The organism is Bradyrhizobium sp. CB82 (assembly GCF_029714405.1).
Lineage (GTDB): Bacteria > Pseudomonadota > Alphaproteobacteria > Rhizobiales > Xanthobacteraceae > Bradyrhizobium.
In genome coordinates this window covers 1,030,094-1,143,412 of the sequence record NZ_CP121650.1, presented here as the reverse complement: position 1 = coordinate 1,143,412, position 113,319 = coordinate 1,030,094, and the positions used below count along the sequence as shown (strand labels likewise).

106 protein-coding genes, 1 other RNA gene and 4 pseudogenes (1 of these 111 running past the window's edge) are annotated in these 113,319 nt (G+C 64.5%); 37 read left to right on the top strand and 74 right to left on the bottom strand.

Translation table 11 applies throughout. The features are described from left to right. Window positions 1–205 precede the first annotated feature (205 nt). The 6 genes from QA640_RS05415 to QA640_RS05390 form a co-directional block, all read right to left on the bottom strand. Window positions 206–1,603: an NAD(P)(+) transhydrogenase (Re/Si-specific) subunit beta gene (locus QA640_RS05415; RefSeq protein ID WP_283039715.1), complete on the bottom strand. Its 1,398-nt coding sequence runs from the start codon at window positions 1,601–1,603 to the stop codon at window positions 206–208. A 38-nt stretch (window positions 1,604–1,641) separates the two neighbouring features. Then, entirely contained in the window at window positions 1,642–1,959 is a 318-nt protein-coding gene (locus tag QA640_RS05410; protein WP_283039714.1) for a proton-translocating transhydrogenase family protein, read from the bottom strand. A 21-nt stretch (window positions 1,960–1,980) separates the two neighbouring features. Beyond that, on the bottom strand, window positions 1,981–3,111 hold the full coding sequence (locus QA640_RS05405) for a Re/Si-specific NAD(P)(+) transhydrogenase subunit alpha (RefSeq protein WP_283039713.1): 1,131 nt from the start codon (window positions 3,109–3,111) through the stop codon (window positions 1,981–1,983). Window positions 3,112–3,246: 135 nt separating this feature from the next. Next, complete coding sequence (locus tag QA640_RS05400; protein ID WP_209958841.1) at window positions 3,247–3,399, bottom strand: aa3-type cytochrome c oxidase subunit IV; 153 nt, start codon at window positions 3,397–3,399, stop codon at window positions 3,247–3,249. 321 nt (window positions 3,400–3,720) lie between these two features. Then, window positions 3,721–6,711 (bottom strand): cell division protein, encoded by a 2,991-nt coding sequence (locus QA640_RS05395; RefSeq protein ID WP_283039710.1) that lies wholly within the window; start codon window positions 6,709–6,711, stop codon window positions 3,721–3,723. A gap of 318 nt (window positions 6,712–7,029) precedes the next feature. Further along, a complete protein-coding gene (locus QA640_RS05390; RefSeq protein WP_283039709.1) occupies window positions 7,030–8,970 on the bottom strand; it encodes a M3 family oligoendopeptidase in 1,941 nt (646 codons plus the stop codon). A 124-nt stretch (window positions 8,971–9,094) separates the two neighbouring features. Here QA640_RS05390 and QA640_RS05385 point away from each other — a divergent pair, with 124 nt between their 5' ends. The 3 genes from QA640_RS05385 (at window position 9,095) to QA640_RS05375 (ending at window position 15,126) form a co-directional block, all read left to right on the top strand. Then, window positions 9,095–10,597: a sigma-54 dependent transcriptional regulator gene (locus tag QA640_RS05385; protein WP_283039708.1), complete on the top strand. Its 1,503-nt coding sequence runs from the start codon at window positions 9,095–9,097 to the stop codon at window positions 10,595–10,597. A 346-nt stretch (window positions 10,598–10,943) separates the two neighbouring features. Further along, window positions 10,944–13,232 carry a L,D-transpeptidase family protein gene (locus tag QA640_RS05380; protein ID WP_283039707.1) on the top strand — a complete coding sequence of 763 codons (2,289 nt, stop codon included), beginning with the start codon at window positions 10,944–10,946 and terminating at the stop codon, window positions 13,230–13,232. Window positions 13,233–13,515: 283 nt separating this feature from the next. After that, window positions 13,516–15,126: a DUF882 domain-containing protein gene (locus tag QA640_RS05375; protein WP_283039706.1), complete on the top strand. Its 1,611-nt coding sequence runs from the start codon at window positions 13,516–13,518 to the stop codon at window positions 15,124–15,126. Window positions 15,127–15,357: 231 nt separating this feature from the next. Here QA640_RS05375 and QA640_RS05370 read toward each other — a convergent pair whose 3' ends face one another. The 4 genes from QA640_RS05370 to QA640_RS05355 all read right to left on the bottom strand — a co-directional run bounded on the left by QA640_RS05370 (window position 15,358) and on the right by QA640_RS05355 (window position 18,461). Beyond that, entirely contained in the window at window positions 15,358–15,756 is a 399-nt protein-coding gene (locus QA640_RS05370) for a DUF1801 domain-containing protein (RefSeq protein WP_283039705.1), read from the bottom strand. A gap of 48 nt (window positions 15,757–15,804) precedes the next feature. After that, window positions 15,805–17,571, bottom strand: coding sequence for an adenylate/guanylate cyclase domain-containing protein (locus QA640_RS05365; protein ID WP_283039704.1), 1,767 nt, complete (start codon window positions 17,569–17,571; stop codon window positions 15,805–15,807). A 119-nt stretch (window positions 17,572–17,690) separates the two neighbouring features. Further along, window positions 17,691–17,963: a DUF2312 domain-containing protein gene (locus tag QA640_RS05360; protein ID WP_283039703.1), complete on the bottom strand. Its 273-nt coding sequence runs from the start codon at window positions 17,961–17,963 to the stop codon at window positions 17,691–17,693. A gap of 195 nt (window positions 17,964–18,158) precedes the next feature. Further along, window positions 18,159–18,461, bottom strand: coding sequence for a DUF1244 domain-containing protein (locus tag QA640_RS05355; RefSeq protein ID WP_283039702.1), 303 nt, complete (start codon window positions 18,459–18,461; stop codon window positions 18,159–18,161). Window positions 18,462–18,623: 162 nt separating this feature from the next. On the opposite strand from QA640_RS05355, the gene QA640_RS05350 reads away from it, so the two are divergent. Then, complete coding sequence (locus tag QA640_RS05350) at window positions 18,624–19,226, top strand: DUF1036 domain-containing protein (RefSeq protein WP_283039701.1); 603 nt, start codon at window positions 18,624–18,626, stop codon at window positions 19,224–19,226. Beyond that, window positions 19,223–20,659 (top strand): pyruvate kinase, encoded by a 1,437-nt coding sequence (gene pyk / locus QA640_RS05345; RefSeq protein ID WP_283039700.1) that lies wholly within the window; start codon window positions 19,223–19,225, stop codon window positions 20,657–20,659. Before QA640_RS05350 ends, pyk begins: the two co-directional genes overlap by 4 nt. A gap of 5 nt (window positions 20,660–20,664) precedes the next feature. Here pyk and QA640_RS05340 read toward each other — a convergent pair whose 3' ends face one another. The 3 genes from QA640_RS05340 to QA640_RS05330 all read right to left on the bottom strand — a co-directional run bounded on the left by QA640_RS05340 (window position 20,665) and on the right by QA640_RS05330 (window position 22,496). Continuing rightward, a complete protein-coding gene (locus tag QA640_RS05340) occupies window positions 20,665–21,342 on the bottom strand; it encodes a TetR/AcrR family transcriptional regulator (RefSeq protein WP_283039699.1) in 678 nt (225 codons plus the stop codon). Between the two features lie 546 nt (window positions 21,343–21,888). Continuing rightward, entirely contained in the window at window positions 21,889–22,206 is a 318-nt protein-coding gene (locus tag QA640_RS05335; protein ID WP_283039698.1) for a glycosyltransferase family 87 protein, read from the bottom strand. A 125-nt stretch (window positions 22,207–22,331) separates the two neighbouring features. Further along, a complete protein-coding gene (locus tag QA640_RS05330) occupies window positions 22,332–22,496 on the bottom strand; it encodes a Flp family type IVb pilin (RefSeq protein ID WP_283039697.1) in 165 nt (54 codons plus the stop codon). A gap of 302 nt (window positions 22,497–22,798) precedes the next feature. On the opposite strand from QA640_RS05330, the gene QA640_RS05325 reads away from it, so the two are divergent. After that, a complete protein-coding gene (locus QA640_RS05325) occupies window positions 22,799–24,298 on the top strand; it encodes a hypothetical protein (protein ID WP_283039696.1) in 1,500 nt (499 codons plus the stop codon). A gap of 369 nt (window positions 24,299–24,667) precedes the next feature. Here QA640_RS05325 and QA640_RS05320 read toward each other — a convergent pair whose 3' ends face one another. The 11 genes from QA640_RS05320 to tolQ form a co-directional block, all read right to left on the bottom strand. After that, window positions 24,668–25,105 carry a DUF3052 domain-containing protein gene (locus QA640_RS05320; protein WP_283039695.1) on the bottom strand — a complete coding sequence of 146 codons (438 nt, stop codon included), beginning with the start codon at window positions 25,103–25,105 and terminating at the stop codon, window positions 24,668–24,670. Between the two features lie 12 nt (window positions 25,106–25,117). Next, complete coding sequence (gene ftsH / locus QA640_RS05315; protein ID WP_283039693.1) at window positions 25,118–27,040, bottom strand: ATP-dependent zinc metalloprotease FtsH; 1,923 nt, start codon at window positions 27,038–27,040, stop codon at window positions 25,118–25,120. Between the two features lie 243 nt (window positions 27,041–27,283). Continuing rightward, the gene (tilS, locus tag QA640_RS05310) at window positions 27,284–28,354 is read right to left on the bottom strand and encodes a tRNA lysidine(34) synthetase TilS (RefSeq protein WP_283039692.1); all 1,071 of its coding nucleotides are present in this window, start codon (window positions 28,352–28,354) and stop codon (window positions 27,284–27,286) included. 244 nt (window positions 28,355–28,598) lie between these two features. Continuing rightward, a complete protein-coding gene (gene ybgF / locus QA640_RS05305; protein ID WP_283039691.1) occupies window positions 28,599–29,606 on the bottom strand; it encodes a tol-pal system protein YbgF in 1,008 nt (335 codons plus the stop codon). A 184-nt stretch (window positions 29,607–29,790) separates the two neighbouring features. Beyond that, window positions 29,791–30,279: a peptidoglycan-associated lipoprotein Pal gene (gene pal / locus QA640_RS05300; RefSeq protein ID WP_212406152.1), complete on the bottom strand. Its 489-nt coding sequence runs from the start codon at window positions 30,277–30,279 to the stop codon at window positions 29,791–29,793. Window positions 30,280–30,565: 286 nt separating this feature from the next. Further along, window positions 30,566–31,291, bottom strand: a complete 726-nt coding sequence (locus tag QA640_RS05295; protein WP_283039690.1) for an acyl-homoserine-lactone synthase — start codon at window positions 31,289–31,291, stop codon at window positions 30,566–30,568. Between the two features lie 173 nt (window positions 31,292–31,464). Next, on the bottom strand, window positions 31,465–33,795 hold the full coding sequence (locus QA640_RS05290; protein ID WP_283039689.1) for an EAL domain-containing protein: 2,331 nt from the start codon (window positions 33,793–33,795) through the stop codon (window positions 31,465–31,467). 247 nt (window positions 33,796–34,042) lie between these two features. After that, window positions 34,043–35,404: a Tol-Pal system beta propeller repeat protein TolB gene (gene tolB / locus QA640_RS05285; RefSeq protein WP_283039688.1), complete on the bottom strand. Its 1,362-nt coding sequence runs from the start codon at window positions 35,402–35,404 to the stop codon at window positions 34,043–34,045. Between the two features lie 20 nt (window positions 35,405–35,424). Beyond that, window positions 35,425–36,378, bottom strand: a complete 954-nt coding sequence (locus QA640_RS05280) for a protein TolA (protein ID WP_283039687.1) — start codon at window positions 36,376–36,378, stop codon at window positions 35,425–35,427. Beyond that, window positions 36,375–36,842, bottom strand: a complete 468-nt coding sequence (locus QA640_RS05275; protein ID WP_283039686.1) for a biopolymer transporter ExbD — start codon at window positions 36,840–36,842, stop codon at window positions 36,375–36,377. The genes QA640_RS05280 and QA640_RS05275 overlap by 4 nt, the downstream gene beginning before the upstream one ends. 41 nt (window positions 36,843–36,883) lie before the next feature. Beyond that, a complete protein-coding gene (gene tolQ, locus QA640_RS05270) occupies window positions 36,884–37,600 on the bottom strand; it encodes a protein TolQ (RefSeq protein WP_283039685.1) in 717 nt (238 codons plus the stop codon). 634 nt (window positions 37,601–38,234) lie between these two features. Between tolQ and QA640_RS05265 the strand changes: the two genes are divergently transcribed. After that, on the top strand, window positions 38,235–38,720 hold the full coding sequence (locus QA640_RS05265) for a hypothetical protein (protein WP_283039684.1): 486 nt from the start codon (window positions 38,235–38,237) through the stop codon (window positions 38,718–38,720). Window positions 38,721–38,873: 153 nt separating this feature from the next. Beyond that, window positions 38,874–40,589 (top strand): gamma-glutamyltransferase, encoded by a 1,716-nt coding sequence (gene ggt, locus QA640_RS05260; RefSeq protein WP_283039683.1) that lies wholly within the window; start codon window positions 38,874–38,876, stop codon window positions 40,587–40,589. A gap of 206 nt (window positions 40,590–40,795) precedes the next feature. Here the strand turns inward: ggt and QA640_RS05255 are convergent, their stop codons facing one another. Then, a complete protein-coding gene (locus QA640_RS05255; RefSeq protein ID WP_283039682.1) occupies window positions 40,796–41,506 on the bottom strand; it encodes an SDR family NAD(P)-dependent oxidoreductase in 711 nt (236 codons plus the stop codon). Between the two features lie 196 nt (window positions 41,507–41,702). Here QA640_RS05255 and QA640_RS05250 point away from each other — a divergent pair, with 196 nt between their 5' ends. Continuing rightward, window positions 41,703–42,212, top strand: a complete 510-nt coding sequence (locus tag QA640_RS05250; RefSeq protein ID WP_283039680.1) for a helix-turn-helix domain-containing protein — start codon at window positions 41,703–41,705, stop codon at window positions 42,210–42,212. An 18-nt stretch (window positions 42,213–42,230) separates the two neighbouring features. On the opposite strand, the pseudogene QA640_RS05245 reads toward QA640_RS05250, so the two are convergent. The 7 genes and pseudogenes from QA640_RS05245 to QA640_RS05215 all read right to left on the bottom strand — a co-directional run. Beyond that, window positions 42,231–42,347 (bottom strand): annotated as a pseudogene (locus QA640_RS05245) (serine acetyltransferase); the annotation flags it as partial. 312 nt (window positions 42,348–42,659) lie between these two features. Continuing rightward, window positions 42,660–43,151 carry a DUF2852 domain-containing protein gene (locus QA640_RS05240; RefSeq protein ID WP_283039679.1) on the bottom strand — a complete coding sequence of 164 codons (492 nt, stop codon included), beginning with the start codon at window positions 43,149–43,151 and terminating at the stop codon, window positions 42,660–42,662. Window positions 43,152–43,273: 122 nt separating this feature from the next. Then, window positions 43,274–44,014, bottom strand: a complete 741-nt coding sequence (locus tag QA640_RS05235) for a TetR/AcrR family transcriptional regulator (RefSeq protein WP_283039678.1) — start codon at window positions 44,012–44,014, stop codon at window positions 43,274–43,276. Between the two features lie 83 nt (window positions 44,015–44,097). Then, window positions 44,098–44,460: a hypothetical protein gene (locus QA640_RS05230; protein ID WP_283039677.1), complete on the bottom strand. Its 363-nt coding sequence runs from the start codon at window positions 44,458–44,460 to the stop codon at window positions 44,098–44,100. Between the two features lie 69 nt (window positions 44,461–44,529). Further along, window positions 44,530–44,934 (bottom strand): YciI family protein, encoded by a 405-nt coding sequence (locus QA640_RS05225; RefSeq protein ID WP_283039676.1) that lies wholly within the window; start codon window positions 44,932–44,934, stop codon window positions 44,530–44,532. A 118-nt stretch (window positions 44,935–45,052) separates the two neighbouring features. Further along, window positions 45,053–45,418 carry a nuclear transport factor 2 family protein gene (locus tag QA640_RS05220; RefSeq protein ID WP_283039675.1) on the bottom strand — a complete coding sequence of 122 codons (366 nt, stop codon included), beginning with the start codon at window positions 45,416–45,418 and terminating at the stop codon, window positions 45,053–45,055. 53 nt (window positions 45,419–45,471) lie between these two features. Further along, a complete protein-coding gene (locus QA640_RS05215) occupies window positions 45,472–45,846 on the bottom strand; it encodes a cupin domain-containing protein (protein WP_283039674.1) in 375 nt (124 codons plus the stop codon). A 97-nt stretch (window positions 45,847–45,943) separates the two neighbouring features. On the opposite strand from QA640_RS05215, the gene QA640_RS05210 reads away from it, so the two are divergent. Both QA640_RS05210 and QA640_RS05205 read left to right on the top strand, forming a co-directional pair. Continuing rightward, on the top strand, window positions 45,944–46,732 hold the full coding sequence (locus tag QA640_RS05210) for an SDR family oxidoreductase (protein WP_283039673.1): 789 nt from the start codon (window positions 45,944–45,946) through the stop codon (window positions 46,730–46,732). Between the two features lie 123 nt (window positions 46,733–46,855). Further along, window positions 46,856–47,293, top strand: a complete 438-nt coding sequence (locus tag QA640_RS05205; protein WP_283039672.1) for a hypothetical protein — start codon at window positions 46,856–46,858, stop codon at window positions 47,291–47,293. 4 nt (window positions 47,294–47,297) lie between these two features. Here the strand turns inward: QA640_RS05205 and QA640_RS05200 are convergent, their stop codons facing one another. From QA640_RS05200 to QA640_RS05185, 4 genes are all read right to left on the bottom strand, one after another. Further along, a complete protein-coding gene (locus tag QA640_RS05200) occupies window positions 47,298–47,711 on the bottom strand; it encodes a VOC family protein (protein ID WP_283039671.1) in 414 nt (137 codons plus the stop codon). 25 nt (window positions 47,712–47,736) lie between these two features. After that, window positions 47,737–48,273 carry an SRPBCC family protein gene (locus QA640_RS05195; protein ID WP_283039670.1) on the bottom strand — a complete coding sequence of 179 codons (537 nt, stop codon included), beginning with the start codon at window positions 48,271–48,273 and terminating at the stop codon, window positions 47,737–47,739. A 107-nt stretch (window positions 48,274–48,380) separates the two neighbouring features. Then, a complete protein-coding gene (locus QA640_RS05190) occupies window positions 48,381–49,670 on the bottom strand; it encodes an RNA polymerase sigma factor (protein WP_283039669.1) in 1,290 nt (429 codons plus the stop codon). Next, complete coding sequence (locus tag QA640_RS05185; protein WP_283039668.1) at window positions 49,667–50,035, bottom strand: YciI family protein; 369 nt, start codon at window positions 50,033–50,035, stop codon at window positions 49,667–49,669. The genes QA640_RS05190 and QA640_RS05185 overlap by 4 nt, the downstream gene beginning before the upstream one ends. A gap of 138 nt (window positions 50,036–50,173) precedes the next feature. On the opposite strand from QA640_RS05185, the gene QA640_RS05180 reads away from it, so the two are divergent. Next, window positions 50,174–51,139, top strand: coding sequence for a glyoxylate/hydroxypyruvate reductase A (locus tag QA640_RS05180; protein WP_283039667.1), 966 nt, complete (start codon window positions 50,174–50,176; stop codon window positions 51,137–51,139). Between the two features lie 27 nt (window positions 51,140–51,166). On the opposite strand, the gene QA640_RS05175 is transcribed toward QA640_RS05180, so the two are convergent. Both QA640_RS05175 and QA640_RS05170 read right to left on the bottom strand, forming a co-directional pair. Continuing rightward, window positions 51,167–51,736, bottom strand: a complete 570-nt coding sequence (locus QA640_RS05175; RefSeq protein WP_283039666.1) for a hypothetical protein — start codon at window positions 51,734–51,736, stop codon at window positions 51,167–51,169. A gap of 292 nt (window positions 51,737–52,028) precedes the next feature. Beyond that, entirely contained in the window at window positions 52,029–52,679 is a 651-nt protein-coding gene (locus tag QA640_RS05170; protein WP_283039665.1) for a TetR/AcrR family transcriptional regulator, read from the bottom strand. Window positions 52,680–52,789: 110 nt separating this feature from the next. On the opposite strand from QA640_RS05170, the gene QA640_RS05165 reads away from it, so the two are divergent. Next, window positions 52,790–53,434 carry a glutathione binding-like protein gene (locus tag QA640_RS05165; RefSeq protein ID WP_283039664.1) on the top strand — a complete coding sequence of 215 codons (645 nt, stop codon included), beginning with the start codon at window positions 52,790–52,792 and terminating at the stop codon, window positions 53,432–53,434. A gap of 10 nt (window positions 53,435–53,444) precedes the next feature. Here QA640_RS05165 and QA640_RS05160 read toward each other — a convergent pair whose 3' ends face one another. From QA640_RS05160 to QA640_RS05140, 5 genes are all read right to left on the bottom strand, one after another. Beyond that, the gene (locus tag QA640_RS05160; RefSeq protein WP_283039663.1) at window positions 53,445–53,948 is read right to left on the bottom strand and encodes a hypothetical protein; all 504 of its coding nucleotides are present in this window, start codon (window positions 53,946–53,948) and stop codon (window positions 53,445–53,447) included. A 2-nt stretch (window positions 53,949–53,950) separates the two neighbouring features. Continuing rightward, complete coding sequence (locus QA640_RS05155) at window positions 53,951–54,718, bottom strand: transporter substrate-binding domain-containing protein (RefSeq protein WP_283039662.1); 768 nt, start codon at window positions 54,716–54,718, stop codon at window positions 53,951–53,953. 40 nt (window positions 54,719–54,758) lie between these two features. Then, on the bottom strand, window positions 54,759–55,109 hold the full coding sequence (locus QA640_RS05150) for a cytochrome c (protein WP_283039661.1): 351 nt from the start codon (window positions 55,107–55,109) through the stop codon (window positions 54,759–54,761). A gap of 88 nt (window positions 55,110–55,197) precedes the next feature. Continuing rightward, the gene (locus QA640_RS05145) at window positions 55,198–56,916 is read right to left on the bottom strand and encodes a PQQ-binding-like beta-propeller repeat protein (protein ID WP_283039660.1); all 1,719 of its coding nucleotides are present in this window, start codon (window positions 56,914–56,916) and stop codon (window positions 55,198–55,200) included. Between the two features lie 310 nt (window positions 56,917–57,226). Further along, window positions 57,227–58,072, bottom strand: a complete 846-nt coding sequence (locus tag QA640_RS05140; protein ID WP_283042727.1) for an NAD-dependent protein deacetylase — start codon at window positions 58,070–58,072, stop codon at window positions 57,227–57,229. 18 nt (window positions 58,073–58,090) lie between these two features. On the opposite strand from QA640_RS05140, the pseudogene QA640_RS05135 reads away from it, so the two are divergent. After that, a pseudogene (locus tag QA640_RS05135) lies at window positions 58,091–58,249 on the top strand (cation:dicarboxylase symporter family transporter); the annotation flags it as partial. On the opposite strand, the gene QA640_RS05130 reads toward QA640_RS05135, so the two are convergent. Both QA640_RS05130 and QA640_RS05125 read right to left on the bottom strand, forming a co-directional pair. Further along, window positions 58,222–59,910, bottom strand: a complete 1,689-nt coding sequence (locus QA640_RS05130) for a hydantoinase B/oxoprolinase family protein (RefSeq protein ID WP_283039659.1) — start codon at window positions 59,908–59,910, stop codon at window positions 58,222–58,224. The pseudogene QA640_RS05135 and the gene QA640_RS05130 overlap by 28 nt on opposite strands. A 2-nt stretch (window positions 59,911–59,912) precedes the next feature. After that, a complete protein-coding gene (locus tag QA640_RS05125; RefSeq protein ID WP_283039658.1) occupies window positions 59,913–61,997 on the bottom strand; it encodes a hydantoinase/oxoprolinase family protein in 2,085 nt (694 codons plus the stop codon). Window positions 61,998–62,156: 159 nt separating this feature from the next. Between QA640_RS05125 and QA640_RS05120 the strand changes: the two genes are divergently transcribed. Then, window positions 62,157–62,975, top strand: a complete 819-nt coding sequence (locus QA640_RS05120; RefSeq protein ID WP_283039657.1) for a type 1 glutamine amidotransferase — start codon at window positions 62,157–62,159, stop codon at window positions 62,973–62,975. Window positions 62,976–62,999: 24 nt separating this feature from the next. On the opposite strand, the gene QA640_RS05115 is transcribed toward QA640_RS05120, so the two are convergent. The 14 genes from QA640_RS05115 to QA640_RS05050 form a co-directional block, all read right to left on the bottom strand. Beyond that, window positions 63,000–63,467, bottom strand: coding sequence for a nuclear transport factor 2 family protein (locus QA640_RS05115; RefSeq protein WP_283039656.1), 468 nt, complete (start codon window positions 63,465–63,467; stop codon window positions 63,000–63,002). Between the two features lie 75 nt (window positions 63,468–63,542). After that, window positions 63,543–63,995, bottom strand: coding sequence for a tol-pal system-associated acyl-CoA thioesterase (ybgC, locus tag QA640_RS05110; protein WP_283039655.1), 453 nt, complete (start codon window positions 63,993–63,995; stop codon window positions 63,543–63,545). Window positions 63,996–64,060: 65 nt separating this feature from the next. Next, window positions 64,061–64,978 (bottom strand): metallophosphoesterase, encoded by a 918-nt coding sequence (locus QA640_RS05105; protein WP_283039654.1) that lies wholly within the window; start codon window positions 64,976–64,978, stop codon window positions 64,061–64,063. Further along, window positions 64,975–65,205: a DUF6869 domain-containing protein gene (locus QA640_RS05100; RefSeq protein ID WP_283039653.1), complete on the bottom strand. Its 231-nt coding sequence runs from the start codon at window positions 65,203–65,205 to the stop codon at window positions 64,975–64,977. The genes QA640_RS05105 and QA640_RS05100 overlap by 4 nt, the downstream gene beginning before the upstream one ends. A 4-nt stretch (window positions 65,206–65,209) precedes the next feature. Then, window positions 65,210–66,259, bottom strand: coding sequence for a Holliday junction branch migration DNA helicase RuvB (ruvB, locus tag QA640_RS05095; protein ID WP_283039652.1), 1,050 nt, complete (start codon window positions 66,257–66,259; stop codon window positions 65,210–65,212). Further along, window positions 66,256–66,675 (bottom strand): cytidine deaminase, encoded by a 420-nt coding sequence (locus tag QA640_RS05090; protein ID WP_283039651.1) that lies wholly within the window; start codon window positions 66,673–66,675, stop codon window positions 66,256–66,258. The genes ruvB and QA640_RS05090 overlap by 4 nt, the downstream gene beginning before the upstream one ends. A gap of 46 nt (window positions 66,676–66,721) precedes the next feature. Next, window positions 66,722–67,339, bottom strand: a complete 618-nt coding sequence (ruvA, locus tag QA640_RS05085) for a Holliday junction branch migration protein RuvA (protein WP_283039650.1) — start codon at window positions 67,337–67,339, stop codon at window positions 66,722–66,724. Beyond that, complete coding sequence (ruvC, locus tag QA640_RS05080; protein WP_283039649.1) at window positions 67,336–67,863, bottom strand: crossover junction endodeoxyribonuclease RuvC; 528 nt, start codon at window positions 67,861–67,863, stop codon at window positions 67,336–67,338. Before ruvC ends, ruvA begins: the two co-directional genes overlap by 4 nt. Before the next feature lie 308 nt (window positions 67,864–68,171). Next, the gene (locus QA640_RS05075; protein WP_283039648.1) at window positions 68,172–68,918 is read right to left on the bottom strand and encodes a YebC/PmpR family DNA-binding transcriptional regulator; all 747 of its coding nucleotides are present in this window, start codon (window positions 68,916–68,918) and stop codon (window positions 68,172–68,174) included. 232 nt (window positions 68,919–69,150) lie between these two features. Then, window positions 69,151–69,975 (bottom strand): TIGR00282 family metallophosphoesterase, encoded by an 825-nt coding sequence (locus tag QA640_RS05070; protein ID WP_283039647.1) that lies wholly within the window; start codon window positions 69,973–69,975, stop codon window positions 69,151–69,153. Beyond that, the gene (locus QA640_RS05065; RefSeq protein WP_283039646.1) at window positions 69,953–70,555 is read right to left on the bottom strand and encodes a 5-formyltetrahydrofolate cyclo-ligase; all 603 of its coding nucleotides are present in this window, start codon (window positions 70,553–70,555) and stop codon (window positions 69,953–69,955) included. The genes QA640_RS05070 and QA640_RS05065 overlap by 23 nt, the downstream gene beginning before the upstream one ends. Window positions 70,556–70,756: 201 nt before the next feature. Continuing rightward, a non-coding RNA gene (ssrS, locus tag QA640_RS05060) (6S RNA) lies at window positions 70,757–70,917 on the bottom strand. 134 nt (window positions 70,918–71,051) lie between these two features. Continuing rightward, window positions 71,052–71,435: a cell division protein ZapA gene (locus QA640_RS05055; RefSeq protein ID WP_283039645.1), complete on the bottom strand. Its 384-nt coding sequence runs from the start codon at window positions 71,433–71,435 to the stop codon at window positions 71,052–71,054. Continuing rightward, window positions 71,432–71,722, bottom strand: a complete 291-nt coding sequence (locus QA640_RS05050) for a DUF4164 domain-containing protein (RefSeq protein ID WP_283039644.1) — start codon at window positions 71,720–71,722, stop codon at window positions 71,432–71,434. Before QA640_RS05050 ends, QA640_RS05055 begins: the two co-directional genes overlap by 4 nt. 375 nt (window positions 71,723–72,097) lie before the next feature. On the opposite strand from QA640_RS05050, the gene tkt reads away from it, so the two are divergent. The 8 genes from tkt to QA640_RS05010 all read left to right on the top strand — a co-directional run bounded on the left by tkt (window position 72,098) and on the right by QA640_RS05010 (window position 81,737). Further along, the gene (gene tkt / locus QA640_RS05045; protein WP_283039643.1) at window positions 72,098–74,110 is read left to right on the top strand and encodes a transketolase; all 2,013 of its coding nucleotides are present in this window, start codon (window positions 72,098–72,100) and stop codon (window positions 74,108–74,110) included. Between the two features lie 147 nt (window positions 74,111–74,257). Next, window positions 74,258–75,265: a type I glyceraldehyde-3-phosphate dehydrogenase gene (gap, locus tag QA640_RS05040; protein WP_283039642.1), complete on the top strand. Its 1,008-nt coding sequence runs from the start codon at window positions 74,258–74,260 to the stop codon at window positions 75,263–75,265. Window positions 75,266–75,400: 135 nt separating this feature from the next. Then, on the top strand, window positions 75,401–76,597 hold the full coding sequence (locus QA640_RS05035) for a phosphoglycerate kinase (protein WP_283039641.1): 1,197 nt from the start codon (window positions 75,401–75,403) through the stop codon (window positions 76,595–76,597). Window positions 76,598–76,636: 39 nt separating this feature from the next. Then, the gene (gene fba / locus QA640_RS05030; RefSeq protein WP_027521838.1) at window positions 76,637–77,704 is read left to right on the top strand and encodes a class II fructose-bisphosphate aldolase; all 1,068 of its coding nucleotides are present in this window, start codon (window positions 76,637–76,639) and stop codon (window positions 77,702–77,704) included. Between the two features lie 253 nt (window positions 77,705–77,957). Continuing rightward, window positions 77,958–78,998, top strand: coding sequence for a class I fructose-bisphosphate aldolase (locus QA640_RS05025; RefSeq protein ID WP_283039640.1), 1,041 nt, complete (start codon window positions 77,958–77,960; stop codon window positions 78,996–78,998). A gap of 2 nt (window positions 78,999–79,000) precedes the next feature. Then, window positions 79,001–79,675: a thiamine phosphate synthase gene (locus QA640_RS05020; protein ID WP_283039639.1), complete on the top strand. Its 675-nt coding sequence runs from the start codon at window positions 79,001–79,003 to the stop codon at window positions 79,673–79,675. Window positions 79,676–79,684: 9 nt separating this feature from the next. Then, the gene (locus QA640_RS05015) at window positions 79,685–80,761 is read left to right on the top strand and encodes a tetratricopeptide repeat protein (RefSeq protein WP_283039638.1); all 1,077 of its coding nucleotides are present in this window, start codon (window positions 79,685–79,687) and stop codon (window positions 80,759–80,761) included. Between the two features lie 184 nt (window positions 80,762–80,945). Next, window positions 80,946–81,737 (top strand): inositol monophosphatase family protein, encoded by a 792-nt coding sequence (locus tag QA640_RS05010; protein WP_283039637.1) that lies wholly within the window; start codon window positions 80,946–80,948, stop codon window positions 81,735–81,737. A 135-nt stretch (window positions 81,738–81,872) separates the two neighbouring features. Here QA640_RS05010 and QA640_RS05005 read toward each other — a convergent pair whose 3' ends face one another. From QA640_RS05005 to QA640_RS04980, 6 genes and pseudogenes are all read right to left on the bottom strand, one after another. After that, window positions 81,873–85,025 carry a multidrug efflux RND transporter permease subunit gene (locus QA640_RS05005; RefSeq protein WP_283039636.1) on the bottom strand — a complete coding sequence of 1,051 codons (3,153 nt, stop codon included), beginning with the start codon at window positions 85,023–85,025 and terminating at the stop codon, window positions 81,873–81,875. Window positions 85,026–85,125: 100 nt separating this feature from the next. Beyond that, window positions 85,126–86,319, bottom strand: a complete 1,194-nt coding sequence (locus tag QA640_RS05000) for an efflux RND transporter periplasmic adaptor subunit (protein ID WP_283039635.1) — start codon at window positions 86,317–86,319, stop codon at window positions 85,126–85,128. Between the two features lie 336 nt (window positions 86,320–86,655). Continuing rightward, complete coding sequence (locus QA640_RS04995) at window positions 86,656–86,889, bottom strand: hypothetical protein (protein WP_283039634.1); 234 nt, start codon at window positions 86,887–86,889, stop codon at window positions 86,656–86,658. A 35-nt stretch (window positions 86,890–86,924) separates the two neighbouring features. Further along, window positions 86,925–87,206: a hypothetical protein gene (locus QA640_RS04990; RefSeq protein ID WP_283039633.1), complete on the bottom strand. Its 282-nt coding sequence runs from the start codon at window positions 87,204–87,206 to the stop codon at window positions 86,925–86,927. Between the two features lie 486 nt (window positions 87,207–87,692). Further along, window positions 87,693–88,031, bottom strand: a pseudogene (locus QA640_RS04985) (class I SAM-dependent methyltransferase); the annotation flags it as partial. A 160-nt stretch (window positions 88,032–88,191) separates the two neighbouring features. Next, window positions 88,192–88,424: pseudogene (locus QA640_RS04980) on the bottom strand (DUF1295 domain-containing protein); the annotation flags it as partial. Between the two features lie 229 nt (window positions 88,425–88,653). Here QA640_RS04980 and QA640_RS04975 point away from each other — a divergent pair. From QA640_RS04975 to QA640_RS04965, 3 genes are all read left to right on the top strand, one after another. Next, window positions 88,654–89,673, top strand: coding sequence for a flagellar motor protein MotA (locus QA640_RS04975; RefSeq protein ID WP_283039632.1), 1,020 nt, complete (start codon window positions 88,654–88,656; stop codon window positions 89,671–89,673). A 145-nt stretch (window positions 89,674–89,818) separates the two neighbouring features. After that, window positions 89,819–90,847: a peptidoglycan -binding protein gene (locus QA640_RS04970; protein ID WP_283039631.1), complete on the top strand. Its 1,029-nt coding sequence runs from the start codon at window positions 89,819–89,821 to the stop codon at window positions 90,845–90,847. Next, window positions 90,844–91,293 carry a GNAT family N-acetyltransferase gene (locus QA640_RS04965; protein WP_283043126.1) on the top strand — a complete coding sequence of 150 codons (450 nt, stop codon included), beginning with the start codon at window positions 90,844–90,846 and terminating at the stop codon, window positions 91,291–91,293. Before QA640_RS04970 ends, QA640_RS04965 begins: the two co-directional genes overlap by 4 nt. 207 nt (window positions 91,294–91,500) lie before the next feature. Here the strand turns inward: QA640_RS04965 and QA640_RS04960 are convergent, their stop codons facing one another. Then, on the bottom strand, window positions 91,501–93,351 hold the full coding sequence (locus QA640_RS04960; RefSeq protein ID WP_283039630.1) for an ABC transporter ATP-binding protein/permease: 1,851 nt from the start codon (window positions 93,349–93,351) through the stop codon (window positions 91,501–91,503). 199 nt (window positions 93,352–93,550) lie between these two features. On the opposite strand from QA640_RS04960, the gene rpmE reads away from it, so the two are divergent. Next, a complete protein-coding gene (gene rpmE, locus QA640_RS04955) occupies window positions 93,551–93,778 on the top strand; it encodes a 50S ribosomal protein L31 (protein WP_027521816.1) in 228 nt (75 codons plus the stop codon). A gap of 108 nt (window positions 93,779–93,886) precedes the next feature. Here rpmE and QA640_RS04950 read toward each other — a convergent pair whose 3' ends face one another. Further along, a complete protein-coding gene (locus QA640_RS04950) occupies window positions 93,887–94,396 on the bottom strand; it encodes a DUF1465 family protein (protein ID WP_283043125.1) in 510 nt (169 codons plus the stop codon). Between the two features lie 490 nt (window positions 94,397–94,886). Next, entirely contained in the window at window positions 94,887–95,078 is a 192-nt protein-coding gene (locus QA640_RS04945; RefSeq protein ID WP_283043124.1) for a DUF1192 domain-containing protein, read from the bottom strand. Between the two features lie 105 nt (window positions 95,079–95,183). Here QA640_RS04945 and QA640_RS04940 point away from each other — a divergent pair, with 105 nt between their 5' ends. Next, window positions 95,184–96,182, top strand: coding sequence for an NAD(P)H-quinone oxidoreductase (locus tag QA640_RS04940; RefSeq protein WP_283039629.1), 999 nt, complete (start codon window positions 95,184–95,186; stop codon window positions 96,180–96,182). A 141-nt stretch (window positions 96,183–96,323) separates the two neighbouring features. Beyond that, window positions 96,324–99,200, top strand: coding sequence for an EAL domain-containing protein (locus QA640_RS04935; RefSeq protein ID WP_283039628.1), 2,877 nt, complete (start codon window positions 96,324–96,326; stop codon window positions 99,198–99,200). Here the strand turns inward: QA640_RS04935 and QA640_RS04930 are convergent. After that, on the bottom strand, window positions 99,197–99,463 hold the full coding sequence (locus QA640_RS04930) for a hypothetical protein (protein ID WP_283043123.1): 267 nt from the start codon (window positions 99,461–99,463) through the stop codon (window positions 99,197–99,199). The genes QA640_RS04935 and QA640_RS04930 overlap by 4 nt on opposite strands. 143 nt (window positions 99,464–99,606) lie before the next feature. Here QA640_RS04930 and QA640_RS04925 point away from each other — a divergent pair, with 143 nt between their 5' ends. After that, the gene (locus QA640_RS04925) at window positions 99,607–101,106 is read left to right on the top strand and encodes a diguanylate cyclase (protein ID WP_283039627.1); all 1,500 of its coding nucleotides are present in this window, start codon (window positions 99,607–99,609) and stop codon (window positions 101,104–101,106) included. 115 nt (window positions 101,107–101,221) lie between these two features. Here QA640_RS04925 and QA640_RS04920 read toward each other — a convergent pair whose 3' ends face one another. Continuing rightward, window positions 101,222–102,097 (bottom strand): UTP--glucose-1-phosphate uridylyltransferase, encoded by an 876-nt coding sequence (locus QA640_RS04920; protein ID WP_283039626.1) that lies wholly within the window; start codon window positions 102,095–102,097, stop codon window positions 101,222–101,224. 234 nt (window positions 102,098–102,331) lie between these two features. On the opposite strand from QA640_RS04920, the gene QA640_RS04915 reads away from it, so the two are divergent. Both QA640_RS04915 and QA640_RS04910 read left to right on the top strand, forming a co-directional pair. Further along, window positions 102,332–103,675, top strand: a complete 1,344-nt coding sequence (locus QA640_RS04915) for a lytic murein transglycosylase (RefSeq protein ID WP_283039625.1) — start codon at window positions 102,332–102,334, stop codon at window positions 103,673–103,675. A 154-nt stretch (window positions 103,676–103,829) separates the two neighbouring features. Beyond that, on the top strand, window positions 103,830–105,536 hold the full coding sequence (locus QA640_RS04910; protein ID WP_283039624.1) for a DUF459 domain-containing protein: 1,707 nt from the start codon (window positions 103,830–103,832) through the stop codon (window positions 105,534–105,536). Window positions 105,537–105,547: 11 nt separating this feature from the next. On the opposite strand, the gene QA640_RS04905 is transcribed toward QA640_RS04910, so the two are convergent. Then, a complete protein-coding gene (locus QA640_RS04905; protein ID WP_283039623.1) occupies window positions 105,548–105,922 on the bottom strand; it encodes a CsbD family protein in 375 nt (124 codons plus the stop codon). A gap of 64 nt (window positions 105,923–105,986) precedes the next feature. Beyond that, window positions 105,987–106,721 carry an SDR family oxidoreductase gene (locus QA640_RS04900; protein WP_283039622.1) on the bottom strand — a complete coding sequence of 245 codons (735 nt, stop codon included), beginning with the start codon at window positions 106,719–106,721 and terminating at the stop codon, window positions 105,987–105,989. 99 nt (window positions 106,722–106,820) lie between these two features. Here QA640_RS04900 and QA640_RS04895 point away from each other — a divergent pair, with 99 nt between their 5' ends. Then, complete coding sequence (locus tag QA640_RS04895) at window positions 106,821–107,600, top strand: SDR family NAD(P)-dependent oxidoreductase (protein WP_283039621.1); 780 nt, start codon at window positions 106,821–106,823, stop codon at window positions 107,598–107,600. Window positions 107,601–107,708: 108 nt separating this feature from the next. Next, window positions 107,709–108,596 (top strand): TauD/TfdA family dioxygenase, encoded by an 888-nt coding sequence (locus tag QA640_RS04890; RefSeq protein ID WP_283039620.1) that lies wholly within the window; start codon window positions 107,709–107,711, stop codon window positions 108,594–108,596. 130 nt (window positions 108,597–108,726) lie between these two features. Here the strand turns inward: QA640_RS04890 and QA640_RS04885 are convergent, their stop codons facing one another. Next, window positions 108,727–109,371 (bottom strand): YqgE/AlgH family protein, encoded by a 645-nt coding sequence (locus tag QA640_RS04885; RefSeq protein ID WP_283039619.1) that lies wholly within the window; start codon window positions 109,369–109,371, stop codon window positions 108,727–108,729. Window positions 109,372–109,554: 183 nt separating this feature from the next. Here QA640_RS04885 and QA640_RS04880 point away from each other — a divergent pair, with 183 nt between their 5' ends. The 3 genes from QA640_RS04880 (at window position 109,555) to QA640_RS04870 (ending at window position 112,929) form a co-directional block, all read left to right on the top strand. Next, window positions 109,555–110,394, top strand: coding sequence for a protein-disulfide reductase DsbD domain-containing protein (locus tag QA640_RS04880; RefSeq protein WP_283039618.1), 840 nt, complete (start codon window positions 109,555–109,557; stop codon window positions 110,392–110,394). Window positions 110,395–110,507: 113 nt separating this feature from the next. Beyond that, complete coding sequence (locus tag QA640_RS04875) at window positions 110,508–111,872, top strand: oligosaccharide flippase family protein (RefSeq protein WP_283039617.1); 1,365 nt, start codon at window positions 110,508–110,510, stop codon at window positions 111,870–111,872. Window positions 111,873–112,104: 232 nt separating this feature from the next. Then, entirely contained in the window at window positions 112,105–112,929 is an 825-nt protein-coding gene (locus QA640_RS04870) for a sulfite exporter TauE/SafE family protein (RefSeq protein ID WP_283039616.1), read from the top strand. 156 nt (window positions 112,930–113,085) lie between these two features. On the opposite strand, the gene QA640_RS04865 is transcribed toward QA640_RS04870, so the two are convergent. After that, on the bottom strand, window positions 113,086–113,319 hold the 3' portion of the coding sequence (locus QA640_RS04865; protein WP_283039615.1) for a 3-hydroxybutyrate dehydrogenase. Its footprint extends 555 nt past the window's final position; only the last 234 of its 789 coding nucleotides appear in the window; the start codon falls outside the window, past its right edge — the gene reads right to left on this strand; its stop codon occupies window positions 113,086–113,088.

The window sequence follows — 113,319 nt, the reverse complement described above, 5'->3', positions numbered from 1 at the left end:
GCCGGTCCAGGCTTCAAGGCTTGCGACGGCTCTTGAGCAATTTCAGGACGTCGGACCGGATGCTTGGGGGAATCTCGCGGCAACCGCACGCCGCCCCGTGGGCCGCGTGCCAGGTGGTGCGCTCCGCCCGTGTCGCTTTGGGCGGCATGGGATTGGACCGGTGCCATTCCTTGTTGATGGCCACGGTCCGCTCCTTAGCGCGTTGCTACATCGCCTTGACGATGTTCTCAGTGACCTTCTTGGCGTCGCCGAGCAGCATCATGGTGTTGTCGCGATAGAACAGCGGATTGTCGATGCCGGCGTAACCCGAAGCCAGCGAGCGCTTGATGAACATCACGGTGCCCGCCTTCCAGACCTGGAGCACCGGCATGCCGTAGATCGGCGAGGTCTTGTCCTCTTCGGCGGCGGGGTTGGTCACGTCATTGGCGCCGATCACGAAGGCGATGTCGGCCTGCGCGAATTCGGAGTTGATGTCCTCGAGCTCGAACACCTCGTCGTAGGGCACGTTGGCCTCGGCCAGGAGCACGTTCATGTGGCCCGGCATGCGGCCGGCGACCGGGTGGATGGCGTACTTCACCTCGACGCCTTCCTTCTTCAGCATGTCGGCCATTTCGCGCAGCGCGTGCTGGGCCTGCGCCACCGCCATGCCGTAGCCGGGCACGATGATGACCTTGGAGGCGTTCTTCATGATGAAGGCGGCATCGTCCGCCGAGCCGAGCTTGGCCGGCTTCTGCTCGCCGGTCCCCCCGCCAGCGGCGGCCGTCTCGCCGCCGAAGCCGCCGAGGATGACCGAGATGAAGGACCGGTTCATCGCATGGCACATGATGTAGGACAGGATCGCGCCGGATGAGCCGACCAGCGCGCCGGTGATGATCAGCGCTGAGTTGCCGAGCGTGAAGCCGATGCCGGCCGCGGCCCACCCCGAATAGGAGTTGAGCATCGAGATCACGACCGGCATGTCGGCGCCGCCGATCGGGATGATCATGAGCACGCCGAGTGCCAGCGCCAGGATGACGTTGAGCCAGAAGAACACCGGGCTGCCGGTGACGACGAGCCCGACGATGCAGGCGACCAGTGCGACAGCGAGCGCGATGTTGATGAGGTGCCGCGCCGGCAGGATGATCGGCGCGCCGCTCATGCGGGCCGACAGCTTGAGGAACGCGATCACCGAGCCGGTGAAGGTCAGCGCGCCGATGGCGACGCCGAGCGACATTTCGACCAGGCTCTGGGTGTGGATGTTGCCGGGGGTGCCGATGTCGAAAGCTTCCGGTGCATAGAACGCGCCTGCGGCGACCAGCACCGCGGCCATGCCGACCAGCGAGTGGAAGGCGGCGACCAGCTCCGGCATCGAGGTCATCGGCACGCGACGCGCGATCATGGCACCGATCGCGCCACCGATGGCGATGCCGACGATGACGAGCAGCCAGGCGAGGCCGTCGGCCGGCGGATGGTTGGCAAGCGTGGTGGCGACCGCGATCGCCATACCGATCATGCCAAGCAGATTGCCCTGGCGCGAGGTGGCCGGGCTCGACAGTCCCCGCAACGACAGGATGAACAGCACACCCGCCACGAGATACAACAATGCAGAGAGATTAGCGCTCATCTCAGGTCCCCATTCGCCTCTTCACCCCGAGGTGACGCTTACTTGGCCTTCTTCTTGTACATCGCCAGCATGCGCTGGGTGACAAGGAAGCCCCCGAAGATGTTGATGCAGGCAAAGATCAGCGCGATGAAGCCGAAGGCGCGCGCCCAGCCGGAACCGCTCGAGACATTGGCGACACCGCCGGCGAGCAACGCACCGACCACGATCACCGAGGAGATCGCGTTTGTGACCGACATCAGCGGCGTGTGCAGCGCCGGCGTCACCGACCACACCACGAAATAGCCGACGAACACCGCCAGCACGAAAATCGACAGCCGGAAGATGAAGGGATCGACGACCTGTGCGACATGCTCCATGGCTTCTCTCCTTGAGCCCAATTAAGCCGACTGGGGCTGAAAGTTGGGGTGGATGACGGCGCCGTCCCTGGTCAGCGCGGTCGCCTTCACGAGCTCGTCGTCCCAGTTCACGGCAAGCTTCTTCTCTTTCTTGTCGATCATGGTCTCGATGAAGGAAAACAGGTTGCGCGCGTAGAGGCCGGAGGCCGACGCGGCGACGCGGCCGGCAACATTGGTGTAGCCGACGATCTTGATGCCATCGAGATCGACGACCTCGCCCGGCTTGGCCCCCTCGACATTGCCGCCGCGCTCGACGGCAAGGTCGACCAGAACCGAGCCCGGCTTCATCGACTTGACCATCTCGGCGCTGACGAGCTTGGGCGCGGGCCGGCCCGGGATCAGCGCCGTGGTGATCACGATGTCCTGCTTCTTGATGTGCTCGGCGGTCAGCGCGGCCTGCTTGGCCTGGTACTCCTTGGACATTTCCTTGGCATAGCCGCCGGCGGTCTGCGCGTTCTTGAACTCCTCGTCCTCGACGGCGAGGAACTTTGCGCCGAGCGATTCGACCTGCTCCTTGGTGGCAGGGCGCACGTCGGTCGCGGTGACGACGGCGCCGAGACGGCGCGCGGTCGCGATCGCCTGGAGGCCGGCGACGCCGACGCCCATCACGAACACTTTTGCGGCGGGCACGGTGCCCGCCGCGGTCATCATCATCGGGAAGGCGCGGCCGAAGGCTTCCGCGCCCTCGATCACGGCACGGTAGCCCGCCAGGTTCGCCTGCGACGACAGCACGTCCATCACCTGCGCGCGCGTGATGCGCGGCAGCAGTTCCATGGCAAAGGCGGCGATACCGGCATCGGCCATCGTCTTCAGCGCGGCATCATTGCCGTAGGGATCCATGATGGCGATGACCAGTGCGCCGCGCTTGTACTGGCCGAGCTCGGACGCCTCGGGGCGCTTCACCTTGATGATGATGTCGGCATCAACGAGCGCATCCGCGCTGACGGTCGCGCCGGCGGCGGTGTAGTCGGAATCCAGCAGGCCCGACTTGACGCCGGCACCGGGCTCGACGGCGATCTCGGCGCCCAGCGCCTTGAACTTCTTCACCGTGTCCGGCGAAGCGGCGACCCGCGGCTCCGACGGATCGATTTCCTTGGCAACGGCAATCTTCATGAGGCCTCCGGCGACGCGGGACAGCGCGCATCCGAACTTAGCGTTACTCCCGCAACGTTGGATACCGGTTTTGGAACCGGCTCGTATGCAAATTTTCTGAGCAACCGCCGCCTTTGGCGGGCAGCCGACGATGGATCAGGTCAGGAAGATCGCCATCAGGATGACGATGAGCGCGACCGCGGCCGTGCCATACTTCACCAGCTTGATGAAGCCCTCATAGGTCTGCTCGTGGGCAACGTAGTCGTTGCCGTCGGCGGTGCTGTACGCCACTTCGCTATGGTCAGCCATGGATGTCCCCAGTCGAAAGTCGAATTCCCGGCTGGCATTACCGCAATCCGCCGGGCAGGGCAACGGCACAGCTGCGCGGTTTTCCCGCAAATCGGCTCATTTGGAATGCCGATTGTCCGGGGCATCCGGTGCTCGCGATCCGAGACGGCGATCAAGATGGCCTGGGCCGGCCTTCGGCGATCGGGAGCCCGAAGGCAACGTGTACCGCATCGACGGCCCCCTTGCCCCCTCGGCAAATCGTGCATTTCCGCCCACGATCGCCCACCTTCGGACCACGGATTCCCGCTCCCCCGAGCAACGATCGGAATCGGCCGTTGCCGACTACGATGAAGCGGCAAGACCTAATGCGGCACGGATCGTTCCGATCGGCTCGATGCCGTCGGCACTCAGCCGCTTCCGCACGCACTTGCCGTCCTTGTCCCTCACGGACACGTCGTCGAGGCCGGTGAGAAATCGATGAGCGATGTGGAAGCCGAGCGCGCGATAGACCTCGAACTGCTCCTCCGAGAAGAACTGGTCGCCCGTGGACTCGTGCGGGAAGCGCTCGTAGCGGCGCGCATAGTCGCGGATGTAGTCGTTCTCGTCGCCGGTGAGCGACGATTTGATGTAGATGAGATAACCGATGTTTGCCCCGCCATAGTCGATCGTGCCGATCGCGACGTGGGGGCCGCCTGACGAATCGGGCGGCGGCGTCGGAGGCTTTCCGGCATTGCAGGCCATCCAGCCCAGCGTACAGGTCCGAATCGGCGACCACGGCAGATCGATGATGATGCCGAGATCGATGCGCGCGTATCTCTGCAGCGTGACGAGCGAGGAGAAGTTCATCGGCGCATCGGCCTCGGCGTCGACGGCAATGATGACCCTGCAACGGCGCCGCAACAGCTCGTAGACGCCGAGATTCTCGATGTGCCCTCCGTCTGTCAGATAGACGGCGTCACTGTTCTCGTAGAGCCGGCCCGATATTTCCGACCAGAGATAGAACGGCGACGGCCGTCGCCGCACCTCACCGTTGTTCTCGGCGTAGCGCGGATTCCTGAGCCAGAAGCCGAGACGAACGTTCAGCAAAGCGAGCGTCGGCGTCAGCGCCCTGATGGAATCCGATCCCATGTTGGACGAGGCGGCCGCTCCGGAGATCGCCAATGCCGTCGCCAGATCGAGACCGCGGTCGCCGCTCTCGAATTTCAGCGTCGGCGCGTAGCCGGTCGCCTCGCTTCCCACGCACAATGGCGCGAACACGAAAAAATCGGCGTTGCGGCCTCTGCGGTTGGCGAAGTCGGAGCCCTGGATGTTCAACGCCGTGTTGATCAGGTGATAGGGAGCATGGAGCTTTCCATGGGCGCAGAGCGAGCTGAGCTTGAGCTCGTCCAGAGGTTCGAGGTCACGTCCCTGGTCGATGCTCGCGACGTTCCGGGCCGGCTTGTAGCGGACGTCCGTTTGCGCCGCATGCTCGTTTCGCGGCAGCGGCTTGAACAGGAACGCCTTGCTCAGGCGATCCCGATAGAGACGATGCAACGAATTGGCGTTCGGCGCGAGAGACCACGAGCCGCGGAACAACACGATCGCGAAAATGAGATACAGCGCGATCACCGACCAGCGTACGTTCGCGCCGAGCCGAAGCTTGACGGCGTCGATAGTGCCGGCGAGGCCGAACGAGCGAAGCGCCTGGGATATGGTACCGGAGGCCGAATTCACCCACCCCGGCGCATGCTCGATCTGCCGCCCTTCGCGGTTTTTTCTCGTGTGTGTGCGCTGCGTCGTCCGGTCTTTTATTTCAGCGCTCAGAGTTCCGGCGTCCGAATCGAATTGAAGCGTTCCGGTCAGATGGGTCTTCGATCTCCTGACCGTATCGATCTGGTCGAGCGTGGGCCATTCGGTCACCGCGTTCGGACAGACGCGCTGCGGCAAAAGCTTGTCGTTGGTGATGCCCCAGAAGGTCAGATAGAGATAGGCGATCCAGATCAGCAGCGGCAACGCTGCGCCGGCGATCCAGATCGCCAGGTTGGCGGCATGGGCCAGCGCGATCGCCAGCCAATCGGAGGTCCCCTTCCCCTTCAGCAAGCCCGCGAATTGCTGCCTGAAGAGGGTGACGGCGGCGGCGATCGGCGCGGTGATCGCGGCCAGGGACTTCAGCCATGTCACGGCGATGCCTGCGACGACGCCGAGCCCGGCATCCGAGGCTGCGTCCGCATTGTCGAACATTTCAGCGATCATGAACGGCTGAAACTCGAAGAAGGCGATCAGGAAGAGCAGCACGAGATAGGTCGCGGCTATCGTCGGCAAGTGGCTGAACAGCACTGCGGGTGTGCTGTTGTCCTGTTGGATCCTGAGGCCGCGGAATTCCTGCAGCCTGTTCGCCGGCAGATGCGACCGCCAGATCGCCCACCAGAAGAACATGACCATCCCCGCGATGCTCGCGGTGAGCGTGAGGCCGAAATGATCGACCGGCATGAACCGCGCCAGATCGCAGATCACCCCCAACGTGATCGCGATTCCGGCTCCGTATGCAAATAACTCCCAGCGGTCTCGTCTGATCTCGTCAAACGTATCGCCATATTGGCGCGAGGGCGCCCCGTAGCGCAGCCGGCCGACGACATAGATTGCCAAGCCGAGGACCACACCGATCAGGGAGAAGAAGCCGATCCGTTCGGAAATCCAGTGCAGCCGGTCGCAGTCGTTGTTGACGGACACGCCAAACACGTTCGCCGCATAGAGCGCCGACCTTGCGGGGTTCGAGATGATGGTGACGACTGCCAGCAGCAGAACGATGGGCAGGGTAAGACCGACATTGGCCACCAGCCCGCGGACCACGATCGCCAGTCCGGTCAGGAGATCGCGCGCGCCGGCCGGAACGAGATAGTTCGAATAGTTGCGGATATGGCCGACTTCAGGCGTATCGCTGACTTCGCTCGCCTTGGCGCTCTTCGCGCCGGGATTGGGCGGCTGACCGAACACGAATCGCTTTGCGACCGTCATGGTCGCCGTCATCGAGCTGCCGATATAACCTCCTCCCGAAACCGTGGAGAGATAGTCGATCCGCTTGATCACGTCGTGATGGTTCAGCGCCTGGAGAATACCGAGACAGACCGCGGAGGAACGGATGCCGCCGCCGGAAAGCGCCAGCCCGACGACGTCGATCGTCTGCCCGGGCTTGAGCCCCTCCGTCTCGATCTGGCGGCCGGCCTCCCGCCGCGTATTGATGGCTTCGATCTCGCTCTTGACGAGGGCCTGGTGTTTCTCGCCCCAAGGCCGGAAGTCGATCGCCCCCGCGCTCGACGTGTGATGCTCGCCAGACGCATGCACATGCTCGGCCATGGCTGCCTCCCCCGGGCACCCGGCCTAACAATCAATAGTTGCAATCTGAAGGGCCGGTGCCGCACAAGATTAGTCTTGGCCGCTGTCGCGAACGTTCAATCCCGGGTCCGGATTGGCGAGCGCGGCCGCTGGCCGCAGCCGGCGGTTTCACCGAGCGTCGCGCCGGTGGGATAATGGCAAAGCTCGCGATACAATGTCGCTGCCGGCAACCGATCGCCTCAGTGCGATGCTGGGCTGCGCCGACCTCAACGAACATCCTGCCGGGCCGAACAGTCCCGGCCGCGGCGCCAGCCAGCAGGCTGAGGCGGCCTGGCCCCTTCAGCCCATCGCCTCCAGCTCGTCGATCATGCCGGCGATGACGGAGAGGCCGCCGTCCCAGAACTTGGGATCCTTGGCATCTAACCCGAAGGGGCGCAGCAACTCTGAGTAGTGCTTGGTGCCGCCGGCAGCGAGCATGTCGAGATAGCGCTCGGCAAAGCCTTCCGTGGCGTTCTCGTAGACCGCGTAGAGCGAGTTCACGAGGCAGTCGCCGAAGGCATAGGCGTAGACGTAGAACGGCGAATGGATGAAGTGCGGGATGTACATCCAGTAATTCTCGTAGCCCGCCTTGATCTCGATTGCGGGACCTAAGCTCTCGCCCTGCACCGAAAGCCAGATCTCGCCGAGGCGCGTCGCCGTGAGCTCGCCGTTCTTGCGCTCGGTGTGGACGGCGCGCTCGAAGGAATAGAACGCGATCTGCCGCACCACGGTGTTGATCATGTCCTCGACCTTGCCGGCGAGCAGCGCCTGGCGCTGTTTTGCATTTTTGGTCTGCGCCAGCAGCCGTTTGAAGGTCAGCATCTCCCCGAACACGCTCGCGGTCTCGGCCAGCGTCAGCGGTGTCGGCGCCATCAGCGCGCCGTTCCTGGCCGCCAGCACCTGATGCACGCCGTGACCGAGCTCGTGCGCAAGCGTCATCACGTCACGCGGCTTGCCCTGATAGTTCATCAGCACGTAAGGGTGCGCCGACGGCGTGGTCGGATGCGAGAAGGCGCCGGGCGCCTTGCCGGGACGGACCGGCGCATCGATCCAGCGATCGGTGAAAAAGCGCTCGGCGATGTCGGCCATGTCGGGCGAGAAGCCGCGATAGGCCGTCAATACCATGTTCCTCGCATCGGGCCAGGCGATGGTGTCGGTCGCTGCAAAGGGCAGCGGCGCGTTACGATCCCAATAGGCGAGCCGCTTCTTCTTGAACCAGCGCGCCTTCAGCGCGTAATAGCGATGCGACAGCCTTGGATAGGCGCTGCGCACCGAGGCGACCAGCGCATCCACCACCTCGCGCTCGACGCGGTTGTTCAGATGACGGGAATCCGCGACGTCCTTGAAGCCGCGCCAGCGGTCGGAAATGTCCTTGTCCTTGGCGAGCGTGTTGGTGATCAGCGCGAAGGTGCGCTCATTGGCCTTGAAGGTTTTTGCCAAGGCCTCCGCCGCGCTCTTGCGCTTGGCGCCGTCGCGGTCCTGCAAGAGGTTCAGCGTCGGCTCGATCGCGAGCTGCTTGGCGCCGACCTTGAAGCGCAAGCCGGAGATCGTCTGGTCGAACAGCCTGTTCCAGGCCGAATAGCCGGTCTGCGCCTTTTCCAGGAACAGCTGCTCGAGCTTGTCCTCGAGCTGATACGGCTTCTCCTTGCGCAGATCCTCGATCCAGGGGCGATAATGTGCGAGCTCGGAAGCCTGCATCGCACGGGTCAAAATATCGTCATCGATCCGGTTGAGCTCGAGCGCGAAGAACAGAAGATGGGTGGAGGCGGCCGTCAGGCGCTCCGACAGGTCGCCGTAAAACTTTGAAATCTTGGGATCAACGCTGTCGCCGGCGTGGACGAGCCCGGCATAGGAGCCGAGCCGGCCGGCGAGATCATCGATCGCCTCGTAACGCCGCACGGCCTGCGCGAGCCATTTTCCGCCATCTTCCTTTGCTGTCCCTGTCGCGAGCTTGCCCTTGTAGTCCGTCTCGAACGCGACGCAATCGGCATCCATCTTCTCGAGATCGCGCGCCACTTCCGGCGCCGTGATCCCGGAATAGAGATCGGCGAGGTTCCACTCCGGAAGCTTGCTGGTCTTGCTTGCAGCTTTGTCGGAGGGTTTTGCTTTGGCGGCGGCTTTTTTGGTGTTCGGCTTGCGGAGAGCAGACGTGCTGAGAGCGGACTTGCTAGGAGCGGACTTGCTAGGAGCGGGCTTGCTAAGAGCGGGCTTGCTAAGAGCGGGCTTGGAGCGCGAAGTCATCGTGTTGGAGACCTGTGTTCAACGATCGCAATGGATGGGGGCAGCAAGGTTTAAGAGTGCGTTAATCGGCTTCGGCCAGAGTGCCCCGATTCGAGACAGATAGTTGTAGCGTGCGGGGAACACCATGGCTGCCAGTATTTTGATTGCCGATGACGACGCCGTCGCGCGCCGCCTGGTCGAGAACATGGTGCAAAAATGCGGCTATGAAACGATCATCGTCGATTCCGGCGATGCCGCGCTCGCCGCCCTCACCGCGCCCGACGCACCGGCGGTCGACGCCGTCATCCTCGACCTCGTGATGCCCGGCCTCGACGGCATGGGCGTCCTGGCAAAGATTCGCGAGGCCGGCCTCAGCGTGCCCGTCATCGTCCAGACCGCGCATGGCGGCATCGACAACGTGATCTCTGCGATGCGCGCGGGTGCGGCCGACTTCGTGGTCAAGCCGGTCGGCATGGAGCGGCTCCAGGTCTCGTTGCGCAACGCGCTCAACGCGTCCGCGCTCAAGGGCGAATTGCAGCGCATCCGGCACAGCCGCGAAGGCCGGCTGACGTTTTCCGACATCATCACCCGCTCTGACGCGATGGCGCATGTGGTGCGCGCCGCGCAGAAGGCGGCGAATTCTTCCATTCCCGTGCTGATCGAAGGCGATTCCGGCGTCGGCAAGGAGATGTTCGCGCGCGCCATCCATGGCAGCGGCGAGCGCAAGGCAAAGCCGTTCGTCGCGGTCAATTGCGGCGCGATCCCCGACAATCTCGTCGAGTCGATCCTGTTCGGTCATGAGAAGGGCGCCTTCACCGGCGCGACCGAGCGGCACGCCGGCAAGTTCGTCGAGGCCCATGGCGGCACGCTGTTCCTGGACGAGGTGAGCGAGCTGCCGCTGACCGCGCAGGTGAAGCTGTTGCGCGCCCTCCAGGAGGGCGCCGTCGAGGCCGTCGGCGGCCGCAAGCCGGTGAAGGTCGACGTCCGCATCATTTCCGCGACCAACCGCAAGCTCCTGGATCGGGTGAAGCAGGGCCACTTCCGCGAGGATCTGTTCTACCGCCTGCACGTGCTGCCGCTGACGATCCCACCGCTGCGCGCGCGGCGCGAGGATATTCCGCATCTCTTGCGGCATTTCCTGGCGCGATTCGCCGCCGAGGAGAACCGCCCGATCACCGGCATCAGCGGCGAGGCCATGGCGCATCTGGCCACGCTCGACTGGCCCGGCAACATCCGCCAACTCGAGAACGCGGTCTACCGCGCCGTGGTCATGAGCGAGAGCGACCAGCTTGGTCTCGACGATTTCCCGCTGCTCGCCGCGCACCCGCATCAGGTGAGCGACATTCCGACCGCGCCACTGATCCTGGAGCCCGTCGCGCCCACGGTCCCCGCCATGATCTCAGGTAACGAAATACCGATCGCGCCATTGCCTGCCGCCGGCTCGCTCGCGATGCTGACCAGCACCGGAGAAATACGGCCTCTGGAGGAGATGGAGAACGAAATCATCCGCTTCGCGATCTCGCATTACCGCGGGCAGATGTCGGAGGTCGCGCGCCGCCTCAAAATTGGCCGCTCCACGCTCTACCGCAAACTCGACGAAGCCGACATCCACGGACATGGCGGCAAAAGCGGTGAGGAGACGCACTGAGCCGGACTGCGGAACGACGCTTCTCTTTATGGCGCAAACGGGGCGCAAGTCGTTCGCATTGCGCACGATTTGAACCGTGACCGGGAAGTGACAGACGAAGGGAAAAGCGCGTGGCAGCAGCGCACAATCCGTTGCCAAGAGGCTTCCTTGAAGTCAGTTTGTCGTGAGTTGTCCCGGGTCGCGCTGGCCGTAAAAACGGGGCCTGTATATCGTCTGCGTAAGAATCGTTGCGTGCAGGCGTGCAACTTTCGAGAAGCCGGCGCGATTAGCCGAAGCTGTTAGACGATAACGAATCTGTTCCGTGAATCTGTTTCATGGGGACAGTTCACCCGAGAGGTGTGACACGATGCGAGACTGTTTGAACAACCGTGCAGGCTTTGACCGCGTGCTGATGACGGTCGCGGCGACCTTCCTCACGGTGTCGGCCACTTCGGCGCTGGCCCAGGACCGGGCGCGCAGCAGCGCCGCGGAGCTCGCAATCGAAGCCGCGATCCCGCGCCCCGAGCCGGCCAACGTCCCGCCGCCGACCGCCGCCGACTTCAAGCTCGACGCCACGGCCACGGTGCAGGAGCCGGCCAAGGACGCAAGCAGCAAGGAGCCCGTGAAGGCGGAAGCCGCACCGGCGCCCGAGAAGGTCGAAACCAAGCCTTCCGACGTCGCCACGACGCCCGCCACTGAGGCGCCGAAGACCGAGACGGCCAAGACCGAACCTGCCAAGACCGAACCTGCCAGGACCGAACCTGCGAAGACTGAATCCGCCAAGGCAGAACCTTCCAAAACTGAACCCGCAAAGTCCGAAGCTGCGACCGCGCCGGCCGCTCCCGCCGCGCCTGCGACCGCTGCTGCCCCGGCGGAACCGCCGAAGGATGTCGCGAAGGAGCCGGCCGCCGAGCCGGTGAAGGCCGCGAGCAACGTTCCTGCCGCTGATCAGCCGGTTGCCGACAAGATCAAGGACGCGCTCGGCGCCAAGTCCTCGCGCTTTTTCGATCGCAGGAACGAGCGCGCCGCCGTCGAGAAATTCTACGGCTCGCGCGACTTCGCGCCGGTCTGGACGCAAGGCGGCAGCCTCACCGCTCCGGCCAAGGGCGTGATCGCACGGCTGAAGGATGCCGCGTCCGACGGCCTCAACGCCGCCGACTATCCGGTGCCGGATTTCGCCGCGGCCGCGACGCCAGATGCGCTCGCCGAAGCCGAGCTCAAGCTCACCGCCAGCATGCTGGACTATGCGCGCCAGGCGCAGAGCGGCCGCATGCACTGGTCGCAGGTCAGCGCCGATATCCTTTATCCCGAGCATCCGATCGACCCGAGCGAGGTGCTCGCCAAGGTCACGACCGCAGCGGACGCCTCCGCGGCGCTCGACAGCTACAACCCGCCGCAGAAGCTCTACAAGGAGCTTAAGGCGAAGCTCGCCCAGCTCCGCGGTCAGGGCGATGGCCCAATGGTCGAGATCACCGACGGCCCGGCGCTGAAGTACACGCCGGCGCGCGGCAAGAAGCAGGCGGAAATCGTCGTGCAGGATCCGCGCGTGCCGCAGCTCCGCGCCAAGCTCGGCATCACCGAGAACGCAGGCGACGACCACTATGACGCCACAGTCGCGGAAGCCGTGCGAAAGTTCCAGGACGGTGCCGAGATGAAGGCGACCGGCGTGCTCGACGCGCCGACCGTGAAGGCGCTGAACAGCCCGAAGCGCGACAAGCAGATCGACACGGTGCTGGTGAACATGGAGCGGTGGCGCTGGCTGCCGCGCGATCTCGGCGCGCCGTCGCTCGGCGATGCCTATGTCATCCTCAACATTCCCGACTACACGCTGAAGGTGATGCAGCGCGGCCAGCAGGTCTGGACCACACGCGTCGTCACGGGCAAGCCGGGCCAGCACGCCACGCCGCTGCTCAGCGAGACGATGAAGTACATCACGGTCAATCCGACCTGGAACGTGCCGCCGTCGATCGTCTACAACGAATACCTGCCCGCGCTTCAGCAGGATCCGACCGTGCTCCAGCGCATGGGGCTGCGCCTCGAGCAGAACCGCGACGGCTCGGTGCACATCTCGCAGCCGCCGGGTGAAGCCAACGCGCTCGGCCGCATCCGCTTCAACTTCCCGAACAAGTTCCTGGTCTATCAGCACGACACGCCGGACAAGTATCTGTTCGCCAAGGAAGACCGTGCCTTCAGCCATGGCTGCATGCGGGTGCAGAATCCGGATCAGTACGCTTCGGTGCTGCTCAACATCACCATGCCGAACGAGCACTACACGCCAGAGCGCGTGCGCAGCATGTACGGCTCGAGCGAGATCGATTTGAAATTCCCTACCCCGATCCCGGTCAACATTACCTACCAGACCGCGTTCGTGGATGACGGCGGCAAGCTGCAATTCCGCAAGGATGTCTATGGCCGCGACGCGACCATGATCAACATCCTGAAGAACGGCCGCGGCAAGGACCTCGAGAACGTCGTCGCTCACACCCAGCCGAGCTACTCGCGGCCGGCCACGACGCTTCCGTCCGGCGTCGCCTTTGCCAACAATGGCGGTGGCTTCTCATCGTCAGGGCCGTCGTTCTTCGAGCGACTGTTCGGGCCGCCGACCCCGCCGCCGGCCCCGGTCGGCCGGCGCCAGCAGCGCGTCTTCACCCGCTGATACTTTCGGCCGCGCCCTGCGAGGCCAAATTATTCAATGAAATCAGCGATCCCGTCCTTTGGGCGGGATCGCTTAACCATTGTCCGCCAGGGGCGCGGCCCACGGCGTTTTTTCGCCACACTCGACCGGTTAGGTCTGTAACTCTACTTGGGATTCTCTTGGGGGCGGGAGGGTAAACCTCAAATTTACCTTCTCGCTTTAGAAAGCGTTCATCCTCTTTCGCGCGCTAGCGGGGTTGGCGGGAGAGTCCATTTGAACGCTCGTCGACTGGGTGGGCTCATTCGTGCTGGCTGGTTTCGCACGCCAATTTGCTGCGGTGTGGTTGTCCCATGCGGGAGTCAGGGCCGGATCCCGGATCGGCCTGACCTCGCTGCTGTTGCTTGCCGGCGCGGGCTCGGTTCACGACGCCACCGCGCTGAACGAGACCCGCACCCTCTCCTTCCACCACACCCATTCCGGCGAAGACCTCACCGTCACCTTCAAGCGCGATGGGCGCTATGACGAGGCGGCGCTGAAGCAGCTCAACCACTATCTCCGCGACTGGCGCTCCCAGGACGAGACGGTCATGGACCGTCACCTCTTCGATATCCTCTGGGAAGTCTATCGCGACGTCGACGGTAAGCAGCCGATCCAGATCATCTCCTCCTACCGCTCCCCCGCCACCAACGCCATGCTCCGCCGCCGCTCCTCTGGGGTGGCACGCTTCAGCCAGCACATGCTGGGCCATGCGATGGACTTCTACATTCCGGGCGTGCCGCTGGAGCAGATCCGCTTTGCGGGGCTTCGCCTGCAGCGCGGCGGTGTCGGCTTCTACCCGACCTCCGGCTCGCCTTTCGTGCATCTGGACACCGGCAGCATCCGGCACTGGCCGCGCATGACGCATGACGAACTCGCCCGCGTCTTCCCGGATGGCCGCACCGTGCACCTGCCGACCGACGGCACGCCGCTGAAGGGCTATGAGCTCGCCAAGGCCGACATCGAGCGGCGTGGCAATGGCGATGACGCCGCGACGATCGGCAAGCCGAGCTTCCTGGCGGCGCTTTTCAAGGGCAAATCGGCCCCTACCAGCGACGAGGATGACGAGGGCGCGCCAGCCGTCAGTGCGAAGCCGGCGACTGTCGTAGCAGCGGCCGCGCCCGCCAAGGGCGCTGAAAAAGCCGCCGACCCGGTGCCGACGCCGCGCGCCAAGCCGCAAATCGCGGCCGCGATCCAGCTTGCTGCGGCGGACATGCAGGTCGTGCAGCCACCCAAGCCGAAGCCTGCCACCGACAATTCGGCTGAAGCCAAGCCGCAGACGCCCGCCGACATCATCAACGCCCGCGGCTTCTGGGATGCGCCGGCGGCTCCGCAGCAGGCGACGCCGGCCCAGGTCGCGGCGCTCAGGGCTCGCCAGGCACTTACCTCTGCGACCGATCGGCAGGCGACCGCAAGTGTGTCCTCCTCAGCCTATCAGGCACTGGCCTATGCGCCGGCGGCCGCCCCCCCGGTCGATCGCGCCAACGTCGTCGCCGCCTCCGCGCCGATCCTGCGCACGGCCCGTCCCACCACCGCAACCCGCAGCCTCGCGCAGGCAACCGAGATCAACACAGTCGTCGCGAAGGGAGCGCAGGGCATGATCGCGACCTCGACGCGGCTCTCAGCCGCCAAAGGCGAGAGCATGTGGCTCAAGATCGTGATGCTGGCGCCGAGCGCCAGCCACTCGATGTCGGTGACGCTGATGGGCGATGTCGACATGACCGCGATGCGCGCCTATTTCATCAAGCCGCAGGCCGTCGTCGCGATGGGCTTCACTGACGACCCGATGCAGGGCATGTCCTGCGACAGCTTCTCGGGCTCCGCGACCGCCAAGCTCGAGACGACGTCCTTCGTGGTGCGCACCGCTTCGCTGCGCTGACGGCCCTTCCCTTCACATCGTCTCGTCGTCCGGATGGAGCGCAGCGCATCCGGGTATCTTGCCGTGCGCGCGAATCCCGGATTTCGCTTTCGCTCCATCCGGGCTTGCCCGACTCCGTTGACACCATCAGTTTGAGGGACGACCGCCATCCAACCAACAGGCCGCTCGCGAGCGCGCTTCCAAATTGCGCCGTAGCGAGCGGGCGGCCGGCCCGTTACCCCATCTACAAACTTATCTCCGGCCGCGGTGGTCGAGATGATATGTGAGCGCCAGCGACAGGCAGACCGCGAGCGGCTGCTTCGCCAGCGTGCCCGTGACCGGCAACTGCAGCGCACGGTTCTGCCGATATTCGAACTGGTCCGGAAAGCGCTCGCGAAACGTTTCGACCACGGCCGCATGCGTCTCGGAGTCCTTGACGCGACCGAGCCGGATGGTGCTGCCGCTTCCGCTTCGCTCCGTCAGATAGGACGGCTCGCCCCATTTCAGCGTCTCGGTCAGCGGACCGACGTCGTCATGCGCCTTGGCCGTTGCGAAGATCAGTCTGCGGACGTCGAGAAGGCGCCGGCGGACCGGCGGCGGAAAAGCCTCGAAGGCTCGGCTCACCTTTCGCGGCAACGGCGGCTCACTCACGGATTCCTCCTGGATGGATTCGCGATCAGGCCGCGCGGGTCGTACGAATCAGGCCGGCAGGCCTGCGCCGCGAAGGCCCGTCTCATAGCGCTGGCGGTCAACCTCGCGCTTGTAGTGCTGGGTCAGGACATGATTGGCTATGGAAAATGCCGGCTCGCGCTTGAGAACCTCGGCCGCGTGAGCGCCGGCAGCGACCGCGTTGCCCATTTGCGCGAAGATCGCGGCGAGGAATGCATGATGAGTATGATCGGGCCGTGTGATCCGTGAAAAGGCTTCGGCGGCCTCGGCGTATCTCTCGGCACAATAATAGGCGCGCCCGAGATGGCTCCAGAAGCGTTCGGGGTGATAGGGGTTGAGCCGCATCGCCTTCTTGATCCAGTCGATGCCTTCCTCCGGCCGGCCGAGCCAGGTCAAGAGCTCGCCCTGCTGCACCACCACGAGATCATAGTTCGGGTTGAGCGCAAGCGCCCGCTCCTGATGGTAGGTGGCCCTGTCATGGTCGTCGCGGTTCAGATTGAGCGCGGCGAGGATGCGGTGGACGTCGCTGTCATTATCGTCGAGCGCCAGCGCGGTCTCCAGCTCCGAAGCCACCTGTTGGAAGGTGGCGTCGCGATCGGCGCACCAGTTGTAGACCCAGGTCTGGCCCAGGACGCAGGCCTTCCAGGCATGCGCGTGAGCATAGTTCGCGTCGAGCGAAAGCGCCCGGTCGAGCAGCGACTGCGCCTGCGCGTTGTCGTCGCGGTTCGAGCGATGGTGCAGGATCTTGGCGGCCAGCACGCATTCGTAGGCAGCCATATTGTCGGTCGGCTTGCGCTTCGCGCGATCATGGCTGGCCGCCTCGACACGGCCGGGCAGCGTCGAGGCGATCGCGCGGGTCATCTCGTCCTGGATCGCGAAGATGTCCTCGAGCTCGCGGTCATAGCGTTCGGCCCAGATGTGCCGGTCGGTCTCGGCGTCGATCAGCTGCACGGTGACGCGAACGCGCCCGCCGGCCTTTCGCACGCTCCCTTCGACGACATAGTCGACGCCGAACTCGCGGGCGACGTCCTGCACCTTCACCGCCTTGCCCTTGTACACGAATGCCGAGTTGCGGGAGATCACCAGCAGATCGTGGAAGCGCGACAGCTCGGTGATGATGTCTTCGGTCAGGCCGTCGGCAAAGAACTCCTGCTCCGGATCGCCGCTCATGTTGGCGAAGGGCAGCACGGCGATCGAAGGCTTCCTGGAAACGCCCGGCCCAATCGCGGCGTCAGTCGTGCCGTGAGGCGCGCCGGCCATCTCCTCGTTGAGCCGGACGCGGAAGACGCGGATGGGCCTGGCGATGTTCTTGACGTTCTGATCGCCCAGATCGTCGAAGTCCACGCCATCGAGACGCTGGCCGAGCTGGTCGCGAACGGCGCTCGAGATGCAGATGCCACCAGGCTCGGCGAGCGCCTCCAGCCGCGCCGCGACGTTCACGCCATCGCCGAAAATGTCGTTCTGGTCGACGATCACGTCGCCCAGATTGATGCCGATCCGAAACTGTATCCACCGTCCCGGCGCAACGTCGGCATTACGCCGACCCATCCGGCGCTGAACCTCGGCCGCGCACAGCACGGCGTCGACGACGCTGTGGAATTCGACGAGCAGGCCGTCGCCCGTGGTCTTGATGATGCGGCCGCGATTCTTCGCGATGGCCGGATCGATGAGCTCGATACGGTGGGTCTTGAGGCGCGCGAGAGTGCCGGCCTCGTCAACCTCCATGAGCCGACTAAAGCCGACCATATCGGCCGCGAGGACCGCAGCGAGCCTCCGCTCTGGTCCAGGCACATCCATTGCTCGATCCCTTTACCGAGCAGTCTAGCAGACGAGCGGATTTTGCCCAAGTTGAGGGGCTGCAATTACGGGTATGCGCGCCGAGGTACTCCGACGGGCGCGGCCTGGGCCTCCTCGCCTCAGAGCATTCCCAGCGCCTGCATGTAGGTCTCGAGGATCGTTTCGGCCTCGGCGCGCTCGTTGGGGTCCTGCTTGCGCAGGCGCACGATGGTGCGCAGCGCCTTCACGTCGAAGCCGTTGCCCTTGCTCTCGGCGTAGACGTCGCGGATGTCGTCGGAGATCGCCTTCTTCTCTTCCTCCAGCCGCTCGATGCGCTCGATGATGGAGCGGAGCTGATCTTTGGCGAATTTCGTGGCGGGCGCTTCTTCGTTGACGGCGGTGGCAATGGCCATCTCGTACTCCTGATGGAACTGGCAAGGTGAGGTAACGCCGGCGCCCTCGCACCGCGCGTGCTGGTTTGACCCTTAGGTTTGGCAGCCGTTACGTCAAGGCAGCATCGCGCTCGTCCACAGCGCACCCACATCTTCGTGTCGCGGGGACCAAAAACCGATTGTGCTGCGAGCGACTTTAACCCCTCGAGGTGGGGCTCAATGTCCGGGATGGACCTTCTTCATGGCTTCGAGCTGCTCGGGCGAGGCCGTGCCCTGGTACTTCGCCTTCCAGGTCTCATAGGGCATGCCATAGACCGCTTCGCGGCTCTCGTCCTTGCTGAGCGGCACCCCTTGCGCGTCGGCGGCGTCCTTGAGCCAATTCGATAGGCAATTGCGGCAGAAGCCGGCGAGATTCATCAGATCGATGTTCTGGACGTCGGTCCGCGCCTTGAGATGCTCGATCAGGCGCCGGAAGGCCGCCGCCTCGAGCTCTGTTCTGGTTTTGTCGTCGATTGCCATGACGATGACCTCGCTGTCCGGACTGACCGTTTACCGGACTAGCTAGGTCTTTGTCACAGATTTTGCCATATCCCGGTGCAAACGGGGCCCTCGACGGTCCTGCGGCGGTTCCCGCGCCCTCTACGCCAAATCGTCAATGATCTGATATAGCTTCCCGCGACTATGATCGCCGAATCTTTCGCCTTCCAGCGCCTCTCCAGATGGATCGTCCGCCTCGCCCCGGCGCTGGCGATTGCCTTGCTGTGCCTGTCGACGAGCCCCGCCTCGGCCGACTTCCGGCTCTGCAACAACACCTCGAGCCGGGTCGGCATTGCGCTCGGCTACAAGGATGCCGAGGGATGGACTACGGAGGGCTGGTGGAACATCTCGTCCCGCTCCTGCGAGACACTGCTGCGGGGCACGCTGGTCGCCCGTTATTATTACATCTACGCGATCGACTACGACCGCGGCGGCGAATGGTCGGGCCAGGCTTTCATGTGCTCGCGGGACAAGGAATTCACCATCCGCGGCACCGAGGACTGCCTCGCCCGCGGCTACGACCGGACCGGCTATTTCGAGGTCGATACCGGCGAACAGCGCGCCTGGACGGTGCAGCTGACCGACGCCAATGAACAGCCCTCGCAACAGCGGGTACCTGGTCTGCCGGGCCCGGTTGGCCCGGGTGGCGGCGTTCCGGGTTTGCCCAATAGCCCGCCGGGTGCTACGCCCCCCGGCTCGCCTGGCCTTGCGCCAGCACCCTCGCCCCCGCCCGGAAATAAACCATGAGGCGACTTCGCCGTATCAAGATTCTCGCGACCCTCGGACCAGCCTCTTCGGACCTCGCGACGATCCGCCGCCTGTTCGAGGCCGGCGCCGACATCTTTCGCATCAACATGAGCCACACCCCGCATGACAAGATGCGGGAGCTGGTGGCCACGATCCGCAATGTCGAGTCCAGCTACGGGCGGCCGATCGGCATCCTGGTCGACCTTCAGGGGCCGAAACTCCGGCTCGGCTCGTTCGCCGAGGGGGCCGTGCAGCTCCAGAACGGCCACACCTTCACCCTGGACTCCGACAAGGCGCCGGGCGACACGACCCGCGTCTACCTGCCACATCCGGAGATCCTGGCCGCACTCCGGCCCGGCCATGCGCTGTTGCTTGATGACGGCAAGGTTCGACTGATCGCGGAAGAGACCTCGAAGGAGCGTGCGGTGACGCGTGTCGTGGTCGGCGGCAAGATGTCCGACCGCAAGGGCGTCAGCCTGCCCGATACCGATCTGCCGGTCTCGGCGATGACCCAGAAGGACCGTGCCGACCTCGAGGCCGCCGTGACCACCGGCATCGACTGGATCGCGCTGTCCTTCGTGCAGCGCGCCGACGACGTCAGCGAGGCCAAGAAGATGATCCGCGGCCGTGCCGCCGTGATGGCCAAGATCGAGAAGCCGCAGGCGATTGACCGCCTCGCCGACATCATCGAGGCCTCCGATGCGCTGATGGTGGCGCGCGGCGACCTCGGCGTCGAGCTGCCGCTGGAGCGCGTGCCGAGCCTGCAAAAGCAGATGACGCGCATGGCACGCCGCGCCGGCAAGCCTGTGGTGATCGCAACCCAGATGCTTGAATCGATGATCCAGTCGCCGGTTCCGACCCGCGCGGAAGTCTCGGACGTCGCGACCGCCGTCTATGAGGGCGCCGACGCCATCATGCTGTCGGCTGAATCGGCTGCCGGCAAGTTTCCGGTCGAAGCGGTCTCGACCATGAACCGCATCGGCGAGGAGGTCGAGCGCGACCCGACCTATCGCTCCGTGATCATGGCCCAGCGGCCCGACCCGGAAGCGACCGTAGGCGATGCGATCGCGGACGCCGCGCGCGTGATGGCCGAGACGCTCGACCTGCCGGCGCTGATCTGCTGGACCAGCTCCGGCTCGACCGCGATCCGGGTGGCGCGCGAACGTCCAAAGGCGCCGATCGTGGCGATCACGCCCAACATGACGACAGGACGCAAACTCGCGGTCGTCTGGGGCGTGCATTGCGTGGTGGCGGAAGACGCGCGCGACCAGGACGACATGGTCAGCCGCGCCGGCCAGATCGCGTTTCGCGATGGCTTTGTCCGCGCCGGCCAGCGCGTGATCATCGTCGCCGGCGTGCCGCTCGGCATCCCCGGCACCACCAACATGGTGCGGATCGCCTCCGTCGGTCCCGAGGGCGACGCCAATATGTGAGGGCTTTAAGCTCCCACCAATGCCTTCGCCGGCAGCACCGTCTGCTGCACTACGAGACCACGGGCGCGGGCATCCATGACGCCGACGGCACGCAGCGCCAGCAGCGTGACCGTCTGCACGGCATCCCGCAGCTTGACCGAGTCCTCCAGATTGTCGGGCGCAAGCGGCCCGACCAGCGCCTCGTGCAGCGCGCCGAGCAGAGCCGTTGCCGCCAGCGCGGTATCCTGCGCCGGCAAATGGCCGGCACGCACGGCGGCGTCGATCCGGGACGCGATTTCGCCCGCGATCTCGCGCCGGCTCGCAAGCCGCGAAGCGCTGACATCGACGTCGACGGGCTCGGCCAGAATGCCCCAGGCGAGCTTGCGCTGGGACAGCGTGTGCACCGCAACCGTGGTGACAGCCGCCGCCAGCGCCGAGGACGGCCCCGGAGCGGCATCGGCCGCCCGGCGGATCGCGGCGAGTTCGTCGCGCGACACTTCGGCGATCAGCTCGGAGATCAGATCGGCTTTTGAGGGGAAATAGCGGTAGACCGTTCCCGCGGCGACGTTGGCCCTGACTGCGACCGGGGCGATCTGCACCGCCACCATGCCGCCTTCCGCCGCCGCCTCCCGCGCCGCCGCCAGAATGGCGTTGCGCCGCGCCGCTAGGCGTTTCACCACTTGATGGGTCCGCCGGTAAACCATGGCGCGCTTCCTGTCCCCCGCGCCTGGCCGCGTTTCGGCCGAACGCTTCTTCACTGTTTTCGCTGCAAATCGCCCTGCAAGAACTGAACAACTATTCAGAGCGGATGACAAGGCCTCAAATGCGCGAGGCTGATCTGCCAGCTCACGACGAAGCAAGGGACGAGGCAAGCCCCGGCCGGGACACCGGCAGGCCACCGCCATCCGGCGACCGCACGGGCGACGATGAGCGCGGCCACAATCAGCGTCGCCACGAGTCCAACGGGGATTTTCAGAAACGGGAAGCTCGCAAGCAGCGCAAGCAGAGAGGCCGAGCGCACAGGACTCGTAAGCACGGAAGCCATCATCGTATCCGATGCGGACGGACCACGCGGCGGGAATGGCCAGCACCGCGAAATCATACATGTACGTATAGGGCGAACACAGCAGCGTGCCGGTCGCAAGCGCAGCCGCCTTCAGTGCGTAAGGCACCTTGCTGCGCCACATCAGCACGAGCCTGATCGCGACAGCGCAAGCTACCACCGCCTGCAACGCCAACCGAGTGTCTCGCTACCGCCAAGACAGCGCACCATCGCGAACACGCTCTGGAGCCTCAGCCAGGATTCCCCCCTCAGAGAGTACCGCCTTCGAGATCATCGGCATCCAATGGAAGAAGGCAGCCCAACTCTCGGCGCCGAATACGAGCATCGACGCGAGCGCAACGGATATGGCGGTGATGGCCGCCGCGACGAAGACTTTCCATTCTCCTCTCGCGACAAGGACGAGCGGAAACAAGAGTCCGTATTGCGGCTTGTAGGTCAGAAGCCCGAGGCAAATTCCGGCGAGCACCTCGGTGCGCGGCAGCACGAGGCAGACGTTGAACAGCATCGACGGGGTCGAGCCTGGCCGCAGGCCCGACGGCGGGCTGCATTCCCCTCAAGAACGCGCGCAGCAGCTGAAATGAAAGAGCCCCGGAATCCCGGAGCTCTTCGAATTCACGTCGATCGTCCAACTTACTTCAGGCTGGACGAGATCGAGCCGAACTTGGCGTTCAGCGAGGTGCCGAGGTTATTGACCACGGTGATGATGGCCAGCGCGATGCCGGCGGCGATCAGACCGTATTCAATAGCGGTGGCGCCGGATTCATCCTTCACGAAGCGCGCAACGAGGTTCTTCATAGACTGCTCCAAAGTGTACACAAGGCTACAACTAGTTTGGTCTGACCGGCTTCCCAGCGCCCGCGCGACCATGGAACCGACCGTAGCGACAAAGACTTGCACCGCAGTTAATTCGTCCGCAGAAACATGCAGCGGTTTGCGTGTATTCCACGATGGTAAATCGATTTTGAAAACAATCGGTTAAATCGTCCGGAAACATGCCGGCCGCCTTTGTGCCGGTTTACTCGAAGTTATGACGGCCATGGTCCAATGCCGCCCGCGACGGCCGGCAGGATCAACGTCCGGCAGAACGACGAGGCGGAATGTCCCTCTCCTCTACTTACAGCATGGCGATGCAGAGCCGCGCGCGAGTCCTGGTGCCGCTCTGCGTCGGCGCGGGCGCCTATCTCTGCTTCCTCTTTGTCGGCGACACGCTGCTCCAGGATTCCGACTCGTTCTGGCAGATCAAGATCGGGCAATGGATCCTCGATCATCGCGCGCTGCCCTATACGGACATCTACTCGTTCACGCGGTCAGGCCAGCCCTGGATATCCACCTCATGGCTGTCGCAAGTGCTGTTCGCGAGCTCTTATGCACAATGGGGCTGGGCGGGACCGGTGATCCTCACGACAGCTGCGATCGCGCTGACTGTCACGATCTTCGTCTATCTGCTCGACGCGCATCTCGAGCTTCCGCGCTCGGTGCTGTTTGCGATGCTGGCGCTGCTTCTGTCGCTGCATCATCTGCTGGCGCGTCCGCACATCCTGGCGCTGCCCGTCATGGTGCTGTGGGCCGGCGCGTTGATGGCGGCCGCCGATCGCAGGAATGCGCCGTCATGGCTCTGGCTGCCATTGATGGCGTTGTGGGCGAATCTGCATGGCGGCTTCGTTCTGGGTCTCGCGTTGATCGGTCCGATTGCGCTCGAGGCGGTCGAGCATGCCGAGAAGGGACAACGGATTCAGCTATTCCTGCGCTGGGTGCTGTTCGGCATCGCCGCGCTGATCGCAAGCTGCGCCACGCCTTATGGCTGGAGGACGCTATCGGGCGCGACCAACATCCTCAACCTCGGCGAACTGCTGACGGTGATCTTCGAGTGGATGCCGGCGAATTTCGCCTCGTTCTCGGCGTTCGAAGGCGCACTGCTCGGCCTCATCGCCATCGGCTTCTATCGCGGCCTCATGCTCTCGGCGCCGCGGATTTTCCTGATCCTGTTCCTGACCTGGAGCGCGCTGACGCATGTCAGGAGCATCGAGGCATTTGCGTTCCTGGTGCCGCTGGTGCTGGCAAAGCCGCTCGGCGGATTGTCGCGACGCGCTGAGCCTGACGCCGCAGGCGCCGACGGCTGGCCGGCCCGCTACGTCACCGCGCTGGGCGCGCTGATGATCGTGGCAGCAAGCTGGACCTCGACCTCGATCTATATGGGACATCACCGCTTCACCTTCACGATGTTGCAGACGCCGGTCGCCGCGGTCGACCTGCTCGAGCAGCGCAAGGTGCAGCGCATCTTCAACGCCTACCAGTTCGGCGGCTATCTGATCTCGCGCGACGTCCCGGTCTTCGTCGACGGCCGCGCCGAGCTCTATGGCGAGAAATTCGTCATGGACTTCTTCAAGGCGACCGAGGGGAAGCAGCCCGGGATTCTGCCCCGCCTACTCGACGAATATAAGATCGACGCGACGCTGCTGGTTGCCGATGCGCCGGGCCCGCAAATCCTCGATCACCTCAAGGGCTGGAAGCGGATCTACGCCGACGACGTCGCGGTGATCCACGTGCGCGACAATGGACAATTGGCTGAAGTGCCCTCACCTGCGACATCGAAATGATCCTCCGCTCACTAAAGCGGGGATGAGTTTCGGTTGAATCGGTGCGATGCCGAGGATTCACCTCTCCCCGTTGGGGAGAGGTGTCCCGACTGATCGTACCTAATCGCATCACGCTTTAATCTTACTGTGTCACTAACCCTCATGGTGAGGAGCGCGAAGCGCGTCTCGAACCATGAGGCCCCGCCTGTGGCCCACATCCTTCGAGACGCTTGCTTCGCAAGCTCCTCAAGATGAGGAGTTAGAGCGTTTATGACGCAGTAAGGTTAAAGCGCGATGAGATTGAGATGAATAGCCATCGCGCTTGAGGTTATCGTTTGAGCATGATTTCCGCGCAAACGCGTTCCGCGTTTGTCGCGAGGAAAAACCGCTTCACACTTCTCTGGATCGTGCTCCAACAGCTATTTTTCGCTGCTTCACCGGGATCACGAATTTCAGCGCCGACCAGACATCGTCGACGGCGCAAACCTTGACATCGACGAGGCCGAGCGGCAGCGCCGTGTCCCGCACCACGACGTCTGTCAGGTCACTGGCGATGCCGCTCGTCCTTTTCGGCCATGATACCCAGATCATGCCGTCCGGCGCGATCGCCTGCCGGTAGCTGCGCAGCTTCCCAGCAAGCCCCTTCGCTTCGAGCGCGAACAGATGCACGAGGTCGAGCGGAGCCTTGGCAGCCTTCATCACCCGCACGTCAGCGGGCAATTCTCCGACGAGATCGCCATAGGCGACCGACAGGCCGTCGACAAGAATGCAAAAGCCCGGCTTGATGCCGAGCTTTTGCGGGAGCGGTTTGCCGGAATAGCCGGCCATGATGCGCGGGCCTTACGCCTGCGGCTGCGGCTCCAGGCCCGGATCAGGATCGGGCCGCGGACGCGACTTGCCGGCCGGCGGCACGGCGGAAGCGCGCGGCGTGCTCGGCTCGAGCACGGACTCGCGGTTCGGCTTCTTGCCCTTGAGGAGATCGACGATCTCATCTCCCGTCAGCGTCTCGAACTCGAGCAGGCCCTTGGCCAGCATCTCGAGGTCGGCATGCTTCTCGGTGAGAATGCGGGTCGCCTCCTTGTAGCCTTCCTCGACCAGGCGCTTGATCTCGGAGTCGATCTTCTGGACCGTTGCTTCAGAGGCGTTCTGAGTCCGCGACACCGACATGCCCAGGAACACCTCGTCCTGGTTCTCGCCATAGGAGACCGTACCGAGTTCTTCCGACAGGCCCCAGCGTGTCACCATCATGCGGGCAAGGCGCGTTGCCTGCTCGATGTCCGAGGCGGCACCCGAGGTCACCTTCTCGCGGCCGAAGATCAGCTCTTCGGCGACGCGGCCGCCCATCATGATGGCGAGGCGCGAGGTCATCTGCTCCAGCGACATCGACAGCTTGTCGCGTTCGGGAAGCTGCATGACCATGCCGAGAGCACGGCCGCGCGGAATGATGGTCGCCTTGTGGATCGGATCGGTCGCCGGCACGTTCAGACCGACGATGGCGTGGCCGCCCTCGTGATAGGCCGTCAGCAGCTTCTCTTCCTCGGTCATCACGAGCGACTTGCGCTCGGCGCCCATCATCACCTTGTCCTTGGCTTCCTCGAACTCAGCCTGAGTCACCATCCGCTTGTTGCGGCGGGCGGCAGTCAGCGCCGCCTCGTTGACGAGGTTCATCAGGTCGGCGCCGGAGAAGCCGGGCGTGCCGCGCGCGATGGTCTTGAGGTTGATATCCGGCGCCAGCGGCACCTTGCGGACGTGAACCTTCAAAATCTGCTCGCGGCCGACGACATCCGGATTGGGCACCACGACCTGGCGGTCGAAGCGGCCGGGACGCAGCAGCGCGGGATCGAGCACGTCGGGACGGTTGGTCGCGGCGATCAGGATTACGCCTTCGTTCGCCTCGAAGCCGTCCATCTCGACCAGCAACTGGTTCAGCGTCTGCTCGCGCTCGTCATTGCCGCCGCCAAGACCGGCGCCACGGTGACGGCCGACCGCGTCGATTTCGTCGATGAAGATGATGCACGGCGCGTTCTTCTTGGCCTGCTCGAACATGTCGCGCACGCGAGAGGCGCCGACGCCGACGAACATCTCGACGAAGTCGGAGCCGGAAATGGTGAAGAACGGCACGTTGGCTTCGCCCGCGACCGCGCGCGCGATCAGCGTCTTGCCGGTGCCGGGCGGGCCGACCAGGAGCACGCCGCGCGGAATGCGGCCGCCGAGCCGCTGGAATTTGCCGGGGTCGCGCAGGAATTCGACGATCTCCTGCAGATCCTGCTTGGCCTCGTCGACGCCGGCGACGTCCTCGAAGGTGACGCGGCCATGCGCCTCGGTCAGCATTTTTGCGCGCGACTTGCCAAAGCCCATCGCCTTGCCGGCGCCGCCCTGCATCTGACGCGACAGGAAGATCCACACGCCGATCAGCGCGATGAACGGCAGCCAGGAGACCAGTAGCGAGACGAACCACGGCACGTTGTCGCCCGGCGGCTTCGCCGTGATCTGGACCTTGCTGTCGTAGAGGCGCTTGACCAGCGTCGGGTCGTTGGGCGCATAGGTCTGGAAGCTCGAGCCGTTGGTGAAGGTCCCGTGAATCTCCGGTCCCTGGATCACGACGTCGCGCACATTGCCCCGATCGACCTCGCTCAGGAGCTGCGAGAAGGCGATGTCCTGGGAGGACGCGCGCTGGCCGGGATTCTGGAAGAGCGTGAACAACGCCAATAGCAGCAAGACAATGATGACCCAGAGGGCGAAATTGCGCAGATTGGCGTTCATCGATCTTCCTTCGTGGTCGCGCGGATCGCGGCCCTAATCCTTGGGCAAGCTAGAGAAAATCCCCAAGGAATCCTCTCGGTTAGACACATACAATTTAGGTGCCGCCCCGCTCGCTGCCAAGGGAACGAGATGGGACTATTTATCCCATCTTAGCTCGATTCCCGCGGAAATAATGGCGGGGCAGGCCGGGTTTTTCCGGCCTGGTTAAGGTGTCCTGAGGGGCAAGGGCCGAACGCGCCGGTGTCATGATCCGCTCCTGACACGCCGGGCCGGCGCCGGCTCGATCAGGATGCGCCCCCGGGATAAACTGATGAGCGCCCCCGCGAGCGTCTGTTTGATGTGCGGCCGACTGGTTCCGAGGGCGCGCCGGCCGATGCCGTCGGCGATGCCGCGGTCAAGGACCGCCAAGAGGGCCTCGACCTTGCCAAGTTCCGCCGGCCCCTCGTGCCCGACAGCGTCGATCGCCCGCATCAGGAGCCGCAAGCGCACCTCCTCCGGCAGTGTGGCGAAGGCCGAGATTTCGTAGCTTCTTGCAGTTGCATCGGGCGGCGGACGATCGCGATCCCTCAGGGCGAGGAAGCGCTCGGCGCCATCGGCTAGCACGTCGACAGCGGCATTGGCGCGGGCGAGCCGCGCCGCGAGCCGCGCCAGGTTGCGCGCGCTGGCGCCTTCGGCAGCAAGCTGCGGCAGAAGCGCCCGCAGCCGTGGGCGCGTGAACGCGGTGTCGCGGTTGGTCGGATCGTCAGCGAAAGCGATATTGGCGCGCTTCAAGGTCGCGATCAGCTGCGCCTTCGGCACGTCGAGCAGCGGACGCGCCAGCGCGATCCCGTCGCGCTCCGTGATGGGCGCCATCGCCGACAGACCGGCGATGCCGCTGCCGCGCAACAATCGCATCAGCAAAGTTTCGGCCTGGTCGTCACGGGTGTGCGCGGTGAGCACATGGGTCGCTCCGGTGGCGCGCGCGGCCTGCATCAGCAGGCGGTAGCGCGCGTCCCGCGCAGCGGCGGGCAGACCGGTCTTCGGCTTGGCGCCGGTCCAGCGCATCGTCCGATGCGGCAGATCGAGCGAACGCGCCAGGTGCTTGACGTCGCGCGCCTCGCGCGCCGCTTCCGGTCGGAGGCCATGATCGACGGTGACAGCCATGAGCTGCGGGCCGCGCGTGAGGCTCTTGCGCCAGCGCACGGCAAGCCACATCAGCGCAACGGAATCCGGTCCGCCGGAAACCGCGAGCACGAGCGCCGGCGCACGTCTGAAGTCGGCGAAGAGCAGCTTCGCTTCGCGCGCCGAGATCGGAGAATTGTCGTCGTCTGACATGACGCGGCCTCGAGATGGCGCGCCTATTTAGCGCAGCACCATCCGCATTGTCAGCGTTCTAGAGCGGTTTCCGTTCCGATTGAATCGGAACGTCGCTTTAAAGCATGATCCGGAAAAGTGTGAAGCGGTCGCAAACAACAACCTAAAGCGCTATGACGATTCATCCTAATCTCATCGCGCTTTAGACTCTAGTTTTGACGCGTTTTCTTCACGCGAACCGGTGCCCACTTCGCTGGAAAAGCGGCTAGCACTTCACCCGCTTCTGCTCGCGATCGACGGCGGCTTTGACGCCGGCGGAGGCACGCGGATATTTGCGGCCGACCTCGCCGAAGGCGGCGCAGGCGGCTTCCTTCTCCTTCAGCGCGGCCAGCGACTGGCCGAGCCGCAGCAGGGAATCGGGGGCCTTTGCGGACTTGTCATACTTCGTGGTGACGGCGAGGAAGGCCTCTGCGGCATCACGATATTGCTGACGCTGGAAGTAGCTCTCACCGAGCCAGTACTGGGCGTCGCCGAGCAAGGGATCGCTCGGATATTTCTGCGTGAAGTTCTTCATGGTCTGCTCGGCCAGCGCATAGTCCTTGCGCTGCATGTAGCCGATGCCGAGGTCGAACTCGTCGCGCGGCGATTGCGATGGCGGCTGGGTCGAAAGACCACCGCCCGCGGCCGGCGCCGGATAACCGGACTGCGCGGCCGGCGCCGCCGCTTGCGGATAGCGGCCGCCGGTGTTGGCGAGATCGAGCGGCTCGCCGGCGCCGCGGCCGCCGGGCGCACCGACCGGTGCTCCCGCCGCCATCGGCTGCTGACCGCCGCCGAGCGCGCGCGGCGCACCGGGGGCGTTGGGATTTTGGTTGGGATCGAATGCATCGCCACGGCGGCGCACGCCGGGCGCTCCCGGCGCCGGCTGCTCCTGCACGATCGGTGCTGGCGCCGCAATCTGAGGCTCGTAGGCCGGCTGCTGCACCGGCTGCTGCTGTTGCCGATAGCCCGGCGCAGGCGGCGCGGCCGCGACATTGGGCTGCTGTGCAGGAGCTCCTTGCGCCCCGCCCTCGAGCTGCCGGAGGCGCTCCTCGAGCTGGCGGTTGCGGTACTGCAGCTCTTCGTTCTGGCCGGTGAGCTGGCGCAGCTGGTTTTCAAGCCGTTCGATCCGCATCTCCGGATCGGCATCGTCCGACTGCGCAACGGCGGACGCGCACAGCGAGAGCAGCGCGGCGATCGCCACGGTGCCGGTAAAAACCTGGAATCTTGATGACATCTTGCCCTGACGACGAAAGCCACGTGGCGCACGGCGGACAATTCGCCGCGCGAGACATTGAGAGACGGAGTACGCCAAAAATGTGACTGGTACCAAGGGCTTTCTACGACGTGATGCGCGAAACGAAACCGGCGCCCAAGGGGGCGCCGGCAAATCAGGTTTCCGTAGCGGAACGGCGCGTCGTTCAGGAGCTCGCGTTCAGCACGGTGACGGCGCGACGGTTCTGCGACCAGCAGGAGATGTCGTTACAGACGGCGACCGGCCGCTCCTTGCCGTAAGAGATGGTGCGCATGCGGTTCGGGTCGATGCCGCGCGAGGCCAGGAACGAGCGCACCGACTGGGCGCGACGCGCGCCGAGCGCGATGTTGTATTCGCGGGTTCCGCGTTCATCCGCGTGACCTTCGATGGTGAAGGAGTAGCGCGGATAGGTCTGGAGCCACTGAGCCTGCTTCTCCAGCGTGACGATCGCCTGCGGCGTCAGATCGGTCTGATCGCTCTCGAAGAATACGCGGTCGCCCACGTTCACGACGAAATCTTGCTGGCTGCCCGGCGTCGCAGCGTTGGCCATCGCATCCGAGGCAAGGTTCTTGTTGGCGCAGGCGCCCATCGACAGCGCGACGGCAAGCACCGCGACCAGCTTCAATCCCTGGAGGATACGCATAGGATGTTTCATTCCGGAGCCTCCGCGCTCACGTTAGTCCACTGCTGTCCGGTCTACAGGGGGTTGGTTAAGCGAACGTTCCGTCAACCTTGATGGCACGTTGCCACGGCCGGTCAAATGCCCCCGATCGGCGAAAAGCAACCGCGATGGTTAATGGGTTGTAAATGTGGCGCGACGGTGAAGGCAAGTCGCGAGGCCGGCAGAAATGCCGGTTTTGCCCGAAATTTGGGGCTGCCGACCCAAGATGAGCAGGGAAAACGTCGGCGAAGCCACTGGTGGCTCGCCAGCCTGCCTGAAGTCAGGCGTGGGCTGCGTCCGCCACCAGCACGCGTCGTTGCGCGACCTGGCGCTCACCGCGGCGCTCAAACAGCATCCGCCGCTCGAAGGCGGTCGAACGCATGACCGGATAGCGTTCAAAGACTTTTTTCCGGAAGCTCGGGAAATCCGCTGCCATGAGCCCGAACGGCTTCGTGAGGCCCGGAACCAGCCGAGGCTCGGCGATGGTCGCGTGCAGGAAAACCCGCCGATAGAAAGCTTGATGCTCGGGACGCACGATCGCAAGACCGAGATCGGCCTTGAAATGCTCGCAGGCCATATAAGCGATGCGCAGCGTCAGATAGGGCAATTCCGGAACCCGCTTCGCCTTGTCGGGATCAGCGACAAAACGTGTCGGATCGATCATGACCTCGCCGCGGTCAAGCCTCGGTAGCAGGATGTCGGGAAATACATCGGTTGAAGTGGACTCGCGCCATTCCGCGGTCAGCAGACTGATGCGCACCGAGCTACAAAGCTCGCCCTGGAGATAGACACCGAACGTCCACGAATTGGGCAGATCGTCATACCGGTCCGTGACCCGGCCGTCCGGACTCTCCTTGACGGCCCTTTCCCGCAGATATGCGCGGTAGCGGAGGTTGTAGATTTCCTCCTTTTCTGCGTGGGTTTCGGTAAGTCGGTAGTCGACGTCGGTCAGGAGATCTGCTCCCGGTCCAACAGCCGAAATGACCGATCGGGCCGAGGACTGCATCAAAACTCCTTAGGCACCACCCACCACGACGCGCAAAACAACTTCAGCGCGCGTGACAATTCATTAACATCTTCTTAACCGCGACGCAAAGCAATCGATGCGTTAGGGTTAACCCGTGCGACTACGGAGCGCCTGAGAACATACTGACGCTGCTGGAAATTTCGGGAAACGGATTACGCGAAGGAACGCGATCCAACAACCTGAAGCTCGTCTTCGCCGCGGCGCCCATGAGAGGCGTTGAGGAGCTGACGCATCCGCACCGCAGGGACCGGTCGGCTGAACAGATAGCCCTGAGCTTCCGTGACGGTGCCGTCGGCGCTGATCAGCTCAAGCTGCTCGTTGGTCTCGATGCCCTCGACCACGACCGCCATGCCAAGATCAGCCGACAGCCGTGCCACGCCGCGCAGCAGCGTGAGCGGCCGGTCGGTGTCGATGCCTTCCAGGAAGGAGCGGTCGATCTTCACCTTCTGCATCGGGAAGTTATGCAGATAGCTGAGGCTCGAATAGCCAGTGCCGAAGTCGTCGAGCGAGATGCTGACCCCGAGCGCGTGAAGCTGCGACAGGATGTCGTGGGTCAGCTGTGTGTTGCGCAAGAGCGAGGATTCGGTGATCTCGATCTCCAGCCTGTCCGCCGGAAGGCCCGAGACCTCCAGCGCGTAACGGATTTCGCTGAGCACGTCGCGCTGGTGGAACTGCTGCGGCGAGAAGTTGACGGCGACGCTGACGCCGTCTGGCCACTTCATGCATTCCATGCAGGCCCGGCGCAGGATCCAGCGGCCGAGATCGACGATCAGGCCCATGTCTTCGGCGACCGGGATGATGTCGACCGGCGAGACCGTGCCGCGCACCGGATGGTTCCAGCGCAGCAGCGTCTCGCAGGTTGTGATCTTGCCGGTCTTCAGATTGACCAGCGGCTGATAGAACAGCTCGAACTCCTCGTTGGCGAGCGCCTTGCGCAGATCGAGCTCGAGGATGCGGCGGGCCTCGACGGTCGCCGCCATCTCGTCGCGGAAGAAGCAGAAGGTGCCGCGGCCGTCGGCCTTGGCGCGGTAGAGCGCCATGTCGGCGTTCTTCAAAAGCGTATCGGCGCTGGAGCCCTCGGGCGAGGTCAAGGCGATACCGATGCTGGCGCCGATCTCGACCAGGTGATTGTCGATGCGATAGCGCTCGCTGAGCCGCTCGACGATGCGTCGGGCAAGCGCCGCAGCATCCTCAGGCGCGTTGATGTTCTGCTGAAACACGACGAACTCGTCGCCGCCGAAGCGCGCGACGAAATCTTCGGGGCGCAGCATCTCGCGCAGACGATTCGCCACCGCGCACAGGAGCTGGTCGCCGCAGGGGTGGCCAAGCGTGTCGTTGACCTGCTTGAACTGATCGAGATCGACGAACAGCAGCGCGGAGAGGCGCTCGGCATCGTGCGAGATCGTGAGCAGCCGCTCGATCTCGTCGCGGAAACTGACCCTGTTCGGCAGCGCCGTGAGTTCGTCATAGCGCGCCAGATGGCTGATCTTGGCTTCCGCATTGGTGCGCTCGGTGATGTCCTCGAGCAGCAGCACCGTGCCGCCGCCGGCCATCGGCTGGAACGTCCATGACAGCGTGCGGCAGCGCTTCAGATCGGGATCGGTGGTGACGATCTCCTTCATCTGCGCGCCCTCGATCTCGCCGAGGATCATGTTGCCGCTCTCCGCGGAGATCGAGTCGGCGGCCACGCAGGCCGTGAGGATGTCGGCGGCGCTGGCGCCGCGGGTGACGAAATCCTCCGGCAGCACCATCAAGTCGCTGAAGCGATGGTTCATCACCGCAAGCCGTCCGTCGGCGCGGAACATGCATAGGCCGTGCGGCATGTTGTTCAGCGCAGTATCGAACTGACTCGCCAGCGCGGATTCGCGGAAACTCGAGGTCAGAGCCTTGACGAAGATGGCGTGCAGGCTGAGGTTGATGTTCTTCAGACCGATGAAGAACAGGACGAGCAGCGCGGCGAGCCCAACGTAGTAGAACCCGCCATGCAGCAGCAGGGCGAGCGACATCGGACCGCAGGCAAGTATGACGTGCCATTGGATCACCCTGGGCTGACCGTAGTTGCGGGCCGCTCCGCCGGCAGTGTAGCCGACCGTAACGGCGACGCAGAGCATGTTCGCGACCGGATCGTCGTTGTTGTAGATGACAACGAAGCACCACAGGCCGAGCACCCCTGCATAGATGAGCGCGCCGAGCCAGTAGCGCGGCTCCAGGTGCTTGGCCTGCTCGAACGTCAAAGCCGGCGTTCGGTCTTCGTAGCCGCGCATCTGGAACGCGCGCGCGGTGCCGACAGCGATGAGCAGAAACGCGATCGGCCACAGCAAGACGTCGCCGGTCTTCATCGCAGTCATGACCGCGGCCACGGCCGTGGAAGCCGAGCCTAGGAAGATCGCCCAGAAATTCTGCACCATGGAGTTGATGAGAGCGGCGTAGAGTATGGGCTCCAGCTCGTCTCGATCACTCTGCTTCTGGTCGGCGAGTTGCATCGACGGTTACGCGTCCTGTTTGGGCGCGTACTTTTACCCAGCCGAGATGAAGTCTTTCTGAGGGAACATCGTTAAAGTCGCGTTGTTTTGAACCTTCAGCGAACGAATTTCTGCTGAAATATCAAGCAACTAGGCAAGCTTTGCCGGGCGCAAGGTGAAGGAAAGCTTGCCGCAATCGAAGAAAGCGGAAAACTCAGCGCTGTTTTTCGAAAACTTCGCGCCGATGAACGCGCACGATGCCGGCGATCTATTGGCCTGCCGTCGAGGACAGCAGCGGCGACCAGGCGGGGTCGGACGCGTAGCCCGGCGTCGGCACCTTCTGCTCGTTGCGGCCGGAGATGTCGACGCTGAACAGCGACGGCCCACCATTGCCGCCGGGATCGCGGAAGAACATCACGACCCGGCCGTTCGGCGCGAACGTCGGGCCTTCATTGTGGAAGCCGGAGGTGAGGAGGCGCTCGCCCGAACCGTCCGGCTTGATGATGCCGATTGAGAACTGTCCGCCGCCCTGCCTGGTGAACGCGATGTAGTCGCCACGCGGCGACCAAACCGGTGTCGAGTAGCTCGCATTGGCGTCGTCCTTGGAGAAGGAGATGCGCTGCGCCTGGCCGCCGCCCGCAGGCATCACATAGATCTGCGGTCTGCCACCACGATCGGACTCGAAGCAGATACGGGTGCCGTCGGGCGAATAGGACGGCGAGGTGTCGATCGCCGGCGTGTCGGTGAGGCGCGTCGTCGAGCGCGAGCGCAGATCCATCACGAACAGGTTGGAATTGCCGCCCTGTTGCAGGCTCATGATGACGCGCTGGCCGTCCGGGGAGAACCGCGGCGCAAAGGTCATGCCCGGGAAGTTGCCGACGATCTCGCGCTGGCCGGTCTCGATGTTGAAGAGATAGACCTTCGGATCGCCCTGGCCGAACTCCATGTAGGTGATCTCTTGCGAGTTCGGCGAGAAGCGCGGCGTCAGCACGAGGTCCGAGCCGCGGGTCAGATAGCGCACATTGGCGCCGTCCTGGTCCATGATCGCGAGCTTCTTGACGCGGCGCTCTTTCGGCCCGCTCTCGTCGACGAAGACGACGCGGCTGTCGAAATAGCCCGTCTCGCCGGTGAGGCGCTGGTAGATCTGGTCGGAGATGATGTGGGCGATGCGGCGCCAATATTCCGGCGAGGTGAAATATTGCTGGCCGGTGAGCTGCTGGCCCGAGACGACGTCCCACAGGCGGAATTCGGCCTTGAGCCGGCCGTCCGGCTGGCGTGTCATGCGGCCCGTGACCAGCGCCTGGGCGTTGATCTGCTTCCAGCTCTGGAATTGCGGCGCGACGTCGATATTGGTGATGCGCTCCAGATAGGCGGCCTGGTCGATCGGATTGAACAGCCCTGAGCGCTTCAGGTTGTTGGTGATCACCTGCGTCACGCCGGCGCCGACCTCGCCGTCCGAGGGCGAGCCCGCCACGAAATTCGGGATCGCGATCGGAATCGGCTGGAATTCGGTCGGGTTGACCTGCAGGCGCCCCTGGGCAAACGCAGAGCGGCCGGCCAGCACGCTGGCGGTCGATCCCGCGGCTACGATGAAACTACGGCGCGTCAGCAATGGCATCTTGTTGTTCATCTGAGCTATTCTTTTCACGTTCACAGCATGTCTTTGAGGCCGAACGTCATCGGAATGTATTTCCAGGTGTCGTACTGCGCCTTGGGCAGGAATGCATAGGCCTGACATTCTTCGACCGCCCGCTTTGCGCTCTCGGCCATCGCCGTGCCGACCGAGCGCGAGGGCCCGCGCACCGCGACGATCACGGGTGAGGAGGCAACGGTGCCGTCGGGCCGCATCTGGATGTCGATGTCGACCTCGAACTGATCGGCGTCCTGACCATTGTAGGGGAATCGGAAGCAGCGCCGGACGGCGGCGACGAACGCGCCCTTCCAGCTCGCCACGATCGCGGTGTCCTTGCCGTTCTGCGTGCCGAGCGCGCTGGTCGCATTCGGCGTCGCGCCCGTCATCTCGTGACGCGTCGGATCGCGCTTGTCCTCGAGCTTGGCCATGATGTCCATCGGATTGAACGGCCGATCCTTTGGCTTCGGCGGCTGCGGCTTGGCCTCCTGCGGCTTGGGCGGCGGCGGCTTCTTCTCCTTCTCCGGCTTGTTCAAGGCGTCCGCGATCGGATCTTCCTTGTCCTTGTCGGGCTTCTTCTCGGCCTGCTTGGTCTCGTCCTTGGGCTTGGTCTCCTGGACGGGTTTCGGCGGATCAGGCTTCTTCTCGACCGGCTTTTCCGCCGGCTTCGGCGTCGGAGGAGGTGTCGTGTTGGTTTGGATCAGCTCTTTCTTGGTGGTGATCTTGCCTTGGGATTCCTCGGGCGGCGTGGTTGTGTCGGCGACCTTGTCGACCTTGGGCTTCTGCTTGTCTTTCTCAGCGGTCTGGATACCGGCGGTTGCCTTGGCGGGCTGATCCAGCGAGATATCGACCGGAATAACGGATTCCTCTGGGATCTCGAGCGCGCGCGAGCTAAAGGAGATCAGCCCCCAGCCGATCACGAGGACGTGGAGGACAATCGACGCAACAACAGTCTTGTCGACTTTGACCTTCATCCCTGCTCCGGGATAATCACGATATTGGCCTTGAAGCCGGCGGCCCGCACCTGCCCCAGCAGCTTCATCATGTCGGTGTAGCAGACATCCTTGTCACCGCGGAGATAGACGACCCGGTCGGCGTCGGACCGCGTGTCCTTGATCGCCTCGATCTTGGACTGAAGATCGGTTGCCGAGATCGGGCTGTCGCCGAGATACAATTCCACGTTCGAATTGCAGCCGCCGGTCGTCCGCTTCACCGATAGCGTCAAGGGCGGCGCATTCGAGGAGATCGACTTGCCGCCGTCGGCGATCGGCAGATCGATGTCGATATTCGACGTCATGAGCGGCGCCGCGACCATGAAGATGATCAGCAGCACCAGCATAACGTCGACCATCGGCGTGACGTTGATTTCGGCCATGACCGATTTGCGCCGGCTGCGGCGGCCGCCGCCACCGGACGAACTGGCTACGTTCATGGCCATGATCTAAAGCCCACGGTCGTCTTCACAACTATCACCGTCCGTTAGCCCCGCTCGTCGATCTGACGGGACAGGATGGCTGAAAATTCATCCGCGAAGCCCTCGAGCCGCTGGGCCTGCCGGTTCACCTCGGAGGTGAACTTATTGTAGAAAATAGTGGCAGGAATGGCGGCGATAAGGCCGATTGCGGTCGCAAACAGCGCCTCCGCGATGCCGGGGGCCACCACCGCCAGCGAGGTATTTTTCGACGCTGCGATCGACTGGAAGCTCGACATGATGCCCCAGACGGTGCCGAACAGGCCGACGAAGGGGCCGGCGGAGCCGACGGTCGCGAGCACCAGCAGGCGGCGCTCCAGCCGTTCGACCTCTCGGGCGATCGAGACGTTCATCACCTTTTCGATGCGCATCTGAAGGCCGGCGACCGAGCGCGCATGGCTTTCAAAGGAGCGCTTCCATTCGCGCATCGCCGCGACGAAGCAGGCCGCCATCGAATGGGTCGGCTTGGTCGAGAGCGTGCGATAGAGCTCCTCGATCGATTCGCCGGACCAGAACGCCTGCTCGAAACGATCCATCGAGCGACGGGTGCGCGCGTAAAGAAAGATCTTGTCGATCGCGATCGCCCAGACCCAGACCGAGCAGGACAACAGCCCGAGCATGACCGCCTTCACGATCCAGTGAGCCTGCCAGAACAGCGCGATCAGCGACACGTCGGCGGACGCAGCAACCGGAAGTGCTGACTGAGCGACGTCGGCCGGATTCATAAGCGGTATCCTCTCAAGGCGATCGTTCCATGTCCCCGGCGCGCAAAATGGCCGCCGGTTCCCCAAAGCCGCGCGGGTCGCGCGCACCTGCCAAGCCTGCGCAAAGCCTTGTCTTTTTGGATTGCAGCGGCCTGTCCGAAGCCGGCCGTCTGCTTTCCCTGCCAAGATGTCAAAACTAAGGGCCTCGAGCGCGACTTTCCGCCTTTTACCAGACGCCAACGATGGTTAATGCTGGGTTACCGCAGCCGAATTTGGCGGCCGGAAAGGCAGGCGGGCCAGGGGTTTGCCGGCTTCGCCGGGGGACGAATTGCCCTGACGGCCGAACGGAACTGCATCCCCTCCCCGTGAGGCCAGGGAGGGGCACACAGGAACCCCCCGATCGGTGACAGCCCCTTGCACCGCCAACAACTGATGCACCTTGCCGGCAATGAATTCCGGATTGCTTCATTGTGCTCGTAACGCCCCTTCGCTGAACCATTCGCCCGCACGGCGCACCAAACAGCGTCACACCGCCCAACCTATCGTTGTCCGGGCTCGATCCCAACGCGCTCAAACCGCTCGTGGCCGAGCCGAATTGAATATTGCTCCGAGGAGAGATGAGGACCGCGCAACTGGCTGCCGCCATCGTCGTCGCATGCGTCACGGCGGCCCCGACCGCGCAGGCCGGACGCTGGAGAGAAATGACGGGCACATCCTCGCCTATGTCGTGGACGGCAAGATCGTGTTCGAGCTCGCGTGTGGCCGCGGATTCCCCCTGCTCATCAAGCACCCGGCACAAGCGAAGACGGATGGCAAGGCGCGCCTCACGCGCGCCGCCGGAAAGAACAACATCAATCTCGCCGGCGAATACGTCCCGCCGGCCGAAAACTCGGCGGCCAATTTCTACCAGAGCTATCTCGGCTACGGCAAAAACGATGAGCGAGTCTATGGCAAGCGATGGCAGGAATTCGAGTCCCGCCTGCTCGACGTGAGCGAATCCAAATCGGGATTTACGATCGTGGCCGGCGAGGCGAATTATCGGCTGCCGGGGGCCGATATCGACAAGTGGCGCAGGCCCTTCGATCTCTGCGGCTTCGGCTTTTGGGTGACGCCAAGCGAATTTCCAAGCGAGACCAAGTAGCCTCGCGGCGTTACGCTCCCGGATCGCTCGTTGAATTTCAAGGTCGATGGTGCGCGCGCCTCCGCCCTGCTAGGCTCTCTTGGCGGACAACAACATGTGCCGGGATCGCCGGCCCTCCCCAAGGAGTTCCCCTTGCAAAATCCAGGACGAAAGATGCGGTGGATCGCCACCGCGATCGTATCAATCAGCCTCACGACGTTCGGCCCGGCGCGCGCGGCGTCGGTCGCGCCGGTCACCGCGGAAAACGGCATGGTGGTGTCCGCGCAGCATCTGGCGACACAAGTGGGCGTGGACGTGCTCAAGCGCGGCGGCAATGCCGTCGATGCGGCAGTCGCTGTCGGCTACGCATTGGCAGTGGTCTATCCGGCAGCCGGCAATCTCGGCGGCGGCGGCTTCATGACGATCAATCTCGCCGACGGCCGCAAGACCTTCCTCGATTTCCGCGAGACGGCGCCCAAGGGCGCGACTGCCAACATGTATCTCGACAAGGACGGCAACGTCATCAAGGGCATCTCGACCAAGGGACACCTGGCCGTGGGCGTTCCCGGATCAGTCTCGGGCATGGAATATGCGCGCGAAAAGTACGGCACCATGAAGCGCGCCGATCTGCTCGCCCCAGCGATCCAGATCGCCGAGCAGGGTTTTGTGCTTGAGCAGGGCGATATCGACTTATTGCGTACAGCCACCAAGGATTTTCAGGACGATCCTGTCTCCAGCGCAATCTTCCTCAACAACGGTCAGCCATTCCAGGTGGGTGAGAAGCTGGTGCAGTCGGAGCTCGCCAAGACCCTGCGGGAGATCAGCAGCAAAGGCACCGACGGCTTCTACAAGGGCTGGGTCGGCGGCGCCATCGTGGCCTCGAGCCAGTCGGGCAAAGGCATGCTGACGCAGGACGACCTCGACAACTACAAGACGCGCGAGCTCGCGCCCGTCGAATGCGACTATCGCGGCTACCACGTGATCTCCGCGCCGCCGCCGAGTTCGGGCGGCGTCGTCATCTGCGAGATCCTAAATATCCTGGAGGGCTATCCGCTGAAGGAGCTGGGCTACCACTCCGCGCAGGCTGTGCACGTCCAGATCGAAGCCATGCGCCACGCTTACGTGGATCGCAACAGCTACCTCGGCGATCCGGACTTCGTGAAGAACCCGCTCGACCGTCTGCTCGACAAGAACTACGCGACCAGGATTCGCGCCGTGATCGATCCGAACAAGGCTGGCGTCTCCAAGGACATCAAGCCGGGCGTCGCGCCGCATGAGGGCAGCAACACCACGCACTATTCAATCGCGGACAAGGACGGCAACGCGGTCTCGGTGACGTACACGCTGAACGACTGGTTCGGCGCCAAGGTGACGGCGGCCAAGACCGGCATCCTGCTGAACGATGAAATGGACGACTTCACCGCCAAGGTCGGCGTGCCGAACCTATATGGCCTGGTGCAGGGCGAGACCAATTCCATCGCTCCCGGCAAGCGGCCGCTGTCCTCGATGAGCCCGACCATTGTCACCAAAGACGGCAAGACCGTCATGGTGGTGGGCACGCCCGGCGGCAGCCGCATCATCACGGCCGTCTTGCAGACCATGATCAACGCGATCGATTACGACATGAACGCGCAGGAAGCCGTCGACATGCCGCGCATCCACCAGCAATGGCTGCCGGACCTCACCAACGTCGAGAGATTTGCGCTGTCGCCGGACACGCAGAAGATTTTGGAGGGCATGGGCCACAAGTTCGGCCCACCGCAGCCGGCCAACCATCTGGCGGTCATCATCGTTGGTGCGCCATCGCTGAACGGCAAGCCGGTCGGCAACAACCGTTACTATGGCGCCAACGATCCTCGCCGCAATACGGGGCTGGCCGCCGGGTATTGAGAGCCCTGCAGGGTGGGTTAGCCGAAGGCGTAACCCACCCTTCTTTGGCAACAAAACCTGGCCGCAGCACAATCTGCAAAATTGAGCGTTGGTGGCGTCGTGTCACAAGTCGTCGCAGGTGGTGCCGGCGGTGCGATTCTCACCGCGATCATCGGAGCCATCAAGAACAATGCTGCCGCCTGACTGGCGAGGCAAGGGACAAGGCCTCACCACTTCTCCTTCGACGTCCGCACGTCGAGCTCGAACGACCAGGCGCGTTCGGGCTGGTGGTAGAGGAAGGCGAAGCCATCGACGATGCCCTCGATGCTGATCAGGCTGTCCTGCCGGCTCGCAGCATCGGGAAAGCGGTTCATGATTTTGTCGCCGGCGATCGCACCGTCGACCACGACATGACCGACGTGGATGCCGTCAGGCGCATATTCCTTGGCCATCGCCTGCGCGAGCGTGCGCAAGCCGGCCTTGGCGGAATTGAAAGCGCCAAAGCCGGAGCGCCCGCGCAGCGAGGCGCTGGCGCCGGTGAAGAGCAGCGTGCCGGTCTTGTTCGGCGCCATGCGGCGCACCGCCTCGCGGCCGAACAGGAAGCCGCCGAAGCAGACGACGCGCCAGGCGTTCTCGAAATAGTCGGCCTCCATCTCGATGATCCTGCCGGGCGTGTTGTTGCCAGCGTTGTAGATCGCAAGATCGACCTCGCTGCCGGCCGCATCGAACAGCGCGGCAACGTCGCTCTCCTTGGTTGCATCGGCGACAAAGGGAACGGCCTGTCCTCCCGATTTTTCAACGTCGTTCACAACTGCCTCGAGCGCGGAAGAGGTCCGCCCCGCTACGATCACCTTGAGCCCGTCCGCAGCAAACCGCTTGCACAGCTGGGCCCCGAGCCCGCGGTCCGGGCCCACACCGATCACGATCGCCGTCTTCATCGCATCCTCCCGCAGAGTTTGGAGCCCAAGTCGCCACTGACGTGCTCTAGTTCTAAAATAGAACTATATAAAAGTTCGCGGCTTACGCCTAGATATGGCAAGTGGTCGCCTCGTCAGGCGCTTTCATTCCATTTTGGAATTTTGTATTGTCGTCCCACGAAGGCGTTGGGAATTCAGCCGTTTCGGGGCCGGACGAATGCGATGGGATTCGCTTGAGCAGGAACAGTGCTCGGTCGCCAGGACGGTGGCCGTAATCGGCGACCGCTGGAGTCTGCTGATCCTGCGCGACTGCTTCTTGCGCGTACGCCGGTTCGAGGAGTTTCAGTCCCGGCTCGGGGTCACCCGGCACATCCTCGCCGATCGCCTGAAGAAGCTCGTCCGGTTCGGCGTGCTCAGGCGCTCGCCCTATCAGGAGAGCCCGACGCGCCATGAGTATATCCTCACCCAGAAGGGACTGGATCTCTATCCGGTGGTGATGGCGATCGTGCATTGGGGTGACACTCACATGGTCGATGAGCGCGGCCGCCCCATGCTTCACGAGCACAAGAGCTGCGGCAAGATGTTCGATCCGGTGCTGGTCTGCTCCGAATGCGGCGAGCCGATCGTTGCGAAGGAGGTCCACGTGCACGCCGGGCCCGGCGCGGCGGAAGGCATGGCCGAGGAGCTCGCGGCGCGCGCGGCTGCGTCTTCGGGGCGCGCGAGATAGCCCCGATCGGGGCGACGATCAGGCGGCTTGCTCCGGGGAGTTGGTCAACCGCGCGGGATTGCCGACCGCGGTACAGCCGTCCGGTACATCACAGGTAACAACCGACGCGGCGCCGATCTTGGCGAAATCGCCAACCGGCCGTGGCGGCGCGTTGGGCCTCGTCACGGATCGTCCGCCAGAAACTGCCGCTCGATACGATCGCAGCTTCCGCCATCGCCGCCTCCGGTCCTAATGCCCGCGTGGTTTCGATCGATGAGTATAGGATGTCCGCAACGAGCTGCCAGCAGGCTCGCATAGCAAACCGCCCGCTTGCGGGTGCGCAGGCGGGCGGCTCGGGAGGCCATCAGGACTTTGGGGGCATGCGCCTGAAGGCCTGAGGTAGATGACTTTCAGTTGAGCATGATCTTGTCGGAAAACCGGGGCCCACTTTTCCGGATCATGCTCAGATCAGCCCTGCGGCGGCGGCTCGTTCGGCGGCGACGGACGGCTCTTGTGCTGCGCCATGAACTGGTCGAACTCTTCCTTGTCCTTGGCATGACGAAGCCGCGTCAGGAAATCCTTGAACTCGCGCTGCTCTTCCTCGAGCCTCTGAAGCGTCTCGGCGCGATACTCGTCGAAGGCGCGGTTGCCGGAGGACGGCGGGCCGAAGCCAAAGCCGAAGCCGCGGCGCTCCATGCGGTCGCGCATGCGGTCCATCTTGTACTGCATCCTTTCCATCTTGTTCTGCCAGCGATCGCGATCGTGGCCGCTCCAGCACATCATTCGTCTGCTCCCGAGTGTGAAAAAGAGAAGGGCAAGCCCGATCGGCCACCAGATGATGAAGCCGAGGACGGTCACGGCGATCCAGCCGGGATGCCAGGGCGTATCGAGCATGTGGGGGCGGTAGTAGGGGTCGTCCGAGGGGCCGCGCCATCGATTGACATCAGCGGTGTAGGCCATTTCCCATCTCCATCACGGCAAGTCACGCCGTTGTGAATGTAAATAACATTTACATAGCTAGCCGATCCCGCGGTTTTGTCAAGCCGGCCGCCGGACAGGCCGGCCAATTTATTTGCGTAACTTTATTTCGGCCTGCCCCAGGGGCCACCAGACGAGCCGCCGGAACCGGAGGAGGCCTCCGGTGGCACCGGCGGCGGCTCGGCGGTTTTCGCCGTCGGACGGCGGTCGATCGGGAAGCCGAGGCCGCGCAGATAGATCAGCACTTCGGCCTCGAGCAGTTCGTCCGGCGACATCGGCAGCTTGCGCCGCGCGGCATCGCCACGGGAGAACAGCGAGGCCACGCCGTGCGACATCGACCAGATGTGGAGCGCCATCATCATCGCCGGCGGCCGCGGCGTGCCCGGCGGCGTCAACGCCGCGAGGCGCTCGGCGGCGGCGCGAATGACGCCAAAAGCGCGCTCGCCCGCCGCCATCAGCGCCGGATTGGCGTCGACCGGCAGGCCGGATTCGAACATCGCGGAATAGAAAGCGGGCTCTTCTCGCGCGAAGGCGAGATAGGTTTTCCCGACGCGCTCGAACGCCGTGACGGTGTCCGGGCGGCCATCGTCCCAGGCCGCGGTCAGGCGCGCCTCGAACTGTTCGAAGCCGCGCTGGGCAATCGAGGAAAGCAGCTCGTCGCGGTCGCGAAAATGCCGGTAGGGTGCGGCCGGGCTGACGCCGGCCATCCGCGCTGCATCTGCAAAGGTGAAGCCGGCCGCGCCCTTCTCGGCGATCAGCCCCAGCGCCGCCTGGAGCAACGCCTCCTTCAGATTGCCGTGGTGATAGCCGCGCTCAGCGCGGCGCTGCTCCTTGCGCCAGCTCATGTGAACGACTTTTACATGAGCTGGGCGCGAAGGTCACTAGCGCGGGCAGGGATTTGACCAGCCCGTATTTCCCCGGAACGAGACTAGCCGCCCGGGATCGGCAGCACCGGCATGATCTCGACCCGCTCGCCCGGGAAGATCGCAAAGTGCGGATGGTTCTCGAACATCCTTGCCGCGGCCTCGTGCGAGGCGGCGCGAACCACGGTGAAGGCGCCCATCTCGTTGGCGATGTCGGCGACGCCCCTGGCATCGACCTTCTTGGTCTTGCCGAGCGGGCCGCCCATGGCCTGGATCGCGCCCTGGTGCTTTTCGACCCAGGCGTGCCACGCCGCCATGCCTTCCTTCCCCTTCGCCTTGCGTTCGGCTTCCGGCAGCGCATTCCAGGCAGCCATCTTCGCGCTCTCCTTGCTGCCGAGGAAGACGGCGAGATAGGTGTCGTTGCTCATCGGTCGTTTCTCCTCTTTTTGATGGACGATGGATTGACGAAGCCGCGACATCGGCCGCGGCCGTCCCGGCTACTTTTTCAGGCTGTCAAAGCCGGCCGCCGCCTCCTGTACTTCAGGCGAGAAGTCGGCCATCTCCTGCACCTGTCGGATTTCGATGATTTCGTTGGGCGATGCCGGGCACCTCTTCGCCCAGGCGATCGCTTCCTCACGCGAATTGACCTCGATCATCCAGTAACCGCCCAAGACTTCCTTGGACTCGGCGAAGGGGCCGTCGGTCACGATCGGCTCGCCGGTCGCAAACGAGACGCGGGCGCCCGTCGAGGGCGGATGCAAACCGTCGAGCGTGATCAGAACGCCGGCGTCCCTGAGCGCTTCGTTGTAGCGCATCATGGCGGCGACGCGCTCGGGATCGAGTTGCACGTCCTTCGGCGCGGTCTCGTAGCCGAGCGGGATCATCAGCATCATGAATCGCATGGGGGACTTCCGTTCTTCTTTAGAGGGCTCAGTCACTGGCGCTCCTAGATAAGACGAACCGCATTCTGCGGTCCCGACACGCCGGTGGAAATTATTCTGCAGGTAAGAGCTTGGCGGGCTAGGCCTGCTGCCGCAGGAAAGCGCCGTTTTGATAGGTCGCGCCAAAATAGACGTCAATCCGGGCGATCCGGTCGCCCGCGAAGGTCACGAACTCCGTGTTGCGGAAGCTCTTGCCATCTGTTGCCAAACAGCGGTAGGTGACGAAGGCCTCGTCGCCCTGGACGAAGATGCGCTCGATGTCGTGGCGCGCGATCCACCCGGTGTCCCTCCAGCAGCGGTCGAAGTAAGCCTGCTTGTCGAGATTGTCGTCGAAGGGACTGGTGAAGCGGAAGCTGTCGGCGAGCGCGTTGGCCACGCGATGTCGGTCATTGGCGAGATAGGCGGAAAACAGATCCTTGATGAGGCTCTCGCGATCGGCGGGCATCGTCATACTCCCGATGTTTCATGGAAGACGAGCGAGCCAGGCCGCGCCCGACATTAGCGATCCCAGCGCCGCGTCATCTCGCTCGCGCCGTCAGGCAGCGCCTCGAAGATCGGTGCGGCCAGCACGGCATGGACGTGCAGGGTCACTGTTCCCAGGTTGCGGAACCCGTGCTTGCGCCCCGCGGGCACCAGCACCGACTGGCCAGCGCTGACCCTTGCGCGCGTTTCCTCGAGCCAGATCTCGGCCTCGCCCTCCCGCACCGTCAGCACCTCCTCGACGAGATGGCTGTGCGTCGGCGCACCGGCGCCGGGGGCAACCCACTGCTCGAAGATGCAGAGCGCGGTGGCGCCGGTACGGGCCGAAACCAGCATGCGGGTCTTGACGCCCGGCCGCCACTCTTCCAGCGCGGATGGATCGGAGGGCTGCATGCGGAGGCCTTTCTCGCCGGGACCAAGGCACAGTAAAAGACGCGAAGCGGCCATGCCCCTTGGCGGCCGGTGTTTCGGACACAGGACAGAGTAGCAGATGACTTCGAGCCCGCCAAAAGTTGCCCTCGTCACCGGAGCCGCGCGCGGCATCGGGCTTGCGACAGCCAAGAAATTCCTCGCAGAGGGCTGGCACGTGGCGCTGCTCGACATCGAGGGCGAATTGCTGGCGCATGCTGTCGCCGCGATCGGCCGGGGCGAGGAGACGCTGGCGCTGACTTGCGATATCTCCGACAGCGCGGCGGTCGGTGCGGCGATGAAGACGGTCGAACAGCGTTTCGGCCGGCTCGATGCGCTCGTCAACAATGCCGGCATTGCAGTGTTCGCGCCGCTGATGGAGACATCGGATGGGGACTGGACCCGTGTGCTCGAGGTCAACCTCACCGGCCCGTTCATCAGCACCAAGGCCGCGGTGCCCTTGATGCGCGAAGCCGGCGGCGGCGCCATCGTCAACATCACTTCGATTTCGGCGGTGCGCGCCTCGACGCTGCGCTCGGCCTACGGAACCAGCAAGGCGGGGCTCGCGCATTTGACGAAGCAACTCGCGGTCGAGCTGGCCGGACTCAACATCCGCGTCAACGCCGTCGCGCCCGGACCGGTCGATACCGCGATGGCCAAAGAGGTGCACACGCCGGAGATCCGCGCCGACTATCACGATGCCATTCCGCTCAACCGCTATGGCCTGGAAGAGGAACTCGCGGAGGCAATCTTTTTCCTGTGCTCGGATCGATCGAGCTACATCACCGGCCAAATTTTGGCCGTCGATGGCGGCTTCGATGCAGCAGGCATCGGCCTGCCAACGCTGCGCGGGCAGCGGCGGAATGGGTAAGCGCAAGCGCTGCAGGGTGGGCGAAGTTTGCCCACCATCTCTCCAGGTTTGCGGTTCCTGGTGGTGGGCACGGCGCTGACGCGCCTTCGCCCACCGTGCGATATCGAACGTGTGGAGAGTGCTATGCGACGCGCTGCTTTCGTTGAATCCGCGATGCTAGCGGCCGCGCTTCTCGCTGCCACACCCGCCCTTGCCGAGATCCGTATCATCCAGTCTCCGGGCGGCCAGGTCGGGCCATTCCTCGAACTGTTCGAAAGAGTGCGCGAGTCCGGTGAGCGCGTGGTCATCGACGGGCCCTGCCTGTCCGCCTGCACGCTGGTGCTGAGTCTCGTGCCGGGCGAGCGCATCTGCGTCACCAGGCGCGCGGTATTCGGCTTTCACGCCGCCCGCTCGGTCGACCGGCGCGGCCGCTTCTATGCCGAGCCGGAGGCCTCCGAAGCCGTGCTCGCCGCCTACCCGGCGCCAGTGCGCGACTGGATCCGAAGCCGCGGCGGATTGAGCTCGCGGCTCTTGCTGTTGAAGGGCCGCGAACTCGCTGCCATCTATCCGCGCTGTAGCTAGCCGCTTACATCCCTTCGGCCGGGCAGTTCACCATCCAGGGGATGCCGAACTGGTCGACGCACATGCCAAAGCCCTTGGCCCAGAACGTCTTGCTGAAGGGCATGGTGACGGTGCCGCCATCGGCGAGCGCGTTGAACTTGCGTTCGGCATCGGCGACGTTGGTGATCGTCAGCGAGATCGCGAAGCCCTGCGGCTTCTGCGAATGCTCCGGCGGCGCGTCGGAGGCCATCAGGACGCTGCCATCGGGAAGCGACATGCGCGCGTGCATGATGGTCTTTTCGCGGCCGGGTGCAGCCGGCATATCCGGCGGGGCATCGGAGGCGCGCAGCATCGCCTCGACCTTTCCACCGAGCGCGCGCGCATAATAGTTGAACGCGGCTTCGCACTTGTCCTGGTAGAACAGGTATGGGTTGAGCATGCTTCTCTCCTTGAGGTTGAGGTTTCTACTTCTCGGTGAGCTTCTTCAGATTGGCGAGGCCGGTCTCGAAATCCTTGCCGATCATGTTGTCCATGTTGACGAACACCTGCATCAGCTTGGACAGGAACGGGGCCGGACCGTACATCGCCCATGTGACCAGTGTTGCACCGCCTTGCGGCACAAACGTGAACTCGGCGATGTTGTGACCTTCGAACGGCCGCTCGAAATCGAGCTTGATACGAAGTTTCGATGGCATGTTCGCTTCGAGAATTTCCATGCGTCCGGCGCCGATGTCCTTGTTCCCGTCCCAGGCATAGGTCGCGCCCTTGCCCTGCGTGGTGCCGCCGAAGCTACGCTTCATGTCGGGATCGCGCCCTTCGTAGGGCGACCAGCTCGTCCAACGGCGGAAATCGGCGATGAAGGGGTAGATGGCATCGGCCGGCGCCTTGACGGCGAGCGCGCGTTCCACGCGAAACGTGTCCGGTTTGGTAGCCGCGAAGACGAGAATGCCGGCGATCCCGGCGGCAAGCACAATGGCGATGATGGCAACGGCTTTCAGCATGACTGGCTCCCTTCGATTGGCCTAAGGACGAAGGAGGCATCGCGGGACCGACAGACGCCGACGATTTTTTCGGCACGCTGCGCATCACAGGTAGTGGGAGCTTGGCCCTATTTCGCCTTCGCCCCCTCCTTGGGCGCCTTCGGCTGGCTGTCCCTGATCAGGCGATCGAGATGCATGCGGATGTGGGCCGCCTCGGCCGAGGTGTTGGCGAGCGCAATCGCACGATCGAAGGCGATGCGGGCTTCGTCGTTGCGGCCGAGCTGCATCAGAAAGGCGCCGCGCACGCCGTAGAAGTGGAAATAGTTGGCAAGCTTCGGCGCGAGCGGCTCGATCAGAGCAAGCGCCGCTTCCGGCCCTCGCACCTTGGAAACCGCGACCGCGCGGTTGAGTGTCACCACCGGAGAGGGCTGCACGAGCTCGAGTGCGCCATAGAGCAGATCGATCTGCGCCCAGTCGGTCTCCTCGGGCATCGTCGCACGGGCGTGCAGCGCCGCGATCGCCGCCTGGATCTGATAGGGCCCGCTACTACGATGGCGCATTGCCTTGTCGATCAACGCGAGCCCCTCTGCGATCATGGTGCCGCTCCACAGCGAGCGATCCTGATCCTCGAGCAGGATCAGCGAGCCGTCGGCTGCAAAGCGCGCAGCGCTGCGTGCATGCTGCAACAGCAATAGCGCGGCCAGCCCCATGATCTCCGGCTCACCTGGAAACAGCCGCAACAGCAGCCGTGCCAGCCGGATCGCCTCCTCACATAACGGCTTGCGGATCTCGGCGGTGTCGCCGCTCGCCGAATAGCCTTCGTTGAAGATCAGGTAGATCATCGCGGCAACGCCGGCGAGCCGCTCGGCGCGCTCGACCGCGCCGGGCGCCTCGAACGGCACACCGGCATCCGCGATCTTCGCCTTGGCGCGCGTGATGCGCTGCTCCATCGCGGCTTCCGAGACCAGGAAGGCGCGCGCGATCTGCTTCACGGTGAGGCCGGAGACGATACGCAGCGCGAGCGCGATCTGCTGCGTCGCCGGCAGGTCCGGATGGCAGCAGATGAACATCAGCCGCAAGATGTCGTCGCGATAATGCGAGCCGTCGAGCCGCTCGGCAAGCGCACCCTCGGCATCGCCGAGATCGGAGATCGCCTGATCGTCCTCCGGCAGCGGCTCCTGCTTGCGCGCGCGGCGAACCTCGTCGATCGCGACATTGCGGCCGACCATGATCAGCCAGGCCGCGGGATCGCGCGGCGGTCCGTTCTGCGGCCAGGTCTTCAGCGCGCGCAGGCACGCGTTCTGGAACGCTTCTTCCGCGGTATCGAGGTCGCGGAAATAGCGCAGCAGCGCGCCCACCGCCTGGGGCCGCGCCGAGGTCAGCGCGGTCTCGATCCAGACCGCGTCGGTCTCGCTCACGTCAAACTCCCTCCCGGCCTGAACACGCCGACGGGACGCACCTCATAGGCGCCGCCGGGATTGGCTGCGCCCAGCTCGCGCGCCACGTCGAGCGCGTCGTCGAGATTCTTGCAATCGACGATGTAGAAGCCGAGCAGCTGCTCCTTGGTCTCGGCATAGGGACCGTCCAGCACCAGCGGCGGATCCTCCTTCCGCAGGGTCGCGGCCGCCGTGGTCGGCAGGAGCCGCGCGACGGGACCGAGCCGCTTCTGCTTGGTGAGCTTGTCCTGCACCACGGCGAGCTTCTTCATCACGGCCTCGTCCTGCTCCTTGCTCCAGGAGCCGACAAAGTCCTCGTCGTGGTAACAAAGGATGGCATAGAGCATGGGCGCGTCCTGTTTTGTCATCTTGAAGACGATGCACTATGCCTCGCCCCGACACCAATTGCGGAAATTTTTTGCGAGAAATGTCCGCGAGTTCGTGCCAAGGAGAGCCGTTAACGGGAACTCTATGAGACATTTCGAATGACCAAAGGCGCACTGGCACTCCTGATCAACAACAGCTCGCAGAATTGGTTGCCGGAGCGCTGGAAAGCCCGCTTTGAGGCGGTCTGCGGCGGCCGTCCGGTCGTGCTGTTGCCCAATGGCGAGGTCGATCCGGTCGAGGTGCACTATGCCGCGGTGTGGAAGCCGGTTCCAGGCGAGCTCAAGGCCTTTCCGAACCTGCGCGCGATCTTCAATCTCGGCGCCGGTGTCGACGCGCTGATAGCGGACAAGAGCCTGCCGGACGTGCCGCTGGTCCGCGTCGCGGTGCCCGATCTCACCGGACGCATGACCGAATATGTCGTGCTGCATGTGCTGATGCATCACCGGCAGGAGCCTTACCTGCGGCAGTCGCAGCGCGAGAAACTCTGGGAGCCGAAATATCAGTGGCCGTCGAGCGCGATCACGGTCGGGATCATGGGGCTCGGCACGTTGGGGACGGATGCTGCCGACGTGCTGCGCCGGCTCGGCTTCCGCGTGGTCGGCTGGAGCCGCAGTCCGCGGAACGTCGATGGCGTGGAGTCCTTTCACGGTGGAGGCCAGATGGACGCGTTCCTGCGCGCGACCGACATTCTGGTCTGCCTGTTGCCGCTGACGCCACAGACGCATGGCATCCTCAACCGCGAGGTCTTTACCAAGCTCAACCGCAACAGCCCGCTCGGCGCGCCGGTCCTGATCAATGCCGGGCGCGGCGGCCTGCAGAACGAGGACGATATTCTGGCCTGTGTCGACGACCGCACGCTCGGCGCCGCCTCGCTCGACGTGTTCGTCGAGGAGCCGCTGCCGGCGGCGAGCCGCCTCTGGAGCCATCCGAAGGTGATGGTGACGCCGCACAATGCGGCCGATACCGATGCGGACGCAATCTCGGCCTACGTCGCGGAGCAGATCGCGCGTTTCGAGGCCGGCGTCGCGCTGGAGAATGTGGTGGACCGGACGCGTGGGTATTGAAGCGTCGGCCGACCCGGCGCGCTCGCGTTAGCGGCGCGCGCCGAAAGCCAGCGGCGATGCGCCGGGCGGCAGTGGCGAATTGATGTCGCTGTCGACCAATCCGGACGACTGCTGGGTGAAGCTCGCGCCGAACGACAGGCTGAGATTCGACGTCGGGCGGAATTCGATCCCCGCATTCGCACGATAGCCGCCAGGCAGCGTCCCCGAGGTGGAATCGAAGGGCGCGAGCGGACCACCGGCGCCAAGATTGTATTTCAAGCTGTCGAAGCCGGTATAGATCGTAACCGGTGCATTCGCGAAGTTGTAGCCGAACCTTACGCCCTCGGACGAAAGCGAGCCGTAATTGCCGAACGCCCTCGCCTGATCAAAGCCATCCATGCTCCACGACGTGCTGCCGCGCGAGCTGCTGAGAAACCAGCCTCTAGGAAACTTGGACTGCGGATCGCTCGCCTCGAAACTCGGATTGTCACCCCAGCCCATCAGCCAGCCCGAGTTCATGTAGGGCACCGGGGCAGCCTGGGCATGGGCCGTTCGCCCGCCCAGACAGAGCGTCACCAGGACCAATGAGAGAGACAGACTGCGTAGGAAAATCAGCATCCGTGAGACTTCCAGGTACCCTGAAAGTATACGCGCCGGACGTCGTGAACGCCAGAACCGCCGCAGCCCGGTTCAGAGATCGACCACGATATAGGCGTCCTCGACCGTGACGGGATATTGTGCTGGAGAGCGAGGCACGGCCTGTAGAGCCCTTCCCCGTTCACCCTCTCATACTGCGGAATCCATCACGGACACGAACGCGGCGAGTCGCTTCTTTCAACAACACGGTCCCTGGTCATGGCTTCGCCGGGACGACGCCGGGGAAACTGCTCGCTTGTCCGGGAGGATGGAGTTAGCCTTTCGCCCCAACCATCACATCGATCGCGCCCTTCACGATCGCATCGAGCTCCTTGCGCGGGACGCGGGCGCGGGAACGGATGGCGATGGTGTGGATGGTGGCCGAGGCGAGCTGCGCCAGCACGACCGGATCGGCGCTGTCGGGCAGCTCGCCCTTGTCCTTGGCGCGGCGGAAGCAATTGGCGAAGGCCTTGTCGAGCTCGGACAGGCCATCCAGCACCATGGCGCGAATGTCGGGATCGGCCACGGCTTCGGAGGCCGCGGTCACCACCGTGAAGCAGCCGCGCGGACCGGTTTCGCCGGAGAGATAGATGGCGAGCGCAGAGGCGAAGATGCGCTCCAGCCGTTCGCGCAGCGGCAGCTCCGCACGAAAGATCTCGACCATCGCCGCGCGCGCCTCTTCGCGGTAGCGCCTATAACTCTTGATGTAGAGCTCGCGCTTGTCGCCGAAGGCGCCGTAGAGGCTCGGCCGGTTCATGCCGGTCGCCTCACTGAGATCGTCGAGCGAGGTTGCGGCAAATCCCTGGGTGCGGAACAGGTCGAGCGCCTTGCCGAGCGCGATGTCGGGCTCATAGGCGCGCGGCCGGCCGCGGCGCTTCGGCGCCTCGGATGCCGCGACAGGCGGTCTTTTTGATTTTTGTACCATTTCGCAAAATAATCCTTGACCGCATTTATATTATGCAGAACAGTACAAAAATCAATCCGGCCGGGTTGCGACGCAAGGTCAAAAGATACCACGCCCCAAGGAGGCACCCCATGGATCTTTATTTCTCGCCGCTCGCCTGCTCGATGGCGACCCGCGTCGCGCTGTACGAAGCCGGCGCCGAGGCGAACTATCTCGAGGTCGATTCACCGACCAAGACCGTGCTGAAGGACGGCTCCGACTTCCGCGCCGTGAACCCGATCGGCCTGGTGCCGACATTGCGCACCGACGAAGGCGTGGTGCTGACGGAGAACGCAGCGATCTTGCAGTATGTCGCGGACCGCTTTCCGCAATCCAGCCTCGGCACCGGACCGGGCATCGACCGCACACGGCTGCATCAATGGCTCTGCTTCATTGGCACTGAACTGCACAAGGGACTGTTCATTCCCGTGCTCGATCGCAAGTCGCCGCAGGAGAGCAAGGCCTACGCGCTGGAGAAGAACCTGTCGCGACTTGATTATGTCGACAATCACCTGAAGGGCCGCGAGTTCCTGCTCGACCACTTCACCGTCGCCGACGCCTATCTCGTCACGGTGATCAATTGGACCATGGCGACCCCGCCGATCGAGCTGGCGAAATGGCCGAATCTGAAGGCCTATTACGAGCGCCTCAAGCAGCGCCCTTCGATCGCGAAGGCGATCGCTGAGGAGTTCGAACTGTACAAGGCTGAGCAGGCCCGGCGGAAGGCGGCAGCCTAAGTCACATCAATCAACAGATCGTCCCGGCCATGGCCGGGACGATCACGTGCGGCGAGAAAAATAGTGCCGACTGCGAAGGAAGGCGATGCTGGTCTCGATGCTGCGCAGCGTCGATCGTCTGCCGTTGCGGCGGGTCCAACCACGGACAGACGACGAAGCGGCTGCCGAGCGAATGAGCTATATCGAACGACGATGCGGTCTTGTCCCGCAGGTCGATGTAGTCGAGATGCAGTGACGGGGCGGCGAGGCCGGGGCTGCGCAAGAGCGCGCTTGTGCGCCTGACGTCAGGGCCGATAATATCTGCGAACTCCACCTCGCGGTAGCCGAGGCGGACAACCTTGCGGAGGGTGCCTTCGAAGTCGCTCTTCAGGAGGTCGCGGACCGTATAGAGCTGGAGACCGATCTTGCGCTTCTCGTCGCCGGTTGCCGGGGCCGCGCCAATGGCCGCCGCGGCAGCGAGACATCGGAGTATGTCGCGCCTGCTGAGCGGCGGGCCTCCGAGGCCGAGACGCACGGCTATTTCGGTGCATCGAGGACGATACCGTAGCGACGATAGATCCGATCGATCGTGCCGTCGCCTCGCAAGCGGTCGATCGCCGCATCGATCGCGTCGCGCAACGCATCGTCCGGGCGGACCATGCCGACGGCGACGTTCCAGTTGAGATTGGTCACGCTCTCGTCGCGATCGAGGATCCGAACCGGCTTCTCGGGATGCGTGAGGTTGAAATAGCTCGCCGCTGTCGGCGTGACCGCGGCAGCGTCGAGCTCATTGTTCGACAGGGCGTCAAGGCTGTCGCTCTCGAAGCCGAAGGTCGAGGTCGGCACCCGCCGCTGGCCGATGATCATGGCGGCCACGGAGCCGACCTGCACGCCGACCTTGGTGTGCTCGTTCAGGCTCTTGAACGAGGTGAGCGCGCTGGACGATGGCACGGCCAGCGCAACGCCCGTGCGGTAATACGGCTTCGATATGCGCAGACGGGTCTCGCCTTGCGCCTCACGGTCGGCGATGACATCGAGAAGGACATCGCAGGCGGCGCTGCGCATCTGATATTGGGTGATGATCCAGTCGAGCCTGAGCGAGACGCCGAGCTCGCGCGCCAGTGCCTGTCCCAATTCGACCTGAAATCCGGGCGGATCGCCGGCCTTGCTGGCGAAGGGAAGCGAGTTGGGGTTGGCGCACAGCCCGAGCTCGCCGGAGGAGCGGATCGCTTCCAGGGGTCGCGCCTGCGCCGGCGGAGATAGTGCGACGGCGGCACCGATCATGAGCGAGAGGATCATCTTCATTCCGAAGGCCTCGTGTGGATGGGATCGGGCTCGTCGCGGCTCAGCCCTGGCGCGGCTTCAGGGCGCGAATGTACGTGACGATCTGATCGATCTGCGCGTCGGTCAGAGCGCCGTCGAAGGCCGGCATCGCGCCTTGCTTGCCGTGCTTGATGCGGTTGCGAATGAAATCGTCGTCTCGCTGCGTGTTCATCAGTTGCGGACCCCTGCCGGGGGCCCGGCCGCCGTCGGAGTGACAAAAGCCGCAAGTACCCGCGAACAACTGCTCGACATCCAACGTCTCGCTATCCGGAGCAGGTGTGGGAGATTGCGCCTGCATCGCGGCGGCACCCAACAATGATGCGACCAGCACTGCCACCGGCAATGCGGCCATTCTGGTCACAAACGGTTTCAAGGCGTCTCGCTCCAGTTCCTAAACCGGCACTTCAACGGACCGAGGAGCAGGCTTGCCCCGCTCCCCGGCAGCTCGTTTCGCGACGAGACTATTTCAGGCTGTAGACGATCAGCGCTCCGTCGTCGCGCGGCATGCTCTTGTAGACGCCGCCGAAGTTCGGCGCGTAGTCGTCCGACAACATGCCGCCAAAGCCGGCCGTCACCGCGATGTATTGCTTGCCGTTCGCGGTGTAGCTGATGATGCCGCCCTGGTGACCGGTGCCGTCGGAGTGGTTCCACAACTCCGCCCCGTTCTCGGCATCGTAGGCGTGGAGGATCCCACGGGAGTCAGGTACGAACACGAGATTGCCCGCAGTCGACAGCACGCTGCCGAGCGGCGGCTCGGGATAACGCACCTCCCATTTCTTCGCTCCCGTGATGGGATCGCGCGCGTCGAGATGGCCATAGATCTCGCCGCCCGGAGGAGGCGCCATTTTGAAATCGGCGCCAATGTTGAGCTGGGCCTGGGGTGTGGTGACCGGAGTCGTCTTCTGGACGTCCAGCGTCATGCACCATTCCTGGCCGAGCTTGTAGTAGAGACCCGTTTTCGGGTCGTACGAGCCGGAGTTCCAGCTGATCCCGCCACCAATATATGGGCACAGCGGCGGTTCGGTGACCTTGCCGACGGAAAAGTCGCGACGGCCGATCAGCTCGCCCGTCTTCGGGTCGATCGTCTTGACGAAGTTGATATTCTGGACGAGCGGCCAGACATTCTTCAGGCCAAGATTGCGGTCGTAGACGAAGACGAAGCCGCCCTTGTTCGGATGAACGACGTATTTCTGGCCGTCGCGCTCGAGCATCACGAACTCGCCGACCGCGCTGTCGAAGTCCCAGGCGTCGTGCGGCAGCTCCTGATGATAGAACTTCAGCTTGCCGGTATCGATGTCGAGGCCGATCACCGAGCTCGTGTAGAGATTGTCGCCGGGACGCGCGCCCTGCGTCTTGAAGTCTGGGCCCGACCAGTCGTAGAGCGGGGCCGGATTCGCCGTACCCCACAGGACGGTGTTGGTCTCGGAATCGTAGGTGCCGGGCATCCAGCCGCCGCCGCCGCCGGTGCGCCAGGAATCGTTGCCCCAGGTCTTCATGGCATCATCGGTACCGGCGACCGTGAGGAACTCCCACTTCTTTTTGCCCGTCGCCGCGTCCACGGCGAAGATCGGACCGCGGCCCGGCCACTCTCCGCCCTGCGCGCCGATGATCACGGTGCCCTTCGCATAGAGCGGCGCACCGGTGAAGCCGACCGTGAGTTTCTGCGAATCGATCAGCTTGGTTTCCCAGAGAACCTTGCCCGTCTTCGCATCCAGCCCGAACAGGCGGCCGTCCATCGTGCCGACGAAGACCTTCCCCTCGCCGAGTGCGACGCCGCGATTGTACGGCGAATGAGTCTGGCGCGCGATCAGCGCCTCGTCGAGTTCGGGGAAATAGGACCAGATCACTTCGCCGGTCGCGCCATTGAGCGCGAACACCCGGCTGTAGGACCCCGTGTAGTAGAGCACGCCGTCGGCGGCGACCGGCATCGATTGCAGGCCGCGGGTGGAGCGACCGGGAATGTGAATCCAGGCCACGCTCAGATTGCCGACATTGCCCGCGTTGATCTGCGACAGCGGGCTGTAGTGATAGGACTTGTAGGAACCGTGATAGGTCAGCCAGTCGTTCTGGCCGGCAGCCTCGATGCGCGCAGTGTCCACGGTTTGAGCCAGGGCCGACGACACGGTGAGTGTCGCACCAACGACAAGAGGCAGACCAGAATAGCACCACCACGTCTTCATGTGCAGTTCCTCCCGATTGTGTGTTTCTTGACAGCGTCTTACGAACGTCCATGCGACGGACGCTTGCAGCCCGGTTCGGTGTCGGTTGGTCTCCTTCAGATGAGTCGGTACCAGCTTTCCATCTCTCTCGGCGCCATCGCTCAAGGAGGTTGGTCTGTTGGATTGGCTGCTGCTCCCGCTCGCGGGCATAGAGTACGCCGGATCGCGCGGAGTTCAATCAAGGAATTTCGTGGAACACGAATGTGGAATGTCAGCTGCGCTGACTATTCAGTGCAATGCATCCCGACGCAGACGACTGTTCGTGCTCGCCTCACAGCAGGAAGGCAAGCGCAGCTTCGCAGCGCTCTTCGACCTTCAGCGTCAACAGATCGTCCGCGCGAGTGCGTCCGAGGTTGACGGCAGCAATCGGAATGCTTTTGCGCGCTGCCATCTGTACGAAGCGAAAGCCGGAATAGACCATCAGCGACGAGCCGACGATCAGCATGGCGTCGGCCTGCTCCAGATGTTCTTGCGCGGATGCAACGACCTCGCGCGGCACGCTCTCGCCGAAGAACACGACATCGGGCTTGAGGATGCCACCGCAGGATTGGCAAGCCGGCACGTTGAACGACGAAAAATCGTCGTGCTCGAGATCGGCATCGCCGTCGGGCGCATCCGCGGCCTCGAACGAGAGCCAGGCCGCATTCGCGCGGGCGAGGGAGCGCTGGAACGCATCGCGCGGTGTCTTCTCGCCACAGCCCATGCAGCGGACGAGATCGAGCCGGCCGTGCAGATCGATCACCTGGCGGTGGCCTGCGGACTGATGCAACCGGTCGACGTTCTGGGTCAGCAGCATCTCGCACTGCCCATTCGCCTCGAGGCGAGCCAGCGCATGATGCGCGTCGTTCGGCATGGCCTGGCCGAACCGCCGCCAGCCGATCAGGCTGCGCGCCCAATATCGCTGCCGCGTGCGCGTATCACCCATGAAGGCCTGGTAGTTGACCGGCTGGGTTCGCTTCCAATTGCCGTGGTCGTCGCGATAATCGGGAATGCCGGAATTGGTGCTGCAGCCTGCCCCGGTCAGAACGAAGAGACGCTGGTAGCGGCCGACGAAATCTTCGAGCGGACGTTTTGCCATGGCCAGGCATGTAGTCTGCTTCGATCGCCTTTGCCAGATGGGGGAGCGCGTGATGTGGCCGGCGAGCCGATCGTCGACGCCGTCGAGGAGGCGGCAAAGATGTTCTTCGGCATCATCCGCATCGTCGTGCGCGTCGCCCCGATCGGCGCGTTCGGCGCGTTCGGCGCGATGGCATTCACCGTGGGAGCCTATGGCCTCGGCTCGCTGCTCAACCTCGGCATCACGTCCTCGAGCCCGTAGATCGTGGCAGCATTGTCCGCGGACACCAGTCCGCTCTCGACGTCCTCCCGCACGCTGGTCCGTTCGCGCTCCCGGGGATCGCCGATGCCGGCGCCGCCCGGCGTCAGCACCACAAGGCGGTCTTCCGGCGGCACCTGCTGAAAGCCCTTGCCGCGCAGTTTTTGGCCGGACTTCAAGCCGACATAGCCGGCCTCGCCATCACGGCCGCCATCGTGGCCGCGCGGCGGATGATCGATGCGATCGAACGCCGCCAGAATGTCGAACGGCGCGTCGACACCGCTGCCGACCTCGATGATCTGGCCGAGACCGCCGCGCGTGCGACCCGCGCCGCCGGAATCCGGGCGCAGCTCCTTGCGCCAGAAGATCAGCGGCGTCTGCGTCTCCGCGATCTCGACCGGCGTGCCGCGCACCCCGCTCGGATAGGCGGTTGCCGACAGCCCGTCCTTGGCAAATCGCGCGCCAGTGCCGCCATTGCTGGTCACCGCCATCGAGAACCCGTAATTGCCGCCGGCACCGCTGCGCGTCTGTCCGCGCACGTTGAGGTTCCACAGGCATGAGGTGCCTTCGGCCGGCACGCGCTCGGGGATGATATGGCGAAGGCAGCCGAACACGACGTCGGGCAGCATCTGGCCGATCACGTGGCGCGAGGCCACCGGCGCCGGCTTCGGCGCATTGAGGATCGCGCCCGATGGCGCCGACACCGTCAGCGGCGAGAGCGAGCCGGCATTGTTTGGAATCTCCGAGGCGACGACGCAGCCGAGGCCGAACACCGTGTAGGCGGTGGTGTAGGAGAGCGGCACGTTGATGCCGAACTTCGAGGCCGGCGAGGTGCCGGTGAAATCGACGTGAATGCCGTTCTCCGAGATCGTCAGCATCGCCGATAGCGTCACCGGCGCGTCATAGCCGTCGACGATCATGGTGTTGCGCCAGCTTCCCTTCGGCAGCTTCGCGATCTCGGAAAGCACGGCCTCCCGCGAGCGGTCGCAGATGTAGTCGCCGAGTTCGTCGAGCGTGTCGATGCCGAACTCGGTCATCATCTCGACCAGGCGCTCGCAGCCGACATCGTTGCAACCGGCGAGCGAATAGGTGTCCCCCTCGGTATCGATCGGCAGCCGCGTGTTGGTGCGGATCATCGCCATCAGCGTCTTGTTGACGACGCCCTGGTCGATCAGCTTCAGCATGGGGATGTAGAGCCCCTCCATGAAGACGTCGGTGGCATCAGGGCCGAAGCCGATGCCGCCGATGTCCATGAGGTGGCTCGTGCAGGAGAACAGCGCGACCAGCTTGCCGTTCTTGAAGCAGGGCGTGGTGACGACGAAGTCGTTGAGATGGCCGGTGCCCATCCAGGGATCGTTGGTGATGTAGGCGTCGCCCTCCTCCATCGTCTCCAGCGGAAAATGCGCGATGAAGTGCTTGACCGATTCCGCCATCGAGTTGACGTGCCCCGGCGTGCCCGTCACGGCCTGCGCCAGCATGCGGCCCCTGAGGTCGAACACGCCGGCAGAGAGATCGCCGCATTCGCGCACGATCGGGCTGAAGGCGGTGCGGAGCAGCACCTGCGCCTGCTCCTCGACCACCGCGATCAGCCGGTGCCACATGATCTGAAGATCGATCAGGCTTGTGCTTGCGCTACTCATGGTTACGCCGCCTTCCGTTCCATGACGATGCTGCCGGCACCGTCAATGTGGGCGTCAAAACTCGTCGAGACGAAAGTCGAGGTCTCGTCTTCAGCGATCACGGCGGGGCCGGCGATGGTCGCGCCGGGCGCCATGTCCTCGCGGCGGTACAAGGGGATTTCGACCAGGCGCCCTGCCCTTCCGTCGAAGAATTTGCGGCTGCCGGATGCCTTGCCGGCCGGCTTGCGCGCCACCGCATCGACGATCGGCGGATTGCGCGGCTCGGTGGCAGCCAACACCGACCAGCTCAGCACCTCGATCGCAGCGCCCGGGATCGGACGCTCGAACATCGCCGCGTAATCGGTCTCGAAGGATTTTCGCAAGCCCACGAGGTCGGCCGTGGTCAGCGGCCGGTTCGGCAGCTCGACCGTGATCTCGTGGCCCTGGCCGACATAGCGCATGAAGGCGGCGCGGCGCTCACGCACCGGCGCGCCGGCAGCACCGGGCTCGACCAGCGCGCGCGCCTCGGTCGCCATCTCATGCAAGAGATCGGAGACCGCCGCGGTATCGAAATCGTCAAGCCGGACATGGCGGCTGCGCACGAGCTCATAGGCGATGGGCGCGGCCAGAAATCCGACGGCCGAGCCGACGCCGGCATTCGACGGCACGATCACCCGGGAGACGCCGATCTTCTCGGCAACGCGCGCCGCATGCAGCGGCGCGGCGCCGCCGAAGGCGATCAACGTATGCTGGCCAACCACCGCGCCACGCTCGACCGCGTGCACGCGCGCCGCGCTCGCCATGTTCTCGCAGACGACCTCGTGCACCGCGTAGGCGGCATTCTCCGCCGAGAGGCCCAGCGCCTCACCGACGTCGTGCAGCAGCGCCCGTTTCGACAGATCAGGGTGGAGCTTGATCGTGCCACCGGCAAAGGCGTCGGGATCGATCATGCCAAGCGCGACGTCCGCATCGGTCACGGCGGGACGGGTGCCGCCGCGGCCATAGCAGGCCGGGCCCGGCTCAGACGACGCACTCTCGGGACCGACGGTGACGCGTTTCATGGCGTCGATCCGCGCGATCGAGCCGCCGCCGGCGCCGATCTCGACCATCTCGATCACGGGAATGCGCACCGGCAGACCCGAGCCTTTCAGGAAGCGCGCGGCACGATCGACCTCGAACACGCGCGAGGTCTCCGGCTGATAGTTTTCGATCAGGCAGATTTTTGCCGTCGTGCCGCCCATGTCGAAGGAGAGCACCTTGGTCTCCCCTGACCGTGCCGCGATCTGCGCCGCGAAGATCGCCCCGCCTGCGGGACCGGATTCGACCAGGCGCACCGGAAAGCGCCGCGCCGTTTCGATCGAGGTGACGCCGCCGCCGGAGGTGACGAGGTAGATCGCGCCGCGGAACTGCTCGACCTCCAGCGCCTCGGCCATGCGCACAAGATAGCCGTCGATCAAAGGCTGCACATAGGCATTGGCGACCGCGGTCGAGGTACGCTCATATTCGCGGATCTCGGGACACACCGCCGAAGACATCGTCACGGAGATGCCGGGCATCTCCTGCGCGAGAATCGCGGCCGTGCGCCGCTCATGCTCGGGATTGGCATAGGAATGCAGGAAGGCGATGGCAACGCTTTCGACATTCAGGGCACGCAATCTCGGCGCCAGCGCGCGCACAGCGGCCTCATCCAGCGGCAGCCGCACCGCACCATGCGCGTCGACGCGCTCGGGAACGGTGAAGCGCAGGGAACGCGGCGCCAGCGGCTTCGGCTTGTCGATGGTGAGATCATATTGATCGTAGCGGCTCTCGGTGCCGATATCGAGCACGTCGCGAAAACCTTCGGTCGCGATCAGCGCGGTTTTCGCGCCGCGGCGCTCAATGATGGCGTTGGTCGCCAGCGTCGTGCCGTGGATGAAGACATCGATATCACTGATATGCGCACGCGCGTCGCTGAGAATAAGACGAATGCCGTCGAGCACCGCCTGCTCGGGACGCGCCGGCGTCGTCAGCACCTTCCGCGTCTTGCGATCCAAACCCACGTCCAGCACGATATCGGTGAACGTTCCTCCGATATCAACGGCAAGCCGTACTTCGGCTCCCTCACGCATTCCAAATGTCTCCGTGCTGATCGACAGGCTGGGCTCGAATGTTCAGCAATTTGTATGCCAGCGAATGCATCGATGGCAATGCGCCGCGCGATTTTGCCGAGCACCTATGCGATTGCGGCTGAGTTGCATCGCAACGCGCCGCCTCCTATTCTTTGACATATGGCACGCATCACCATCATCGAGACCGGAGCCGTCCCTCGCAAACATCGCGAGCGCCACGGCTCGTTTCCGGACATGTTCGAGCGCATGATCCGCGCGGAAGATCCTTCCAGCACGTTCGATGTCGTGAGCATCCCCGACGGCGAGGCGCTGCCCGACGCGCGCGGGCTGGAGGCAATCCTGATCACCGGCGCGGCGGCCGGCGTCTATGATGGGCTCGACTGGATCGCGCCGCTCGAAGAATTCGTGCGCACCGCGCATGCCAACAAGACGCCGATGGTCGGGGTCTGCTTCGGCCATCAACTGATCGCGCAGGCGCTGGGCGGCACCGTGCACAAGTCGGACAAGGGCTGGGGCATCGGCCGGCACGTCTATCAGGTGGCCCCGAACAACGGCGTCATCGGCGGCGAGCAGCTCGCCATCGCCTGCTCGCACCAGGACCAGGTCATCGAGCCGCCAAGGGATGCGCGGACGATCCTGTACTCGGAATTCGCGCCCCATGCCGGCCTGCTCTACGAAGGCGGCACGACGCTCTCCGTGCAGCCGCATCCGGAATTCGACGTGGGCTTCGCGCAAGTCTGCTGCGAGCTCCGCGAAGGCCACGCGCCGGACAACGTCGTCGCCACCGCCAAGGCCTCACTCACCGAGCCACTCGACAGCGCGAAGCTGGGCGGCGCGATCACGAGGTTTCTGACGCGAAAGTCCATTTCCTCATGCTGTGAGGAGCGCGCTCTTGCGCGCGTCTCGAAGGATAGAGGCCAAGATGCAGCAGCGGGGCCTGCATGGTTCGAGACGCCGCTCCGCGGCTCCTCACCATGAGGAGCAAGAGTTAGTCCACCGAACCTAAAACGGATCGTCCCCCAGGCCCGGCACATCCGCGGGCCGCGGACCCGGCGCGGGCCAGTGGAAGCGGCGATCACTCTCGGCGATCGCGATATCGTTGATCGAGGCCTCGCGGCGCCTCATCAGGCCGTGCGCGTCGAACTCCCACTGCTCGTTGCCGTAGGAGCGATACCACTGGCCGCTCGCATCGTGCCATTCGTACTGGAAACGCACAGCGATACGGTCGCCGTCGAAGGCCCAGAGATCCTTGATCAGGCGGTAGTCGAGCTCCTTCGCCCATTTGCGCGTCAGGAATGCGACGATCGCCTCGCGTCCCGCAAACACCTCCGAGCGATTGCGCCAGCGGCTATCCTCGGTATAGGCGAGCGCGACGCGCTGCGGGTCGCGCGAATTCCAGGCGTCCTCGGCCATGCGGGCCTTTTGCGCGGCGGTCTCTCTCGTGAACGGCGGAAGCGGCGGACGCGACATGGCTGGCCTCATCGGTTGGGGACGGGCAAATCTACGCCCGCGGGCCTGGAAGTCGATGGCCCCTTCCCTATCGGCTCATTGCGAAATCACATCGGCCTTCATCAGGTTCCGGATCGACTTCGGGATCGGCTGGGCGCGGCCGCCGCTGATGAAGGCGACGCGCACCTCGGCCTTGACCAGCACGGCCTCGCCGCGCCGGATCTCCTGCGCCAGCATGATCGAGGCACCCTTCACCGCGATCGGCCAGGTCACGATGTCGAGCACGTCGTCCATGCGCGCCGGTTTCAGGAAATCCAGGTGCATCGAGCGCACCACGAAGGCAAAGCCGGCATCTTCCGTCTCGGCCTGCTCGAACAGCGCCTGCTGCTCGGCGCCCATCAGCCGCAGATGGTTGGTGCGCCCGCGCTCCATGAAGCGCAGATAGTTGGCGTGATAGACGATGCCGGAAAAATCCGTGTCCTCGTAGTAGACGCGGACCTGCATGTGGTGGCGGCCGTCGCGGATCTCGCCGTCGAGATGGGCAGTCATTGCGCAAGCCTTTTCGCTGTGGAGGGGCCCGTTTTGCGCAAATTCGGCCGGCCGCGCAAGCGCGGCTACGATGTTCCCTGCACCGTCCGCCCCAACGTCACCTCGACGATCTCCGGTGGAACGCCGACGCGCATCGGCACGATACTACAGCCGAGGCCGCCGGAAATGATGACGTCGCATTTCAGCTTGAGATGACCGTAGGCAAGGCGCACCCCATGCTGCGGCGGCACCGCCGGCGACCAGCCGAGCACGCGGACCTGGCCGCCATGGGTATGGCCGGAGAGTTGCAGCGCGACACGCGAGGGCACGCGCAGCGCGATGTTGGGCTCGTGCGCGAGCAGAATGACCGGCGCATCGTCGGTGACCTTGGCGAGGGTCGCCGGGAGATCATCGGCGCCGAAATGTGGCACCGCGCGCTGGCGCGCCGCCGGCAGGAAGGCGAGTTGATCGCCGAGACCGGCAAGCCAGAACGGGCGGCCATTCTTGATGAGGCGCACGGCATCGTTCTCGTAGACGGGGATGCCGGCCGCTTCCAGCGCGCGATGGGCGGCTGTCGGGCCGCGCAGGATCCGCTGCACCGCCTTGTCTTCCCAATAATCGTGATTGCCCATGATGGCGTGGACGCCGAGCGGGGCCTTGAGACCCGCCAGCACCCCAGCCCATTCGGCGGCCGGAATGAGCCGCGTGATGTGGTGATGACCGGCGACGTAGTCGCCGAGCATGACGATGAGATCGGCGTTCAGTGCGTTGGTGTGCTCGACGATCCCCTGGATCCGGTCCAGCGACATCCAGGGTTCGCAGGCGTGGATGTCGGCGACCACGGCGATCCGGAGCGGAAAGTCGGCCGGCCACTGTTTCGGCATCGGATGATAGCGGGTGATGCGCAGCCGCTCCGGCTCGACGCCGACGCCGTAAGCGGCGGTGGAAATGCCGGCAGCGGACAGACCGCCGATGGACCGAAAGAAAGCGCGTCGAGAGATCATGCGGAACCGGGTGTGATGCCTTGCCTCAATGTCTCCCGATTGAAGCGGAATTGGGGTGCGCTCGTGCAGATCGCCAGCAGAAACGTTAACGGTCCCTCAGGCCGACCCAGCGCATCCAGACGCGTCCTCAATTCGTCGGACGCCCGGTAATACCAGACGCCGCGGAGCAAGTCATGGAAGCGCCTGTCGGCGCGCGCCTCGCGCTCGATGCGGTCGATGGTGCGCAACGCTTTAGTCGTCGCTCTCGTCCGTGCCGAACAGGCCAAACTGCGCCGGATCGCGCGAGGGCTCAGTGAGGCCGAGATGGCGGAAGGCGTGCGTGGTGAGGAGACGGCCGCGCGGGGTGCGCTGGAGATAGCCGCACTGGATCAGATAGGGTTCGATGATGTCCTCAATCGCATCGCGCGGCTCGGACAGCGCCGCCGCCATGGTCTCGACGCCGACCGGGCCACCGCCATAGTTGAGCGCAATCGTGGTGAGATAGCGCCGGTCCATGGCGTCCAGGCCCGCGGCATCGACCTCGAGCGCACTCAGCGCGTGATCGGCGATCGTCCGATCAATCGTGTCGGCATTGGCTGCCGATGCAAAATCTCGCACCCGCCGCAAAAGCCGGCCGGCGATGCGCGGCGTGCCGCGGGCGCGGCGCGCGATCTCGTTGGCGCCATCGGGGCTCATGCCGACATTGAGCACGCGCGCGCCGCGCGTGACGATGCCTTCCAGCTCCTCGACCGTATAGAAATTCAACCGGATCGGGATGCCGAAACGGTCGCGCAGCGGATTGGTGAGAAGCCCGGCGCGCGTCGTCGCGCCGACGAGGGTGAACTTTGCGAGTTCGATCTTGACGGAGCGCGCCGCCGGCCCCTCGCCGATGATGAGGTCGAGCTGGAAATCCTCCATCGCAGGATAGAGCACCTCTTCCACCGCTGGGCTCAGGCGATGGATCTCGTCGATGAAGAGCACATCGCGCTCTTCGAGATTGGTGAGCAGCGCCGCAAGATCGCCGGCCTTGGCGATCACGGGACCGCTTGTGGCGCGAAAGCCGACGCCGAGCTCACGCGCCACGATCTGCGCCAGCGTGGTCTTGCCGAGACCGGGGGGACCCACGAACAGCACGTGATCCAGCGCCTCGCCGCGCTTACGCGCCGCATCGATGAAGATGGACAGGTTCTTACGCGCCTGCTGCTGGCCGACGAATTCGGTGAGCGATTGCGGGCGCAGCGCGGTATCGCCGACATCGTCGCTGCGGCGCTCGGGCGTGACGATGCGGGAGGGCGTGTTCACTCGTTGCCCCGCCGGTACTTGTTCGGCAGCAATTCGCCGATCGTCACCACCTCCGGCTCGCGGCCATTCTGCGGCACGATAACCCGCGCCTTGGCGTCGTAGTCGTGGATCAGCTCGCGGCAGATGCCGCAGGGCGAGACGACGGCGATGTCGCCGGGCTCGTCCGGCTTGGGATGGCGCACCGCGACGATGGTCTCGATGCCGCGGTCGCCGATCTCGGTGATCGCGCGGCCGATCGCAATCGCTTCGGCACAGACCGCGATGCGGCCGATATAGGCGTCGATATTCACGCCGGTCACGATGCGCCCCTCGCGCGTGCGCAGGGCGGCACCGACCTCCTGCCAGTCGTTGCGGTAGCGTTGGCTGATCGCCGCGGTCGCGGCGGCGATGAGTTCCTTGTCTTCTTTGCTCAGCATGGCGGAAAATGCATTCCCTCGTCAGTCAGCGGCCGCGCAGGATAGTCTATTTCGACAATTCTTTCAGACCCAGGCGGATGAGCTGGGCGGTCTCCGCATTCTCGCCGGCGTTGCGTGACGCCGTGGCGATGGCGGCCGCCGCCTGCGGCTGGCCGTAACCGAGATTGACCAGCGCGGAGATCGCGTCGGCGACGGGCCTCGGGGCGCGCTGGTCGTCGACTGCGCCGGCCAGATGCACGACGTGCGGATCGACATTGGCGTAGGCCGGCGCCTTGTCCTTCAATTCGGTGACGATGCGCTCGGCGACCTTGGGGCCGACGCCCGGCGTGCGCGACACCGCAGCCTTGTCGCGCAGCGCGATCGCATTCGCGAGATCGGAAGGCTGCAGCGTGCCGAGCACCGCGAGTGCGACCTTGGCGCCAACGCCCTGCACGGTCTGGAGCAGGCGAAACCATTCGCGCTCCTGGTCGGTGCGGAAGCCGAACAGTTTGATCTGGTCCTCGCGGACGTAGGTCTCGATCGAGAGCACGGCGGCTTCCCCGGGCGAGGGCAGGTGCTGCAGCGTGCGCGTCGAACAATGCACCTGATAGCCGACGCCGCCGACGTCGAGGATGACGAAATCCTCGCCGTAGGAATCGATCAGGCCCTTGAGCTTGCCGATCATATCCCGACCACCTTCAGCCGCAGGGCAGCGCTTTGGCGGTGATGGGCGTGGGTGATGGCGACGGCGAGGGCATCGGCGGCGTCCGCCGACGGCGGCTCCGCCTTGGGCAGCAGGATCTTCAGCATCACCGCGATCTGGTTCTTGTCGGCGTGACCGGCGCCGACCACGGTCTTCTTGACTTGGTTGGGCGCATATTCGGCCACCGTGATGCCGAACATCGCGGGCGCCAGCATGGCGACGCCGCGGGCCTGGCCGAGTTTCAGCGTCGCAACGCCGTCCTTGTTGACGAAGGTCTGCTCGACGGCCGCTTCCATCGGCTGGTGGTGGGAGAGCACGGAAGCGAGCCCCTCATGGATCGCGAGCAGCCGGCTCGACAGCGGCAGCCCCTCCGGCGGTTCCACCGAGCCGCAGGCGACGTAGACGAGACGATTGCCCTCGGCCTCGATCACGCCCCAGCCGGTGCGGCGCAGGCCGGGGTCGATACCGAGGATGCGGACGGGATGGCGAATCGGAAGCGCGGTCATGCACCCAGTGATAGCGGCTGGCCGGAGGGAGCGAAACAGATACGGAACGAAAGTCCCCGGGGAAGTTCGCCCGCGGTTAAGATCACGCAGCCTGCCACAAATACACGGCGTCATACCCCCCGACCCGGCTACGCCAAGGCTTCGCCGAGGGCTTTTGCTCCCGGCACGCCGAAGCTTTAGCGTAGGCGGCAAGCAGGGTAACCAGTACGCCGCGGCTTCTCCGTATCCCTCCGGCGTCTCTGGAATACTGGGTCGCCCGGTCGAGCAGGGCGACGACAGCGGAATGTGAAGCTGACAGAAGGACTGCCTCACCCGCCCATCTTGGCCATCAGCGCGTCCGAGATCTCGAAATTGGCGTAGACGTTCTGGACGTCGTCGTGCTCGTTGAGCAGGTCCATCAGCTTGAGCAGCTTCTCGCCGGTCTCGTCGTCGACGGCGACCGTGTTCTGCGGCTTCCAGATCAGCGCGGCCTTGCGCGGCTCGCCGAACTTCGCCTCGAGCGCCTTGGCGACGTCGCGGTAGCTTTCGGTCGAGGCGTAGATCTCGTGGCCGTTGTCGCCCGAGATGACGTCGTCGGCGCCGGCCTCGATCGCGGCATCGAGCACCGCGTCGTCGGAAGCGACGCTGCGGTCATATTCGATGATGCCGGTGCGGTCGAACATGAAGGACACCGAACCGGTTTCGCCGAGATTTCCACCGGATTTGGTGAAGAAGGAGCGGATGTCGGAGGCGGCGCGGTTGCGGTTGTCGGTCAGCGCCTCGACGATGACGGCGACGCCGCCCGGGCCATAGCCCTCGTAGCGGATCTCGTCATAGTTCTCGCCATCATTGCCGAGCGCCTTCTTGATGGCGCGCTCGATATTGTCCTTCGGCATGTTCTCCTGGCGCGCCGCGATCACGGCCGCGCGCAGGCGCGGATTCATGTTGGGATCGGGCGTGCCGAGCTTGGCCGCGACGGTGATTTCGCGGGCCAGCTTGCCGAAAAGCTTCGACTTCTGCGCATCCTGCCGCCCCTTGCGGTGCATGATGTTCTTGAATTGGGAATGTCCGGCCATGCGTGGTCTCTTGAGGAATCGTCAGCCAAGGTCAGGGGCAAGGTAAGGGATCAAAGCGCGGGCCTTATAGGCCGCGACGCCCCCGGAATGAAAGAGCATACTTGGATCCAGGTATTATAGTAGGGGAGCTCGTCATCAGGCACTCTGCCGTCGTTGGGGATGTCGTGCCCCTCCCTTGGGATATGGGCCCTGGCCTTCGCCGGGACGACCACCGAGCGTGTGGCGCCGCCAATCAACTCAACCAGAACCTCGGCGTCGCCGGCTCGAGCCGGCCACCCGCGCGTACCGGCGCAATCTTCAACGCGAGGCCCGTTGCATCATCCGTCTCCACCGCGACCCCGCTCAGCGTGGCAACTCCCATCGCCGGCTCGAAACGGCTGGACGCGATCCCGGACGTGAAACGGCGCAGCGGCTCTTCCTTCTGCATGCCGATGATCGAGTCGTAGTCGCCGGTCATGCCGGCATCGGTCATGTAGGCTGTGCCGCCGGGGAGAATCTGGTGATCGGCAGTCGGTACATGCGTATGCGTGCCGACGACGAGGCTGGCGCGGCCGTCGCAGAAGAAGCCGATACCCTGCTTCTCGCTGGTCGCTTCGCAATGGAAATCGACCACGATCGCATCGGCCGCCTCGCGCAAGGGGCAGGCGCCGAGCTCGCGCTCGAGCGCGGCGAAGGGATCGTCGAACGGCGTCATGAAGACACGGCCCAGCGCGTTGACGACGAGCGCACGGCGGCCGTTCTTGGTCTCGACCAGCGCGGCACCGCGACCTGGCGTGCCGCGCGGATAGTTCGCCGGCCGCACCAGGCGCTCGGCGCGCTCGATGAACACCAGCGCCTCGCGCTGGTCCCAGGAATGGTTGCCGAGCGTGACCGCGTCGGCGCCGGCGTCGAGCAGCTCGTGGTAGATCGCTTCGGTGATGCCGAAACCGCCGGCGGAATTTTCGCCGTTGACGACGACGAAATCGAGCGACCAGTCGCGGACCATGTTGGGCAGGTGCTCGGCGATCGCCGCGCGGCCGGCCCGGCCGACAACGTCACCCACGAAGAGAATGCGCAACTTCAGAACTCCGGAAATCGAACACGTCGGTTTCCGTTAGCACATAATCCAGCGCGACGTCGTGCGATAGTGCGGGAACGGCCTCGATCTCCTGTGCCGCGAATGCGAGCCCGATGCCGACGACGTGCTTGGTCTTGCGCAAATGCGCGAAGGTGAAGTCGTAATGTCCCGCGCCGTAGCCGATACGGTGGCCGAGACGGTCGAAGGCGGCGAGCGGCGTCAGCATGATGTCGGGGATGACCTCGGCCGACGCCGGCGACGGCTCGGGAATGCCGAGCGGGCCGAGCATCAGCCGATCGTTTGGATGCCAGATGCGGAAGATCAGCGACTTGCCACGCGTGGTGATGCAAGGCAGCGCCAGCTGCGCGCCTTCGGCCGCGAGCTTCTGCATCAGGGGCACGGGATCGATCTCGCTGCGAATCGGCGAATAGCCGGAGACAATGCTGCCGGGCACGATCTCGAGCGGCAGGCCGCGCTTGCCGAGCTTTGCGGCGGCGGCGGCGCGCTTCTTCTCGCTGAGCGCATCGCGCTTGGCGAGAGCCTTGGCACGGAGTTCGGCTTTCTGTGAATGCGCGGGCATAGCGGTCATTCCCTCGGTGGCAGAGCCAGCTCTGCTGTCATCACCCGCGAAAGCGAGTGATCCAGTATTCCAAAGACGCCAGTGCTTGAACCTCGACGCCGATGCCCGCTTTCGCGGGCATGACACTGAGAGTGAATTGAGCCGCCGGTTAGTCGAGGACACGATTCGACAGGGACAGAAAAGTCGACAGGGACAGAAAAGCGCGAAGCCGCAAACGCCGTTGAAGCACTCGATCCCGGAGTTCCCTACGAAAGTAGGTGGGCACCATATGTCCGGGCCCACGGGCCCGGCCAGGGACAGTTCCCTAAAGGATCGATAAGGCCCCGGGGATATATGGCTCCTGACGCGCGCCACAGCTTCGCTCGGCGCAATCTAACAACGATGCTGACGAATCACCAGCCCACGCGTGGACCGCCCACACCTGTTCTCACCTGTACTCACCTCTCCCCAGCGGGGAGAGGTGAGCCGAGTTCTCCGGCTGGCAGCGCTTCACGCGTCAGCCGATCGCAATCCCGTTGCCGACGGTCCGATTCAGGACCTGGGTCGATTTCTCGATGCGCTCGGCGGCGGCATTCAGCGCGTTGACCACTGCGGTCTGCGTCATCCGGGCGCGCTCGGCAGCGGCATTGCGGAAATCCCTCAGCTCGTTCACTTCGGTTTCCAGGGTCCGCACGCGATTTCCCGCATCGACCAGCTCGTCGCATACGGTCAGCGCCGCCATCACGGTGAGCCGCGCATCGCCGATCTCGCCGAACTTTCCGCGCAGATTCTGGATCCGCGATTCCAGGCTTTCGGCGAGCTTGAGCAGCCGCACCTCCTGCCCTTCCTCGCAGGCCATGCGGTATTGCCGGCCGTTGATGGTGACGTTGATGTGGCTCATCCATCCTCTCCGGTATCGAGCACCGAACGTATCGTGACGATCGCAGCGTCCAGCCGATCGGAGACTTCGCGATTGGTGCGCTCGAGCTTGCGCGCCTTCATCAACGCACCGTCGAGTTCGTCGGCTAAACGCGAGCGATCGGTGCCCAGCGCCTGGATGCGCGTCGCGAGCTCGTTCTCGTCGCGATCGGCATCGCGCCGTCGCTCGACCGCGCTCTCCAGCGCGTCGAGCGCGGCCGTGAGTCTGCGGGTCGCGATCTCGATCTCGACGGCGGCGGACTCCGTCATGGCGGAACTGTTGGCAGCGCGATCGCTCATGCAGTCAGCGGCGGACCTCTAAGTTGGCTTACCGCCCGGCAAAAGACTCGGTTCGGCAAGCGGTTAGAAGCAGAAATTTACGTGGCAGGGAAGCCAAGCGCAACGCTGCCGCAAAGCTATGCACCGATAGATCGGGATGTCCCATCGCGATCCATCGGTTCCTTTTCTGGCTCCCGCTTTTCCGGATCGTGCTTTGGCGCAACTTTTCGCGTCCGTAGGGCGTTTGATTGCCTTGGCCTCCCGGAACCGAGATGCTATCCAGCCCCGCACCTTCCGTGGCCGCCAGGCTCGATCCCACGCGGCGCGCACGGCTATCAAGCGCCTCATTTCAGACGGATTTTCATCATGATGCAGGTCGATGCCACCCGTATGGCCAATACGCAGCTCGACGCCACCCGTATGGCCAACGCGATCCGCGGGCTCGCGATGGACGCAGTCGAGAAGGCCAAGTCCGGCCATCCCGGCCTGCCGATGGGCGCCGCCGACATTGCGACCGTCCTGTTCACGCAGTTCCTGAAATTCGACGCCCAGGCACCCGCCTGGCCCGACCGCGACCGCTTCGTGCTATCGGCCGGCCATGGCTCGATGCTGCTCTATTCGCTGCTGTTCCTGACCGGCAATCCGGACATGACGCTGGACCAGCTCAAGCGGTTCCGCCAGCTCGGCTCGCTGACCCCGGGCCATCCTGAGAACTTCCACACCAAGGGCATCGAGACCACCACCGGTCCGCTCGGCCAGGGCATTTCCACCGCGGTCGGCATGGCGCTCGCGGAGAAGATGCTGGCCGCCGAGTTCGGCAAGAAGATCGTCGACCACCACACCTATGTGCTCGCTTCTGATGGCGACCTGATGGAAGGCGTGTCGCAGGAAGCAATCGCCATGGCCGGGCACTGGAAGCTGAACAAGCTGATCGTGCTCTATGACGACAACGGCATCTCGATCGACGGCCCGACCTCGATCGCCGATTCCGTCGACCAGGTGAAACGCTTCAAGTCCGCCGGCTGGGCTGCCGAGAAGATCGATGGGCAAGACCAGGCCGCGATATCAGCAGCGATCACGCGCGCAAAGAAATCCAACAAGCCGACGCTGATCGCCTGCCGCACCACCATCGGCTACGGCGCGCCGCACAAGGCCGGCACAGCAAAGGTGCATGGCGAGGCGCTCGGCGCCGACGAGCTCAAGGCCGCCAAGGAAAATCTCGGCATCGCGCTCGAGCCTTTCTCGGTGCCCGACGACGTGCTCAAGGCCTGGCGCGCGGTTGGCAGCCGTGGCGCGGCCGCGCGGCAGGAGTGGGAAGCGCGGATTAGTGAACTTGGCAGCCGCAAGCGCGCCGAGTTCGAGCGCCGCCTGCGCCATGAGCGTCCCGCTTCGCTGGCGAAGGCGCTGAAGGCGCACAAGAAGGGCCTTCTGGAGAATCCGCTCAACGTCGCGACGCGCAAATCCTCGGAAGCAGCGATCGAGGCGATCGCCACGGCGATGCCGATGGAGTTCTTGGCGGGCTCGGCCGACCTCACCGGCTCCAACAACAACAAGGCGAAATCGGCGGTCGCCTTCTCCGCCAAGACGCCGAAGGGCCGATTCATCCATTACGGCATCCGCGAGCACGGCATGTGTGCCGCCATGAACGGCATCTTCCTGCACGGCGGCTTCGCGCCCAACGGCGCGACGTTCCTGGTATTCACCGACTACGCGCGGCCCGCGATGCGGATTGCCGCGTTAATGGGCGCTGGTGTCGTCTACGTGATGACCCACGACTCCATCGGTCTCGGCGAGGACGGTCCGACCCATCAGCCGGTCGAGCATCTCGCTGCGCTGCGCGCCATTCCGAACATGCGCGTCTTCCGCCCCTGCGACTCCATCGAGGTCGCCGAGTGCTGGGAGCTGGCGCTGAACCGCATCGACGGGCCGACGGTGCTGGCGCTGACGCGTCAGAACCTGCCGCAGCTCCGCACCTCTGCCAACGAGAACCCCTGCCAGTACGGCGCCTACGAGCTCGTCGCCGCGCAAGGCGAAGCCAAGGCGACGCTGTTTGCCTCGGGCTCCGAGGTCGAGATCGCGGTCGCCGCCCAGAAGCAGCTCGCCGAGCGCGGCATCCCGACGCGGGTGGTCTCGGTGCCCTCGCTCGAGCTCTTGTTAGCGCAACCAGAGGCCCAGCGTGCCGCCATCATCGGCAACGCGCCGGTCAAGGTGGCAATCGAGGCCGCGGTGCGCTGGGGCTGGGATGCCGTGATCGGCCAGGATGGCGAATTTGTCGGCATGCATTCCTTTGGCGCGAGCGCGCCGGCCAAGGACCTTTTCAAGCACTTTGGAATTACCGCCGAGGCTGCGGTTAACGCCGTCGTGAAGCGCGTTTCCTGAGAGTTGAGCTTGCCGGAAAAAAGGACTACCAAGCTCTCCATATGATCAAGTACCGCCCGGCCGAACCGGGCGTCCGCCCTAAAAAACCCCCGCAGGCGCGCTAGCTGCGTTGTGCGGGACGACAACGATCATTGAAGGAGACCAAAGATGGCAGTCCGCGTTGCAATTAACGGTTTTGGCCGCATCGGCCGCAACATCCTGCGGGCCATCGCCGAGTCCGGCCGCAAGGACGTCGAGGTGGTCGCCATCAACGATCTCGGACCGGTCGAGACCAACGCGCATCTGCTGCGCTTCGACTCCGTGCACGGCCGCTTCCCGGGAACCGTGACCGTCGACGGCGACACGATCAGCCTCGGCGGCAACAAGATCAAGGTGACCGCCGAGCGCGATCCCTCGAAGCTGCCGTGGAAGGATCTCGGCGTCGACATCGCGATGGAGTGCACTGGCATCTTCACTGCCAAGGAGAAGGCCTCCGCGCATCTGACCGCCGGCGCCAAGCGCGTGCTGGTCTCCGCGCCCGCTGACGGCGCCGATGCGACGATCGTCTACGGCGTCAACCACGAGACGCTGACCAAGGATCACCTGGTCGTCTCCAACGGCTCCTGCACGACCAACTGCCTCGCTCCGATCGCCAAGGTCCTGAACGACCTCGTCGGCATCGAGACCGGCTTCATGACCACGATCCACGCCTACACCGGCGACCAGCCGACGCTGGACACGCTGCACAAGGATCTCTACCGCGGCCGCGCTGCGGCGATGTCGATGATCCCGACCTCGACGGGGGCCGCGAAGGCGATCGGATTGGTGCTCCCAGAACTCAAGGGCAAGCTCGACGGCGTCGCGATCCGCGTGCCGACGCCAAACGTCTCGGTCGTCGACCTCAAGATCGTCGCCAAGCGCGCCACCGACGCCAAGGAAGTCAACGCGGCGATGAAGCGCGCTTCGGAGCAGCAGCTCAAGGGCATCCTCGGCTACACCACGGCGCCGAACGTCTCGATCGACTTCAACCACGACCCGCACTCCTCCACGTTCCACGAGGACCAGACCAAGGTGCAGAACGGCACGCTGGTGCGCGTGATGTCCTGGTACGACAACGAGTGGGGTTTTTCGAACCGCATGGCGGACACTGCCGTTGCGATGAGCAAGGTGCTCTAAGCTCAGGTCTCGTGTCCCGGACGCGGTGCAGCGCGCTTGCGCTGCTCCGCAGAGCCGGGACCCTCGCCATACAATAGGTCCGGGTTCAGCACAGCGGCACTTCGCGCCGCAGTGCCCGGGACAAGAGAGTCTCCGATGGCAAACAAATTCCGCACCCTCGACGGCGTCGACGTGAAGGGCAAGCGCGTGCTGCTGCGCGTCGATCTCAACGTGCCCATGGACAATGGGCGCGTCACCGACGCAACGCGGCTCGAGCGCGTCGCGCCGACCATCACCGAGCTCTCCGACAAGAAGGCCAAGGTCATCCTGCTCGCGCATTTCGGCCGGCCGAAGGGCCGCGATTCCAAGGACTCGCTGAAGCCGGTCGCGGACGCGCTGTCCAAGGTTATCAATAGGCCTGTCGCGTTTGCCGACGACTGCATCGGCGAGCCCGCGGCCAAGGCCGTGGCAGCGCTGAACGACGGCGACATCCTGTGCCTGGAAAACACCCGCTTCCACAAGGAAGAGGAAAAGAACGATCCAGCCTTTGTCGCGGAGCTCGCAAAGCTCGGCGACATCTGGGTCAATGACGCGTTCTCGGCTGCGCACCGCGCCCACGCCTCGACCGAGGGTCTCGGCCACAAGCTGCCGGCCTATGCGGGCCGCACCATGCAGGCCGAGCTCGATGCGCTGGAGAAGGCGTTGGAAGCACCGACCAAACCGGTGATCGCGATCATCGGCGGTGCCAAGGTCTCGACCAAGATTGACCTATTGGAAAACCTCGTCAGCAAGGTCGACGCGCTCGTGATCGGCGGCGGCATGGCCAACACCTTCCTGCACGCCCAGGGCGTCGCGGTCGGCAAGTCGCTGGCCGAAAAGGATCTCGCCGCAACCGCAGTGCGCATCATGGAGAAGGCCGAGGCCGCGAACTGCGCGATCATCCTCCCCGTGGACGCGACCGTCGCCTATCACTTCGCCGCCAACGCGCCCTCGCATGCCTATGGCCTCGATGCGATCCCGGCCGACGGCATGATCCTCGACGTCGGCCCGCAATCGGTCGTGCGCGTCCAGGCCGCGATCGACGATGCGGCAACTCTGGTCTGGAACGGCCCGCTAGGAGCCTTCGAGCTCCAGCCTTTCGACCGCGGCACCGTGGCGGCCGCCAAGCACGCGGCCGAACGCACCAAGGCCAAGAAGCTGATCTCGATCGCGGGCGGCGGCGACACCGTCGCGGCGCTCAACCAGGCCGGCGTCGGCTCCGATTTCACCTATGTCTCGACCGCCGGTGGCGCATTTCTTGAATGGATGGAAGGCAAGCCGCTGCCCGGCGTCGAGGTTTTGCGCACCAAGTAAGTTGTTGGCCGGAAAGGCCCAAACGGGAGAAAAACACAGATGGCTCGGATCACGTTGCGTCAATTGCTCGACCATGCTGCGGAGAACGATTACGGCGTACCGGCCTTCAACATCAACAATATGGAGCAGGCCCTAGCGATCATGGACGCGGCCAACCAGGTCGACGCGCCCGTCATCATCCAGGCCTCGCGCGGAGCGCGCTCCTATGCCAACGACGTCATGCTCAAGCACATGATGGACGCGGTGACCGAGATCTATCCGCACATCCCGGTCTGCGTGCATCTGGATCACGGCAACGAGCCGGCGACCTGCATGACCGCGATCCAGGCCGGCTTCACCTCGGTGATGATGGACGGCTCGCTGAAGGCCGACGGCAAGACCCCGGGCGATTGGGGCTACAATGTCGGCGTCACCAAGACCGTGACCGACATGGCCCATCTCGGCGGCATCTCGGTGGAAGGCGAACTCGGCGTGCTCGGCTCGCTCGAGACCGGCATGGGCGACAAGGAAGACGGCCACGGCGCCGAGGGCAAGTTGTCGCACGACCAGCTCCTGACCAATCCGGACGAGGCCGTGAAGTTCGTCAAGGAGACCCAGGTCGACGCGCTCGCGATCGCGATGGGCACCTCGCACGGCGCCTACAAGTTCACCCGCAAGCCGGACGGCGACATCCTCGCCATGAACGTGATCGAGGAGATCCACCGCAAGCTGCCGAACACGCATCTTGTGATGCATGGTTCGTCATCGGTGCCGCAGGAGCTTCAGGAGATCATCAACGCCAATGGCGGCAAGATGAAGCCGACCTGGGGCGTGCCGGTCGCCGAGATCCAGCGCGGCATCAAGAACGGCGTGCGCAAGATCAACATCGACACCGACAACCGCATGGCGATGACCGGCCAGATCCGTAAGGTCCTGAAGGACAATCCGGAAGAGTTCGATCCGCGAAAGTACCTGAAGCCGGCGATGGAAGCCATGACCAAGCTGTGCAAGCAGCGGCTCCAGGAGTTCAACACCGCAGGCCAGGCCTCCAAGATCAAGCGCGTCCTCACCACCGCCGAAATGGCCAAGCGCTACGCCAAGGGCGAGCTCAACCCGAAGATCGCGTAAGCGAGCGACACCCCTCCTCTGTCATTGCGGGGCGCCGCAAAGCGGTGAGCCCGGAATCCATAGCCACGGTCCGGGGTTATGGATTCCGGGCCTGCGCCTTAGGCTCATCCCCATTGCGCAATGGGGAGTGACGAGTGTTGCCGCCGGCCGCGCTCCCATCCCCCTTTACCCTGCGACCAACGTTAACTCGGCAATTGCCCGAGAACGGTCTATTTTCCGGGGCAAGGCAGAATCGTTTTGGGAGGACCTCTCGATGAATCTGACTGAGCTCAACAAGGTCGCACAGGCCATGGTTACGCCCGGCAAGGGCATCCTCGCCGCCGACGAATCCTCCGGCACCATCAAGAAGCGTTTTGACGCAATCGGCGTGGAATCCACCGAAGACAACCGCCGCGACTACCGCGAGATGCTGTTTCGCGCCAAGGACGCCATGACCCAGCACATCTCCGGCGTCATCCTCTATGACGAAACGATCTGGCAGGCGGCCCGGGACGGCACGCCGCTGGTGAAGCTGATCGAAGAGAGCGGCGCCATTCCCGGCATCAAGGTCGACGAAGGCACGCAAGCCCTGCCGATGTGCCCGGGCGAGCTCGTCACCGTCGGGCTGGACAAACTCGCCGACCGCCTGAAGAAATATTACGAGCGTGGCGCCCGATTCGCCAAATGGCGTGCGGTGATCGACATCGGCAGCGGCACTGACGGCCGGGACATTCCCTCGATGACCGCGATCAGCGTCAACGCGCATGCGCTGGCGCGCTACGCTGCACTGTGCCAGGCCGCGCAGATCGTGCCGATCGTCGAGCCGGAGGTGCTGATGGACGGCGACCACGACATCGACCGCTGCTATGACGTCACGCAGCACGTGCTCAACAAGACGTTCCAGGAATTGCGCGTGCAGCGCGTCGCGCTCGAAGGCATGGTGCTGAAGCCCAACATGGCAGTCTCCGGCAAGAAGTGCGGCAAGCAGGCTCCCGTTGCGGAAGTCGCCGAGAAGACCGTGCGCCTCCTCAAGGCCTGCGTTCCAGCCGCAGTGCCCGGTATCGCTTTCCTCTCCGGCGGCCAGTCGGACGAGGAAGCAACCGCGCATCTCGACGCCATGAACAGGCTCGGACCACTGCCTTGGCGGCTGACCTTCTCCTATGGCCGCGCGCTCCAGGCCGCACCGCAGAAGGCCTGGTCGGGCAAGGCGGAAAATGTCACCGCTGGCCAAAGAGCCTTCGCCCATCGCGCGCGGATGAACGCACTCGCCAGCCGCGGCGAATGGGACAGCGGGTTAGAGAAGAAGGCGGCCTAGACTTGTCGAACAATTCCGCTTCCGCGCGCCCGGCGCCGCGGCTCTATCTCGCGACGCCGCTCGTGGACGATCCCGCTTCGCTTCTCGGTGAGCTGCCCACCCTGCTCGCCGGCGCCGACGTCGCCGCCGTGCTGGTGCGGCTAAAGGAAACCGACCAGCGAACGATGATCTCGCGGGTCAAGGCGCTGGCGCCGGCGGTCCAGAAGGCCGGCGCGGCGCTGCTGCTCGATGGCCATGTCGAGTTGGTCGCGCGCGGCGGGGCCGACGGCGCCCATCTGACCGGCATCGCCGCGCTCGAAGAAGCCATGCCATCGCTGAAACCGGATCGCATCGCCGGCGTCGGCGGGCTAGCCACCCGGCATGATTCCATGAGCGCAGGCGAGATGGGCGCGGATTACGTGCTGTTCGGCGAGCCGGACGCAAACGGCCAGCGGCCCTCGGTGCAGGCGGTTGCGGAACGGCTGGACTGGTGGGCCGAGCTGTTCGAGCCGCCCTGCGTCGGCTTTGCCACCTCGACGGCGGAAGCCTTCGAATTCGCCGCCGCAGGTGCGGATTTCGTGCTGGTCGGCGATTTCATCTGGGCCGATCCACGCGGACCAGAGGCTGCGCTGGTCGATGCGGAAGCCGCGATCAAGAAGGCCTATGCAGACGCGCCCGCAGGCCGGGAGCATGGCTAGCAGCCGATCATGAAGCTCCTGCTCTGCACACCGTTCCTGGCGCTCTTGCTCCTCGCCGCGCCTGCGGCCGCACAGCTCTCGCTGACGCCGCCGGCGGCAACACCGAGCCCTGCGCCCGAGAAGCCCAAAGAAAAATCTGCGACCAAGCCGCACGCGGTCAAGAAGAAGGAGGCGGCGCCGGCGCCAAAGCCGTCGGCCTCGCCGAGCCCGCCGCCGGCCGCGACCGTGATCCCGGCGCCGCCGACCGACAATTCCAACGTCGATCTCGTGTACGGCGCCTATCAGCGCGGGCAATACAAGACCGCTTTCGATCTCGCCACCGCGCGCGCGCAAGGCGGCGATCCCAAGGCCATGACCATGCTGGGCCAGCTCTACTCCAGCGCGCTCGGCATCAAGCGCGATTACGCCAAGGCGGTCGAGTGGTACAAGCGCGCCTCCGATGCGGGCGACCGTGAGGCGATGTTTGAGCTCGCGATGATGCGCATGGCCGGCCGCGGCGGCCCGGTCGACAAGGGCGATGCGGTCAAACTGCTCGCCTCCGCCGCCAAGCTCGGCGCGCCCAAGGCAGCCTATAATCTCGCGCTGCTCTATCTCGACGGGCAGACGCTGCCGCAGGATGTCAGGCGCTCGGCCGAGCTGCTCCGCCAGGCCGCGGATGCAGGGCTGCCCGAGGCGCAATACGCGCTCGCGACCTTCTACAAGGAAGGCACCGGCGTGCCGAAGGACATCGAGCGGGCGGTGCGGCTGCTTCAGGCCGCCTCGCTCGCCGACAATGTCGATGCCGAGGTCGAATATGCGATCGCGCTGTTCAACGGCACCGGCACGCCGAAAAACATGCCCGCCGCGGTGGCCTTGCTCCGCAAGGCCGCCCGGCAAAACAGTCCGATCGCGCAGAACCGGCTGGCCTGGGTGCTGATCAACGGCATGGGCACGCAGGCCGATAAGATCGAGGGCTTCAAATGGCACCTGGTCGCCAAGACCGGCGGCAAGGGCGATCCCGAACTCGACAAGCAATTGACCGATCTCCCCCCCGAGGACCGGGCCAAGGCCGAGGCCGCCGCGAAGAAATGGCTCGGGACCAAATGACTTGACGCGGCGCCTGCCGCAGGGCACCCAGTCCCCTAAATCTGGCGGCCTTGAGCATGATCCGAAAAAGTGCGTAGCGGTTTTCCGGAAAGATCATGCTCAAACAACAACCTGAAGCGCGATGACGATTCATCCCAATCTCATCGCGCTTTAGGGCCGAATTCCCCCAATCAAGACCGATCTCATGCTGTATTCCGCAACTATCAACGTCATGGTCAAAGCCGCGCGCCGCGCCGGCCGCAGCCTCAAGCGCGATCTCGGCGAGATCGAGCACTTGCAGGTCTCGCTGAAGGGGCCTGCGAATTTCGTCTCGCTCGCCGACAAGCGCGCGGAGGAGATCCTCTACCAGGACCTCGCCAAGGCGCGCCCCGGCTATGGCTTCATCGGCGAGGAAGGCGGCACGCGTGAAGGCTCCGACAAGAGCCACACCTGGATCGTCGATCCGCTCGACGGCACCACCAACTTCCTGCACGGCATCCCGCAATTCGCGATCTCGATCGCGCTGGCGCGCGAAGGCACCGTGATTGCGGGCGTGATCTACAACCCCGCCAACGACGAGCTCTACATCGCCGAGCGCGGCAAGGGCGCCTTCCTCAACGACCAGCGCCTGCGCGTGGCCGGCCGCCGCCAGCTCAACGAATGCGTCATCGCCTGCGGCCTGCCGCATATCGGCCGCGGCGATCACGAATCCTTCCGCCGCGAGATGACCGCGATCCAGGACCAGGTCGCGGGCCTGCGCCGCTTCGGCGCCGCCTCCCTCGACCTCGCCTTCGTCGCCGCCGGCCGCCTCGACGGCTACTGGGAGCGCAATTTGCAGTCCTGGGACATCGCCGCCGGCCAGATCATGGTCCGCGAAGCGGGCGGCACCGTCAGCGACATCGAAACCCCAGGCGATGCGCTGGTGACCGGCCACGTCGTGTGCGGCAACGAGTTCGTGCACGGCGAGCTGGTGAAGATCTTGCGGAAGTCGGCGTAGGGCGAAGACGCGCCTCACATACCGCCGTCATCACCCGCGACGGCGGGTGATCAAGTATTGCAGAGACGTCGTTGGATACAGAGAAGCCGCGGCGTACTTGATGCCCCGCCGCTGCGGGGCACGCCCCACCGTATTTTACGGCTTCACGGGAGACGGCGGCCCGTACGCTTCGCCCGTCGTCTTAGCCGCCTTCTCCCGATCTCCCGCCAGCACGCGCTGCACGGAGACGAAGAACACAGGCACCATCAAGAGCGCGAGGATGACGACGGCGATCATGCCGCCCATCACGACGGTGCCGAGCGACTGCTGGCTGGCGCCGCCGGCGCCGCGGGCAATCGCCATCGGCAGCACGCCGCAGATGAAGGCAAGGCCGGTCATCAGGATCGGGCGGAAGCGCAGGCGGCAGGCCTCGATGGTGGCTTCCACCAGCGGCTTGCCCTCTTTCCGCAAGTCCTTGGCGAACTCGATGATCAGGATCGCGTCCTTGGCGGCGAGGCCAATGATGGTGATGAGGCCGACGGTGAAATAGACGTCGTTCGGCAGTCCCCGCAGCATCGCCGCGATCACAGCGCCGGTGACGCCGAGCGGCACGGTGAGCAGCACCGCGAGCGGAATGGTCCAGCTCTCGTAGAGCGCGGCCAGACACAGGAACACCACGAATACCGACAGCGCCAGCAGGAACGGTGCCTGCGAGCCCGACAGTTTTTCCTGGAGCGACTGCCCGGTCCATTCGTAGCCGAAACCGCGCGGCAGCTTGCCGGCGAGCCGCTCCATCTCGGCGATCGCATCGCCCGAGGTGAAGCCGGGCTTCGCCTCACCCGAGATGCGCACTGCCGGATAGTAGTTGAAGCCCGCGATCTGCGTCGGCCCACGCGACCATTCGACCGTCGCGAAGGAGGAGAACGGCACGAGCTGGCCGCGGCTGTTCTTGACGTTGTAGTTGAGGATGTCCTCGGTCTTCATGCGATCGCGCGCGTCGGCCTGCACCACGACGCGCTGCATGCGGCCGCGGTTCGGGAAGTCGTTGATGTAGTTCGAGCCGAGATTGGTCGAGATGGTGTTGTTGATGTCCTCGAAGGTGACGCCGAAGGCGCCGGCCTTCTCGCGGTCGATCACGAGATTGACCACGCCCGCCTCGGGCAGGCCCTCGATATAGACCTTTTGCAGCACCGGGCTCGCATTGGCCTCCGCGATCAGCTGGCCGGCGGCGCGCATCAGGGCTGCATAGCCCTTCTGACCGCGGTCCTGGAGGCGGAACGAGAAGCCCGAGGAGTTGCCGAGATTGTCGATCGGCGGCGGCTGCAGCGCCGAGATCTTTGCGTCGCGGATCGACGACAAATCGCGGTTGATGTCGGAGACGATCGCGGCAGCGGAGTCCTTCGGCCCGCGCTCCGACCAGTCCTTCAGCGTGATGAAGGCCTGCGCGGTGTTCATGCCCTGGCCGGAGAAGCTGAAGCCGGTGAGGAAGGTGACGTCCTTCACGCCGGGACGTTCGGCGAGATATTTTTCAACCTTCTCGATCACCGCCTCGGTGCGGGCATAGGACGAATCCGACGGCGCCTGCACGTCGGTGGTGACAAAGCCCTGGTCGTCGACCGGCAGGAAGCCGCCGGGCAGGTTGACGAAGGCCCAGGACAACCCGACCAGCAGCGCGGCATAGACCAGCATCAGCCGTCCCGTGCGCTTGAGCGAGAAGCCGACGGTGCGGGAATAGCCCTCCTTGCCGCCTTCGAGCATGCTGTTGAACCAGCCGAACAGGCCCTTCTTCGCATGGCCGTGGCCGGCCACGACAGGCTTGAGCAGCGTGGCACACAGCGCCGGCGTCAGCGACAGCGCAAGGAAGGCGGAGAAGCCGATGGCGGCGACCATGGTGACGGAGAACTGGCGGTAGATGATGCCGACCGAGCCCGGGAAGAACGCCATCGGCACGAACACCGCCATCAGCACCAGCGTGATGCCGATGATGGCGCCTGATATCTGCGACATCGCCTTGCGCGTCGCCTCCTTCGGCGGCAGGCCCTCTTCGGCCATGATACGCTCGACGTTCTCGACCACGACGATGGCGTCGTCGACGAGGATGCCGACCGCCAGCACCATGCCGAACATCGAGAGCATGTTGATGGAGTAGCCGGCAAGCAGCAAGGTGGTGCAGGCGCCCAGGAGCGCCACAGGCACCACGATGGTCGGAATGATGGTGTAGCGGATGTTCTGCAGGAATAGGAACATCACCACGAACACCAGCACCACGGCCTCGACCAGCGTCGACAGCACCTTCTTGATCGAGGCCTCGACGACGGGCGTGATGTTGTAGGGAATCTCGTAAGAGATGTTGGCCGGGAAGAAGCGCGACAGCTCCTTCATCTTGGCTTCGACCGCGCTGGCGGTCGCGAGCGCATTGCCGGTCGGCGACAGCAGCACCGAGAGGCCCGCAGTCGCCTTGCCGTTCAGGCGGGTGTTGAACTGGTAGCTGAGACCGCCGACCTCCACCCGCGCGACGTCGCGCAGGCGGACGGTCGAGCCGTCGGGATTGGCGCGCAGGATGATGGCGCCGAATTCGTCCGGCGAAGACAGCTGGCCCTTGACCAGCACCAGCGCGGAGATGCGCTGGTCCGCCGTCGACGGCTCGGCGCCGATGCTGCCTGAGGCCACCTGCGCGTTCTGCGCGCTGATCGCCTTGTTGACGTCATCCGCCGTCAGCCCATAGCCGACGAGTTTTGCCGGATCGACCCAGACGCGCAAGCTCCGCTCGGTCGAATAGAGCGTGGCGCGTCCGACGCCGGGAATGCGGCGGATCTCGCCGAGCACGTTGCGGATCATGAAGTCGCCGAGACCGACCTCATCGAGGCTGCCGTCGGTCGAGTTCAGCGTGATGATCTGAAGCACCGCGCTGGAGGCTTCCTCGATCAAAATGCCCTGCTGGATCACCGCACGCGGCAGGCGCGCCTCGACGCGCTTGATGCGGTTCTGCACCTCGACCGAGGCCGCGCCCGTGTCGGTGCCCGGTACGAAGTTCGCGATGATCTCGACCTGGCCGAGCGAGTCGCTGGTCGATTCGAAGTTGAGGATGCCGGAGGCGCCGTTGAGTTCCTCCTCGATCAGCCGGGTGACGCTGTTATAGAGGTTTTCCGGCGAGGCGCCGGGATAGCTGGTCGAGATCGAGATCGAGGGCGGCGCGATGATCGGATACTGCGCGACCGGCAACAGGGGAATCGAGATCGCGCCGATCAAGCAGATGAACAGCGCGACCACCCAGGCGAAGATCGGCCTGTCGATGAAGAAGCTCGGCATTTGCCGCTTTACCCTCGTTGTTTCACTCGTCCCTCATGGTGAGGAGCGCGCCAGCGGGCTCCTCAGGATGAGGGACAAAGAGCCTTGCGACGCGTTAGCGTTACCGCGTGACTCGCTGAGCGTGCTGGGCATCCGCCGTCGCATCGGCCTCGGCCCAGGACTGCGGCTTGACCTTGTCGCCGGCCGCGAATTTCTGGAAGCCTTCGACCACGACCTTGTCGCCGGCCTTCAATCCGTCGGTGACGAACCAGATGCCGTCCTGCACCGAGCCGGTGCGCACCGGCTGCACCGCGATGCGGTTGTCGTCCTTGACGACGAACACCTCGCTGCCGCCGCCGCCATTGCGCTGGATCGCCTGCTGCGGCACGGCGATCGCATCGGAATCGATGCCCTGGTCGATGCGGACGCGGACATACATGCCGGGCAGCAATTCGCGCTTGGGATTGCGGAACTCGCCGCGCAGCGTCACCTGACCGGTATGGGCATCGACCTTGGCGTCGGAGAACAAGAGCTTGCCGTCGAGCGAGTAGGTCGTGTTGTCGTCGAGCACGAGGCGGACCTTGGCGGCATCGGCCGCGATGCGGTCGAGATCGCCGTTCTCGAAGGCGCGGCGAAGCTGGCTCAGCTCGGTCACCGACTGGGTGAAGTCGGCGTAGATCGGATCGAGCTGCTGCACGGTGGCGAGGTTGGTCTCGTTCTGCACCACGAGCGCACCTTCGCTCACGATGGCGGCACCGACGACGCCGTCGATCGGCGCGCGCACGGTGGCATAATCGAGGTTCAGCCTGGCGCGCGCGAGCTCCGCCTTGCGACCCTCGGCCTGGGCCTGGGCCTGGCGCTCGGCGGCGATCGTCTTCTCGTTCTCGGCTTCGGGCGCGGCACGCTGGCTGGTCAGCGTGGCGATGCGGCGCGCCTGCTGCTGCGCCTGCATCAGCGCGGCCTCGGCCTTGGCGAGCCCTGCCTCGCTCGCCATCACCTCGACCTCGAACGGGCGCGGATCGATGCGATAGAGCGCTTCTCCCGCCTTCACGTCGCTGCCCTGGCGGAACATGCGCTCGATGACGATGCCGGAGACGCGCGGCCGCACTTCGGCGACGCGCGTCGGCGCGATGCGGCCGGGCAGCTCGCGCACCACCGCGCGCGGCTGCGGCTTGACGACGACGACGCTGACATCGGGTTCGGAAGGCTGGGCGGCGGACACCGCGGAGCTGGATTCATCGCAAGCACCCAGCAGCGGCGCAAAGGCCGCGAGCATCATTGCAACGCATGCCGATCGCGCTCGAAGTCCTGACATGAAGTGGGGTGCCCCGATGTTGTCTAAATTAACATGCCGCGTCGATTGCCCTGTGCGGGCGAAACCAGCGCAGCTTGCGGCTCAAAATAGAATGGATGTGCTGCGACGCAACGCGTCACGCGGGCGGCTCAATGTCACACGACCTATCGTACTGAGTTGGCGGTTGTTTTCAGGACTCACCGGATTGTGAGTCCGTCACCGTCGCCACAACTGCGACAGAACATCGCAGCGTCAAGCCACGGCATGTGCTCCTGAGAGCGACATGATGACGGGCTTCCGTAGGCTAAGCGGAATCACCGCTCGCAACCCAACTCGGACTCCGCCGAACCATTCGCGCTAATTCACGCGGTGTTCCTTGTCCGGCTGTTCCCCGACAGAAGTCGCGGTTTCCTCCACTCCCCTTTCGAAATTGCCGGTAAACCTCTCGATACTGTCGGCCCACATCCTGAGCATTGAGACCTGAAAGTGCATAATTGGCTTCAGGGCATTCATGCCGATTCCTGTCGCTACGGCGATGCGCTTTTGTGCGTCGCTCGCCAAACGGCTTGCGTTGGAGGTTTTGTCAGACATGCTGTTCGCTCCTTCTGCCCTGCTACGGTCCAAAGCTAAGTGCCGGCTTTTGCACTGCGTGATTCCAAACACTCGGCCAGAGTTTGATCTGCCGCGAGCCTGGCACTTCGGTCGTCGTGCAATTCGTCCAGTTGTTTCAAGTAGGCGACTGCCGCTATCTGCAAGAGATCGAAATCATAGTCGCCGGTATCGCTAAGATTGGCGACGTAGCGATAGAGGGCGGAACGCGTGCTGTCGTTCTCGCTGATACCGCTGTGGAGCAGCAAGTAGTTCCGCCAAGCGAACGCACACGCGCCGTCTATTGCCTGAGAAGTCATAACCACCTCCCAAAAGCCAGAGAAAGTCTGACGAGCCGTTTCGTTCCGCGAATTTCTCAGGTGTAATGGTGTTCCGTAGCTGCGCCGCAAGGTGTTTTCGCGCCGGCGGTGCGGTTTCCGCACGCGGTGCTTCGGGCAAGCGCACTTGCAGCGCGTGGTTGAGAGTGCCGCTCAATAGGTGAATGACATCGCGTGTTCGATCCTGTCATCGTGATAAGCGGCGCACAAATTGGAGCAAGCAGCGCGCGCGCCTTTAGTCCTGAACCGGTGTCGTGCTGATCCGCCGGCAGGGAAGGCACCGGTAGACCTGCACGGCCCTGCGATCTGAAATCGAGGGCAGTTCTCCGAGGAGCGTCATTTCGCGCTCGCACTTCTCGCACAGCGGGTTTCGCTGAAAGTTTCTGTTGGCTCGCATTGCAATCGGAGCGCTTACCCGATCTGTGAAGAGCCGGACAGTTGGGAAATTTACGGGGGGCGCCATCGTGTGTGCTCGAACATCTCCACCGAGACGATGCGGTCGAACCGGCGGTCGGGCGCGAACACGTTCATATCCGTAGTGACGACGCGAAGATTCCCTAGGCCGCGCAGCCGCGCCTGCTTCCCGATATGGTCCCGCTGCGAATGCGAGTTCGACACCGCCATCACCTCGGCATGCGGGAACTGCCGCGCCATCCACAGCGACAGCGAACCCCCGCCGCAGCCGAGTTCGGGGATCGACTGGCCATCTGCGAGGTCAGCATGCGCGACGGTCTGGCGCAGGGCTTCCTCTTCCGCCTCCTGCAACGTGGTCGCAGCCGTCTTGTAGAAGCAGGAGGAATACTCCTTCGCAAGCGCGGTATAGCTTTACTGCGTCATAAACGCTCTCACTCCTCATCCTGAGCAGCTTGCGAAGCAAGCGTCTCGAAGGATGGGGGCCACAGGCGGGGCCTCATGGTTCGAGACGCGCTTCGCGCTCCTCACCATGAGGGTTAGTGACACAGTAAGGATAGCGCGGATCGTCGGAGGTGGCTTTGGTGCGGATTGCGATATGCGTGCCGAGCCGGGACTGACCACAGTGCCGCCAGGCCCGCGACCAGCCATTGCCGTGCGTTGGGCGCATTGCCGGAGGACCGTCCAGAGCGCGCTGCCGGCGCCGACCCGCCCGACGGAAAACGTCCAGATGGCGTCGACCCAGCCGGAATTACCGGTCCGCTCGCGCACTACCCAGGCGAGCGCCATCGGAATCGCAAGCAACAGCGCGATGACGGCGAGTGCCCCCGAGATAGGTCGAAAAATCCGACTTGAGCCTGTGAAACGCCGAAGTTTTGCAAAATACGTAAGCTTCAAAGCCTGGGTTCAGCTTTGAGTTCCCTGCCCCGCCCCGAAATCGACCCCTCCCAGCTTTTTTTGCGCTCGCGCTGTGCCATAGTGCGGGCCGCTCAGGCTTTCGTAACGGATGACATCGGCTATGCGCACGCCGTCAGGCACCTCGCCTCACATGGAAATCGAACTCAACAAACTGTCGTCGCCCAGCGTGTTTCTCGTGCGGATGCTGGTCTTCCTGGTGCTCTGCACTCTGATCTCCGTGGTGCTCTACAAGCAGATAACGAATGCCTTTTTCTTCAATCCGGGCCTCAACGCGCTGATCGGGGCCGTCCTTCTCATCGGCATCATCCTCTCCTTCCGGCAGGTCATCCGGCTCTACCCCGAAGTGAGATGGGTCAACGGCTTCCGGATTGCCGATCCCGGGCTGGTGCCGAGCGGCCACCCGCGTCTGCTGGCGCCGATGGCGGCGATCCTCGGCGGCGATCGGACCGGACGCATGACGATCACGCAGCAGACCATGCGCCATCTGCTGGATTCGATCGCGACCCGCCTCGACGAAGCCCGGGATATCTCCCGCTATCTGACGGGGCTGCTTGTCTTCCTCGGGCTGCTTGGCACCTTCTGGGGCCTGATCGAGACGGTCGGCTCGGTTGGCGCGATCATTGGCGGCCTGAAGGTCGGCGGCGACGCCGGCGCTCTGTTCGACACCCTGAAGGAAGGCCTCGCCGCACCGCTGGGCGGCATGGGCATCTCGTTCTCGAGCTCCCTGTTCGGCCTCGCCGGCTCGCTGATCCTCGGCTTCCTCGACCTGCAATCGAGCCAGGCCCAAAATCGTTTCTACACCGATCTCGAGGACTGGCTGGCCACCACCGTCCGCGAATATGGCAGCGGCGAGGTGGCGGCGGTCGCCGGTGGCGGCGGTGTCGCCTCCGGCGAACTCCAGGCTGCGGTCGAGCGGCTGCGCTCGGTGCTCGAGGAAGGCAGCGCCAGCCGCGGCACGACCGCGGCGATGGCGAGCCTTGCCGAGGCCATCCAGGCGCTGGTCTCGCATATGCGCACCGAGCAGCAGATGATCCGCGAATGGGCCGACGGCCAGGGCGAGCAGAACCGAGAGATCCGCCGCCTGCTCGAACGCCTCGCGCGCCAGCCGGAGAAGAGTTGAGGATTCATGCCCCGGACGCGGTGCAGCGCGAAGCGGTGCACTGCAGAGCCGGGGCCCATTCGACGGATAACTCTGGGTCCCGGCTCTGCGGAGCAGCGCCAAGGCGCTGCACCGCGTCCGGGACACGAAAGAAACGGAGACTTAAATGCCTCTTGCCCGCGCCCGCCGTAGCGAAGGCCCCTTCAACTACTGGCCCGGATTCGTCGACGCGCTGTCGACGCTGGTGCTGTCGATCGTGTTCCTGCTCTCGGTGTTCCTGGTCGTGCAGTTCTTCCTGTCGCAGGAGGTCACCGGCAAGGACAAAGCGCTGGAGCAGCTCAACGCCAAGATCGCGCAGCTCAACGAGCTATTGTCGCTGGAAAAGCTCGGCAAGCTCAACCTTGACGACCAGGTCTCGCAATTGAAGGCCGGGCTGGCCTCGGCCGAGACCGAGCGCGATCGCCTGAAGGGCCTCTATGAAGGGCTCGCGAACGCCGGCAACGACGCCCAGGGCAAGACGACCGAGCTCAGCAAGGCGCTGGACTCCGAGAAGCAGGTGTCCGCGCGAGCGCTGGCCCAGATCGAGGTCTTGAACCAGCAGATCAGCGCTCTGCGGCGCCAGCTGGCGGCGCTCGAGGAAGCGCTCGACGCCTCCGAGAAGCGCGACAAGGAATCGCAGACGCGGATTGCCGATCTGGGTTCTCGCTTGAATGTTGCTTTGGCCCAGCGCGTGCAGGAATTGTCGCGCTACCGCTCGGAATTCTTCGGCCGCCTGCGCGCCATCCTCGGCAACCGTCCCGACATCCGCGTCGTCGGCGACCGCTTCGTGTTCCAGTCCGAGGTGTTCTTCGACACCGGCCAGGCGACCCTGCTGCCAGAGGGCCGCGCCGAACTCGACACGGTCGCGAGCGCGCTGATCGAGCTCAACAACAAGATCCCGAACGAGATCGCCTGGGTGCTGCGCGTCGACGGCCACACCGACGTGCGGCCGGTCAGCGGCGCCAATTTCAAGTCCAACTGGGAATTGTCCTCGGCCCGCGCCATCTCGGTGGTGCAATATCTGATCTCGCTCGGCGTGCCCGCCGAGCGCCTGGTCGCGGCCGGCTTCGCCGAATTCCAGCCGCTCGATACCGGCAACACCGAAGAAGCGTTCAAGCGCAACCGCCGCATCGAGCTGAAGCTGACGGAGCGATAGTGAGCTTCCACCTTCGCCCCTATCGCGCCGAGGACGAAGCGGCGGCGATCGAGCTGTGGCATCGCACCTGGCAGCAGGCCTATCCGCAGATCGACTTCGCGGCGCGGCTGGCGTGGTGGCGCGAGCGCTGGCGCAAGGATCTCGTGCCAAAGGCGGCGATCGTCGTCATCGAGCAGGTTGACGGCGCGCTGATCGGCTTCGTCACGATCGACGGCGAAGGCTATCTCGACCAGCTCGTGGTCGATCCCGGACAATGGGGCTCTGATGCCGCGCGCCTCCTGGTCAATGAGGCCAAGCGTCTCTCGCCCACTGGCGTGACACTGCTCGTCAACAAGGACAACGCCCGCGCCATCCGCTTCTACGAGCGCAACGGCTTTGCCCATGCCGGCGACGACGTGAACCCGACCTCGGGCCGGCCGGTGCTGCGAATGGCGTGGAAGCCCTAGACGCGTCGGTCCACTCCATACTCCGTCATTGCGAGGAGCGAAGCGACGAAGCAATCCAGACGACCGCCGCACAGACAGCCTGGATGATTGCTTCGCTACGCTCGCAATGACAGCAACTTCAAACACTTGCGCCTCGCCACCGGCGACAGCCGTTCTCCTTTGCATGGGGTTGTTTTCGATATTTTGGTTCGAGGCGGGTGGAAACCCTCACGCCCCCTCGAACTGCAGCCTTGCCAGCCTGGCATAAAGCCCGTTTGCCGCGACCAGCTCGGCATGCGTGCCCTGCTCGACGATCCGGCCCTGGTCCATCACCAGGATGCGGTCGCACGACAGCACTGTTGCGAGGCGATGGGCGATCACGATCGTGGTGCGATGGCTCATCAGCTCCTCCAGCGCGGTCTGCACCAGCGTCTCGCTTTCGGCATCGAGCGACGACGTTGCTTCATCAAGCAGCAGCAGCGGTGCATCGCGCAGGATGGCGCGCGCGATCGCGATACGCTGGCGCTGGCCGCCGGACAGCGTCACGCCGCGCTCGCCGAGCGGGGTCTCGAATCCCTCCGGCAGACGGCGAATGAACTCGGCGGCATGCGCAAGCTCGGCGGCGCGCTCGACCTCGGCGTCGGTCGCATCGGGCCGGCCGAAGCGGATGTTCTCGCGGGCGGTGGCGGCGAACACCACCGATTCCTGCGGCACCAGCGCGATGCGCGCGCGCAGCTCGCGCGGATCGGCCGATTTGACCGGCACGCCGTCGAGCGCGATGGCGCCGGAACGCGGATCGTAGAACCGCAGCAGCAGATGAAACAGCGTGCTCTTGCCAGCGCCGGAGGGACCGACGATCGCGACCTTCTCGCCGGGGCGCACGCTGAGCGAAACACTGTCGAGCACCTTGACGTCAGGCCGCGCCGGATAGGCGAAGCTCACCTTGTCAAAGCCGACCTCGCCACGCGCCGGCGATGGCAGCGCGCGCGGCATCGCAGGTGCCGTGATCTCCGGCTGCATGTGCAGGATCTCGAACAGGCGCTCGGCGGCACCTGATGCTGCGGCGACCTCGCCCCAGACCTCGCTGAGCTGGCCGAGGCCTGCTGCCGCAAACGCGGTGTAGAGCACGAACTGGCCGAGACGACCAGGCGAGATGGAGCCGATCAGGACGTCATGCGAGCCGATCCAGAGGATCGCGACCACGCTCGTGAACACGATGAAGATGATGATGGCGGTGAGCACTGCGCGCGCCTGTGTCGAGGTGCGCGCCGCCTCATAGGCCTGCTCGACCTCGCCGCCGAAGCGCTTTCCGGCGAGCTGCTCGCTGGTATAGGCCTGCACGGTACGGATGGCGCCGACCAGCTCGGAGGCGTAGGCCGAGGCGTCCGCAAGCGTATCCTGCGCATTGCGCGACAGCCGCCGCACCCAGCGCCCGAAGGCGACCAGCGGCAGCACGATCAGGGGAATGGCGAGCAGCACGAAACCGGAGAGCCGCGGGCTCGTGATCACCATCATCGCGACCGCGCCCAAGAACATCATCATGTTGCGCAGCGCAATCGACACGGAGGCGCCGACCGCGGATTTGATCTGGGTGGTGTCGGCAGTAAGCCGCGAGACCAGCTCGCCGCTGCGCGCGTTGTCGAAGAAGGTCGGCGAGAGCGACAGCAGATGGCCGAACACGTCGCGGCGAAGATCGGCGACGATGCGCTCGCCGATCGTCATCACGAGGTAGTAGCGCGCGGCGCTTGCCAGCGCGAGCACCGCGACGACTGCAATCATCACGGCAAAGTAGCTGTTGATCAGCGCGATGCCTTCCGGCGTGAAGCCGAAATCGATCATCCGCCGCACCGCGACCGGAACCAAGAGCGTGGTCAGCGCGGCAATCGTCAGCGCGACGAAGGCAAGCGCCGCACGCCCGCGATAGCGGCTCACATAGGGCGCGAGCGCCATCAGCGGCCGCAGCTTTGCCCGGCTTTTGGCCGGCTGTTGGATCAGCTCGGCCTCGATCGATGGGGTGTCCGCGGCATTCATCTCGGGCTGATCGACGTATCGGTCATCAAGCCGTTCCACTGCGCTCATGAGATCCGACCCATTGGATTCCTCCGCTCCCAATAGGCCGGGGCAAGGGGAGTGGCAAATCCGGGATGTCCCTTAGGGGCAAGCCCGGTTCGCTAGTCCCCGCAATGGCTTGTTTTGCGAGGGTTCGTGGGGTATAGAGCCGCCCAAATCCGTCATTCGCTAGCCACTCAATGAGGCGCCGGGGCGCCGAGGAATTGCCATGAAAGCCGAGATTCACCCGAATTATCATACGATTACTGTCGTGATGACCGACGGTACGGAGTACCAGACCCGCTCCACCTGGGGCAAGGAAGGCGACAAGCTCCAGCTCGACATCGACCCGAAGTCGCATCCGGCCTGGACCGGCGGCTCTGCCCAGATCATGGACCGTGGCGGCCGCGTCTCCCGGTTCCAGAAGAAGTTCTCGGGCTTCCTCAAGAAGGATTGATCCGGCCGATCAGGCCACGGCGAAAAACGCCCCTGGGACACCAGGGGCGTTTTTGTTTGTGCCGTCATTCCACATTGCGCAATGGGCGTCCCTACAGCACCCGAGCGTCTACCCCTCGAACGCGGCCTTGAGCGCGTTGAGCTGGGGCACCAGGGGATTGCCGATCGGCATGCGGTCCGCAGGCGGGGTGTGGATGCTGGTGTCGAGGCGGCGCACGCGCGTTTGCAGGCTCATCGAGCGGGCGATCAGGTGCTGTAATTGCTGCGGCAGCTTCTCGATCGTGTCGGCGGGGCCGGGATCGGCCGCGGTCAGCTTGACCTTGGTCTTTTCGCGGTTGGCCTGGACCAGCGTCATCTCACCTTCCTTCACCGCGCGGTGCAGCAGCAGCCAGGATGCGAGCTGCATCAGGCGGGTGGTGAGGCGCATGCTTTCGGTTGCGTAGGTCAGGCTGACGGCGCGGTCGAGCGCCTTGGCCTCGGTACGCCCGGCGCCGTCCAGATAGGCGGCGGTCTGCTCGACCAGGTCCATGCCCTCGCGGAACAAGGCGCTGAACGCCGCCGAATTGGTGAACCGTTCGCTGAGTTGAACGAGAGCGCCGTCGGCTTGCAAACGTTCCATGGTTAACGCCCCCTTACGCAACTGTTTACCATCCGGCTTGGGTCGCCGGATTATGATGAACAAATCATTGCGCGAGGGCGGCGCAGAGTCCAGCAGCAACCGCGTTTATGGTTTCCGCGCCTCATTGCACCAAGGCGGGACACGCAATTGCAGAACAAGCGCAAAAAAAGAGCCGCCGGAGACCGGCGGCTTTGAAAGTTGATAACAGGGAGGCGTCAAACAGAGTGGACAGGAGCCACTCGGTGTCCAAACGAGGACGGTTCCAGTCATAAACCCGAAAGCTTAATCGACCGTAAACGAACGATTTTTTTGAGAGTTCGTTAGCCATGTCGGCCATTGGCCGAGCGGGAACTATCGTGCCACGGATCAGCAGTGCGGTGCGAAGTGCCGCACTGTTGAGCCGTGGCGACGTCTGCGAACGCTCGTATCTGGATGAGCATGGGTCCCGGCGCAGCGTTGCACGCGCTACCCGCGTCCGGGCAGGAGAGCGCTACGACTTGAAAATGCTGTTCGCGGCGTCGCGCGAGGCGCGCTTCTTGGTTGCCGCTTCGTCGAGCCTTGCGATCTCGGACTTCAGCAGTGCGATGCGTTCGGTCAATTCCTCGACCGATAACAGTGAGAGGTCCTGTCCGATCTCGTGGGTGACCTTCTTGCGCGGCCGGTCATCATCGTCCATCGCCATCATCGCTCCTCCATCACAACCGAAGCTGAAGCGGTTGCCAGCGGTTGCCCTGCTGGCTAATCAATTGCCTCGTTCATCCTGCACCCTCAAGGCCAAGGACAAATCATGGAAAAGCTACCTGCGCAAATGACCGTGGTCGCCATCTCCAAGCCCGGCGGTCCCGAGGTGCTGGTGCCGGAGCAACGCGCGCTGCCGCAAGTAGGGCCCGACGAGATCCTGATCAAGGTCATGGCCGCCGGCGTGAACCGGCCCGACGTGGCGCAGCGCTCGGGCTCTTATCCGCCGCCGCCCGGCGCCAGCGACCTGCCGGGACTTGAGGTCGCGGGCGAAGTGGTCGCAGTCGGCAGCAACGCCAAGCGGCACAAGATCGGCGACAAGGTGATGTCGCTCGTGGCCGGCGGCGGCTACGCGCAATATTGTATCGCGCAGGATGCGCAGGCGATGAGCGTGCCGCCGGCGCTGTCGATCAAGGAAGCAGGCGCCCTGCCAGAAACCCTGATGACGGTCTGGCACAATGTGTTCGAGCGCGGCGGCCTGAAAGCCGGCGAGACGCTGCTGATCCATGGCGGCTCCTCCGGCATCGGCACCATGGCGATCCAGCTTGCAAAAGCGTTCGGCGCCAAGGTGATTGTCACCGTCGGCTCGCAGGACAAGATCGATGCCTGCCTCAAATTAGGGGCCGACCGCGCGATCAACTACAAGACCGAAGACTTCGTCGCCGTGGTCAAGGCGGAGACCGGCAATGCCGGCGCCAACCTGATCCTCGACATGGTCGCCGGCGACTATGTCGACCGCAACTATGATGCCGCCGCGGTCGACGGCCGCATCGTGCAGATCGCAACGCTCAACGGCCCCAAAGTCAACGTCAACATCGCCAAGGTGATGGTGAAGCGCCTCACCCATACGGGCTCGACGCTGCGCCCCCGTAGTAATGCGGACAAGGCGGCGATGGTGGCCGCGATCGAGGCCAAGGTGATGCCGCTCTTGCGCGAAGGTCGCATCAAACCGCTGATGGACAGCACTTTCCCGCTGGAAAACGCGGCGGAGGCGCACCGGCGGATGGAAACCTCCGCACATATTGGCAAAATTGTGTTGGAGGTCTAGCGCGCAAGCTCCGCAAGCGAGGCGGAAACCCTTTGATTTTCCTCGCTTTCGTGGCATCTATCGCGACGCGCCGAACCATCTCGTTCCGTTCGGAAATGCGCTTAACACTGAAGAGTTTGCGTCGAACGCGGAGAACTGACCTTGCGTCTGATCAGGTGCCTCGCGCCCATAGCGCTGGGCCTCATGATTCTTGTCGCCGCGTCGCCTGCACGCGCGCTTGACGCCGTCAGCGTCCGCAGCGACGCGCCCGCGATCGACCTCACCGCAGTCCTTGAGCACCAGCGCAGCGACGCTGACCGCATCCAGGTGTCCACCGCGCCCGGCACCGACGGCATCGTTCGCCGCATCGAGGTGCGTGCACGTGAGGGTGGCCAGAACTGGGTGGTGTTCGCGCTCGCCAACAACACCGACGACCAGCTCGACCGCCTGATCGTCGCGCCGCATTACCGTATCGTCTCGTCCGGCCTGTTGTGGCCCGACCTCGGGCTGTCGCGCATCGCGACCATCACGCCGTCGGTCGGCGACCGGCCCGAGCGCCAGGAGAGCGCGACCGCGGACGTGTTCCGCATCACGCTCGACCCCGGCTCCGTCGTCACCTTCGTCGCGGAGCTGCGCACCGACAAGCTGCCGCAGCTCTATCTGTGGGAGCCGGAGGCCTACAAGGACAAGGTCAACTCGTTCACGCTCTACCAGGGTATCGTGATCGGAATCTCGGGCCTGCTTGCGCTCGTGCTCACCATTTTGTTCGTGGTGAAGGGCAGTATCATGTTCCCGGCGGCCGCAGCGCTTGCCTGGGCGGTGCTGGTCTATATCGGCGTCGATTTCGGCTTCTGGGGCAAGGTGCTCGACATGTCGAACAACGCCGAGCGCATCTGGCGCGCGGCGGGCGAAGCGATCCTGGCCGCGACGCTGCTGGTGTTCCTGTTCGCCTATCTCAACCTCAGCCGCTGGCACGTGCGCTATTCGCACATCACGGTGGGTTGGCTTGCCTTCCTGGGCTCGCTCGTTGCGCTCGCGCTGTTCGATCCGGCCGTCGCCTCCGGCATCGCGCGCATGTCGCTGGTGCTGATCGCCTTCGCCGGCTTTGCGTTGATCGTCTATCTCTCGACCCACGGCTTCGACCGCGCCGTGTTGCTGATCCCGACCTGGTTCCTGCTCGTGATCTGGGTGGTCGCGGCCGGCATGACGATCGCGGGCTCCGTGACCAACGACATCGTCGGACCCGCGCTGCTCGGTGGTCTCGTGCTGATCGTGATGCTGATCGGATTCACGGTCATGCAGCACGCCTTCGCCGGCGGCGGCGCCACCACCGGGGTCGTGTCCGACATCGAGCGGCGGGCGCTCGCGTTGGCCGGCTCCGGCGATCTGATCTGGGACTGGGACGTTTCCGCCGACAAGGTGTTCACCAGCCCGGAGACCGAAGCGCTGTTAGGGCTGAAACGCGGCACGCTGGAAGGACCGGCGGCGACCTGGCTGGAGGTGCTGCATCCGCTCGACCAGGATCGCTTCCGTGCCGCGCTGGACAGCGTGCTCGACCAGCGCCGCGGCCGCCTCGTGCAGGACTTCCGCCTGCGCACCCCAGACGGCCATTTCATGTGGTTCGCGCTGAAGGCACGGCCCGTGGTCGGTTCCGACGGCGAGGTCTCGCGCGTCGTCGGCACGCTCACCGACGTCACCGAGCTGCGCAATGCCGAAGAGCGCCTGCTGCATGATTCCGTGCATGACAATCTGACCGGCCTGCCCAACCGCAAGCTGTTCATGGACCGCCTCGGTGCCGTCGCGAATCTCGCCAAGACCGTGCCGACGCTGCGGCCGACGCTGATGGTGATCGATCTCGACCGCTTCAAGCAGGTCAACGATTCCGTCGGCATCGCGGTCGGCGATTCCATCCTGCTCACGCTCGCCCGCCGCCTCACCCGCATCCTGAAACCGCAAGATACGCTGGCGCGGCTCGCCGGTGACCAGTTCGGCCTGATCCTGCTGTCGGAGCAGGACCCGGCCCGCATCACCGCCTTCGCCGAGACCATCCGCAAGACCATCCGCGCGCCGATCGCCTTCAACGACCGCGAGATTTTCCTCACCGCCTCGATTGGCCTCGCGCTTTCCGATCCGCAAGTCCAACTGACGGACGAGATCATCAAGGACGCCGAGCTTGCGATGTATCATTCCAAGCGCATCGGCGGCGACCGCATTGATGTCTATAAGCCCGTCATGCGCGCGCGAAAAACCGACCGCCTGACACTTGAGAGCGAGCTCCGCCGCGCCATCGAGCGGCAGGAGATCACCATCCTCTACCAGCCGATCGTGCGGCTGGAAGACCGTTCGATCGCCGGCTTCGAGGCGCTGTCGCGCTGGGATCATCCCAAGCTCGGGCGGATGTCGCCGTCGGAATTCATCACGATTGCGGAAGAGACCGGCCTGATCGTCGATCTCGGCATGTTCGTGCTCGACCAGACCGCAAAACAGCTTTCGGTCTGGCAGCGCGCGATGCGCTCGCGCGAGCCGATCTTCGCATCCGTCAACGTCTCCTCGCGGCAATTGCTCCGCCACGACCTCATCCACGATATCCGCACCGTGCTGTCGCGCTCTTCGGTCGCCCGCGGCACGCTGAAGCTGGAATTGACGGAATCGCTGGTGATGGAGAATCCGGAGCACGCCGCGCAAATGCTGACGCGGATCCGCGAGCTCGGCACCGGGCTGTCGCTCGACGATTTCGGCACCGGCCATTCCTCGCTCGCCTATCTCCAGCGCTTCCCGTTCGACACCATCAAGATCGATCAGTCCTTCGTGCGCACCACGAGCCGCGGCACCCGCCCCGTGATCCTGAAATCGATCATCGCGCTCGCGCATGATCTCGGCATGGACGTGGTGGCCGAAGGTGCCGAGACCGACTCCGACGCGGTCGAGCTTTACCAGTTGGGGTGCGAATACGCCCAGGGCTTCGCCTTCGGCGAGCCGATGGACGCCGACGCCGCGATGCGGCTGCTCACCGAGGTGCGCCTGGAAGCGGCGAGCTAGTTTCGTCGCCGCTCGCTTGGCATCCGCCGGAACCGCACGCTCTTGCCGTCCGGCATCCGCGTCGCCGTGAAGCCGGCGGCGAGGCAGGCTTCGCGCTGCGGCATCTGGATGTCGGGGCTACGCAGGCTGTCCCACCATGAGGCGCGCTGCGCTGCGCGCGGCAGGGCGGCGCCGATGATCTCCTCGATCTGATCAAAGCTCAGCACGAACTCGATCTGCTTCTGCCGCATCAGGTAATCACGCAGCGCGTCGTAATCGTTCACCGCCATCCTCGACCGTTGATCCGGTTAACCCTGCCGAAAAACGCTAGTCCCGGAAACCGTTTCTTAACTGATTGCCGCGCCGGCGTCCCAGCTTAAAGACTACTCAAGATTTCAGGTGCATCCACTAGTGTCGGGAGCAAGCGATGCTGTCTGGATGGCGCGAAGGCACGGCGCGGTGGCCGTGGCGGATCTCGGCGAAGCTGCTGATCCTCTCGTCGGTCGTGACGGTGATCGGCTTTTCCGCCATTTGCGTCAACGTGATGCTGGACATGCGCCGCGGCGAGGAGGCGCTCGCCCGCCAGACCCTGGAAAACCTGGCCACGACCATCGAGGCCGACATCAGCCGCAACATCGAGATCTACGACCTGTCGCTGAAGGCGGTGGCCAGCAACATGCTGCTGCCCGAGATCGCGACGGTCAGCAAACCGATCCGGCAATTGATCCTGTTCGACCACGCGACGACCGCCAAGCATTTTGGCGCCATTCAGGTGTTCGACGCCGACGGCGAGCTGACCATCGACGCATCCACGCTCGACCCGGTCCCGGAGAACCGCGCCGACGAGGAGTATTTCAGGGTTCATCGCGACGACCCCAATGCGGGGCTGTTCATCAGCCGCCCGATGCTGTTTCGTGGCGCCTATGCCATCGTGCTGAGCCGGCGCGTCAGCGATCAGGACGGCGGCTTCATGGGCGTCGTCGCCGGCTCGATCCGCTTCAGCTATTTCCACGAGCTGTTCGAGCGGCTGAGCCTCGACCCCGAGGACACCATCACCGTGCTGAGGCGCGACCGCACTATCATGATGCGTCGGCCGTTCGATCTCGACGTGATCGGCAGGAATCTGGGCGACCCGCGGAACCGGAAGCCGGAGATTCTCAAGGAAGCCCGCTCCTACGCGGGACAGGGTCCGGTGGACGCGACGCCGCGCCTTTATGTCCGCAGCAGCAGTATCACCACCCCCCTGTACGTCGTCGCGGGCAAGCCGCTCAGTGCCGTGTTCGAGCTCTGGCAGAAGGAAGCCCTGCGCATCGGCGCCGTGGTGCTGGTGCTCGCATTGTTCTTGCTCGGCTCGACTGCCGTGTTGGCGCGCGAAATCGGCCGGCGGGCCAAGGCCGAGGACAAGCTCGAGGAGATGGCGACCACCGACGCGCTCACAGGCCTGCGTAACCGCCGCAAGTTCGATTCCGTCATCGACGTCGAATGGCGGCGCGCGATGCGGCAGAAGACGCCGGTCGCGCTGCTGATGATCGATGCCGATCATTTCAAGGCCTACAACGACACGTTCGGCCACCAGGCCGGCGACCAGGTGCTGGTCGGCATCGCCATCTGCATCTCCGATTCCGTGCGTCGCGCCGGCGATTGCGCCGCGCGCTATGGTGGCGAGGAATTTGCCGTGCTGCTGCCAGGCACCTCGGAAGCCGACGCGTTCAGGATCGCCGAGACGATCCGCTGCAAGGTGCAGGGCTGGTCCGACGACCAGGCGAGCACGACGGTGTCGTGCGGCATCGCGAGTCTCGTCCCTACGGCGGGAGTCGACTGGTCCATCCTGGTGACCGCCGCAGACAAGGCGCTCTACGCCGCCAAGGCCGGCGGTCGTAACCAGTCCGTGGTCGCGAACCTTCCGAAACTGTCGCTGGTGGCGTGAGGCCGCCACACCGCCGTCATTGCGAGCGAAGCGAAGCAATCCAGGTTGTCACCGGGGCGGGATTCTGTATTGCTTCGTCGCTTCGCTCCTCGCAATGACATGGAGAGATAGCGCGCTATCCGCCCAGATACTTCTTCATCTCCGCGAGCAGGCCGTCGCGCAGCTCGGGGCGCTTCAGGCCGTAGGCGATGTTGGCGCGCAGGAAGCCGGCCTTGGAGCCGCAATCATGGCGCTCGCCTTCGAACTCGACGCCGTAGAACTTCTGCGACTTGGCAAGCCCAATCATGGCATCGGTGAGCTGGATCTCGCCACCGGCGCCGCGTTCCTGGGTCTCCAGGATCTTGAAGATCTCGGGCTGGAGAATGTAGCGGCCGGTGATCGACAGGTTGGAGGGCGCGGTGCCCTTCGGCGGCTTCTCCACCATGCCGTCGACCTCGAAGATCTTGCCGGCGCGTTTTCCCACGCCGCAGATACCGTATTGATGCGTGAGATGGTCCGGCACGGCCTCGACCGCAAGCACGTTGGACTTCTCGCCAAGCTGGCTTGCGGCCTCGATCATCTGCTTCAGGCAACCCGGCGTGTTGAGCACGAGTTCGTCGGGCAGCACGACCGCAAACGGCTCGTTGCCGACGATGTCGCGCGCGCACCAGACCGCGTGTCCGAGACCAAGCGGCGCCTGCTGGCGGGTGAAGCTGACCGCGCCGGCCTCCGGCTGGTTCTGCGCCAGAACCTCCTGCTCGGCCGTCTTGCCGCGCGCGGCAAGCGTAGAGTCGAGCTCGAACATGCGGTCGAAATGGTCCTCGATGACGGCCTTGTTGCGCCCGGTGACGAAGACGAAATGCTCGATCCCGGCCTCCCTGGCCTCGTCATAGACGTATTGGATCAGCGGCTTGTCGACGATGGTGAGCATTTCCTTGGGCATCGCCTTGGTGGCAGGCAGCACGCGGGTGCCGAGGCCGGCGACGGGGAATACGGCTTTGCGGATTTTCATGGGATTGATCGAATACCTTGGGACGTGCGGACGTGGAGCAATGACATCTTGCTAGCCGGTTTGCAGCCGGTAACAAAGGCGGATGTTGGGCCCCTGCCTCCTAGATTTGAGGAAAAGGCCGCCACCAAAACTTCACCTTTGTTAAGACATTGGCAACCGTAACAAGGGCCTCCTGCAGCCGGATTTTGGCCGCATAGGTGGGACATGACGCGATCGATGGCAGGACTTGCAGGCATGACCAGCGCAACCCTGGTTGCGGTCACCCTCCTGTTCCCGCTTCAAGCGCGCGCGCAGGGATCAAACGGCTTATCGGACCTGTTCGGCAGCATTTTTTCCGGTCAAAGCCCGTCGCCCGCGCAACCGGCGCCCGGTCCCGGTGGCGTCCAGCCCTGGAGCGGCGAGGACGGTGCGTCCGGCCATCCCTTGATGACCGCGGCCGCGATCCGGGGGGCCGCGGCCAATTTTGACAATTGCATTGCATCGATGTGGCCCGATGCCGCGCGTCGCAACGTCACGCAGGAGAACTTTCAGCGCTTCACCACAGGGCTCACGCCGGAGTTGCGCATCATGGATCTCCTGGACTCGCAGCCGGAGTTCACCAAGTCGATCTGGGATTATCTCGACATTCTCGTGAACGACAACCGCCTCGCCAAGGGCAAGGAGATCCTTGCAAGGTACAAGGCGCAGTTCGACGCCACCGAGAAAGCCTACGGCGTCGATCGCTATATCATCGCGGCGATCTGGGGCATCGAATCCAACTACTCGACCCAGATCGGCGACCGCAGTGTGCTGCAATCCACCGCGACGTTGGCCTGCATCGGCCGCCGCCAAGCCTATTTCAAGGATGAATTCCTCTCCGCGCTGGAGATCCTCAACCGCGGCGATCTGCGGCCCGAACAGATGCGCGGCTCCTGGGCCGGCGCGTTCGGCCCGACGCAATTCATGCCGACCGCGTTCAAACGCTTTGCGGTGGATGCCGATGGTGACGGAAGGCGCGACGTCGTCGACGACCCGGCCGATCTGATCGCCTCCACCGCCAACAATCTGAAGAAGGACGGCTGGCAGAGCGGCGCGAGCTGGGGCTATGAGGTCGTGGTGCCCCAGGGCTTCGACTTCATGCTGGCGGACCGCGCCAAGGCGATGACGATCGCGCAGTGGGAAAAGCTTGGGATCACCCGCGCCACCGGCCAGCCCTTCCCGCACCCGGCCGATAAAGCCTATCTGCTGACGCCCGCCGGCGCCGCGGGACCGGGCTTCCTGATGCTGCAGAACTTCCGCGTGATCATGAAATACAATCCGGCCGAGGCCTATGCGCTCGCGATCGGCCATTTCGCTGATCGCTTGCGGGGCGGCCAGCCGTTCGTGCAGCCGTGGCCGCGGCAGGAGCGGGAACTGTCCCGGGCCGAGCGGCTGGAATTGCAGCAGCTCCTGGCCCAACGCGGCTTCTACAAAAGCACGTCCGACGGCCAGTTTGGCGGCCAGACCCGCGACGCCTTGCGCAACTTCCAGGCCTCGATCGGGGCTCCGGCGGACGGATTTGCCTCCTCCGACATGCTGGAACGGCTGCGCCGGCGGTAAATCCGTCCCGAAAGTAACCGTGAGCACGAAATCCGGCCTCCGCCCTTGACGGCGGCGGCGGTTCCCCAGTGTATGGTGCAATCAAATCTGCCCGTTTGCGGCCCGATTCCGTTATTATATCGGACCAATTCGAAAACCCTGGCGCGCCTGTAGCATGTCGAAGCCGAAATCATTTTTCAGGGCGCTGACCGAGACCGGCCCGTTGATCGCGCTGGGGACGGCGCTTGCGATCATGGTGTCGGTTGCGGGCCCTGCATCGGCGCAGTTCTTCAACTTCCCCGGCTTCGGCGGACCGTCGCGGCCCGCGCCGCCGCGCAGCGGAGGCGGCGGCTGGTTCGGCGGCGACTTCTTCACACCCTTCCAGCAGCAGCAACAGCAGCAGGCGCCGCGCCAGGATTTCTCGCGCGCACCGGCGCCGGCCAAGCGCGATACAATCGCTGAGAAGAACGTGCTCGTGATCGGCGACTCCATGGCCGACTGGCTCGCCTATGGTCTGGAGGACGCCTACACCGAACAGCCCGACATGGGCGTGATCCGCAAGCACAAGACCACCTCCGGCCTCATCAAGTACCAGCCGAAAGGTGAGCCCTCGGACTGGGCCGCCGCGGCCAAGGGCATTCTCGAGACCGAGAAGCCCGACGTCATCGTCGTGATGCTCGGCCTGAACGACCGCATGGCGATTCGTGAGCCCGCGCCGGACAAATCCGACAAGCCTGCGGACAAGAAGAACGACAAGGGCGCGCGCGCCAAGCAAGGTAAGCCGGGCGATGCAAAGACCGACGCCAAGCCAGGCACGGATGCCGCCGCCAAACCCGACGACAAGCCGGCAGACACCGACCTACCGCAGGACGAAGCCGACAATGCCGATGCGCCACAGACCGCGGCACCGGAAAAGACCGCGCGCTCGCCGAACGGTGTCTATGAATTCCGCGACGACCGTTGGGTCGAGCTCTATGGCAAGAAGATGGAGGAGCTGATCGGCGTGCTCAAGGCCAAGGGCGTGCCGGTGCTCTGGGTCGGCCTGCCCGCGATCCGCGGTCCGAAGGGTACCGCGGACATGCTATTCCTGGACTCGCTCTATCGCGAAGGCGCGGCCAAGGCCGGCATCACCTATGTCGACGTCTGGGACGGCTTTGTCGACGAAGCGGGCCGCTTCCTCCAGAAAGGCCCCGATTTCGAAGGCCAGATCCGTCAGCTCCGCACCTCTGATGGCGTCTATTTCACCAAGGCCGGCGCACGCAAGCTCGCACACTATGTCGAGCGCGAGATTACGCGTCTGCTGGCGGGGCGCTCAGGCCCGATCGCATTGCCGAGCGAGCCGGCAACGCCCGATACCAGCGCCGAGCCCGGCAAGCCCGCGCCGCGGCCGCTTGCGGGGCCAATCGTGCCGCTGGTTGCGGCCTCGATCGCGACCGACCAGTTGCTGGGCGGACCGGGATCGCGTCCGGCCGCAGTCGATGCACTCGCGGCCAAGACGCTGGTGAAGGGCGAGCCGTTGACGCCGCCGGCAGGCCGCGCCGATGACTATGCCTGGCCACGGCGCGAGGTCGGTCGCGAGCAGGCCAAGGGTGATACGCCGGTCGCGACGACGACGCCTGAGGGCGGGGCCGCCAATCCAAATGCGGGGACTGCGCCGAATGCTGCCGCCGCGGTGGCGCCGCCAAAGCTCGCGCCGAGGAAGCCGCAGGTGCAGCAACCGGCGCAGACAACGCCGTCGCTACGCGATTTCTTCGGCTTCGGCTCGCCATCGCCGCCCCGTCAACTGGCGCCGCAGCCGCCGCGCAATCCCAACATGAATCCGGCGATACCGCGTCCACCGGCCAACGTTGGGCGATCGGCGGAATTCAATCCGCCGCGATAGTCTCGTGTAGGCTAGCCGTAGTAGCGCCAGCGCGGCGGCGGGCGGCGGGCTGGCCGCGACATCAACAGCGCGAGCGCAAAGCCGATGCCGCCGGCGACCAGCAGCGCGCCGAGCGGATTGTCCTGCACTCTCTTTGCCAGGGCCTGCGTCCCGTCGCGGAATGTATCCTGGCCGGCTTCATAGGCGTCCTTCGCGTAACCGGCCGCGGTATCCGTGGCATCACGCGCGGCATCCTTCGCCTGGCCGTACAGGTTCTGCACGGTGCCGGCCGCTTCGCGCGCCTTGGCCGAGGCCTGCGTCCTCGCGTCTCCCGTCATCTCACCGACCGCACCTTCGACGCGTCCGGCAAACTCCTTGGCTGATCCGGCAATCCGATCGTTGTCCATGTTGGTCCTCCTCGGGGGTCAGCCCAAGTAACCGATCAGCCGCGGCGCAGTTCCGCATGGCCGCTTAGAGAATGAGCCCGCCGTCGACGACGATGGTCTGGCCGATGATGTAGGACGATAGCGGCGAGGCCAGGAACAAGGCTGCGCCGGCCATATCAGCCGGCGTACCCAATCGCCGCAGCGGAATCCGTGACAGTGCGCCCTCGAGCCGCTGGGGATTGGAGGTCGTGACTTTGGTCATCTTGGTATCGACGAGCCCCGGCGCGATGCCGTTGACGCGGATGCCGTGCTCGGCCCAGGCCTCGCCGAGCGTCCGCGTCAATCCGACGGCGCCGGTCTTCGAGGCATTGTAGGCTGGATTGCCCATGGTGGAGTGATAGGCCGCAGTCGACGAGATGATGATCAGTGATCCCCCCGAATCCCGCAGCGCGGGCTGAAAGCGCGTGGCACAGGCCATCAGGCTCATGAGATTGACTTCGAGTACCCTACGGAAGCCCGCCATCTCGAATTCGCCGCGGCGATAGATCACTGCGCCCTGTGCCAGCACCAGCACGTCGAGACGTTCAAACGACGGCTTGAACGCTTCGATCGCCCTGGCATCGCTGACATCGAGTTGGGCGTAAACAAGACCGGTGAGATCCGAGCCTTCTTCCGGCGCGTAATCCTTCGCATGTGCGCGGGTCCCGCAGACCGCGACCTGCGCGCCCTTGGCACGAAAGGCCTGTGCGATGCCGTTGCCGATACCGCTGGAACCACCGACGACCAGTACCTGCTTGCTTGAGAAATCGAGCTCGTTCATCGCGGCCTCCCTTTGCTTTTGCTTGGTTTGACGGGTGTGCGGATCGATGCCAGCCTTGTCAATCGCACAACAATGAACGAGCAGGCGCGAGGAAGCAGCATGCCCGAGCTCAAGCAGCTCAGCCGGTCCGTCAGAGGATCGACAGTTCTCATCACGGGCGCAGCAAGCGGTATGGGACGTGCGACCGCACGCGTGTTCGGCGCTGAGGGTGCCAATGTGGCTGTGACCGACTACGACCCGGAAGGCGCGCAAGCCGTCGCCAGAGAGATCGCGGCGAGCGGCGGTTCTGCAGAGGCGTGGAAACTCGATGTCGCCAACGCCAAGGAGATCAACCGCGTGGTGGGCGACGTCGCGGCGCAGTTCGGCGGGCTCGACATCATCGTCAACAATGCCGGCATTTCCGTGCGCGTCGCGATCGACGACGAAAGTTACGAAGACGCCTGGACCAAGGGCATCGCGGTGATGCTGACGGCGCATGCGCGCATCATCCGCGCGGCGTTGCCGCACCTGCGCAGATCGAAGAGCCCGCGCATCGTCAACATCGCGTCTACCGAGGCGCTCGGCGCCACCGCGCTGCACAGCCCCTATTCAGCTGCCAAGGGCGGCGTTGCGAGCCTGACGCGCTCGCTCGCCGTCGAGCTTGGCCGCGAGGGCATCACCGTGAACTGCATCTGTCCGGGACCGATCCGCACCGCGATCACCGACCGGATCCCGGAAGACCACAAGACGATCTACGCCAAGCGCCGCACTGCGCTTGGCCGCTATGGCGACCCCGAGGAGGTCGCGCACATGACGCTGAGCCTGTGCCTGCCGGCGGCATCGTTCCTGACCGGCGCGGTGATCCCGGTCGACGGCGGCCTGATGGCGCGGAACGCGTGAGAGCCATGCGCGCGAAGCGTTGACATCGGCCGGCGCGCGGGTAGCCTTTTCGCCAACAGGGCGGGCAAACCGCTGGTAAGGCCCCGGGGGAACGCCAGGAGAATCGCAATGACGATCGCCATCCGGCAGCTTCAGAAGCATTTTGTCGGCGAGGTTTCGGGCCTCGATCTGCGCCGGCCGCTCACGAAGGATGAGGCGCGCCGGATCGAGGCTGCGATGGATCAATACGCGGTGCTGGTTTTTCACGACCAGGACATCACCGACGAGCAGCAGATGGCCTTCGCGCTGAATTTCGGCCAACGCGAGGATGCGCGCGGCGGCACAGTTACCAAGGAGAAGGACTACCGCCTCAGTTCGGGTCTGAACGATGTCAGCAATCTCGGCAAGGACGGTAAGCCGCTGGCCAAGGACAGCCGCACGCATCTGTTCAATCTCGGCAATTGCCTCTGGCATTCCGACAGCTCGTTCCGCCCCATCCCCGCAAAATTTTCGCTGCTGTCGGCGCGCGTCGTGAACCCTAAGGGCGGCAACACCGAATTCGCCGACATGCGCGCGGCCTATGACGCGCTCGACGACGAGACCAAGACGGAGATCGAGGATCTGATCTGCGAGCATTCGCTGATGTATTCGCGCGGCTCGCTCGGCTTCACGGAATATAGCGACGAGGAAAAGCTGATGTTCAAGCCGGTGTTGCAGCGCCTGGTGCGCACGCACCCTGTGCATCGCCGCAAGTCGCTGTACCTGTCCTCACATGCCGGGAAGATCGTCGGCATGAGCGTGCCCGAGGGCCGGCTGCTGCTGCGCGATCTCAACGAGCACGCAACACAGGCCGAATTCGTCTACGTGCACAAATGGACGCTGCATGATCTCGTGATGTGGGACAACCGCCAGACCATGCACCGCGTTCGCCGCTACGATCAGTCGCAACCGCGCGACATGCGCCGCGCGACTGTGGCGGGCACCGAGCCCACGGTGCAGCAGCAGGCGGCGGAGTAGGTTTTTTGATGAACGCCGTCATCGCCCGGCTCGACCGGCGATCCAGTACTCCGAGACGGTCGTGCTAAAATCGATAAGCCGCGGCGTACTGGATGCCCCGCCTTCGCGGGGCATGACAGTAAGAGTGCAGCTACGCGTGCCCCGCCTCGTTCGAGAGCATGCCGGGATCGATGCCGATCTTGCGCAAGGCACGCGCGTACTTGTCCTCGACGTCATCGCCGAAGATCAGATCCACATCGGCGTCGCAATGCAGCCAGCCATTGCTCTGGATCTCGGTCTCGAGCTGACCCGGCGCCCAGCCGGCATAGCCGAGCGCGAGGATGGCATGCTTCGGGCCGGAGCCGTTGGCGATCGCGCGCAGGATGTCGACGGTCGCGGTGAGACAGACGCCGTCATCGATCCGCAGCGTCGCGTTCTCGATGTAGAAGTCGCTGGAATGCAGCACGAAGCCGCGTCCCGTGTCGACCGGGCCGCCGCGCAGTACCTTCATGCTCTCGGCGTTCTCCGGCAGCTTGATCTGCGCACCCTTCTTGATGATACCGAGTTGCTCCAGCAACTCCGGAAAATCGATGCTGCCGGCGGGATGATTAACGATGATGCCCATCGCGCCCTCGGCCGAATGGGCGCAGAGATAGATCACCGAACGCTCGAAGCGGGGGTCGCCCATGACCGGCATGGCGATCAGGAGCCGCCCGTCGAGATAGCCCGTCGAATTGGGGACGGCGGGGCCGGCCGCCGGGGTGCTGTCGCCAGTTCTCTTGCCTGCAGAACCCATGGGTGAAGCACTCCCCTCTTGGTTCATATCCTGATGTCGGGCTTGCCCGCTGTCAAATCAAGGCTTGCGTGGACCGAATTCCCCAAGCCCAATTCCCCAAGCCAAATTCCCAAGCCTCATTCCGATGCATCCATCACAAGCAATTCAATGGTTTGCGCCGCATCGACCCTGTAAAGACGTGCTATGCTCACCATGGTTCCCAAGCATGCTGCGACCATCGTCGCCGCAACCTTGCTCGTGTCGGCGCAGCCCTCGATCGTCCGCGCCGACGACGCCTCGCCCTGGCAGCGCGACGGCCATTCCGCCGTGCGCCTTTTGGCGGGATCGCGTAGCGGCCCCGTGCTGCTCGGCGGCATCGCATTCCAGCTTCAGCACGGCTGGAAGACCTATTGGCGCACGCCCGGCGATTCCGGCGTTCCGCCGCGGTTCGACTTCTCCAAGTCCGAAAATGTCGAAGCTGTGACCGTGCTGTGGCCGGCGCCCCTGAAGTTCGACGACGGCGCCGGCGGCCATTCGATCGGCTATCACGACCAGATCGTGCTGCCGCTGCGCATCGTCGCCAAAGCCCCGGACAAGCCGGTGACCCTGCGCGCCGAGATCAACTACGCGGTCTGCGAAAAGCTCTGTATCCCCGTTGAGGCCAGCGCCGAGCTCGGCTTCAACAGCGTCGCCTCGACCGAGGACGGCGTGCTGTTCGCGGCGCTCGACACCGTGCCGAAGCCCGCCAATATCGGCGATCCCACTCCGCTGACCATCCGCGACGTCACGCGCGTGGACGCCACGAAGGTGCTGGTCGACGTGGCCACGCCCGATGGGCGCGACGTCAACCTGTTCGTGGAGGGGCCGACGCCCGACTGGGCGCTGCCGATCCCCTCGCCGGTCGAGCACGGCCCGGCAGGCGTCAAGCGCTTCGCCTTCGATCTCGACGGCCTGCCGCCCGGCGCCAAGCCCGACGGCGCCGCGTTGAAGTTCACGCTGGTGGGGCCGGAGAAGTCGTACGAGTTCAATGTCAATCTGGATTGAGCAGTCGTCCTGGCTTTCGCCAGGACGACCATGAGGGGCCACCCAACCGTTTCTTAACGAATGGTTGCTACGTCCAACCTGCCGCATCTTGCGAGGGGCAGGGGATCTTTGACGTGGCCGTGATGGACGCACAACCCGCAACCGGCCTCATCGCGCGGCTGTGTGCCAGGCTGGCCGGCGCGGGCGGCGGCACGAGCGAGGCGTCGCTGACGCGGCGGCTTGCGGGCACTATCTTCCTCATCCGCGTGATCAGCGCCGGTCTTGCCTATCTCTCGCAGATCCTGCTGGCGCGCTGGATGGGCACGTCCGATTACGGCGTCTACGTCTATGTCTGGACCTGGGTGCTGCTGCTCGGCAGCATGATGGATTTCGGCATTTCGGCCTCCGCGCAGAAGATCATTCCGGAATACCGCACCAGCGGCGAGCAGGCGCTGCTGCGTGGCTTTCTCTCCGGCAGCCGCTGGCTGACCTTCGTCGTCTCGGCCCTGGTCTCGCTGGCGCTGGCCGGGCTCGTCCTCCTGCTGTCGCCATGGATCGATCCGGCCGCGCATCTTCCGCTGTATATCGGCTGCATGACGCTGCCGGCCTTCGTCGTCGCCAACACCCAGGACGGCATCGCCCGCGTACATGACTGGATGCAGCTCGGCCTGATGCCGCAATTCATCATCCGTCAGGCGCTGATCATCGGCATCACCGCCTCAGCCTTGCTGCTCGGCTTCCATCTCGGCGCGACTGCCGCGATGGTGGCGAGCGCAGGCGCGGTGTGGATCGCGATGACCGGCCAGATGGTGATGCTCAACCGCAAGCTTGCGGGCCATGTCGAGAACGGTCCCAAGGCCTATGACATCAGCGGTTGGCTTGCGATCTCGCTGCCGATCCTACTGGTCGAGAGCTTTTACCTGCTGTTGTCCTACACCGACGTGCTGGTGCTCCAGCAATTCCGTCCCTCCGACGAGGTCGGCGTCTATTTCGCCGTGATAAAGACGTTGGCGCTGGTGTCCTTCATTCACTACGCGATGTCGGCAACTGCGGCGCATCGCTTCGCCGAATACAACGCACTCGGCGACAAGACCCGCCTGTCGGCCTATGTCGCGCATGCCATCAACTGGACCTTCTGGCCCTCGCTCGCGGCGACCGCCGTGCTGCTGGCACTCGGCAAGCCGCTGCTCTGGCTGTTCGGACCGCAATTCGTGATCGGTTACGACATCATGTTCATCGCCGCGGTCGGGCTCGTGGTGCGCGCTGCGATCGGCCCGGTCGAGCGGCTCCTCAACATGCTTGGTCACCAGAAGATCTGCGCACTCGCCTACGCGCTGGCGTTCGTGATGAACGTCATCCTCTGCATCGCGCTGGTGCCGCATTTCGGCGGCCGCGGCGCGGCCGCAGCGACCTCGATCTCGCTCACCTTCGAGACCGTGCTGTTGTTCCGGATCGTGCGACAACGGCTCGGCCTGCACGTGCTGGCGTTCGGGCAATAGGCCGTCGGTAAATTCGGCGCCACTCCGGAACCTTTTCGGCTCCTTTGCGTTTTCCCTCCCGCGGCTGCGAAATAGCCATTTCGCGGGAGGGGAATATTTGGGTAAAAATGGCTACCAGACGCCAGTCGACGCATCATTCCTTCTTATTTTTCTGCGATCCATTGCCGTCAGGAGTAGGTTTATTCTACCTCGTATTGTGTGACCAACGAGATGAACCTAGACTCCCGCACAGATGATTGATCCGCTCTACGTCGCATCGGGATTCGGCGTCGGCCTGCTTGTCGGGATGACCGGCGTTGGCGGCGGCTCGCTGATGACCCCGCTGCTGATCCTGTTGTTCGGCGTCCATCCCTCGACCGCGGTCGGGACTGACCTGCTCTACGCCGCCGGCACCAAGACGGGCGGCAGCGTGGTGCATGGCTGGTCGCGCAGCGTGCATTGGCCGGCAGTGCTGCGTCTTGCCTGCGGCAGCATTCCCGCAAGCGCGCTGACGTTACTTGTGCTGTGGAAGCTCGATCTCAACAGCGATGCCGAGCGCGGCCTGGTCAATCTGGTGCTGTGCTTCGCGCTGCTGCTCACCGCAATCTCGCTGATCTTCCGAAAGGCAATCATTGAGCGCTATCGCAGAACGCTCGAAGGCGTCGATGACCGCACCACGGCAATCGCGACCGTGGTCACCGGTGCCGTGCTCGGCGTGCTGGTCTCGATTTCATCGGTCGGCGCCGGCGCGGTCGGTGTGACCGTGCTGCTCCTGCTCTACCCGCGCCTGCCGATGGCGACCATCATCGGCTCCGACATCGCTCACGCCGTCCCGCTGACGCTGGTGGCCGGCACGGGACACTGGGCGCTTGGCGACGTGGATTGGGCGCTGATGGGCGTGCTGCTGATGGGCTCGCTGCCCGGCATCGTCCTGGGCAGCTACAGTGCGACGCGCGTGCCGGAGACGGTGCTGCGCCTGACGCTTGCCAGCGTCCTCTTCGTGGTCGCCGGCAAGATCATGTTTGCGGAGCTGAACCTGTCGTCGGCGATCGTCACCGCGCTGGCCTGGACTCACTAGTCTAAGCGAGAACGGCGCACCACTCTCACTGTCATCGCCCGACTTGATCGGGCGATCCAAATACCAGAGACAGCGCAGGATACGGAGAAGCCGCGGCATACTGGGATGCCCCGGTCAAGCCGGGGCATGACAAAGAGTCAATTAGATTGCCCACCACTACTCTGCCGTCCAGCCGCCGTCGATCGAGAGATTGGTGCCGGTGATCTGCGCAGCATCGTCGCTGCACAGGAACAGCGCCAGCGCCGCCACCTGCTCGGAGGTGACGAACTCCTTGGTCGGCTGCGCGTCGAGCAGAACGTCATTGATGACCTGCTCGCGCGTCAGATTGCGGGCCTTCATCGTGTCCGGGATCTGCTTCTCGACCAGCGGCGTCCAGACATAGCCGGGGCT

Excerpts from the sequence above, each read along its gene's own strand:
- QA640_RS05415 (WP_283039715.1), bottom strand. The coding sequence starts at position 1,603 with ATGAGCGCTAATCTCTCTGCATTGTTGTATCTCGTGGCGGGTGTGCTG.
- QA640_RS05410 (WP_283039714.1), bottom strand. The coding sequence starts at position 1,959 with ATGGAGCATGTCGCACAGGTCGTCGATCCCTTCATCTTCCGGCTGTCG.
- QA640_RS05405 (WP_283039713.1), bottom strand. The coding sequence starts at position 3,111 with ATGAAGATTGCCGTTGCCAAGGAAATCGATCCGTCGGAGCCGCGGGTC.
- QA640_RS05400 (WP_209958841.1), bottom strand. The coding sequence starts at position 3,399 with ATGGCTGACCATAGCGAAGTGGCGTACAGCACCGCCGACGGCAACGAC.
- QA640_RS05395 (WP_283039710.1), bottom strand. The coding sequence starts at position 6,711 with ATGGCCGAGCATGTGCATGCGTCTGGCGAGCATCACACGTCGAGCGCG.
- QA640_RS05390 (WP_283039709.1), bottom strand. The coding sequence starts at position 8,970 with ATGACTTCGCGCTCCAAGCCCGCTCTTAGCAAGCCCGCTCTTAGCAAG.
- QA640_RS05385 (WP_283039708.1), top strand. The coding sequence starts at position 9,095 with ATGGCTGCCAGTATTTTGATTGCCGATGACGACGCCGTCGCGCGCCGC.
- QA640_RS05380 (WP_283039707.1), top strand. The coding sequence starts at position 10,944 with ATGCGAGACTGTTTGAACAACCGTGCAGGCTTTGACCGCGTGCTGATG.
- QA640_RS05365 (WP_283039704.1), bottom strand. The coding sequence starts at position 17,571 with ATGGATGTGCCTGGACCAGAGCGGAGGCTCGCTGCGGTCCTCGCGGCC.
- QA640_RS05360 (WP_283039703.1), bottom strand. The coding sequence starts at position 17,963 with ATGGCCATTGCCACCGCCGTCAACGAAGAAGCGCCCGCCACGAAATTC.
- QA640_RS05355 (WP_283039702.1), bottom strand. The coding sequence starts at position 18,461 with ATGGCAATCGACGACAAAACCAGAACAGAGCTCGAGGCGGCGGCCTTC.
- QA640_RS05350 (WP_283039701.1), top strand. The coding sequence starts at position 18,624 with ATGATCGCCGAATCTTTCGCCTTCCAGCGCCTCTCCAGATGGATCGTC.
- pyk (WP_283039700.1), top strand. The coding sequence starts at position 19,223 with ATGAGGCGACTTCGCCGTATCAAGATTCTCGCGACCCTCGGACCAGCC.
- QA640_RS05340 (WP_283039699.1), bottom strand. The coding sequence starts at position 21,342 with ATGGTTTACCGGCGGACCCATCAAGTGGTGAAACGCCTAGCGGCGCGG.
- QA640_RS05335 (WP_283039698.1), bottom strand. The coding sequence starts at position 22,206 with ATGCTGTTCAACGTCTGCCTCGTGCTGCCGCGCACCGAGGTGCTCGCC.
- QA640_RS05330 (WP_283039697.1), bottom strand. The coding sequence starts at position 22,496 with ATGAAGAACCTCGTTGCGCGCTTCGTGAAGGATGAATCCGGCGCCACC.
- QA640_RS05325 (WP_283039696.1), top strand. The coding sequence starts at position 22,799 with ATGTCCCTCTCCTCTACTTACAGCATGGCGATGCAGAGCCGCGCGCGA.
- QA640_RS05320 (WP_283039695.1), bottom strand. The coding sequence starts at position 25,105 with ATGGCCGGCTATTCCGGCAAACCGCTCCCGCAAAAGCTCGGCATCAAG.
- ftsH (WP_283039693.1), bottom strand. The coding sequence starts at position 27,040 with ATGAACGCCAATCTGCGCAATTTCGCCCTCTGGGTCATCATTGTCTTG.
- tilS (WP_283039692.1), bottom strand. The coding sequence starts at position 28,354 with ATGTCAGACGACGACAATTCTCCGATCTCGGCGCGCGAAGCGAAGCTG.
- ybgF (WP_283039691.1), bottom strand. The coding sequence starts at position 29,606 with ATGTCATCAAGATTCCAGGTTTTTACCGGCACCGTGGCGATCGCCGCG.
- pal (WP_212406152.1), bottom strand. The coding sequence starts at position 30,279 with ATGAAACATCCTATGCGTATCCTCCAGGGATTGAAGCTGGTCGCGGTG.
- QA640_RS05295 (WP_283039690.1), bottom strand. The coding sequence starts at position 31,291 with ATGCAGTCCTCGGCCCGATCGGTCATTTCGGCTGTTGGACCGGGAGCA.
- QA640_RS05290 (WP_283039689.1), bottom strand. The coding sequence starts at position 33,795 with ATGCAACTCGCCGACCAGAAGCAGAGTGATCGAGACGAGCTGGAGCCC.
- tolB (WP_283039688.1), bottom strand. The coding sequence starts at position 35,404 with ATGAACAACAAGATGCCATTGCTGACGCGCCGTAGTTTCATCGTAGCC.
- QA640_RS05280 (WP_283039687.1), bottom strand. The coding sequence starts at position 36,378 with ATGAAGGTCAAAGTCGACAAGACTGTTGTTGCGTCGATTGTCCTCCAC.
- QA640_RS05275 (WP_283039686.1), bottom strand. The coding sequence starts at position 36,842 with ATGGCCATGAACGTAGCCAGTTCGTCCGGTGGCGGCGGCCGCCGCAGC.
- tolQ (WP_283039685.1), bottom strand. The coding sequence starts at position 37,600 with ATGAATCCGGCCGACGTCGCTCAGTCAGCACTTCCGGTTGCTGCGTCC.
- QA640_RS05265 (WP_283039684.1), top strand. The coding sequence starts at position 38,235 with ATGCGTCACGGCGGCCCCGACCGCGCAGGCCGGACGCTGGAGAGAAAT.
- ggt (WP_283039683.1), top strand. The coding sequence starts at position 38,874 with ATGCGGTGGATCGCCACCGCGATCGTATCAATCAGCCTCACGACGTTC.
- QA640_RS05255 (WP_283039682.1), bottom strand. The coding sequence starts at position 41,506 with ATGAAGACGGCGATCGTGATCGGTGTGGGCCCGGACCGCGGGCTCGGG.
- QA640_RS05250 (WP_283039680.1), top strand. The coding sequence starts at position 41,703 with ATGCGATGGGATTCGCTTGAGCAGGAACAGTGCTCGGTCGCCAGGACG.
- QA640_RS05240 (WP_283039679.1), bottom strand. The coding sequence starts at position 43,151 with ATGGCCTACACCGCTGATGTCAATCGATGGCGCGGCCCCTCGGACGAC.
- QA640_RS05235 (WP_283039678.1), bottom strand. The coding sequence starts at position 44,014 with ATGAGCTGGCGCAAGGAGCAGCGCCGCGCTGAGCGCGGCTATCACCAC.
- QA640_RS05230 (WP_283039677.1), bottom strand. The coding sequence starts at position 44,460 with ATGAGCAACGACACCTATCTCGCCGTCTTCCTCGGCAGCAAGGAGAGC.
- QA640_RS05225 (WP_283039676.1), bottom strand. The coding sequence starts at position 44,934 with ATGCGATTCATGATGCTGATGATCCCGCTCGGCTACGAGACCGCGCCG.
- QA640_RS05220 (WP_283039675.1), bottom strand. The coding sequence starts at position 45,418 with ATGCCCGCCGATCGCGAGAGCCTCATCAAGGATCTGTTTTCCGCCTAT.
- QA640_RS05215 (WP_283039674.1), bottom strand. The coding sequence starts at position 45,846 with ATGCAGCCCTCCGATCCATCCGCGCTGGAAGAGTGGCGGCCGGGCGTC.
- QA640_RS05210 (WP_283039673.1), top strand. The coding sequence starts at position 45,944 with ATGACTTCGAGCCCGCCAAAAGTTGCCCTCGTCACCGGAGCCGCGCGC.
- QA640_RS05205 (WP_283039672.1), top strand. The coding sequence starts at position 46,856 with ATGCGACGCGCTGCTTTCGTTGAATCCGCGATGCTAGCGGCCGCGCTT.
- QA640_RS05200 (WP_283039671.1), bottom strand. The coding sequence starts at position 47,711 with ATGCTCAACCCATACCTGTTCTACCAGGACAAGTGCGAAGCCGCGTTC.
- QA640_RS05195 (WP_283039670.1), bottom strand. The coding sequence starts at position 48,273 with ATGCTGAAAGCCGTTGCCATCATCGCCATTGTGCTTGCCGCCGGGATC.
- QA640_RS05185 (WP_283039668.1), bottom strand. The coding sequence starts at position 50,035 with ATGCTCTATGCCATCCTTTGTTACCACGACGAGGACTTTGTCGGCTCC.
- QA640_RS05180 (WP_283039667.1), top strand. The coding sequence starts at position 50,174 with ATGACCAAAGGCGCACTGGCACTCCTGATCAACAACAGCTCGCAGAAT.
- QA640_RS05175 (WP_283039666.1), bottom strand. The coding sequence starts at position 51,736 with ATGCTGATTTTCCTACGCAGTCTGTCTCTCTCATTGGTCCTGGTGACG.
- QA640_RS05170 (WP_283039665.1), bottom strand. The coding sequence starts at position 52,679 with ATGGTACAAAAATCAAAAAGACCGCCTGTCGCGGCATCCGAGGCGCCG.
- QA640_RS05165 (WP_283039664.1), top strand. The coding sequence starts at position 52,790 with ATGGATCTTTATTTCTCGCCGCTCGCCTGCTCGATGGCGACCCGCGTC.
- QA640_RS05155 (WP_283039662.1), bottom strand. The coding sequence starts at position 54,718 with ATGAAGATGATCCTCTCGCTCATGATCGGTGCCGCCGTCGCACTATCT.
- QA640_RS05145 (WP_283039660.1), bottom strand. The coding sequence starts at position 56,916 with ATGAAGACGTGGTGGTGCTATTCTGGTCTGCCTCTTGTCGTTGGTGCG.
- QA640_RS05130 (WP_283039659.1), bottom strand. The coding sequence starts at position 59,910 with ATGAGTAGCGCAAGCACAAGCCTGATCGATCTTCAGATCATGTGGCAC.
- QA640_RS05125 (WP_283039658.1), bottom strand. The coding sequence starts at position 61,997 with ATGCGTGAGGGAGCCGAAGTACGGCTTGCCGTTGATATCGGAGGAACG.
- QA640_RS05120 (WP_283039657.1), top strand. The coding sequence starts at position 62,157 with ATGGCACGCATCACCATCATCGAGACCGGAGCCGTCCCTCGCAAACAT.
- QA640_RS05115 (WP_283039656.1), bottom strand. The coding sequence starts at position 63,467 with ATGTCGCGTCCGCCGCTTCCGCCGTTCACGAGAGAGACCGCCGCGCAA.
- ybgC (WP_283039655.1), bottom strand. The coding sequence starts at position 63,995 with ATGACTGCCCATCTCGACGGCGAGATCCGCGACGGCCGCCACCACATG.
- QA640_RS05105 (WP_283039654.1), bottom strand. The coding sequence starts at position 64,978 with ATGATCTCTCGACGCGCTTTCTTTCGGTCCATCGGCGGTCTGTCCGCT.
- QA640_RS05090 (WP_283039651.1), bottom strand. The coding sequence starts at position 66,675 with ATGCTGAGCAAAGAAGACAAGGAACTCATCGCCGCCGCGACCGCGGCG.
- ruvA (WP_283039650.1), bottom strand. The coding sequence starts at position 67,339 with ATGATCGGCAAGCTCAAGGGCCTGATCGATTCCTACGGCGAGGATTTC.
- ruvC (WP_283039649.1), bottom strand. The coding sequence starts at position 67,863 with ATGACCGCGCTTCCGATTCGCCATCCCGTCCGCATCCTCGGTATCGAC.
- QA640_RS05075 (WP_283039648.1), bottom strand. The coding sequence starts at position 68,918 with ATGGCCGGACATTCCCAATTCAAGAACATCATGCACCGCAAGGGGCGG.
- QA640_RS05065 (WP_283039646.1), bottom strand. The coding sequence starts at position 70,555 with ATGCCCGCGCATTCACAGAAAGCCGAACTCCGTGCCAAGGCTCTCGCC.
- QA640_RS05055 (WP_283039645.1), bottom strand. The coding sequence starts at position 71,435 with ATGAGCCACATCAACGTCACCATCAACGGCCGGCAATACCGCATGGCC.
- QA640_RS05050 (WP_283039644.1), bottom strand. The coding sequence starts at position 71,722 with ATGACGGAGTCCGCCGCCGTCGAGATCGAGATCGCGACCCGCAGACTC.
- tkt (WP_283039643.1), top strand. The coding sequence starts at position 72,098 with ATGATGCAGGTCGATGCCACCCGTATGGCCAATACGCAGCTCGACGCC.
- gap (WP_283039642.1), top strand. The coding sequence starts at position 74,258 with ATGGCAGTCCGCGTTGCAATTAACGGTTTTGGCCGCATCGGCCGCAAC.
- QA640_RS05035 (WP_283039641.1), top strand. The coding sequence starts at position 75,401 with ATGGCAAACAAATTCCGCACCCTCGACGGCGTCGACGTGAAGGGCAAG.
- fba (WP_027521838.1), top strand. The coding sequence starts at position 76,637 with ATGGCTCGGATCACGTTGCGTCAATTGCTCGACCATGCTGCGGAGAAC.
- QA640_RS05025 (WP_283039640.1), top strand. The coding sequence starts at position 77,958 with ATGAATCTGACTGAGCTCAACAAGGTCGCACAGGCCATGGTTACGCCC.
- QA640_RS05015 (WP_283039638.1), top strand. The coding sequence starts at position 79,685 with ATGAAGCTCCTGCTCTGCACACCGTTCCTGGCGCTCTTGCTCCTCGCC.
- QA640_RS05010 (WP_283039637.1), top strand. The coding sequence starts at position 80,946 with ATGCTGTATTCCGCAACTATCAACGTCATGGTCAAAGCCGCGCGCCGC.
- QA640_RS05005 (WP_283039636.1), bottom strand. The coding sequence starts at position 85,025 with ATGCCGAGCTTCTTCATCGACAGGCCGATCTTCGCCTGGGTGGTCGCG.
- QA640_RS05000 (WP_283039635.1), bottom strand. The coding sequence starts at position 86,319 with ATGTCAGGACTTCGAGCGCGATCGGCATGCGTTGCAATGATGCTCGCG.
- QA640_RS04995 (WP_283039634.1), bottom strand. The coding sequence starts at position 86,889 with ATGTCTGACAAAACCTCCAACGCAAGCCGTTTGGCGAGCGACGCACAA.
- QA640_RS04990 (WP_283039633.1), bottom strand. The coding sequence starts at position 87,206 with ATGACTTCTCAGGCAATAGACGGCGCGTGTGCGTTCGCTTGGCGGAAC.
- QA640_RS04975 (WP_283039632.1), top strand. The coding sequence starts at position 88,654 with ATGCGCACGCCGTCAGGCACCTCGCCTCACATGGAAATCGAACTCAAC.
- QA640_RS04970 (WP_283039631.1), top strand. The coding sequence starts at position 89,819 with ATGCCTCTTGCCCGCGCCCGCCGTAGCGAAGGCCCCTTCAACTACTGG.
- QA640_RS04960 (WP_283039630.1), bottom strand. The coding sequence starts at position 93,351 with ATGAGCGCAGTGGAACGGCTTGATGACCGATACGTCGATCAGCCCGAG.
- rpmE (WP_027521816.1), top strand. The coding sequence starts at position 93,551 with ATGAAAGCCGAGATTCACCCGAATTATCATACGATTACTGTCGTGATG.
- QA640_RS04950 (WP_283043125.1), bottom strand. The coding sequence starts at position 94,396 with ATGGAACGTTTGCAAGCCGACGGCGCTCTCGTTCAACTCAGCGAACGG.
- QA640_RS04945 (WP_283043124.1), bottom strand. The coding sequence starts at position 95,078 with ATGGCGATGGACGATGATGACCGGCCGCGCAAGAAGGTCACCCACGAG.
- QA640_RS04940 (WP_283039629.1), top strand. The coding sequence starts at position 95,184 with ATGGAAAAGCTACCTGCGCAAATGACCGTGGTCGCCATCTCCAAGCCC.
- QA640_RS04925 (WP_283039627.1), top strand. The coding sequence starts at position 99,607 with ATGCTGTCTGGATGGCGCGAAGGCACGGCGCGGTGGCCGTGGCGGATC.
- QA640_RS04920 (WP_283039626.1), bottom strand. The coding sequence starts at position 102,097 with ATGAAAATCCGCAAAGCCGTATTCCCCGTCGCCGGCCTCGGCACCCGC.
- QA640_RS04915 (WP_283039625.1), top strand. The coding sequence starts at position 102,332 with ATGACCAGCGCAACCCTGGTTGCGGTCACCCTCCTGTTCCCGCTTCAA.
- QA640_RS04910 (WP_283039624.1), top strand. The coding sequence starts at position 103,830 with ATGTCGAAGCCGAAATCATTTTTCAGGGCGCTGACCGAGACCGGCCCG.
- QA640_RS04905 (WP_283039623.1), bottom strand. The coding sequence starts at position 105,922 with ATGGACAACGATCGGATTGCCGGATCAGCCAAGGAGTTTGCCGGACGC.
- QA640_RS04900 (WP_283039622.1), bottom strand. The coding sequence starts at position 106,721 with ATGAACGAGCTCGATTTCTCAAGCAAGCAGGTACTGGTCGTCGGTGGT.
- QA640_RS04895 (WP_283039621.1), top strand. The coding sequence starts at position 106,821 with ATGCCCGAGCTCAAGCAGCTCAGCCGGTCCGTCAGAGGATCGACAGTT.
- QA640_RS04890 (WP_283039620.1), top strand. The coding sequence starts at position 107,709 with ATGACGATCGCCATCCGGCAGCTTCAGAAGCATTTTGTCGGCGAGGTT.
- QA640_RS04885 (WP_283039619.1), bottom strand. The coding sequence starts at position 109,371 with ATGGGTTCTGCAGGCAAGAGAACTGGCGACAGCACCCCGGCGGCCGGC.
- QA640_RS04880 (WP_283039618.1), top strand. The coding sequence starts at position 109,555 with ATGCTCACCATGGTTCCCAAGCATGCTGCGACCATCGTCGCCGCAACC.
- QA640_RS04870 (WP_283039616.1), top strand. The coding sequence starts at position 112,105 with ATGATTGATCCGCTCTACGTCGCATCGGGATTCGGCGTCGGCCTGCTT.